General features: G+C 67.1%; 103 protein-coding genes and 2 pseudogenes (2 of these 105 running past the window's edge). 63 read left to right on the forward strand and 42 right to left on the reverse strand.

Going from position 1 to position 114,325, the window contains the following annotated elements; translation table 11 throughout:
* From lpdA to U0177_RS09075, 6 genes are all read left to right on the forward strand, one after another.
* Positions 1-446, forward strand: partial view of a dihydrolipoyl dehydrogenase gene (gene lpdA / locus U0177_RS09050; RefSeq protein WP_409570289.1) — the final stretch only. Its footprint begins 970 nt before the window's first position; the window shows 446 of its 1,416 coding nt (coding positions 971-1,416); its start codon lies off the left edge, out of view; the stop codon is at positions 444-446.
* A gap of 164 nt (positions 447-610) precedes the next feature.
* On the forward strand, positions 611-970 hold the full coding sequence (locus U0177_RS09055) for a hypothetical protein (RefSeq protein ID WP_409570290.1): 360 nt from the start codon (positions 611-613) through the stop codon (positions 968-970).
* A gap of 308 nt (positions 971-1,278) precedes the next feature.
* Entirely contained in the window at positions 1,279-1,719 is a 441-nt protein-coding gene (locus U0177_RS09060; RefSeq protein WP_409570291.1) for a MarR family winged helix-turn-helix transcriptional regulator, read from the forward strand.
* Positions 1,720-1,825: 106 nt separating this feature from the next.
* Positions 1,826-3,655: an ABC transporter ATP-binding protein gene (locus U0177_RS09065; RefSeq protein WP_409570408.1), complete on the forward strand. Its 1,830-nt coding sequence runs from the start codon at positions 1,826-1,828 to the stop codon at positions 3,653-3,655.
* 176 nt (positions 3,656-3,831) lie between these two features.
* Complete coding sequence (locus U0177_RS09070) at positions 3,832-5,754, forward strand: ABC transporter ATP-binding protein (protein ID WP_409570292.1); 1,923 nt, start codon at positions 3,832-3,834, stop codon at positions 5,752-5,754.
* A gap of 258 nt (positions 5,755-6,012) precedes the next feature.
* On the forward strand, positions 6,013-6,534 hold the full coding sequence (locus U0177_RS09075) for a DinB family protein (protein WP_409570293.1): 522 nt from the start codon (positions 6,013-6,015) through the stop codon (positions 6,532-6,534).
* 52 nt (positions 6,535-6,586) lie between these two features.
* Here the strand turns inward: U0177_RS09075 and U0177_RS09080 are convergent, their stop codons facing one another.
* From U0177_RS09080 to U0177_RS09105, 6 genes are all read right to left on the reverse strand, one after another.
* Positions 6,587-6,994, reverse strand: a complete 408-nt coding sequence (locus U0177_RS09080) for a hypothetical protein (RefSeq protein WP_409570294.1) — start codon at positions 6,992-6,994, stop codon at positions 6,587-6,589.
* A gap of 115 nt (positions 6,995-7,109) precedes the next feature.
* A complete protein-coding gene (xylB, locus tag U0177_RS09085; protein ID WP_409570295.1) occupies positions 7,110-8,606 on the reverse strand; it encodes a xylulokinase in 1,497 nt (498 codons plus the stop codon).
* A 30-nt stretch (positions 8,607-8,636) separates the two neighbouring features.
* The gene (locus U0177_RS09090; protein ID WP_409570296.1) at positions 8,637-9,182 is read right to left on the reverse strand and encodes a CoA-binding protein; all 546 of its coding nucleotides are present in this window, start codon (positions 9,180-9,182) and stop codon (positions 8,637-8,639) included.
* Positions 9,183-9,481: 299 nt separating this feature from the next.
* Complete coding sequence (locus U0177_RS09095; RefSeq protein ID WP_409570297.1) at positions 9,482-10,054, reverse strand: DinB family protein; 573 nt, start codon at positions 10,052-10,054, stop codon at positions 9,482-9,484.
* 294 nt (positions 10,055-10,348) lie between these two features.
* The gene (locus U0177_RS09100; RefSeq protein ID WP_409570298.1) at positions 10,349-11,644 is read right to left on the reverse strand and encodes an O-acetylhomoserine aminocarboxypropyltransferase; all 1,296 of its coding nucleotides are present in this window, start codon (positions 11,642-11,644) and stop codon (positions 10,349-10,351) included.
* A 262-nt stretch (positions 11,645-11,906) separates the two neighbouring features.
* On the reverse strand, positions 11,907-12,887 hold the full coding sequence (locus U0177_RS09105; RefSeq protein ID WP_409570299.1) for a helix-turn-helix transcriptional regulator: 981 nt from the start codon (positions 12,885-12,887) through the stop codon (positions 11,907-11,909).
* A gap of 135 nt (positions 12,888-13,022) precedes the next feature.
* On the opposite strand from U0177_RS09105, the gene U0177_RS09110 reads away from it, so the two are divergent.
* Positions 13,023-14,291, forward strand: a complete 1,269-nt coding sequence (locus U0177_RS09110; protein ID WP_409570300.1) for an MFS transporter — start codon at positions 13,023-13,025, stop codon at positions 14,289-14,291.
* 828 nt (positions 14,292-15,119) lie between these two features.
* Here U0177_RS09110 and U0177_RS09115 read toward each other — a convergent pair.
* Complete coding sequence (locus tag U0177_RS09115; protein WP_409570301.1) at positions 15,120-16,427, reverse strand: hypothetical protein; 1,308 nt, start codon at positions 16,425-16,427, stop codon at positions 15,120-15,122.
* Between the two features lie 873 nt (positions 16,428-17,300).
* Entirely contained in the window at positions 17,301-18,737 is a 1,437-nt protein-coding gene (locus U0177_RS09120) for an arginine decarboxylase (RefSeq protein ID WP_409570302.1), read from the reverse strand.
* A gap of 311 nt (positions 18,738-19,048) precedes the next feature.
* Between U0177_RS09120 and U0177_RS09125 the strand changes: the two genes are divergently transcribed.
* Together U0177_RS09125 and U0177_RS09130 are read left to right on the forward strand one after the other, a co-directional pair.
* Complete coding sequence (locus U0177_RS09125) at positions 19,049-20,383, forward strand: amylo-alpha-1,6-glucosidase (protein ID WP_409570303.1); 1,335 nt, start codon at positions 19,049-19,051, stop codon at positions 20,381-20,383.
* 300 nt (positions 20,384-20,683) lie between these two features.
* The gene (locus tag U0177_RS09130; protein WP_409570304.1) at positions 20,684-22,609 is read left to right on the forward strand and encodes a S9 family peptidase; all 1,926 of its coding nucleotides are present in this window, start codon (positions 20,684-20,686) and stop codon (positions 22,607-22,609) included.
* A gap of 71 nt (positions 22,610-22,680) precedes the next feature.
* On the opposite strand, the gene rraA is transcribed toward U0177_RS09130, so the two are convergent.
* The 4 genes from rraA to U0177_RS09150 all read right to left on the reverse strand — a co-directional run bounded on the left by rraA (position 22,681) and on the right by U0177_RS09150 (position 25,356).
* Positions 22,681-23,160, reverse strand: coding sequence for a ribonuclease E activity regulator RraA (rraA, locus tag U0177_RS09135; RefSeq protein WP_409570305.1), 480 nt, complete (start codon positions 23,158-23,160; stop codon positions 22,681-22,683).
* Between the two features lie 216 nt (positions 23,161-23,376).
* Complete coding sequence (locus U0177_RS09140; protein ID WP_409570306.1) at positions 23,377-24,291, reverse strand: arginase family protein; 915 nt, start codon at positions 24,289-24,291, stop codon at positions 23,377-23,379.
* 36 nt (positions 24,292-24,327) lie between these two features.
* Positions 24,328-25,107: a nucleoside phosphorylase gene (locus U0177_RS09145; protein WP_409570307.1), complete on the reverse strand. Its 780-nt coding sequence runs from the start codon at positions 25,105-25,107 to the stop codon at positions 24,328-24,330.
* 123 nt (positions 25,108-25,230) lie between these two features.
* Positions 25,231-25,356, reverse strand: a complete 126-nt coding sequence (locus tag U0177_RS09150; RefSeq protein ID WP_409570308.1) for a hypothetical protein — start codon at positions 25,354-25,356, stop codon at positions 25,231-25,233.
* A 494-nt stretch (positions 25,357-25,850) separates the two neighbouring features.
* Here U0177_RS09150 and U0177_RS09155 point away from each other — a divergent pair.
* The 6 genes and pseudogenes from U0177_RS09155 to U0177_RS09180 form a co-directional block, all read left to right on the forward strand.
* A pseudogene (locus tag U0177_RS09155) lies at positions 25,851-26,048 on the forward strand (response regulator); the annotation flags it as partial.
* Positions 26,049-26,076: 28 nt separating this feature from the next.
* Entirely contained in the window at positions 26,077-26,304 is a 228-nt protein-coding gene (locus U0177_RS09160; protein WP_409570409.1) for a hypothetical protein, read from the forward strand.
* Positions 26,301-26,531, forward strand: a pseudogene (locus U0177_RS09165) (winged helix-turn-helix domain-containing protein); the annotation flags it as partial. The gene U0177_RS09160 and the pseudogene U0177_RS09165, both read left to right, overlap by 4 nt.
* Positions 26,532-26,579: 48 nt before the next feature.
* Positions 26,580-26,849 (forward strand): hypothetical protein, encoded by a 270-nt coding sequence (locus U0177_RS09170; protein WP_409570309.1) that lies wholly within the window; start codon positions 26,580-26,582, stop codon positions 26,847-26,849.
* Positions 26,850-27,132: 283 nt separating this feature from the next.
* Positions 27,133-27,369 carry a histidine kinase dimerization/phospho-acceptor domain-containing protein gene (locus tag U0177_RS09175; protein ID WP_409570310.1) on the forward strand — a complete coding sequence of 79 codons (237 nt, stop codon included), beginning with the start codon at positions 27,133-27,135 and terminating at the stop codon, positions 27,367-27,369.
* The gene (locus U0177_RS09180) at positions 27,359-27,877 is read left to right on the forward strand and encodes a sensor histidine kinase (protein ID WP_409570311.1); all 519 of its coding nucleotides are present in this window, start codon (positions 27,359-27,361) and stop codon (positions 27,875-27,877) included. Before U0177_RS09175 ends, U0177_RS09180 begins: the two co-directional genes overlap by 11 nt.
* A gap of 150 nt (positions 27,878-28,027) precedes the next feature.
* Here U0177_RS09180 and U0177_RS09185 read toward each other — a convergent pair whose 3' ends face one another.
* Both U0177_RS09185 and U0177_RS09190 read right to left on the reverse strand, forming a co-directional pair.
* Complete coding sequence (locus U0177_RS09185; protein WP_409570312.1) at positions 28,028-29,011, reverse strand: NAD(P)H-dependent glycerol-3-phosphate dehydrogenase; 984 nt, start codon at positions 29,009-29,011, stop codon at positions 28,028-28,030.
* Positions 29,012-29,041: 30 nt separating this feature from the next.
* Complete coding sequence (locus U0177_RS09190; RefSeq protein WP_409570313.1) at positions 29,042-29,593, reverse strand: DUF2085 domain-containing protein; 552 nt, start codon at positions 29,591-29,593, stop codon at positions 29,042-29,044.
* Between the two features lie 221 nt (positions 29,594-29,814).
* On the opposite strand from U0177_RS09190, the gene U0177_RS09195 reads away from it, so the two are divergent.
* On the forward strand, positions 29,815-30,483 hold the full coding sequence (locus tag U0177_RS09195) for a TVP38/TMEM64 family protein (RefSeq protein WP_409570314.1): 669 nt from the start codon (positions 29,815-29,817) through the stop codon (positions 30,481-30,483).
* A 202-nt stretch (positions 30,484-30,685) separates the two neighbouring features.
* On the opposite strand, the gene U0177_RS09200 is transcribed toward U0177_RS09195, so the two are convergent.
* Positions 30,686-31,711 carry a small ribosomal subunit Rsm22 family protein gene (locus U0177_RS09200; protein ID WP_409570315.1) on the reverse strand — a complete coding sequence of 342 codons (1,026 nt, stop codon included), beginning with the start codon at positions 31,709-31,711 and terminating at the stop codon, positions 30,686-30,688.
* A 216-nt stretch (positions 31,712-31,927) separates the two neighbouring features.
* Positions 31,928-33,730 (reverse strand): protein kinase domain-containing protein, encoded by a 1,803-nt coding sequence (locus U0177_RS09205; protein ID WP_409570316.1) that lies wholly within the window; start codon positions 33,728-33,730, stop codon positions 31,928-31,930.
* Between the two features lie 207 nt (positions 33,731-33,937).
* Between U0177_RS09205 and U0177_RS09210 the strand changes: the two genes are divergently transcribed.
* The 4 genes from U0177_RS09210 to U0177_RS09225 are packed head-to-tail and all read left to right on the forward strand — an operon-like array spanning position 33,938 to position 40,216.
* Positions 33,938-34,588 carry a winged helix-turn-helix domain-containing protein gene (locus tag U0177_RS09210; protein WP_409570317.1) on the forward strand — a complete coding sequence of 217 codons (651 nt, stop codon included), beginning with the start codon at positions 33,938-33,940 and terminating at the stop codon, positions 34,586-34,588.
* Positions 34,585-35,178 (forward strand): hypothetical protein, encoded by a 594-nt coding sequence (locus tag U0177_RS09215; RefSeq protein WP_409570318.1) that lies wholly within the window; start codon positions 34,585-34,587, stop codon positions 35,176-35,178. Before U0177_RS09210 ends, U0177_RS09215 begins: the two co-directional genes overlap by 4 nt.
* A 16-nt stretch (positions 35,179-35,194) precedes the next feature.
* Positions 35,195-38,812, forward strand: coding sequence for a HEAT repeat domain-containing protein (locus tag U0177_RS09220; protein ID WP_409570319.1), 3,618 nt, complete (start codon positions 35,195-35,197; stop codon positions 38,810-38,812).
* A gap of 21 nt (positions 38,813-38,833) precedes the next feature.
* Entirely contained in the window at positions 38,834-40,216 is a 1,383-nt protein-coding gene (locus U0177_RS09225) for a DUF6986 family protein (protein WP_409570320.1), read from the forward strand.
* Here the strand turns inward: U0177_RS09225 and U0177_RS09230 are convergent.
* Positions 40,155-40,733: a DUF4126 domain-containing protein gene (locus tag U0177_RS09230; RefSeq protein WP_409570321.1), complete on the reverse strand. Its 579-nt coding sequence runs from the start codon at positions 40,731-40,733 to the stop codon at positions 40,155-40,157. The two genes, U0177_RS09225 and U0177_RS09230, sit on opposite strands and share 62 nt — an antisense overlap.
* A gap of 288 nt (positions 40,734-41,021) precedes the next feature.
* Here U0177_RS09230 and U0177_RS09235 point away from each other — a divergent pair, with 288 nt between their 5' ends.
* Entirely contained in the window at positions 41,022-41,360 is a 339-nt protein-coding gene (locus U0177_RS09235) for a cupin domain-containing protein (protein ID WP_409570322.1), read from the forward strand.
* 44 nt (positions 41,361-41,404) lie between these two features.
* On the opposite strand, the gene nudC is transcribed toward U0177_RS09235, so the two are convergent.
* The 5 genes from nudC to U0177_RS09260 all read right to left on the reverse strand — a co-directional run bounded on the left by nudC (position 41,405) and on the right by U0177_RS09260 (position 47,783).
* Positions 41,405-42,220 (reverse strand): NAD(+) diphosphatase, encoded by an 816-nt coding sequence (gene nudC, locus U0177_RS09240; protein ID WP_409570323.1) that lies wholly within the window; start codon positions 42,218-42,220, stop codon positions 41,405-41,407.
* A 134-nt stretch (positions 42,221-42,354) separates the two neighbouring features.
* Entirely contained in the window at positions 42,355-44,028 is a 1,674-nt protein-coding gene (locus U0177_RS09245) for a methylmalonyl-CoA mutase (RefSeq protein WP_409570410.1), read from the reverse strand.
* A 107-nt stretch (positions 44,029-44,135) separates the two neighbouring features.
* The gene (locus tag U0177_RS09250; RefSeq protein ID WP_409570324.1) at positions 44,136-44,765 is read right to left on the reverse strand and encodes a hypothetical protein; all 630 of its coding nucleotides are present in this window, start codon (positions 44,763-44,765) and stop codon (positions 44,136-44,138) included.
* 102 nt (positions 44,766-44,867) lie between these two features.
* Positions 44,868-46,022 carry an acyl-CoA dehydrogenase gene (locus U0177_RS09255; protein ID WP_409570325.1) on the reverse strand — a complete coding sequence of 385 codons (1,155 nt, stop codon included), beginning with the start codon at positions 46,020-46,022 and terminating at the stop codon, positions 44,868-44,870.
* A gap of 120 nt (positions 46,023-46,142) precedes the next feature.
* The gene (locus U0177_RS09260) at positions 46,143-47,783 is read right to left on the reverse strand and encodes a response regulator (RefSeq protein ID WP_409570326.1); all 1,641 of its coding nucleotides are present in this window, start codon (positions 47,781-47,783) and stop codon (positions 46,143-46,145) included.
* Between the two features lie 149 nt (positions 47,784-47,932).
* On the opposite strand from U0177_RS09260, the gene U0177_RS09265 reads away from it, so the two are divergent.
* From U0177_RS09265 to U0177_RS09275, 3 genes are all read left to right on the forward strand, one after another.
* Positions 47,933-48,721 (forward strand): TatD family hydrolase, encoded by a 789-nt coding sequence (locus U0177_RS09265; RefSeq protein ID WP_409570327.1) that lies wholly within the window; start codon positions 47,933-47,935, stop codon positions 48,719-48,721.
* Between the two features lie 87 nt (positions 48,722-48,808).
* Complete coding sequence (locus U0177_RS09270) at positions 48,809-51,247, forward strand: transglutaminase domain-containing protein (protein ID WP_409570328.1); 2,439 nt, start codon at positions 48,809-48,811, stop codon at positions 51,245-51,247.
* An 18-nt stretch (positions 51,248-51,265) separates the two neighbouring features.
* Positions 51,266-51,595, forward strand: a complete 330-nt coding sequence (locus U0177_RS09275) for an ATP-dependent Clp protease adaptor ClpS (RefSeq protein ID WP_409570329.1) — start codon at positions 51,266-51,268, stop codon at positions 51,593-51,595.
* A gap of 6 nt (positions 51,596-51,601) precedes the next feature.
* Here U0177_RS09275 and U0177_RS09280 read toward each other — a convergent pair whose 3' ends face one another.
* From U0177_RS09280 to U0177_RS09305, 6 genes are all read right to left on the reverse strand, one after another.
* On the reverse strand, positions 51,602-52,837 hold the full coding sequence (locus U0177_RS09280; protein ID WP_409570330.1) for a vWA domain-containing protein: 1,236 nt from the start codon (positions 52,835-52,837) through the stop codon (positions 51,602-51,604).
* 150 nt (positions 52,838-52,987) lie between these two features.
* Positions 52,988-53,653, reverse strand: coding sequence for a MerR family transcriptional regulator (locus U0177_RS09285; protein WP_409570331.1), 666 nt, complete (start codon positions 53,651-53,653; stop codon positions 52,988-52,990).
* A 6-nt stretch (positions 53,654-53,659) separates the two neighbouring features.
* Complete coding sequence (locus U0177_RS09290) at positions 53,660-54,676, reverse strand: NAD-dependent epimerase/dehydratase family protein (protein ID WP_409570332.1); 1,017 nt, start codon at positions 54,674-54,676, stop codon at positions 53,660-53,662.
* Between the two features lie 241 nt (positions 54,677-54,917).
* A complete protein-coding gene (locus U0177_RS09295) occupies positions 54,918-55,988 on the reverse strand; it encodes an alpha/beta hydrolase (protein WP_409570333.1) in 1,071 nt (356 codons plus the stop codon).
* 77 nt (positions 55,989-56,065) lie between these two features.
* Positions 56,066-56,827 (reverse strand): alpha/beta fold hydrolase, encoded by a 762-nt coding sequence (locus U0177_RS09300; protein ID WP_409570334.1) that lies wholly within the window; start codon positions 56,825-56,827, stop codon positions 56,066-56,068.
* A 232-nt stretch (positions 56,828-57,059) separates the two neighbouring features.
* Positions 57,060-58,589, reverse strand: coding sequence for an acyl-CoA synthetase (locus U0177_RS09305; protein WP_409570335.1), 1,530 nt, complete (start codon positions 58,587-58,589; stop codon positions 57,060-57,062).
* A gap of 420 nt (positions 58,590-59,009) precedes the next feature.
* Here U0177_RS09305 and U0177_RS09310 point away from each other — a divergent pair, with 420 nt between their 5' ends.
* Positions 59,010-59,546, forward strand: a complete 537-nt coding sequence (locus U0177_RS09310) for a histidine phosphatase family protein (protein WP_409570336.1) — start codon at positions 59,010-59,012, stop codon at positions 59,544-59,546.
* Positions 59,547-59,625: 79 nt separating this feature from the next.
* Here the strand turns inward: U0177_RS09310 and U0177_RS09315 are convergent, their stop codons facing one another.
* On the reverse strand, positions 59,626-60,417 hold the full coding sequence (locus U0177_RS09315) for an endonuclease III domain-containing protein (protein ID WP_409570337.1): 792 nt from the start codon (positions 60,415-60,417) through the stop codon (positions 59,626-59,628).
* Positions 60,418-60,519: 102 nt separating this feature from the next.
* Positions 60,520-61,917: an amidophosphoribosyltransferase gene (purF, locus tag U0177_RS09320; protein WP_409570338.1), complete on the reverse strand. Its 1,398-nt coding sequence runs from the start codon at positions 61,915-61,917 to the stop codon at positions 60,520-60,522.
* A gap of 191 nt (positions 61,918-62,108) precedes the next feature.
* On the opposite strand from purF, the gene U0177_RS09325 reads away from it, so the two are divergent.
* The 13 genes from U0177_RS09325 (at position 62,109) to can (ending at position 74,194) form a co-directional block, all read left to right on the forward strand.
* On the forward strand, positions 62,109-63,038 hold the full coding sequence (locus tag U0177_RS09325; RefSeq protein ID WP_409570339.1) for a glycosyltransferase family 2 protein: 930 nt from the start codon (positions 62,109-62,111) through the stop codon (positions 63,036-63,038).
* A gap of 13 nt (positions 63,039-63,051) precedes the next feature.
* Positions 63,052-63,987 (forward strand): ABC transporter permease, encoded by a 936-nt coding sequence (locus U0177_RS09330; RefSeq protein ID WP_409570340.1) that lies wholly within the window; start codon positions 63,052-63,054, stop codon positions 63,985-63,987.
* A gap of 306 nt (positions 63,988-64,293) precedes the next feature.
* Complete coding sequence (locus tag U0177_RS09335; RefSeq protein WP_409570341.1) at positions 64,294-65,547, forward strand: polysaccharide ABC transporter ATP-binding protein; 1,254 nt, start codon at positions 64,294-64,296, stop codon at positions 65,545-65,547.
* Positions 65,548-65,568: 21 nt separating this feature from the next.
* Positions 65,569-66,255 carry a hypothetical protein gene (locus U0177_RS09340; protein WP_409570342.1) on the forward strand — a complete coding sequence of 229 codons (687 nt, stop codon included), beginning with the start codon at positions 65,569-65,571 and terminating at the stop codon, positions 66,253-66,255.
* A 3-nt stretch (positions 66,256-66,258) separates the two neighbouring features.
* Entirely contained in the window at positions 66,259-67,026 is a 768-nt protein-coding gene (locus tag U0177_RS09345) for a DUF268 domain-containing protein (protein WP_409570343.1), read from the forward strand.
* Positions 67,023-67,757, forward strand: coding sequence for a class I SAM-dependent methyltransferase (locus U0177_RS09350; protein ID WP_409570344.1), 735 nt, complete (start codon positions 67,023-67,025; stop codon positions 67,755-67,757). The genes U0177_RS09345 and U0177_RS09350 overlap by 4 nt, the downstream gene beginning before the upstream one ends.
* A gap of 105 nt (positions 67,758-67,862) precedes the next feature.
* On the forward strand, positions 67,863-68,924 hold the full coding sequence (locus U0177_RS09355; protein WP_409570345.1) for an NAD-dependent epimerase/dehydratase family protein: 1,062 nt from the start codon (positions 67,863-67,865) through the stop codon (positions 68,922-68,924).
* Entirely contained in the window at positions 68,921-69,946 is a 1,026-nt protein-coding gene (locus U0177_RS09360; protein WP_409570346.1) for a glycosyltransferase, read from the forward strand. The genes U0177_RS09355 and U0177_RS09360 overlap by 4 nt, the downstream gene beginning before the upstream one ends.
* 32 nt (positions 69,947-69,978) lie before the next feature.
* Complete coding sequence (locus U0177_RS09365) at positions 69,979-71,019, forward strand: glycosyltransferase family 2 protein (protein ID WP_409570347.1); 1,041 nt, start codon at positions 69,979-69,981, stop codon at positions 71,017-71,019.
* Between the two features lie 5 nt (positions 71,020-71,024).
* Positions 71,025-72,287, forward strand: coding sequence for a glycosyltransferase family 4 protein (locus U0177_RS09370; protein ID WP_409570348.1), 1,263 nt, complete (start codon positions 71,025-71,027; stop codon positions 72,285-72,287).
* Positions 72,288-72,473: 186 nt separating this feature from the next.
* Positions 72,474-72,968 carry a hypothetical protein gene (locus U0177_RS09375; RefSeq protein ID WP_409570349.1) on the forward strand — a complete coding sequence of 165 codons (495 nt, stop codon included), beginning with the start codon at positions 72,474-72,476 and terminating at the stop codon, positions 72,966-72,968.
* 16 nt (positions 72,969-72,984) lie between these two features.
* Entirely contained in the window at positions 72,985-73,368 is a 384-nt protein-coding gene (locus U0177_RS09380) for a YbgC/FadM family acyl-CoA thioesterase (protein WP_409570350.1), read from the forward strand.
* Positions 73,369-73,534: 166 nt separating this feature from the next.
* Entirely contained in the window at positions 73,535-74,194 is a 660-nt protein-coding gene (can, locus tag U0177_RS09385; protein WP_409570351.1) for a carbonate dehydratase, read from the forward strand.
* Between the two features lie 57 nt (positions 74,195-74,251).
* Here the strand turns inward: can and U0177_RS09390 are convergent, their stop codons facing one another.
* Together U0177_RS09390 and U0177_RS09395 are read right to left on the reverse strand one after the other, a co-directional pair.
* A complete protein-coding gene (locus U0177_RS09390) occupies positions 74,252-75,499 on the reverse strand; it encodes an MFS transporter (RefSeq protein WP_409570352.1) in 1,248 nt (415 codons plus the stop codon).
* A gap of 7 nt (positions 75,500-75,506) precedes the next feature.
* Complete coding sequence (locus U0177_RS09395) at positions 75,507-76,145, reverse strand: TetR/AcrR family transcriptional regulator (RefSeq protein WP_409570353.1); 639 nt, start codon at positions 76,143-76,145, stop codon at positions 75,507-75,509.
* A 357-nt stretch (positions 76,146-76,502) separates the two neighbouring features.
* Between U0177_RS09395 and U0177_RS09400 the strand changes: the two genes are divergently transcribed.
* From U0177_RS09400 to fabF, 3 genes are all read left to right on the forward strand, one after another.
* Entirely contained in the window at positions 76,503-79,679 is a 3,177-nt protein-coding gene (locus U0177_RS09400; RefSeq protein ID WP_409570354.1) for an efflux RND transporter permease subunit, read from the forward strand.
* Positions 79,680-79,781: 102 nt separating this feature from the next.
* Positions 79,782-81,218 (forward strand): efflux RND transporter periplasmic adaptor subunit, encoded by a 1,437-nt coding sequence (locus U0177_RS09405; RefSeq protein WP_409570355.1) that lies wholly within the window; start codon positions 79,782-79,784, stop codon positions 81,216-81,218.
* Between the two features lie 384 nt (positions 81,219-81,602).
* The gene (fabF, locus tag U0177_RS09410) at positions 81,603-82,889 is read left to right on the forward strand and encodes a beta-ketoacyl-ACP synthase II (protein ID WP_409570356.1); all 1,287 of its coding nucleotides are present in this window, start codon (positions 81,603-81,605) and stop codon (positions 82,887-82,889) included.
* On the opposite strand, the gene U0177_RS09415 is transcribed toward fabF, so the two are convergent.
* The 8 genes from U0177_RS09415 to U0177_RS09450 form a co-directional block, all read right to left on the reverse strand.
* Positions 82,876-83,793, reverse strand: coding sequence for a PH domain-containing protein (locus U0177_RS09415; RefSeq protein WP_409570357.1), 918 nt, complete (start codon positions 83,791-83,793; stop codon positions 82,876-82,878). The two genes, fabF and U0177_RS09415, sit on opposite strands and share 14 nt — an antisense overlap.
* Before the next feature lie 68 nt (positions 83,794-83,861).
* Positions 83,862-85,370 (reverse strand): peptidylprolyl isomerase, encoded by a 1,509-nt coding sequence (locus U0177_RS09420; protein WP_409570358.1) that lies wholly within the window; start codon positions 85,368-85,370, stop codon positions 83,862-83,864.
* A gap of 121 nt (positions 85,371-85,491) precedes the next feature.
* Entirely contained in the window at positions 85,492-85,785 is a 294-nt protein-coding gene (rpsR, locus tag U0177_RS09425) for a 30S ribosomal protein S18 (RefSeq protein ID WP_409570359.1), read from the reverse strand.
* Between the two features lie 90 nt (positions 85,786-85,875).
* Positions 85,876-86,316, reverse strand: a complete 441-nt coding sequence (locus tag U0177_RS09430) for a single-stranded DNA-binding protein (RefSeq protein WP_409570360.1) — start codon at positions 86,314-86,316, stop codon at positions 85,876-85,878.
* A gap of 77 nt (positions 86,317-86,393) precedes the next feature.
* Positions 86,394-86,837: a 30S ribosomal protein S6 gene (rpsF, locus tag U0177_RS09435; protein ID WP_409570361.1), complete on the reverse strand. Its 444-nt coding sequence runs from the start codon at positions 86,835-86,837 to the stop codon at positions 86,394-86,396.
* 257 nt (positions 86,838-87,094) lie between these two features.
* Entirely contained in the window at positions 87,095-87,280 is a 186-nt protein-coding gene (locus U0177_RS09440; protein ID WP_409570362.1) for a hypothetical protein, read from the reverse strand.
* Positions 87,281-87,641: 361 nt separating this feature from the next.
* The gene (locus U0177_RS09445) at positions 87,642-88,334 is read right to left on the reverse strand and encodes a response regulator transcription factor (RefSeq protein WP_409570363.1); all 693 of its coding nucleotides are present in this window, start codon (positions 88,332-88,334) and stop codon (positions 87,642-87,644) included.
* Positions 88,327-90,306: a sensor histidine kinase gene (locus U0177_RS09450; protein WP_409570364.1), complete on the reverse strand. Its 1,980-nt coding sequence runs from the start codon at positions 90,304-90,306 to the stop codon at positions 88,327-88,329. The genes U0177_RS09445 and U0177_RS09450 overlap by 8 nt, the downstream gene beginning before the upstream one ends.
* A 345-nt stretch (positions 90,307-90,651) precedes the next feature.
* Here U0177_RS09450 and U0177_RS09455 point away from each other — a divergent pair, with 345 nt between their 5' ends.
* The 5 genes from U0177_RS09455 to U0177_RS09475 all read left to right on the forward strand — a co-directional run bounded on the left by U0177_RS09455 (position 90,652) and on the right by U0177_RS09475 (position 97,191).
* Positions 90,652-92,454 (forward strand): peptide ABC transporter substrate-binding protein, encoded by a 1,803-nt coding sequence (locus U0177_RS09455; protein ID WP_409570365.1) that lies wholly within the window; start codon positions 90,652-90,654, stop codon positions 92,452-92,454.
* Positions 92,455-92,568: 114 nt separating this feature from the next.
* Positions 92,569-94,368 (forward strand): ABC transporter substrate-binding protein, encoded by a 1,800-nt coding sequence (locus tag U0177_RS09460; RefSeq protein ID WP_409570366.1) that lies wholly within the window; start codon positions 92,569-92,571, stop codon positions 94,366-94,368.
* Between the two features lie 196 nt (positions 94,369-94,564).
* Entirely contained in the window at positions 94,565-95,572 is a 1,008-nt protein-coding gene (locus U0177_RS09465; RefSeq protein WP_409570367.1) for an ABC transporter permease, read from the forward strand.
* Positions 95,573-95,747: 175 nt separating this feature from the next.
* Positions 95,748-96,287: an RNA polymerase sigma factor gene (locus U0177_RS09470; RefSeq protein WP_409570368.1), complete on the forward strand. Its 540-nt coding sequence runs from the start codon at positions 95,748-95,750 to the stop codon at positions 96,285-96,287.
* Between the two features lie 28 nt (positions 96,288-96,315).
* Positions 96,316-97,191 (forward strand): hypothetical protein, encoded by an 876-nt coding sequence (locus tag U0177_RS09475; RefSeq protein ID WP_409570369.1) that lies wholly within the window; start codon positions 96,316-96,318, stop codon positions 97,189-97,191.
* Between the two features lie 9 nt (positions 97,192-97,200).
* On the opposite strand, the gene U0177_RS09480 is transcribed toward U0177_RS09475, so the two are convergent.
* Together U0177_RS09480 and U0177_RS09485 are read right to left on the reverse strand one after the other, a co-directional pair.
* On the reverse strand, positions 97,201-98,547 hold the full coding sequence (locus tag U0177_RS09480) for a hypothetical protein (RefSeq protein ID WP_409570370.1): 1,347 nt from the start codon (positions 98,545-98,547) through the stop codon (positions 97,201-97,203).
* A 185-nt stretch (positions 98,548-98,732) separates the two neighbouring features.
* A complete protein-coding gene (locus tag U0177_RS09485) occupies positions 98,733-100,064 on the reverse strand; it encodes a hypothetical protein (RefSeq protein WP_409570371.1) in 1,332 nt (443 codons plus the stop codon).
* A 246-nt stretch (positions 100,065-100,310) separates the two neighbouring features.
* On the opposite strand from U0177_RS09485, the gene U0177_RS09490 reads away from it, so the two are divergent.
* The 17 genes from U0177_RS09490 to U0177_RS09570 all read left to right on the forward strand — a co-directional run.
* Positions 100,311-101,441, forward strand: a complete 1,131-nt coding sequence (locus U0177_RS09490; RefSeq protein ID WP_409570372.1) for a glycosyltransferase family 4 protein — start codon at positions 100,311-100,313, stop codon at positions 101,439-101,441.
* Between the two features lie 9 nt (positions 101,442-101,450).
* Positions 101,451-102,104: a LysE family translocator gene (locus tag U0177_RS09495; protein WP_409570373.1), complete on the forward strand. Its 654-nt coding sequence runs from the start codon at positions 101,451-101,453 to the stop codon at positions 102,102-102,104.
* Positions 102,105-102,194: 90 nt separating this feature from the next.
* Positions 102,195-103,322 (forward strand): trans-sulfuration enzyme family protein, encoded by a 1,128-nt coding sequence (locus tag U0177_RS09500; RefSeq protein ID WP_409570374.1) that lies wholly within the window; start codon positions 102,195-102,197, stop codon positions 103,320-103,322.
* A gap of 168 nt (positions 103,323-103,490) precedes the next feature.
* Positions 103,491-103,988 (forward strand): homoaconitate hydratase, encoded by a 498-nt coding sequence (locus U0177_RS09505; protein WP_409570375.1) that lies wholly within the window; start codon positions 103,491-103,493, stop codon positions 103,986-103,988.
* 95 nt (positions 103,989-104,083) lie between these two features.
* Positions 104,084-104,830, forward strand: coding sequence for a metallophosphoesterase family protein (locus U0177_RS09510; RefSeq protein ID WP_409570376.1), 747 nt, complete (start codon positions 104,084-104,086; stop codon positions 104,828-104,830).
* 2 nt (positions 104,831-104,832) lie between these two features.
* On the forward strand, positions 104,833-105,645 hold the full coding sequence (locus U0177_RS09515) for a DUF4037 domain-containing protein (RefSeq protein WP_409570377.1): 813 nt from the start codon (positions 104,833-104,835) through the stop codon (positions 105,643-105,645).
* Entirely contained in the window at positions 105,642-106,859 is a 1,218-nt protein-coding gene (locus U0177_RS09520; protein WP_409570378.1) for an isocitrate/isopropylmalate dehydrogenase family protein, read from the forward strand. The genes U0177_RS09515 and U0177_RS09520 overlap by 4 nt, the downstream gene beginning before the upstream one ends.
* Positions 106,860-107,027: 168 nt before the next feature.
* Complete coding sequence (gene lysW / locus U0177_RS09525) at positions 107,028-107,195, forward strand: lysine biosynthesis protein LysW (RefSeq protein WP_409570379.1); 168 nt, start codon at positions 107,028-107,030, stop codon at positions 107,193-107,195.
* A 75-nt stretch (positions 107,196-107,270) separates the two neighbouring features.
* Complete coding sequence (gene lysX, locus U0177_RS09530) at positions 107,271-108,119, forward strand: lysine biosynthesis protein LysX (protein ID WP_409570380.1); 849 nt, start codon at positions 107,271-107,273, stop codon at positions 108,117-108,119.
* An 84-nt stretch (positions 108,120-108,203) separates the two neighbouring features.
* Complete coding sequence (locus tag U0177_RS09535) at positions 108,204-108,782, forward strand: NUDIX domain-containing protein (protein ID WP_409570381.1); 579 nt, start codon at positions 108,204-108,206, stop codon at positions 108,780-108,782.
* 6 nt (positions 108,783-108,788) lie between these two features.
* On the forward strand, positions 108,789-109,826 hold the full coding sequence (gene argC, locus U0177_RS09540) for an N-acetyl-gamma-glutamyl-phosphate reductase (RefSeq protein ID WP_409570382.1): 1,038 nt from the start codon (positions 108,789-108,791) through the stop codon (positions 109,824-109,826).
* A 224-nt stretch (positions 109,827-110,050) separates the two neighbouring features.
* Positions 110,051-110,524, forward strand: coding sequence for a GNAT family N-acetyltransferase (locus U0177_RS09545; protein WP_409570383.1), 474 nt, complete (start codon positions 110,051-110,053; stop codon positions 110,522-110,524).
* Positions 110,521-112,164, forward strand: coding sequence for a pyruvate carboxyltransferase (locus U0177_RS09550; RefSeq protein WP_409570384.1), 1,644 nt, complete (start codon positions 110,521-110,523; stop codon positions 112,162-112,164). The genes U0177_RS09545 and U0177_RS09550 overlap by 4 nt, the downstream gene beginning before the upstream one ends.
* A 54-nt stretch (positions 112,165-112,218) precedes the next feature.
* Entirely contained in the window at positions 112,219-112,791 is a 573-nt protein-coding gene (locus U0177_RS09555) for a chromate transporter (RefSeq protein WP_409570385.1), read from the forward strand.
* A complete protein-coding gene (locus U0177_RS09560; protein ID WP_409570386.1) occupies positions 112,788-113,300 on the forward strand; it encodes a chromate transporter in 513 nt (170 codons plus the stop codon). The genes U0177_RS09555 and U0177_RS09560 overlap by 4 nt, the downstream gene beginning before the upstream one ends.
* A gap of 10 nt (positions 113,301-113,310) precedes the next feature.
* The gene (locus tag U0177_RS09565) at positions 113,311-114,270 is read left to right on the forward strand and encodes a DMT family transporter (protein WP_409570387.1); all 960 of its coding nucleotides are present in this window, start codon (positions 113,311-113,313) and stop codon (positions 114,268-114,270) included.
* Between the two features lie 25 nt (positions 114,271-114,295).
* On the forward strand, positions 114,296-114,325 hold the 5' portion of the coding sequence (locus tag U0177_RS09570; protein ID WP_409570388.1) for a [LysW]-aminoadipate kinase. It continues 774 nt past the right edge of the window; the window shows 30 of its 804 coding nt (coding positions 1-30); it begins with the start codon at positions 114,296-114,298; its stop codon lies off the right edge, out of view.

Here is a 114,325-nt window from a genome sequence, read left to right on the forward strand (position 1 = left end):
CCCACAAGGCCTCGGCCGAGGGCATCCTGGCGGCCGAGCTGATCGCTGGGCACCACGCGCCGCCGATCGACTACCGCAAGGTGCCGGGCTGCACCTACAGCAACCCCGAGATCGCCAGCGTCGGCCTGACCGAGGCGCAGGCGCGCGAGCAGGGCTACGACGTGAAGATCGGCAAGTTCCCGTTCTCGGCCAACGGCAAGGCCACGATCCTCGGCCAGCGCAACGGCTTCATCAAGGTAGTATCCGAGGCGAAGTACGACGAGGTGCTGGGCATCCATATCATCGGCCCGCACGCCACCGAGCTGATCGCCGAGGGCGGCGTGGCGCTCTCGCACGAGGCTACCGCCGAGTCGCTCATGCGCACCATCCACGCCCACCCGACGCTGTACGAGGCGCTGGGCGAGGCCGAGCACGCCGCCGCCGAGGGCGCCGCGATCCATATCTAATACGCTGTTCGCTTGATCACGTAGAGATTGTGTGGCACTCCGTGGCGAAGCCACGGAGTGCCACACAATAAGAAATTTGGGGGCGGCGAAGCCACCCCCAAACCCCACCAAAACGTCAGTAATCAAGCGAATTGGTACAATAGGACAAACACAGCAGGAATCCTATGCCAGTCATGATCAACCTGACCACTGCCGAGCACGGCGGCACGAGCATGCAGTGCGGCACCCACGAGGGCTGCGGCGTAAACTGCACCTGCGGCTGCCCGTACACCGGCATGGTCGAGAAGGGCCGCGTCGAGCCGATCGCCGCAGTCGAGGCGCGCTACCCCGGCGAGTGGCTGGGCTTCGTCATTCCCCCCGGCGAAGATGAGTTCGCGCCCGAGCAGGGTATGCTGGTGGTGCACAGCACCGACGACGCCGAGGTGTGGGACGCGCTCAGCCGCGTGACGCACAACCAGGTGGTGCACGTCTACTTCAACGGCTCGCTCGAAAGCTACATGGCCTGGGCCGACCAAGAGGCCTGATCCCATCGCCTGCTTGTGCTTGCTGCGCGGCGTCCGGCAATGCCGGACGCCGCGCGCGTCTTCGGCTGCGCTCCAGGGCTGATCGCCTGCTTTATGGTACTTTCCTTTTGGATGTGTCCATTTTCCGCGCTCCGCGCGGAAAATGGACACACGATGCTGCCGCAGGCGCCATACACAGCTTCGGGAAGCCGAACAACGCAACGGCGTAAATCCTAAACAAATAGATCAAATAGAGATTGACAAGCGCCCAACATGTGCTATCATACCGATAGTTAGTTTTACTAACTAATAGGAAGCCACCAGGCACCATGAAAACCACCTCTTCCAACGCGCAGCGGCTGCTGCGGCTCTTCGAGCAGATGCGCGCCAGCAAGCACAGCCCGGCGATCGCGCGCATGCACCAGCTGAACCTTTCGTTCTCGCACCTGCGCGCGCTGCACCTGCTCGCGGCCCAGCCGCAGCTGGCAATGAAGGACCTGGCCGAGCAGCTGTGCCTGACGCCGCCCTCGGTGACGGCGCTGACGCGCCGGCTGCTCGCCGCCGGCATGATCGCGCGCCAGCCGCACGCCGACGACAGCCGCGTGGCGCTGCTTTCGCTCACCGAGCCGGGGCGCGCGCTGCTGCACGAGATCTACCAGGATCAGCTCGCCGGCATGGAGCGCCTGCTCGAGGGGCTGTCGCCCGACGAGCAGCTGCTGTTTATCGATCTGCTCGAGCGCGCCGTCACGACGCTGCACGGCCCCGCGTAGCCCAGTTCAAGAGGAGAACCCTATCGTGCAAGCATCCCCCGCACGCCCACAATCGGGCGGACGCAGCCGCGAGCGCGGCCCGCGCAACCGCGGCCTTGGGCGCGCCATGCGCTACCTGCTGCGCCAGAAGCGCACGGCGATCTTCGCCTACGGCGCGCTGATCGTCGCTACGATCGCCCAGCTCGCGGTGCCGCAGCTGGTGCAAAATATGATCGACGCCGTCACCAAGGGCGCGCTCGCGAACATTATTCTCACCCAGGTGCCCGCGCAGTTCCAGGGCGCGGCCGCCCAGCGCGCCGGCACGACCCTCGACCAGCTCAAGCTCGACCAGTCGGGCGCCGAGGGGCTGCTGTTCAACGCGGCGCTGATCATTGTGGCGTTCGCGGTGATGCGCGGCGTGTTCTCGTTTGTGCAGGCGTTTATGGCCGAGAAAACGTCGCAGGGCCTGGCGTTCGACCTGCGCAACGAGATCTTTGCCAAGGTGCAGCGCCTGTCGTTCAGCTACTACGACCGCAACCAGACCGGGCAGCTCATGATCCGCGCCACCGACGATGTCGAAAAGGTACGCATGTTTATCGCCCAGGGCCTGGTGCTGACGGCGCAGGCGTTTCTGCTGCTCGGCGCCGCGCTGATCATCCTGTTCATCACCAACTGGCGCCTGACGCTGTGGGTCCTGCCGACGCTGCCGGTGGCGCTGGTGCTGTTCATGATCTTTGGCGCGGTCAGCCAGCCGCTGTTCGGCGAGGTGCAGCGCCGGCTCTCGGCGCTCAACACCATCCTGCAAGAGAACCTCGCCGGCATCAAGGTGGTGAAGGCGTTTACGCGCGAGCCGTACGAGGAGCAGCGCTTCGACCGCGCCGCCACCTCGCTCATGGAGCAGCAGCTGAAGGTCAGCCGCACGTTCGCGTTTCTGTTCCCAGTGGTGTTCCTGATCGCGCAGATCGGCCAGGCGGTGATCCTGTACTTCGGCGGCAAGCAGATCATCGCCGGCACGCTGAACCTGGGCGAGTACCAGAAGTTCAGCCTGTACCTGATCTATGTGTTCTTCCCGCTCGGCCAGCTCGGCTTTATCATCTCGCTGATGGCCCAGGCCGGCGCGTCGGCCGGGCGGATCTTCGAGATCCTCGACTCGCAGAGCGATATCGTCGACAAGCCCGGCGCGCTCGCGCTGCCGCCGATCGTCGGCCGCGTCGAGTTCAACAATGTCACCTTCCGCTACTTCGGCAGCGGCGACCCGGTGCTGAAGGAAGTGAGCTTCGCCGCCGAGCCGGGCCAGACGATCGCGCTGCTCGGGGCTACCGGCAGCGGCAAGACGACGATCATCAACCTGATCCCGCGCTTCTACGACGCGAGCGACGGCGCGATCCTGATCGACGGGTACGACCTGCGCGATGTCACGATCGATAGCCTGCGCAGCCAGATCGGCATTGTGCTGCAGGAAACCAACCTGTTCAGCGGCACGATCCGCGACAACATCGCCTTCGGCCGGCCCGACGCGTCGATCGAGCAGGTGCAGGCCGCCGCCAGGGCCGCCGCCGCCCACGATTTCATCATGGGCTTCCCGCAGGGCTACGATACGCCCGTGGGCGAGCGCGGCACGACGCTCTCGGGCGGCCAGAAGCAGCGTGTGGCGATCGCCCGCGCGCTGCTGCTCGACCCGCACATCCTGATCCTCGACGACTCGACCAGCAGCGTCGATCTGCAGACCGAGCAGAAGATCCAGGGCGCGCTCGACAACCTGATGCGCGGCCGCACCAGCTTTGTGATCGCCCAGCGCATCAGCACGGTGCTGAACGCCGACCAGATCCTGGTGCTCGAGAAGGGCCAGATCGTGGCGCGCGGCACCCACGCCGAGCTGATCGAGAACAGCCCGATCTACGCCGAGATCTATAGCTCGCAGCTGGTGGGCGACGCCGCCACCGCGCCTGCGGTGTAGCGGCCGGCCGCGCCCGCTCGGCGCCCGGCTGATTGTTGAGCAGTGCGTGGTTTTCTGCGCTTCGCGCAGAAAACCATACACAAAGATCTTGCTGCCGCAGGCATACACGTAGCGAAGATCATTGGGCGGCGCGGCTGGCAGCCGCGCCGCCCGAAAGAAATAGCGGAGCGAATGCTATGATGGGAGGACCCGGCGGACCCGGCCGCCTGCTGAATACCGAGGTATCCAAGCCCAAGAACACCTTTGCCACGCTGGGGCGCTTCGGCGAGTACTTTCGGAAATACTGGCCCGGCGCGCTGCTGGCGCTTGCCATGATCGTCGCGTCGACTTGGACGCAGGTGACGGCGCCTGACCTGATCGGCCAGGCCGTCGACTGCTACCTGTTCCCGCAGCCGGCGAGCTGCTGGTACACCAGCGCCAGCGCCAACGCCAGCGCCGACGCGCGCGTGGCCGGCCTGCTCGGCCTGGTGGGCATCCTGCTGGCGCTGTTCGTCGCCGGCTCGATCTTCGGCGGCCTGTCGTTCTACTCGATGAACTGGTCGGGCCAGCGCGCGCTGCGGCAGATCCGCGAGGATCTGTTCAACCAGATCCATCGCCTGTCGCTTGGCTACTACGCCCAGAACGAGGCCGGCAACGTCATGAGCCGGATCACCAGCGACACCGACACGATTCAGCAGGCGCTGGGCTTCGCGCTGATCAACGTGCTGAGCGGCGCGCTGCTGATCGTCTGGATCATCGTCAAGATGCTCCAGGCGAATGTGTCCTACGCGCTGCTGAGCCTGAGCGTGGTGCCGGTGATGGCGCTGGCCACGTTCTACTTCTCGAACCAGGCGCGCAAGGCGTTTCGGCAGAGCCGCCGCGAGATGGGCAATGTGAACGCCGGGCTGCAGGAGAGCATCGCCGGCGTGCGCGAGGTGCAGGCGTTCAACCGCGAGGACGAGAGCATCGAGCAGTTCCGGCGCGCCAACGCCGCCAACCGCGACGCGAACGTGCGCGCGGCCAGCTTCACCACCGCGCTGAACCCGGTGCTCGAGGCGCTGGGCTACGTGGCGCTGGCGATCGTGGTGGTGGTGGGCGGGCTCTCGCTGCTGCGCGGTCAGCCGCTGTTCGGCGGCAGCGCGATCTCGCTGGGCGTGGTGTTCGCGTTCCTGCAGTACGTGCAGCGCTTCAACCAGCCCATCCAGCAGATCGCGGTGATGTGGACGAACGTGCAGAGCGCGATCGCCGGCGGCGAGCGGATCTTCGGCCTGCTCGACGTCGAGCCCGACATCGCCGACCGGCCCGGCGCCCGCGCGATGCCGCCGATCCAGGGGCACGTGGCGTTCGAGGATGTGTCATTTAGCTATGCTCCGGCAGCCGGCGCTACCGGCACCGCGCCCGCCGCCGGCGCCACGCCCCAGGTGCTGAAGGGCATCTCGTTTGTGGCCGAGCCGGGCCAGATGGTGGCGATCGTCGGGCCGACCGGCGCCGGCAAGACCACGATCATCAACCTGCTGCCGCGCTTCTACGATGTGACGGGCGGCGCGGTGACGATCGACGGCATCGACGTGCGCGACGTGACGCGCGCTAGCCTGCGCGGCCAGATCGGCATCGTGCTGCAAGATAGCTTCCTGTTCTCCGATACGGTGATGAACAACATCCGCTATGGCCGGCTCGACGCCACCGACGACGAGGTGATCGCCGCAGCCAGGCTGGCCTCGGCCGACACGTTTATCGAGCGGCTGCCCGACGGCTACCAGACGGTGCTGGGCGAGCGCGGCAGCGGCCTGAGCCAGGGCCAGCGCCAGCTGATCTCGATCGCGCGCGCGGCGCTGGCCAACCCGCGCATCCTGATCCTCGACGAGGCCACCAGCAGCGTCGACACGCGCACCGAGCGCTTGATCCAGCGCGCGTTCGACCAGCTGCTCGAAGGCCGCACCAGCTTTGTGATCGCGCACCGGCTCAGCACCATTCGCCACGCCGACCAGGTGCTGATGCTGAAGGACGGCCAGATCATCGAGCGCGGCAGCCACGACGAGCTGCTGGCGCACCGTGGCGCCTACTACGACCTGTATATGAGCCAGTTCCGCCGCGAGGAAGAGCAGGTTGAGGCTGGGTAGCGCGGAGCGCTGTGCCTGCATTGGCGCCTGGTGCTCATGCCTCAGGGCAAACCAGCACCCGCTGCCGCGCCACAGAGCTCGTGCCACGTCTTTTAGGACATACGCAGTTGCGTTGTTCGGCTCTCGAAGCAGTGCATTTCGCCTGCGGCAGCGTGGTACTTGGCGATCATTGTGTGTCCATTTTCCGCGCTGCGCGCGGAAAATGGACACCTCAAGATGTAAAGTACCGCTTTGATGGCTTAGCAAAGGAGGATCCGCATGACCGAGAACTCCAGCGGCGGCGCAAGCGTGCTGGCGACGCTGTTCGCGCATAACGCCTGGGCAAACCTGAAGCTGCTCGCATTCTGCGAACAGCTCAGCGACGCGCAGCTCGATACAACCGCGATTGGCAGCTTCGGCACCATCCGCGACACGCTGATCCATATCGTTGGCGCCGAGCAGAGCTATGTCGAGCGCACGAATGGCAGGCTGCCGGCGCGGCCGCTCGTGCGCGGGCAGGCGGCGAGCTTCGATCTGCTGAAGGACGTGGCGCGCTGGGCCAGCGACGAGCTGCTGCAGCTGGCGCTCGCCGCGCGCACCGGCACGCTGGTGCAGGAGCGCGACGACAAATCGGCCGTCGAGTACCCGCTGGCGAGCCTGCTGATGCAGTCGCTCACGCACTCAACCGAGCACCGCACCCAGATCTCGGCGATTATCACGCAGCTGGGCCTCGAGCCGCCGGACATGAGCGGTTGGATGTACATGGAGGAAACAAAGCAGTTTCGTGAGTGGGAGCTGTAGGCGCAAGCGTGCGGCTATACACCCCCATCGCAGTTGCCCGCACCAAGCTGCGCTAGCGCGGCTCGCGCAGCTCGACCTCAATGCCGCCGGCGAGGCGCGCCAGCAGGTTGTAGCCCACGCTGCATAGCAGCGCCGCCCCCACGAACACCGCCGCGCCCGCCAGCGTCAGCACCAGCGCAAACAGCGCGAACGTCGCGCCGGCGCGGCCCGCGAGCTGCGCGGTTGTCTGCGCCGCGCCGCTGAGCCCAAGCAGCGCCACCAGGTCGATCGTCGCAATGCGCTGGCCCAGCACGCTTATGTCAAACGCCTGGATCTGGCCGAGCGCCGCGCTGACGCGCCGCAGCACCTGCAGCGCCACGCCGGCAAGGCATAGCGCCGGGCACAGCGCCACCAGCCAGCCGAGCAGCAGCGCCGTGCGCAGCGCTGAGCCCACCGAGATGCGCCGGATGGTATAGCGCATCGTTTCTCCTTTCGTCACCAAAGGATTAACCACCAAGACACCAAGACACAAAGATTTGGAAATATTTTCTCAATCTTGGCGCCTTGGTGTCTTGGTGGTTATGTATATCTTCTTGCTACCCCTCGAACGCGGCCAGCTCCGCAAACGACTGGCGCAGCGCCGGGTAGAGCCCGCGGTAGATCGGGTAGAGCCGCTCGTAGTCGGCGACGCCGGCCGCGGCGGGGTGTGTTACGTCAACCTGGCGGATCAAGTCGTTGCAGGCGCTCGGCACATCGGGCCAGGCGCCCGCGCCGACGGCGGCAAGTATCGCTGCGCCGAGCGCCGCGCCCTCGCTGCTGTTGATCGTGTACAGCGGGATGCCGGCGATGTCGGTGAGGATCTGGCGCCAGACCGGGCTTTGCGACGCGCCGCCGCTGATGGCGGCGGTAGCCGGGGCTACGCCGAGGCCGCGCAGCAGCTCGAGGTTATCGCGCAGGCCAAACGCCACGCCCTCCATCACGCTGCGCACCAGCTGGCCGAGGCCGCTGCGTAGCGTCAGGCCCACAAACGCGCCGCGCGCCAGCGGGTCGGGGTGCGGGTGGCGCTCGCCAGTCAGGTACGGCACAAACACCAGGCCGTCGGCGCCGCGCGGCACCGCCGCAGCCAGGTCGCTCAGCTGATCGTAGCTGCTGCCGGCGGCCACTGCATCGTGCAGCCAGCGCATGCCGCCGGCCGCGCTGAGCATCACGCCCATGTGGAACCACTGGCCCGGCACGGCGTGGCAGAACGTGTGCAGCCGGCCGTCAGGCTCGGGCTGGTACTGGTCGTTGGCGGTAAACACCACGCCCGACGTCCCGACGGTGATGCTGGTCTGGCCGCGCCGCAGGATGCCGCTGCCGATCGCGGTGGCCGGCTGGTCGCCCGCGCCGCCGACTACCGGCGTGCCGGCGCGCAGCCCGGTGGCCTCGGCGCCGGCCGCGCTGACGCGCGCGCACACCTCGGGGCCTTCGCACAGCTCGGGCAGCAGCGCGCGCGGGATGTCGAGCGCGGCCAGCAGCTCGTCCGACCAGGTTCGGCGGCCGATGTCCATCAGGGCGATGCCCGAGCCGTCGGACACATCGGTGACATACGCGCCGGTGAGCAGCAGGCGCACGTAGTCCTTCGGCAGCAGGATGTGCGCGGCCTGCGCGAACACCTCGGGCTCGTGCTCGCGCACCCAGGCGATCTTGGGCGCAGTGAAGCCCGGCAGCATCAGGCTGCCAATATGCTCGTACAGCCACTCGGCGCCCACCTGCTCGGTGATCGCCGCGCACTGCGGGCCGGTGCGCTGGTCGTTCCAGAGGATCGCCGGCCGCAGGATCTGGTTGCCGGCGTCGAGCAGCGTCAGGCCGTGCATCTGGCCGGTGAGCCCCACCGCGGCCACGTCGTCGGCGCTGATCTGCTGCAGCACCGCGCGCAAGCTCGCGCACGTCGCCGCCCACCACTGGCGCGGGTCCTGCTCCGACCAGAGCGGGCGCGGCGTCGAAAGCTCGTGCGCCTCGCCGTGGCTAGCCACCACCGTGCCGCTCTCGTCGATCGCCAGCGCCTTCGACGCGGTGGTGCTGACGTCGATGCCAATGAAATAGCGTGGCATACTTTTCCTCTTGGGTAGATTGCTCTGCGCTTAATCGCTCCGCGCGCTGCTGTGGCGAGCCCGCCGCGCGCTGATCACGCCGGTGTTCAGGCCGATCGTGTTCAGGCCGCCGAAGAAGCGCGCGTGCTCGATCTTGACGCACGCGTCCATCACGACCTCCAGGCCGGCCGCGCGCGCGCGCTCGGCTGCGGCCAGGTTGATCACGCCGAGCTGCATCCACACCACCTTCGCGCCGACCGCAATCGCCTCCTCGACGATCGCGGGAACCGCCGACGGCTCGCGAAAGATGTCGACGATCTCGACCGGGCCGGGGATGGCGCGCAGCGATGGGTAGCTTGGCTGGCCAAGGATGGCCTGCTCGCGCGGGTTCACCGGGATCACGCGGTAGCCCTCGGCGAGCATGTAGATCGCCGCGAAGTGGCTCGGGCGGAACGGGTTCGACGAGAGCCCGACCATCGCGATCGTGCGGTAGGTTTCGAGGATGCGCAGCCGCTGAAACGCGGTGGTGGCGTAGGGCGTCTGCGCCACCGGCGAGCTCGAGCTGACCGCGCCGGTCGGCATTGGGAGATTGCTCATACTACACACCTTCGGCAGAGCGGTACTTTACATCTTGAGGTGTCCATTTTCCGCGCTCCGCGCGGAAAATGGACACAATGATCAGCAAGCACCACGCTGCGCAGGCGAAATGCACTACTTCGAGAGCCGAACAACGCAACTGCGTAAGTCCTTGTCATGTTGAGCGAAGCGAAACATCTCCTCGATACAGCGACGCCACATAGAGATGCTTCGCTTGGTTCAGCACGACAGCGGTGTCCATGGTCTCGTGCGCGAGAGCGCGAAGCTTTCTCGCGCCTTGGTGACGAACTTGGTCGGCGCTAGCTCCGCAGCGCCCGTGCCTCGCGCGCCAGCCGCTCGATCTGGCCGAGGTGCGCGTCGTCGTGCGAGAGGCCGCCGATGAAGCGCGCCACCGCGTTGTACTGCCCGACCCCGGCGTACGGCTCGTAGCTGTTCGCGAGGTGCGGCTCGTCGGGCCACATGTCCAGGCTGGCCAGGCGCATGCGCCGGCTTTCCTCGAGGCGCGCGCGGCACTGCGCGATGGTTGTGACCTGCTCCCAGGGCACTTCGCTGCGCGACCGGCCGTGAAACTCGACGCCGCGCGCCAGCTCGGCCGCCAGCGCCGCCGACTCCTCGGCAGAGGCAGTGGTGTGCACGATCACGTGGCCGAGCGTCCACGAGATAAGCACGTCGTCGGGGTTGCTGGCGAAAGTGTCGTTGGCGTCGGGGTCGGGGATGGGCGCCTGCACGTCGGCGTCGGTCGACTCGGCGATATAGCCGAGCATGGTGTCGATCATCTCGTTCGTCAGGCGCCGCAGGTCGTCGAGCGTCAGGCCCTCGGCCAGCTGCAGCATGGTCTTCTCGCGCTTGCGAACCGGGGTAAAGTCGAGCATGATTTCCTCTTTAGGCAACAAACTTCCACTGACGAAAGTATGGAAGACGAATCAGCGCGATCCCTCTTCCCTCTTCCCTCTTCCCTCTTCCCTCTTCCTTCTTCCTTCGTCCTTCGTCCCTCGTCCTTCATCCTTCGTCCCTCGTCCTTCATCCTTCGTCCCTCGTCCCTCGTCCTTCATCCTTCGTCCCTCGTCCTTCATCCTTCATCCTTCGTCCCTCGTCCCTCGTCCCTCGTCCCTCGTCCCTCGTCCCTCGTCCCTCGTCCTGAAAACGCAACCTGCGAACCCATTTCTTCAAACGCTCGAGCTGCTCGCTCGCAGCGCCTGGTCGAGATCCCAGAGCAGGTCGTCGCTATCTTCCAGCCCAATCGAGAGCCGGATCATCTCGGGCTGCACGCCGGCGGCGCGCTGTTCGGCCTCGCTGAGCTGCTGGTGGGTCGTGCTGGCCGGGTGGATCACCAGGCTCTTGGCGTCGCCGACGTTGGCGAGGTGCGAGAACAGCTGCAGGCCCTCGATGAAGCGCCGCCCGGCGGCCAGCCCGCCGGCGATGCCGAAGGTCATGATCGCCCCGGCGCCACGCGGCAGGTAGCGCGCGGCCAGCGCCTGGTACGGGCTGCCGGGCAGCGCGGGGTAGTTTACCCACTGCACGTTCGGGTGCGCGCCCAGGAACTCGGCGACCGCGCGGGCGTTCGCGACGTGGCGCTCCATGCGCAGGCCCAGCGTCTCGACGCCCTGGAGGAACAGAAAGGCGTTGAACGGGCTGAGCGCCGGCCCGAGGTCGCGCAGGCCCTCGACGCGCGCCTTCATAATAAACGCGAAGTCGCCGAACGTCTCGTAGAAGCGGATGCCGTGGTAGCCCTTGCTCGGCTCGAGCAGCTGCGGAAACGCGCCCTTGCCCCAGTCGAAGCGGCCCGAGTCGACGATGATGCCGCCAATGCTGGTGCCGTGCCCGCCGATAAACTTGGTTGCCGAGTGCACGACGATGTCGGCGCCGTGCTCGATCGGGCGGCACAGGTATGGCGAGGCGAAGGTGTTGTCGATCATGAGCGGGATGTTGGCGTCGTGGGCTACGCCGGCCACCGCCGCGATGTCGAGCACGTTGATGCGCGGGTTGCCGATCGTCTCGCCGTAGAGCACTTTGGTGCGCGGGGTGATCGCGCGGCGAAAATTCTCGGGGTCCTCCGGGTCGACAAACGTCGTATTGATGCCAAAGCGCCGCAAGCTGACGTCGAGCTGGGTGTAGGTGCCGCCGTAGAGCGTGCTGGCGGCCACGATCTCGTCGCCGGCCTCGAGCAGCCCGGCCAGCGCGATCAGCTGGGCGGCCTGGCCCGACGCCACCGCAAGCGCGCCCACGCCGCCCTCGAGCGCGGCGATGCGCTCCTCAAGCACGGCGGTGGTCGGGTTCATGATCCGGGTGTAGATGTTGCCGAAGCGCTGGAGGTTGAACAGGTTGGCGGCGTGCTCGGTGTCCTCGAATACGTACGAGGTCGTCTGGTAGATCGGCACGGCGCGCGCGCCAGTGGCCGCGTCGGGGCGCTGCCCGGCGTGCAGCGCGCGCGTATTGAAGCCGAACTGGCGGTCGTAGCTCATGGGGTTCCTTTTGTGGTGATCGTGGCGTGTATTATACTGCAAGATGCGGCTCGGGCCTGCGCGCCCCGATCGGCCTCGCGCACCTGCCGACGGCGCTCAACGGCGCAATGCAGCCGATCAACGGCGCAATGCAGCCGATCAACGGCGCAATGCAGCCGATCAACGGCGCCGTGCAGCCGATCAACGGCGCAATGCAGCCGCTCAACGGCGCCGTGCAGCCGATCAACGGCGCAGTGCAGCCGATCAACGGCGCCGTGCGCGCCTACGCATTCGCGGCAAGCTCGGCAGGCTCCTCGGCGGCGGCAAGCGCTGCCACGCGCTCGGCCAGCGCGCGCAGCTCGGCGCGCAGCTCGGACGGCTGGCGCACCACCAGCGGAAAGTGCAGGCCGGCCAGGAAATGCGCAAACCAGTCGAGGTTCTGCACATTGCAGCGCAGCACCACCCCCTCGGCGGTAGGCTCGAGCGTAGCAAGCGTCTCGGGCACGCGCCCGCGCGCAGTCTCCAGATCGGTCTGCAGCAGCACCTCGATCGCCCAGTCGCCCGGCGTCGTGGCCAGCGAGTGCACAACAAACGCCAGGCTGTCGAAATCGCTCGGCGGCGTAAAGGTGGCGTCGAGCAGCCTGGCGCGGCGCACGCGATCGAGCCTAAAGGCGCGCAGGCCGCGCCGCAGCTGGCAGAAGCCGGCGGCGTACCAGCGCCCGCCATAGTACACCACGCCGTAGGGATCGATCGCGCGCTCGGTGTCTTCGCCGCGCCACGAGCGATAGCCAAACTCGACGCGCCGGCGCTGCTGCACTGCGGTGCTGAACGTCACTACCACCGCGCTGTCGGGGGCATTGTAGAGCATGGGGAACTCAAGCCGCAGCGCGTGCTGAAGCGCCTGCACGCGCGCGCGCGTCCCCTCGGGCAGCACGCGCTCGACCTTCGCCAGCGCGCCTTCGGTGGCCGGCGCGGCGGCGGCCAGCCCAAGCCGGCGCGCCGCCAGCAGCCCCAGCGTCAGCGCCACGGCCTCGTCCTCGGTGAACATCAGCGGCGGCAGCTTGAAGCCCGGCCGCATCCGGTAGGCCCCGGCGCGGCCGCGCTCGGCCTCGATCGGGATGCCTAGATCCTGCAGCATGGCGATGTAGTGCCGGATGGTGCGCACATTCACCTCGAGCCGCGCCGCCAGATCCGGCCCGCTCATACGGCCGTGCGACTGCAGCAGCTCGAGCACTGTGAGCACGCGCGTGGTTGGGTGGTACATGCGATCCTCCGGCTGGCTTGAAGGCGCTGGAATTATAGCACCTGGCCTGGAACATCGCGCCGCATCGTATCATTCTCTGCCCGAATTTGGTATGATATGCCGCTATGGATCCGCTCTGAGGAGCTTTCGCCAACTATGGGAACCACCCCTTCTTCGCCGGCTGTCGTAAGCCGGCTCGCGCCGCTGGCGGCGCTGCGCTACCGCGACTTCCGGCTGCTCTGGCTGGGGCAGCTGGTGTCGATCGCCGGCTCGCAGATGCGCATTGTCGCGGTGAACGTGCAGGTGTACGAGCTCGCCAAGCGCGGCGCGGCGATCGACCCGGCCCTGGCGCTCGGGCTGATCGGGCTGGCGCGCGCCGTGCCGATCGTGGCCACCGCGCTGGTGAGCGGGCTCGTGGCCGACCGCGCCGACCGGCGCTCGCTGCTGATGCTCACCACGATCGGCGCGCTGGTATCGTCGGCGGTGCTGGCGCTGGCGAGCGGGCTGGCCAGCCCGCCGCTGTGGATCGTCTACGCGATGGTCATCCTGGCGGCGGTGGTCGGTGCGTTCGAGATGCCGGCGCGCCAGGCGCTGATACCAAGCCTGGTGCCCGCCGAGATCCTGCCAAACGCGCTGAGCCTGAACATCATCGCCTGGCAGCTAGCGACGATCGTCGGGCCAACGCTGGCCGGCATTCTGATTGCGTGGGGCGGCGTGGCGCCGGTGTACTGGATCGACGCGGCTTCGTTTCTGGCGGTGCTGCTGGCGCTGCTGCTTATGCGCTCGCGCGCCGCGCCGCGCGCAAGCCAGCCGGTCACGCTCGCGGCAGCGCTCGAGGGGCTGCGCTTTGTGTTCCGCACGCCGCTGATCGCCTCGACCATGCTGCTGGACTTTTTCGCCACGTTCTTCGGCGCGGCGCTGACGCTGCTGCCGCTGTTCGCCGACAAGGTGCTCCACGTCGGGGCGATCGAGCTGGGCTGGATGTACGCCGCGCCGTCGGTCGGCGCGGTGCTGGCGGCGACGGCGCTGGCCTCGGCCACCATCCGCAGGCAGGGGCCGGTGCTGTTCTGGTCGATCGCGATCTTCGGCGTGTGCACCGCCGTGTTCGGCATCTCGCGCTGGCTGCCGCTCACGCTGCTGGCGCTGGCCGGCACCGGCGCCTCGGACACGGTGAGCATGGTGATCCGCGGCACCATCCGCCAGCTGATGACTCCCGACGACCTGCGCGGCCGCATGACTGCGGTGAACATGGTGTTCTTCGCGGGCGGGCCACAGCTCGGCGAGCTAGAGTCGGGCATTGCGGCGAGCCTGATCGGCGGGCCGGCGGCAGTGTTCCTCGGGGGCGCGCTGTGCGTGGCAATGGTGGGCTGGGTGGCGTGGCGCTATGCTGAGCTGCGCCGCTATGATGGGCCGGCGGCAGCCTGAGGGCCTGCTCGCTCGAAACTACTTCGGGGCCTGCGCGGCCCCGCGCCCCGCGGCAGGAGGCCGCCGCCGGCCTCCTGCACTCCCGCTGGGGCGATGCCCCAGGCCCCACAAAAGAATGCCGCCTCATTTGCCATGCTAGTGGTGCATGCCTCGTGGCACAGAAGCATGTGATGGTTCGCCCTGAGGTGTATCTCGTGGCACAGAAGCACGTATGGGTTTGCCCTGAGGCATGAGCGTATGGCGCTGACGCTGGCACGGCCTTTCCCGTAGGGCGCGCATCGTGCGCGCCTTCTTCATCTCGGATGGGCCGGGGCTCGCCCTGCTCGTTCCAGACTGCTTCGGGGCCTGCGCGGCCCCGTTCCCGGCGAGGGCGTTCGGGGGCTGCGCGCCCCCGTTCCCTGCGGCAGGGGTGCGACGGCACCCCTGCACCCCCGTTTGGGGCTTCGCCCCAAGCCCCGTTAAAGAATACCGCCTCGGTTGCAGCCTCGGTGGTGCATGCCTTGTGGCACAGAAGCATGTGATGGTTCGCCCTGAGGTGTGTCTCGCGGCACAGAAGCACGTATGGGTTTGCCCTGAGGCATGAGCGTATGGCGCTGACGCTGGCACGGCCTTTCCCGTAGGGCGCGCATCGTGCGCGCCACACTCTTGCCCCTGCGAAAGCTGTCGGGGCCTACGCGGCCCCGCACCCTGCGGCAGCTCTCGCGACGCCGGTGGCGCATGCCTCGTGGCACGGGTACGGGTGTGGGTTTGCCCTGAGATATACGCGCAGGGCGGTGTCTGCGCTCTCCGCTCCAACGCTCCCCCGCTCCCCGCTTCAACGCTCCCGTGCTAGCGCCGTGCCAGCGGCACAAACACCCAACTGCTCGGCGGGGCGCCTCCGGCCAGGTCGATCACTCCGTGAGCGTACACATCCGTCGTGGCCGGGCTGGCGCTGGGGCGCGCGAAGTTATCGTAGCTCGCCAGCGCCACCAAGTCGGTCGCGCCGTTCACGCTCTGCTTGCTCGAGGTCGCGTTGTTCAAAAACGGCGCACGCGCGCTGCCGATCAGCAGCTGGCCCTTGCTGTTCGGGTCGAACGCGGGCCCGTCGAGGCTCGCCGATTTGTAGTAGATGCTGCCGCCGCTCTCGTCGGCCAGGATCACATACACCTGCCGGTTCGTGCTGTCGAGCATCACCATCGGCCGCGTCTGGTTCGCGCTGACTGCGCTTACCAGCACAGTCGCCCACGCCACATCGCCGCTGGCCTGGGGCCTGCCTACCAGCAGCAGGATCGACGGCTCGCCGGGCTGGGTGAGCGAGGTTTTCACTGCGGCATACAGCGTGCCTGTCGCGCCGGACTGCAGCGCCTTGAGGCTGATGTGATCGTCGGCGAGGCCGGGGCTGCGCGCGACCGTCGCGCCCGACCAGCGGTTCGCGGGCGTGCCGTCGGCGTGGCTGGCGAAGTAGAAGCCGCCATCGTTCTGGTTGCTCCACAGCACGCCGATCTTGCCGCCGTAGGCCACCAGCGAGGCGATATCATCGGTAGTGACCGTGCCGTTGGTCTGCGCGGGCGCCAGCGCGAGCGGCGAGCCCCACTTGTTGTCGGCCCCGGCGCTGCTGTTGACAAACACCGTGTTGCCCTGGGTATACGCGACCCACAGCGTACCTCTGGTGTCTTTGTCGATCACGATCGCCTCGGCGCCGCCCCGGCGCACCGTCACCGGGAAGCCCGAGTCGAGCCTGTAGGCGCCGTTGGCGTAGCTGTAGCGAAACAGCTGCGCATCAAGGTCGGCGCCAGTCGACTCGAGGCCGCCGCCAGAGACAACATACAGGTGCGCGCCGTCCCACAGGCAGTCCGACTTCGTCTGCAGGCGCGGGTCGAGGCGCGTGCCGGTATCGACCCACTGCTGCGTGGCGCGGTCGAGCGCGAAGATGCGGTGCGCCCTGGCGGCCGGGCTCACGAGGTCGGCCCACCAGCGGCCGTCGTTGTACCACAGCTTGCTCTGGGGTTTCTCGGCGCTGGGCGTGGTCACCGCGTCGACATTGGGCTGGCCGCGAGCCGCCACGAAGAACGAGAAGTCGATGAAGCCAGCCTCGCCAGCGGCGCGCGCGCCCGGCGCGGCGGGCCACAGCAGTGCGCCCACCAGCAGAGCCAGCAAAGCCCCCAACCTCACTTGGCGCATAGTCTGTCACTCTCACAATCTGCTTCAGTATGGCGAGCGGATGCGCAAGAATAGTGCCGCGATGCCCACGGTGCAGCGCCGCAGCCCACCCGAGAGGGAGAAGGCGCGCACGATGCGCCCTACGGGAACGAAGGATGTGCCAGCAAGCAATGCCTACGCTCATGCCTCAGGGCAAACCATCACATGCTTCTTGCCACGAGGCATGCCTCAGGGCAAACCATCACATGCTTCTATGCCACGAGGCATGCACCACCGAGGCTGCAACCGAGGCGGTATTCTTTAACCGGGCTTGGGGCAGCGCCCCAGCGGCGGGGTGCAGGGGTGCCGTCGCACCCCTGCCGCGGGGCACGGGGCCGCGTAGGCCCCGAAGCAGTCTGGAACGAGCGAGCGGGGCACGCCCAGCCCCCGAAACAGTCTGGAACGAGCGAGCGGGGCACGCCCAGCCCGAGAGGGAGAAGGCGCGCACGATGCGCGCCCTACGGGAAAGGCCGTACCAGTGGCAATGCCTACGCTCATGCCTCAGGGCAAACCGACACATCCCGCCGTGCCACAAGGCATGCCTCAGGGTAAACCGACACATCCCGCCGCGCCGCGAGGCACGCCTCAGGGCAAACCATCACATCCCGCCGCGCCGCGAGGCACGCCTCAGGGCAAACCATCACATGCTTCTATGCCACGAGGCATGCACCACCGAGGCTGCAACCGAGGCGGTATTCTTTAACGGGGCTTGGGGCGAAGCCCCAAACGGGGGTGCAGGGGTGCCGTCGCACCCCTGCCGCAGGGTGCGGGGCCGCGCAGGCCCCGAAGCAGCCTGGAACGAGCGGGGCGCGGGGCCGCGCAGGCCCCACCTCACCCCGCACTGTACCCAAGCTCATTCAACACATCCTCCCAGCTCTGCTCCCCAACCAGCCGCGTGCTGCGCTCGCCCGCGCGGTCCTCGATGATCAGCTTAGGCGCCTCCGGGGCGAGGCAGTGATGCGCGCCGCCCTCGCCCGCCAGCATCGCCTGGTAGCCACCGGTGCCGAAGAAGGCGATATACAGCGGCCCGGCGGGCTGCGCGCCCGCACCCAGGCCCTGCCCGGCTATCAGCGGCAGCACCAGCTCGGTATCGCCGCGCGGGTAGAAGTCGTCGGAGTCGCAGGTGCGCCGGCCGCCCAGCACCACCGGCACGGCCGGCGCGCCGAGGTGGTTCAGCGGCAGGCAGATGAAGTGCTGCCCCGCGACAATCAGAATATCCGGCAGCGCCACCATCAGGCTGCCGTTCAGCAGGTACCACGGCGGCTTGCCGGGCTGCCCCGGCTTCGCCCGGCCCACCTCAAAGATATGCACGCCGTGGTCGGCCACGCTGTAGCGCCCGAACTCGCCCACGAGGTGCGGCTGCGCGATGCCGCGCGCGCCGCACCAGCCCGCCACCTCGCGCAGCAGCCGCTCGGCGAAGCCGGCGTAGTCGAAGCGGAAGCCGATGTCGTACGCGCCGGTGGGCATGCCGCCGCCGAAGTTGAAGTAGCTCAGCGACGGGGCGCGCTCGCGCAGGCGCGCGTAGCCCGCCAGCGACTCGCGCACCTCGCCGAGCCAGAACTCCTGGTCGTGCAGCTGGCTGCCGACCATCGCGTGGTACAGCGCCAGCGTGTGCGGCGTGCCGGCCACGCGCGCCGCCAGCCGATCAAGCTCGTCCGGCGCCATCCCAAAGCGGTCGTAGCCGTAGGTGATGCCTGCGGCCATGTCGCCGGCGTCTTTGCGCTCGCGCACGCCCAGCAGCAGCGGCGCGGCGCAGCCGGCCAGCTGCTCGAACTCCTCGAGGTCGTCGAGGATCGGCACCACGCGCGCGAAGCCGGCCTCGCGCAGCTCGCGGATGGCCGCGATATACGGCGGCTCCTTCGAGCCATTGCAGAAGATAAAGCGGTCGGCCGGCAGCAGCCCGGCGCGCCACAGCCGGTGGGCGATCCGCACGTCGAAGGCCGAGGAAGTTTCGTAGTGCGCGCCGGCGTCGAGCGCGCTGCGCACCACCTCTTCGGCGAAGTTTGCCTTGGTGGCGTAGGCGTACACAAACTCGCCACGATAGCCGGTGCGCTCGCGCGCCAGGGCGAAGTGCGCGCGCATGCTCGTGATCCGCCGCGTGATCTGCGGGCAGAACGACACCTCGAGCGGCGCGCCGTAGCGGCCCACAAGCTCAAGCAGGTCGACCTCGCCGGCAAAGATCACCCGGCCTTCGTGGATGCCGATGCTGTCGTTGAGCTGCCCGGCGGCGTCGAGCCGCGGCGCGAGGTATTCAAGGTAGCTGGGCATGGCTGGCTCCTCCGTGCCAATGTTGCGGCCAGTATAGCAGCTTTTATTGCCAGCGCCGGGCCGGCGGTTTTGGTTGTCGTCGCTGGAAAGCGTGCTCGCCGGGCGGCGGGGTTTGTTTCCTACGCTGGAGCTATTACCTTTATGGTATCATGGCATCATCTTGTAGTCAGATGTTCACGTCCGGCGCGCGGCGGTACAATTGCCGCCGCAAACATTGCGCATTCCTGGCCGGGCCAGGAGCGCTCGGGCATACTCCTTGTGGATGGCGACGGCGTGGGCGTTGCGCCGCTCGGTATACAGGTGGCCTGGTTATGCATAGCCACGCGCTGATCGACGAAGCCCGCGACCGCGCGCTCGACGTGCTGTCGCGCTGCGCTACGCCGCTTGGCTTTCGCGCCTCGGGTCTCGCCGCAGGCTACCCGCAGATCTGGGCGCGCGACAATGGCGTGATCTTCCTCGGCGCCGTGGCCGGCCGCGAGCCACTGCTGCTAGCCACGGCGCGCGCCGCACTCGAGACGCTGCGCGCCCACCAGTCGCCGCGCGGCCTGATCCCACTGAACGTCAACCCCGACACTGGCTACATCAGCACCGAGAATGCCGGCGCCGTCGACGCGAACTTGTGGTACATCCTGTGCCATTACCTGTACTTCAGCATCACTTCCGACGCCGAATTCCTGCTGCAAAGCTGGCCGAGCATCGACCGGGCGCTGCGCTGGCTTGAGTATCAGGACATGAATGAGTGCGGGCTGCTCGAGATCCCCGAGGCCGGCGATTGGATGGACTTGCTGGCGGTGCGCTACAACACGCTCTACGATAATGTTTTGTTCTACGCCGCCGCGCTGGCCCACGCGGCGCTGGCGCAGGCGCTGCCGCCCGCGCAGGCCGCCCACCATCTGGCGATCGATGCCTACGGCATCCACGAGCGCATTAACTCGCTGATGTGGATTGACCGCTGCTGGGTGGCCGAGCATTTCGCCGCGCACCTCGAGCGCCTCAAGTCGTTTCGGCTCGAGTGGTACATGCTGTATCACAATATCGGCACGATTTCGAGCCGGCCGTTCTACTTGCCGTGGGTCGCGTTTCGCGAGTACGGCGACTGGTGCGACAGCCTTGGCAACTTGCTGGCGATTCTCACCGGCGTGGCCGACGGCCACCGCGCCGAGCATATTTTGCGCTATATGCACCAGGTTGGAATGCACGAGCCCTACCCGACCAAGGCCATCCACCCGCCGATCTACCCAGGCGAAAGCAACTGGCGCGAGTATTACCGCAGCCGCAACCTGAATGTGCCGCACCAGTACCATAACGGCGGCATCTGGCCGATGATCGGCGGGTTTCACGTGGCCGCGCTGGTGCGCCACGGCTGGCACGCCGAGGCCGAGCGCCTGCTGCTGCGGCTGGCGGCCGCCGGACGGCAGGGCATCGGCGGCGAGTGGGAGTTTAACGAATGGATGCACGGCGTCACGGGCCATCCCATGGGCTTCGCCCAGCAGGCCTGGTCGGCGGCAATGTTTCTGTACGCCGAGCACGCTCTGCGAACCGGCGAGCTGCCGCTCTTCGCCGGGCTGCTGGCCGCCAAGCCGGCCGCGGCCGTTGCCGCCGAGGTGAACGATATGCTTATCCGCCCCGGCGGCGGGCCAACATAGCTGGCGCAGCCAGCCGAAACCCTGGAGTTGAACCATCTTGCCCCACCAGGGAGGTTCGGAGGGCAAAGCCCCTCCGGCTCCCCTTTTGCCGATAAAGCCTTAGGAGTTACGCACGTGCGTCATTCGGTTTCCTCAAGCGACGAGATTGAGCCTGCGGCAGCATGGTACTTATTCATCTTCCGTGTGCGGTTTTCCGCGCGGCGCGCGGAAAACCGCACACGATACGCAGAAGAGTACCGCTCTGCCGAAAGCTGAGGGCGCGAACTGTGTAAGTCCTAAAGCCTATTAGAAAGAAAGCCCATGGCCGAACAGCCGCTCACCCCCGAGGCAATGGCCGCGTTCACGCAGCTTGCCGACGCACAGATCAGCCCCGACGGCACGCTGGTGGCGTTTGTCGCCGGCGAGTATTTCACCACCGACACCGCCGCGCCGAAGACGCGCATCTGGCTGGCGCCAGCCGACGGCAGCGCGCCGGCGCGGCAGCTTACCAGCGGGCCGCGCGCCGACACCGCGCCGCGCTGGAGCCCCGACGGCCGCACGCTGGCGTTTCTTTCCGACCGGCACGCCGACGGGCAGCCGCAGATCTACCTGATCGACCTTGGCGGCGGCGAGGCGCGCCAGCTTACGCACCTGCCCGCGCCAGTGGAAGAGCTTGAATGGTCGCCCGACGGCAGCCAGATCGCGCTGCTGATGACCGACGCCGAGAGCGACGAGCAGCGCGCGCGCGTGGCAGCCCACGACGACGCGATCGAAGTCGAGCTGCACCACCGCTGGCGGCGCGTGTGGCTGGCCGACGCGGCCACCGGCGACGCGCGGCCTTTCACCGGCGACGTGCAGGTGTGGGAGTTCGCGTGGGCGCCTGACGGCGGCTTCGTGCTGCTGATTGGCGACGAGCCATACGAGTGGTCGTGGTTCACCGCGAAGCTGGCGCGCGTCGGCCCCAATGGCGGCACGCCAGAAGTGCTCTACAGCGCGCCCGAGAAGCAGTTCGCGTTCCCGCGCGTCGCCCCCGACGGCCGCTCGGTCGCGTTTCTCTCGTGCATCCTCAGCGACCGCGGCATCAACGGCGGCGAGGTGCTGCTGCTGCCGCTCGACGCGCCGGGGACACCGCCGCGCCGGCTCACGCCCGAGTATGGCGGCAGCGTCTGGGCCATCCAGTGGCGCCCCGACGGCTCGGCGCTCGACTACATGGCATTTGAGGAGGGCGAAGCGGCGATCGGCTGGGTCGACACCTCGGGCGAGCGCGCGACGGTGTGGCGTGGTGCCGCCGGTTTCTGCGAACATTTCGCCGGCCAGTTTCGCGCGCGCGACGCCGCAGCCTTCGCGGTGGTGCGCGAGGACGCCACCAGCCCGCAAGAGGTGTGGGTAGGCCGGGCCGCGAGCCACGGCGCGCCGCCCGAGTGGCGCCAGGTCAGCAGCGTGCAGCCGCTCGCCGGCCAGCACGCCCTGGGCGCGACGCGCCGGCTACGCTGGCGCGCGCGCGACGGCAATTCGATCGAGGGCCAGCTGATTTTGCCGGTGGGCTACCGCGAGGGCCAGCGCGCGCCCTTGATCGTCTGGGTGCACGGCGGCCCGGCCTGGCTGTGGATGCACGGCTTCTACGGCGCGGGGCGCCTCGCGCCGCAGCTGTTCGCTGGCGCGGGCTACGCCGTGCTGCTGCCGAACCCGCGCGGCAGCATCGGCTGGGGCGTCGCGTTCACCGAGGCTACCATCGGCGACTACGGCGGCCACGACTACCAAGATATCATCGACGGCGTCGACCACCTGGTGGCGCTGGGCATCGCCGACGCCGACCGGCTGGGGATCGGCGGCTGGAGCTACGGCGGTTTCATGAGCGCGTGGGCGGTGACGCAGACCGACCGTTTCAAAGCGGCGATCATGGGCGCGGGGATCTGCAACTGGCGCTCGTTTCACGGCGTGGCGGCAATTGGCGCGTGGGATCGCATCGGCCTGCGCGCCGACCCGTTCGCCTCCGGCGGCCGCTACGACGAGCGCTCGCCGATCCATTATGTCCACAACGTGCGCACGCCCACGCTGATCCTGCACGGCGACAGCGACACGATCGTACCGCCCAGCCAGGGCTTCGAGTTCTTCCGCGCGCTGAAGGATCGCGGCGTGCCGACCGAGCTGGTGATCTATCCGCGCGAGCCACACGGCCTGCGCGAGCGCGCGCACAACCTCGACCGGCTGCGGCGCTACATGGCGTGGTTCAAGCGCTACGTGTAGCTGGCTTTTTTTGTAGCCAAAAGTCCGCCGTACCAGCAAGCGCGAAGCGCAATCGCCAGCCTGCGATTGGGCTAGCTAGGCAGCGCGCGCGCCGCGACGACAATGCCGTCGGCGTCGGCGTATAGAAACTGGCCCGGCGCGAACGTCACGCCCGCGAATGTCACCGGCACGTCGCGCTGGCCCTGGCCGTGCTTGGCGCTGCGCAGTGGATTGGTGGCCAGCGCCTTCACGCCGATCGGCAGGCGCGCAATCTCGGCCGCGTCGCGGATGCAGCCGTTGACGACGACCCCGGCCCAGCCGTTGCGCGCGCCCAGCTCGGCCAGCATATCGCCCACCAGCGCGCAGCGCAGCGAGCCGCCGCCATCCACCACCAGCACGCGGCCGTTGCCGGGCTCCTCGAGCGCGGCGCGCACCAGCACATTGTCCTCGAGCACCTGCACCGTGCTGATCGGCCCGCCAAACGCGGCGGCGCCGTAGTCGCGCAGCAGCGGAGCCGCAACCTGCAGCTCGTCGGCGTGGGCGTCGCAGAGATCGGCAGTCTTGATCGCCATGACATCCTCCTGATTGCTACACCCGGCTGATCATTTGCTGTATGTGGGTTCGCAGGCGGCAATGCCGCCCGCGGCGGCAGATAGTCTGGTGTGCGTTTTCCGCGGAGCGCGAAAAACGCACACAATACGGAAAAGAGTACCGCTCTGCCGAAGGCTGAACACACCAACCGCATACGTCCTAAAAGAAAGAAATCAAGATCAAACGCAGCGTGGTGCTTACCCCGCGCGCACGCGCGTGGTGATGAAATCGAGCACGATCCGCGCGGCCAGCAGCGCAGTGGTGCGCGCCGGCGTATCGTACACCGGGTTAAGCTCGGCGATGTCGAGCGCGGCAATGCGCGGCGCCACCGCCCGCACGAAATCGATCACCTGCTGGCCGCTCAGGCCGCCCGGCTCGGGCCAGCCGGTGCCGGGCGCCTCGCCAGGGTTGATCACGTCGAGGTCGATCGTCAGGTACACCGCGCTGGCGCCTTCACTGGCGAGCGCAAGCGCCTGCTCGGCGGCGGCGCGCGCGCCCAGCTCGGCAAAGCGCGTGGCGCTGATCCGCCGCACGCCAAGCTGCTGGCCGATCTCGAACTGCTCGACGGTGGCGTAGCCGCGCAGGCCCACCTGCACCAGATTCGCCGGCGCCAGCCGCTCGAGCTCGACCGAGCGGCGCATGCCGCTGCTGCCCGAGAAGCGCCCCTGGCGATCGGAGAAGTCCATCAGGTCGCAGTGCGCGTCGAGCTGGATCAGGCCAATGTTGCCGGGCGTGGCGTCGTGCAGCGCCTTCACCGGCGGAAAGGTGATGCCGTGGTCGCCGCCGGCCACCAGCGGCGTGTAACCCTCGGCCAGCGCGCGCTGCACCGCCGCGTAGGTCTGCTCGACCGTCAGGGCGGTGTCGTGGTAGCTCAGCGCCACGTCGCCAAAGTCGGCCACCTCGACGGCCGAAAGGTCGATCACGCCGGCGTCGATATCGGCCAGGCGGCCGTTCTGCAGGCGCCAGCTAAACACGCCGCGCAGCGCCTCGCGCAGCGCCTGCGGCCCGAAGCGCCCGCCAGGGTTGCCCAGGCTGGTCGCGGCGTCGTGCGGCACGCCGATGAAAGCGAAGCGATGCTCGGGTGCGCGGGTCGGTTCGAGGAGATGCGCCATGGAAATAACCTTTCGGATGGTGTGAGGCGGAACGAGCTATACGGAGCTTGCTGCGGCTGCGGCAAGCGCCACGGCGATTGCATTCTCGACCGCCTGGCCCTTCTGCTCGAGCACTACCTGCTCGCCGCTGGTGCGCTGGGCGATCACGCCGCAGACGCACGCCGCCGCGAAACCATACACGCCGCCCATCTTAAACAGCGTGCCCGACTCCATCTCGTAGTTCAGCACATTCAGGTGGCGGTACTCCTCGGTGATGCCGCGCAAGGAGCGCAGCAGGTGCGGGTTCGCCGACTCGCTGCGCTCCTGGCCCTCGTAGAACGTATCGACCGAGGCGGTAATGCCCAGGTGGTGATCGACGCCCAGGCGGCGCGCAGCCTCCACCAGCGCCACCGTCAGAAACGGATCGGCTGCGGCGGGGTACTCGGCCGGCGCGATATCGTTCGCCGCGCCCTGGCGGCACAGCGCCGCGCGCGAGATCACCACGCTGCCGGGCAGCACATGCGCCTGGATCGAGCCGCACGTGCCGATGCGGATGATCTGGCGCACGCCCACCTGCACCAGCTCGTTCACCACAATGCTGAGCGACGGCGCGCCCATGCCGCTGGTGCACGAGAGCGCCGCGCGGCCGTTTGGCAGCGTGCCGAGGTAGCTATTCAGGCCGCGATGCTCGGAAAGCATGCGCACCTCAGCGAAGTGGCGCTCGGCGATCTGCCTGGCGCGGTCGGGGTCGCCCGAGAGCAGCGCGAGCGTCGGCTGGCGATCGGCCAGGTCGTCGCGCCCAAAGCCGATATGATAGAACGTAGGTGACGCGGTCATAGTTCCTCCAGGTTGAGCTTTCCCGCGCGCATTGTACTACGGTTTCCGGCCGGGAAACGCCGATCGGGGGCGGCTAGGCCGCCCCCGATCGTTCGCGGTGCGAATGTGCGCGCCGCGCGCTCGCTAATTGGTGTCTTCGCGGCTCGGCGTGTGTATGGCGGTCGAGATCACCAGGAACGCCAGCACCGCCAGTGGCAGCAGCAGCAAGCCCGCCGGGATCAGAAAGCGAAAGCTCAGGAATGTGTCCATCGTCCTTCCTCCGATTCGCCGTCTTATGGCGACGGCGCTACGTGGCCCCGGTTAAAATTCTGTTCGCGCGTGTGTGCAGCCCTATTGTAGCATAGGAAAGCGAAGAATCAAGCGCGATCTGCCGCCGCCGCCGCGTGCGACTTTTGTCGCTGCCGTGGTACGAGCTTACACTTTGGTGGGGGTTTGGGGGCGGCTTCGCCGCCCCGCACTTTCTTGTGCGGCGCAATGCCGGGCGCTAAGAAAACGCAAGTAATCTGTATTAGGCAAATACCACCCTGCACGGTGGGGCTGCGGGGGCGGCGCCGCCGCAAAAATCTGGTGATGGTGCGGCGCGGCGAAGCCGCTCCGCATCCTGTGTGCAGACTTGCCCAACACAAAAACACAAGTAATCAAACGGAGTTGGTATAATTCCAAGCGAACCTTAGAATCGCGTGCTATGATTGGGCCGAGCGCAAAAGAATTGGTACGGCGAGGCGATAACAAGCGATACTTCCATGCGTATTTTAGTAATAGAAGACGACCGGCGCCTGGCGCGGCTGATGACGCGGGTGCTGGAAGAAGAGCATATGAGCGTCGACCAGACCGACGACGGCGAGAGTGGGCTTGAGCTGGCGCTGCGCGGCACCTACGACGTCGCGATCATCGACTGGATGCTGCCGGGCCGCGACGGGCCGGCGATCTGCCGGGCGGTGCGCGCCGCGCCTGCCCGCCGCGCTGCTGATGCTCACCGCGCGCAGCCAGATCGAAGATCGCGTGGCCGGGCTCGACAGCGGCGCCGACGACTACCTCGTCAAGCCGTTTGCCTTCGAAGAGCTGCTCGCGCGCGTCCGGGCGCTTGGCCGGCGCTTCACCCCGCCGCCGCCGACCCGTGGGAGCTGCGCGGGCGCGACCTGGTGCTCGATCTGCGCGCCTGCACCGTGCGCCGCGGCCAGCACACGATCGACCTGACCGTCACCGAGTGGAACCCGCTCGAGTGCCTCATGCGCCACCCCAACCAGGTTCTGAACCGCCAGCAAATCCTCGATTACGTCTGGTCGTACGAGCGCGACGTGCAGGCGTCGATGGTCGATGTCTACATCTCGTACCTGCGCCGCAAACTGCATGTCGACGGCCACCCCGACCCGATCCAGACCGTGCGCGGCGTCGGCTATCGGCTCGAGGCCGGCGATGTTTAGCGGCCTGCGCATACGCCTGACGCTGCTCTACCTGCTGGCGATGCTGCATTGATCGGGCTGAACGGCGCCGGCGCGTACTGGCTGCTCGACGCCTACTTTCAGCGCACCACCGACCTGGCGCTGGCGTTCCGCATGGCGCAGGAGTTTCGCGGCGCCGGCCTCGCGCTGCCAGGCCCGCTGGCCGCCGCCAATACGGCGTGGCTGCGCAGCCACGCCGGCCCGCCGCCGACCCAGCCTTCCCACGAAGAAGACGAAGACCACCATCAGGCCGCCGACACTCGCTACGACGGCGACCTGGCGGCGATCTACGTGCGCTGAACCGGCGAGGCCAGCTGCTGGCCTCGGTCGACGCCGCCAAGCCGGCAGTGCCCGACCAGGCGGCGGTAGCCGCGGCGCTGGCCGCCGGCCAGGATAGCCGCACGATCACCCTGGCGAGCGGCGCGCGTACGCCTGCTGACGTATCGAGTCGACGACGCTGCCCTGCCAGCGTGCTCCAGCTGGGCCGGTCGCTGTCCGACCAGGACCGCGTGCTCCGGCAGCTAGTGCTGGGCCTGCTGATCTTGGGCGCCAGCAGCGCGGTGCTGCTCGCCGCAGTGTGCTGGTGGCTGGCCGGCCGCACGCGCCCGACGCAGGCAGCCTGGGCGCGCAGCAGCAGTTCGTCGCCAACGCCAGCCACGAGCTGCGCGCCCCGCTCACGCTGCTGCGCGCCGGCGCCGAGGTGGCGCTGCGCAGCCTGCCCGCCGCCGACACCGATCGGCGCGAGCTGCTGAACGATGTGCTGCACGAAAGCGACCACATGAACCAGCTGGTCGACGACCTGCTGCTGCTTGCACGCTGACGCCGGCCAGCTCACCTTCGAGCACGGCCCCGTCGACATAGCCACGCTGATCGACGGCGTGCGCCGCCAGGTCGGGCGGGTCGCCGACGAGCGCAAGGTGCGGCTCGAGGGCCAGGGCAGCGGCATGGCCCAGGCCGACCAGATGCGGCTGCGCCAAGTGCTGCTGATCGTGCTCGACAACGCGCTGCGCCACACCCCGCCGGGCGGCAGCATCAGCATCTCGGGCCGCGTCAGCAACGCCACTGCCGAGCTGCGCGTCGGCGACACCGGCAGCGGCATCGCGCCCGAGCACCTGCCGCACGTCTTCGAGCGCTTCTACCGTGGCGGCGCGGCGCGCGGCAGCGATGGGCACGGCAATGGGCTCGGCCTCTCGATCGCTCGCGCGCTGGTCGAGGGCCAGCACGGCCATATCGCGATCGAAAGCCAGCTTGCGCGCGGCACCAGCGTGACGATCACGCTGCCGGGCGTCAGCGCGGCGCATCCCGTCGGCGCCCAGGCCGATGCCTAGCCGGCAGCCTCATCCGAGAAAAGCGCGAGGCACTGGCCGGTCTTTGGTATGCCCTGCCCGGCTTTGCCGGGCAGGGCATACCAAAAGAAGTTCGGGGGCGGCGAAGCCGCCCCCGAACCCGTGCATAGAAACAACCAGGCGAAGCCACAGCTAATCGACGAAATCGCGAATAAATGAATAGATAAAGCGCTCGGCGCTGCGGCGGCCCTGGATCACATCCCACAGGCCCTTGGCCAGCGGCGCGGGCACGTGCAGCTTCTCGGCCACCATCAGAATCGTCTGGATCGTATTGTAGCCCTCGGGCAGCACGCCCATCTGCCGCTCGATCGCGTCGATCGCGAGGCCGCTGGCCAGCAGCACGCCCAGCCGCCGGTTGTGGCTGTCCTTGCTCAACGAAGTCGCCAGCAGGTCGCCCATGCCGGCGAGGTACGCAAAGCTCTCGGGGCGCGCGCCCAGGCTCACGCCGATCCGCGTCATCTCTTCGAGCGCCAGCGTCAGGTATACCGAGCGAAAGTTCACGCTCTCGATCCGCTGGCCGTCGAACATCCCCAGGCCGATCACATACGCATTCTTCAAGATCCCGCCCAGCTCGACGCCAATGGTGTCGTCGGAGAAGCGCACGCGAAAGTGCTCGTTGTCGAGCGCGCGCGCCACTAGCAGCAGGTCGCTAGTGCTCGGCCCGGCGATCACCACCACCGTCGGCAGCCCGGCCGCAAACTCGTTGGCGATCGACGGCCCCGAGAGCATGACCTTGCGGTGAGCCGGGAAGAGCTGCGCCAGCGTCTGAAACGACGTCAGCCCGGTGGTGCGATCGATGCCTTTGGCCAGGTTCACCAGCAGCGTGGATGCGCTCGCCCATGCGCGGGCCGGGGCAAGCGTAGCCGAAAGAAACGCCGACGGCAGCGCCACAAACACGATCTCGGCCTGGCCAAACACCTCGGCCAGCGCGGTTGTCGCGCGCAGGCGCGGGCTGAGCGCAACGCCCGGCAGAAAGCGCGTGTTGGCGTGCGACGCGTTGATCTCGCCCACCACCGGCGCCTGATATTCCCAGCCAAGCACATCGTGGCCATTGGCGGCGATCAGGTTCGCCACGGCGGTGCCCAGGTTGCCCAGGCCAACAATGCCGATCTGCATAGCTGCTTACTCACCGTTACAAAGCCGCGACTACGCCGCCATGCGCGCCAGGTCGCGCTCGAGCCGCGGGTACACCACCAGCAGCGCCGCCAGGCCCACCAGCGCCCCGGTGAACATGCGCAGCCAGAAGTTCGGCGTGCCGATCGCATCGCCGCCGCCGCGCCAGCCCAGCCCAAGCACGTCGTCGAGCAAGTGCGAGCCGCCATCCAGCGCGATCGGCAGCAGCAGCAGCCCGGCTAGCCGCAGCGAGCGCGGCGGCAGCCAGCGGCGCAGCGCTGCGAACAGCAGCCCGCCAACCGCGATCGAGGTGTACATCGCCGTGCAGCGGTGGCAGAACGCGACCTGGTGCCCCAGGCACACAAACGAGCGCGCGGCGAGCTGGTGGCACAGCGGCGTGTACAGCCGAAACAGCAGATCGCCCAGTAGCGGGTGGCCGCTGGCCTTCGCGAGCGGCGAAAGCCACGGCAGCCCCGCGTAGAGCACCGCGCCCGAGTTCAGCAGCAGCAGCCAGTGCCGCAGCCCCCACTGCGCCGCCCGCTCGAGCGAGCGAGCCGCTGGGGAGGCGATTGGAGCTTTCGCCATATGTCCTCTTCTGAATTCTGTGCCATAATACCACACGCGCCGGGCGCGACATCTTCCCGAAGCCGTGCAAAGTGCCTGCGGCAGCACGGTACTTTTCTGCCGAAAGCTGAGCACGCCAACTGCGTTTGTCCTACTTCTTTGAGTGATGCTCTGCCGGCAAAGCCGGGCAGAGCATCACTCAAAGAAAGCGAGCAAAAAGAAAGCGAACAAACGGAGGTGGCATGAAACGCGCCGCAATGATCCTGGCAATTGTGCTGATCGCGCTCAGCGCCTGGCTGCGGCCGGGCTGGTGGGCCGCAGCAATGGGCGCGCTCAACGCCGGCTCGATCGCCGCAATCGCCGCGTATGTGCGCGGCTTCGGCCTGTGGGCGCCGGCGATCAGCCTGCTGCTGATGCTGCTGCAGTCGGTGATCGCGCCGCTGCCCGGCTCGCTCGTCGCGGCGACCAACGGCGTGGTGTTTGGCATCTGGTGGGGCACGCTGCTCTCGTGGGCGGGCGGCATGCTCGGCGCGAGCGCGGCATTCTGGCTTGCGCGGCTGTTCGGCCACGCGCTGGTGGCGCGCGCGATCGGCCAGGGGAACATCGAGCGGCTCGGCCAGTTCGGCGCCGAGCGCGGCTTCTGGGTGGTGCTGATCGCCAGGCTCACGCCGATCGTCTCGTTTGACCTGATCAGCTACCTCGCGGGCCTCAGCAGCATTGGCTTCAGCCGCTTCATGCTCGCCACCGCCGTTGGCATGCTTCCCGGCACCTTCGCCTGGACGGCCCTCGGCCACGATCTGCTGCTGGCCGAGACCACCACGTGGCGCGTGTCGCTGTTCGCGCTGTTCGCAGTGGTGGCAACGCTGGCCGGCCTGTGGTGGCGCCGCCGCCTGGCGCGTACGCCCAGCTAGCCCCTATTCTTTCCAAATAGCCACGAAGACTCGAAGACGCGAAGAATATGGAGCCTCCGATCGCCTGCGCGTCTTTGAGTCTTGGCGGCAACCTTCCGCTGGCCTTGGTATTTGAAAGGTAGTGCAGCGAGCCCGGCGCGCATACGAGGCGCAAAGGCACCCTGCGCCTGCGCAGCCCTCGGCGGCTTTTCGGGCGGCTCCGCTACTGCACATCCTCGGGCGGCGGCTCGCCAAGCGCCTGGCCCCACTCCAGCCCTTTCACAAAGCGAAATGCGTCGCGATGGCGCTTGAGCCCGCGCAGCCGGGAAACGCCACCGCGCGCCGAGACGGTTGCCTCGGCGTAGGCTTTGTTGCTGGCTGGCTCGCGGATGACCCGGCCCCAGATCGGCGTGGGCGCGGCGAAGCGCGCCATGGCAGCGTAGGCAAACTTGCTGTCTTCCCACTGCGAGGGCGCGGCGCGGGCGCGGCGCTGAAACTCGGGGCGCACGAGCCTCTGCGGGAAGTGGCACCAGTCGTCGCGCAGCGGGCACGGCTCGTCGTGGGCGCACGGCGCGATCGTGTGCGCCCCGCCGGCCAGCAGGGCATCCCGCGCCGCGCGCACGACTTCGAAGGCCGCAGCGGTACCCGGCTCAACGATCAGCAGCACGCCAGCGGTGGCGGCCCATGCCTGCTCGACCACCCGCTGCCGGTCGATCGAGTCGAGCTCATTCAGCACGTGCCCGAGCAGCACCAGGTCGTAGCGCGCGCTGGCCTCGAAAGCCCGCAGGTCGGCCTGCTCCCAGCGCGCCTCGCGCACTGCGGCCAGGTCACTTCCGCGCGACAGCGCGCGCCCCAGGCTCAGCAGCGCAGGCTCGCGCTCATAGGCGCGCATCGCGCCGATCGCCGGCCACTGCGCCCCGGCGGCCCAAAGCGCGGTTCCTGGGCCGCTGCCTAGGTCGAGCAGCGTAGCTGGCTGCCAGCCAGCCAACCGCGCCGCAGTCGCGGCCAGCGCGCCGCGCAGCTGTGCGTACGTCGCCGGCATGATCAGCGCGGCATAGCCCAACGCCTGATCGGCGCCGGTCGCCAGCGGCTGCCGGTTGGGCGGGCGCGCGCCGCGATAGCGCTCGCTCAGGTCGTGGGCCGCGCGCATCCAGCGCTGCGCCGGCACCTCCGCCAGCGCGCGCTCGATCGCCATGCGCAGGTCGGCGGGCAGCTCCAGCATACGGCCAGGTTGTAGCGCGTCTGTCATAGAACCAACAACCAAGAATACATATTCGCTTGATTACGTACACTTTGGTGGGGTTTGGCGGCTTCGCCGCCCCAAACTTTCTTATTGTGTTGCACGACGTGGCGAAGGACGTCGTGCAACACACTCTCTACGTGATCAAGCGAACAGCGTATAACAGCAGAGCGGTTGAGCGTAGAGCCGGAGCCGCGACATAGACTCCTTGCGATCTTGCCTCGGTCACGGTGTTGGCGTCGGCGTATCGCTAGGTGTAACCGTGCTGGTAGGCGGGTCGGGCGCGCCGGCCGCGACGGTAGCGGTGGGCGTATCGCTAGCGGTTGGCGTGGCGCTGGGCGTGCTGCTCGGCGCCGGAGACACAGTCGCCGTCGCAGCAGTAGGCGACGGCGAGACGACAGCAGTGGCGCTTGGCGCCGTTGTTGCGGTAATGGTGGGGCTGGCGGTTGGCGGCGATGTCGCACTGGCGGTTGGCCGCGTGGGCGTGGGCGAAAGCGTCGCCGTGGCCGTCGGCGGCGCCAGCGTGGGTGAAAGTGTTGCCGTGGCCGTCGGCAGTGCGGGCGTGTTGGTAGGCGGCAGCGGTGTATCGGTTGGCGGCGGGGGCGGCTCGGTTGGCGGCGAAAGCGGCTCGGTCGGCGGCGCAGGCGGCTCAATCGTCGCGGGCGGCTCGGTCGGCGCTGGCAGCTCAGTCGGCGTGAGCGAGGGCGACGGCGTTGGCGAGGGCGTCGGGCTGGGCAGCACCGTTGGCGCGAACGTGGCCAGCGGCGCGCTGGTTGGGCGCGCTGGCAGCGCCGGGCCAGCGCTCAGCGTACGCCAGAGCACAAACAGCAGCACCAGAAACAGGCCGCCCAGCACGCCAGCCACAATCCACGAAATAGTTGGCGTGCCAGAGGATCGGCCGGCGTACACCGGCGCCGGGCGCGCCGCCGAGGGGCGCGCGGCATACACCGGCTCGTCGGTTGGAAGGGCAGAGGCGGCGGCGCGGCCAGGTGGCGGAAGCGGCGGCGCGCTGGCGCGCTCGGGGCGCTGGCTGATCTGGGTTGGATCCGAAGGATCGATCAGCGGCGCGGGCCGCGGCGGCGGCAGGCTCACCGGCGTCTGGCCGCGGCCGAGCGACACCGTCGACTGGCCGGCGGAAGAGGCACGCTCGGGCACCAGCGAGGCAATATCGGCGACGCTCGCGATCGGCGTGCCATACTTGCGCGCCACCACGCGCAGCGCCTCGGCAAACGCGGCGCCGCTGGAGAAGCGCTGCTCGGGGCGTTTCGCCAGAATGCGGCCGATCACCAGATCCAGCTCGGGCGGCTGGCGCGGATCGATCGACGACGGCGGCGGCGGCGTGGTTTGGGCATGCGCGACGATCAGCTGTGGCGTCGCGCCCGAGAACGGCACCACGCCGGTGATCATCTCGTAGGTCGCAATGCCCAGCGAGTACAGGTCGCTGCGGCCATCGACGCGCTGGGCCGAGGCTTGCTCGGGCGAGATATACTCGGGCGTGCCCATGAAGATCCCGGTGCGCGTCAGGCGCCGGCCATCGCCCGAGCCCTCGGGCGCCTGCGCGATGCCGAAGTCGGTGAGCAGCACGCGGCCCTCGGCGTCGATGATCACATTCTGCGGCTTCACATCGCGGTGCACCGCGCCCTGGCTGTGCGCGTAGTCGAGCGCGGCCGCCAGCGGCGCCACGATCGCGATCGCGTAGCCCAACCCCAACGCCCCGCGCTCCTGGATGACCGCGTGCAGCGTGCGCCCGCGCACATACTCCATCGCGATATAGCGCAGGTTGTTGTGCTCGCCTACATCGTAGATCGTGATGATGTTGGGGTGCCGCAGGTTCGCCGCCGTCACCGCCTCGCGCTCGAAGCGCTGCGCGAACTCAGGATCGACCGCCAGCTGCGGCGCCAGCACCTTCAGCGCCACCGTCCGCTTCAGCTGCGTGTCGAGCGCACGATAGACGCGCGCCATCCCGCCGCGCCCGATCTCCTCCTGGACCAGATAGCGGCCCAGCTGCTGGCCGACCAAATATGTCAACGAGGGCTCCCAAAGAGTAAGCGGAAAGCAACCGCAGTTGGCAGGTGTTTCGGTCCGGCCGCCGCCTGCCTACTGCTTGCTGCCGGCCGATGCACGTGTCTGGTATTTTCGCCGCCCTGATGGTATAATCCTTGACAAGTTATAGCGATTGTACCATATTGCGCGCCGGATTCAAAACCGCGCGGGTGCCCATGCGAGGAGTGCTCCATGCAGCCAAACCCTGCACCGCTCCTGGTAATTCGACGTCAGGATGCCAGCCCTACCGAGATCGAGTGGAACAAGCCCGCGCTGACGCTCGGTCGCGATAGCGCCAATGATATTATTATCGACCACCCGCTGGCCTCGCGCCGGCACGCCCGCCTCGAGCACGACGAGAGCGGCTACTTGGTGCGCGATCTCGAAAGCACCAACGGGACATACCTCAACGGCGAGCGGATCGAGGGCGCCCGGCCGCTGCGCAACCAGGATCGCGTGTGGGTCGCCGATACCGAGATCGTCTTCAACGACCCCGAGGCTACCCAGAAGGGGCCGCTGCCGCTCGAGATCCTCAAGCGCGTGCGCGCAACCGAAGAGGGCCTGCGCATCGACAGCCGCGCCAAAGAGGTGTACCTCCAGGGCAAGCTGCTCGCCCCGCCGCTCACGGTCAAGGAGTTCCAGCTGCTCGAGCTGCTGTACTCGCACAAGGGCCAGGTGATCAGCAAAGACGAGATCGCACAGAATGTCTGGGACTACGAGGTGTACGACTACAACGCGATCGACGCGCTGGTGTACCGCCTGCGCCAGCGCATCGAAGACGACCCCGGCAACCCGCGCTACCTTGTAACCGTGCGCGGGTTTGGCTATAAGCTGACGCCATGACCGACCAGCATTTTACCCACCGCGTCGAAATCTATACCACCAGCCTGGTGATTGCCGGCGCGTACGACCTCGCGATCTACCGCCGCGTCAGCGACGCGGTGAATGGCGAGCAGCGCCGCTTTCTGCCGCTGCGCGACGCGACGATCGCGCCATTCGAGCGCGCCCAGCAGGTGCAGCGCGTGCCCAGCCTGCTCGTCGACCGCGGCGACGCGCTGCTGATCGCGACGCTGGACGAGGCCGCGCCTCCGCCCGATTACCCCCGCGAAGAGCAGCTGCGCGGCGTCGTGCCCGTCACTGCTATGCTGTTCACCGAGGCTTTCGTGGTGCGCGCCACCATGCATAAACGCCCCGACCTGAGCCTGCCCGAGGCGCTTGAACGCATCACCGACCAGTTTGTCCCCTTGCGCAACGTCCAGATCTTTCCGCTGCTGGGCGGCATCGCGCCGATCGCGCGCGACTTCGCCGCTCTGTCGCTATCCCGGATCGTCGCGCTCTACCAGATCGACGCGCCAGCCGCTCCATCGCGGCCCGCCCCGGCCGACGCTATGGTGCCAGCCAGCCCCTCCGACGAGCGCCCGTTCTTGGAATAGCTGATCGGTTCCAACTATGAGCGATACGTCCGACCTTCAAGAGCTTCGGCAAACCCTGAAGCGCCGCCTGGCCGTTCTAAATAACCAAGTCGCCGCTCTCGGTAAGAACTTCACACCCGCCGATAAATTGATCGAGATTGAAGACCTCGAGCAGCAGATCGCTAGGCTCGAACGCCAGATCCAGCAGCAGCCCGCGCCACACTCAATCCAGGAAGCGCTCTACCGCCAGCAGATGGCCAAGCTGTACCGCGAGATCGGCCTTGAGGGCATCCCCGGTGTGGCCGAGCGACGCACGCTCACCGTGCAGGAAATCTTTGTCGAGCTGCAGACCGAGCGCACCAACGACGATGTGAACCGCGAGTTGCTGCGGATCTACCGCCAGGCCGAAAACGCCAGCGACAAAGAGATGATCCGCCTGCAGCGCGTGCGCAACCGCCTCGTGCACGCCGCCGCATCGGCCGCCAAAACCAGCATCGAAGAAACCCTGCATAGCCTCAACCGTGTGGTGATCCTGGGCGACCCCGGCGCCGGCAAAACCACGCTGCTCAAGTACCTCACCGTCACCTGCGCCACCAGCGATCCGGCCGAGGTGCCGCCGGGCCTGCGTGCCGAAGACGAGAGCGTACTCTTGCCGATCTTCGTGTCGCTCGGCGAGTTCGCCACCGAGACGGCCGAGCGCAGGCAAGATTATAACCTGATCGACTACCTCTACACCAATGCCCGCGAGCGCCTGATGCTGGCCATGCCGCCGGGATTCTTCGAGGCCGCGCTCGAAGCCGGGCGCTGCCTGGTGTGCCTCGACGGCCTCGACGAGATCTGGTCGATCACGCAGCGCAAGACCGTCTGCGACGCGGTGAAGGCGCTGGTCAATCGCTTCCCCAAAAGCTACTACGTCGTCACCTCCCGCATTATCGGCTACGAAGATGCGCCGCTCGACAGCCGCGACTTCGTACACCGCACGGTGATGCCGCTCACCAACGACAGTATCCGCCGCTTTGTCGAGCAATGGTATGAGCTGCGCGAGATCAACCCGGTGCGCCGCCAGCGCCAGGTCGCCAAGCTGCTCAAAACCCTCGAGCGCCAGCCGCGCATCCAGACACTGGCGCGCAACCCGCTGCTGCTGACGATCATCACGCTGGTGCACCATATCGAAACCGACCTGCCGCTTGAGCGCGTCAAGCTCTACGATATCTGCGTCACCACGCTGATCGAGAAGTGGGACGAAAGCAAAGGGCTGGTGAGCGACGAGAACCAGGCGCTGTTTCAGCGCTACCGCCGCTGGCTGCTCGAGCGCCTGGCCTACGCGCTGCATATACGCTCCGGCCCCTCCGGTCAGGTACAGACGGTCAAAGAAGGCGACCTCGAGCACCTGCTCATGGGCTTCCTGCGCGAGAAACGCCAGCTCGACCTGGCCGACGATCCGGCCGCCGCGCGCGATGCCGCCCGCGCGTTCATCCGGATTGTGCGTAGCCGCACCGGCCTGCTGATCGAGCGTGGCAACGGCGTGTTCGGCTTTCCACACCTGACATTTCAAGAATACCTGGCGGCCTGCGATATTGAAAATCGCAGCATGTATGGCGGCGAACAGGCGATCTGGGACGAGATCCAGCCGCACATCCGCGAATCGCACTGGCGTGAGATCATTCTGCTGCTGCTCGGTAAGCTGAATAAGTACGAGGATCTGGCCAGCCGCATCATCGAGCGCATCCTCGATTCCGGCGCAAGCGCCAGGTTCGACTCGGTATTCCACTACCAGCTCTACCTGGCTGCGCGCGCGCTTGCCGACCGCGTCGACGTAACGCTGAAGGTGCGCCGGCGCATCATTGGCGCGCTGCTGGCGATCGCCCAGAGCCAGCGCCAGTGGCAGCGTGAAGATGCCTTCGCCGCGCTGGGCGCGCTGCTCGACGATCGCTACGTCGCCGAAAGCCTGCTAGCGATCCTGCGCGACCAGCAACTCGACATCGGCATTCGCGCCGACGCTGCGCGCGCCTTTGGCCAGTCGGGCCTGCGCGGCGAGCTGATCGACGCGCTGCTGGCCTTGGCCAACGATCCCGAAACCGATGCTTGGGTGCGCCGCGCGGTGATCATGGCGCTTGGCCAGGTCGGCCGCGCGCCTGAGCAGATTGGCCCGACCCTGCTCGACCTGGCATACCAGGACGAGCTCGACACCGAGGTGCGCCGCGCCGCGATCATGGTGGCGGCGCAGGTCGGCCACGCCGATGACCGGATCCTGAACCAGCTGCGTACGCTGGCCGCCAACCTGCGCATCGATCCGAGCATCCGCCTCACCACGGCGGTGATGCTGGGCCAGAGCGGCTACGCCAGCAGCGCCATGGAAGTGCTGATCGACATGATCGGCTCCGCCACCATCGACATTGGCCTGCGCAGCGAGGCCGCCCGCGCGCTTGGCCAGATTGGCTCGATCTCGCCGCAGGTGGTTACGACGCTGGTACTGATCGCGCTCAACCGTACGGTTCCCACCGAGATCCGCATCGAGGCCACGCGCGCGCTTGGCCAGATCGGCCGCGGCGACGAAGAGATTACCCGCAAGCTGCTGACGCTGGCCCACCTCAAGCAGGCCAATATCGAGATCCGCTGCGTCGCGGCCATGACGCTCGGCCGCGGCAAACATGCTCAGGTCGCGGTCGATCTGCTGCTGGCACTAGGCGCTAACCAGAACCGCGAGACGCCGCTCTACGGCCTGATCATCCGCGCACTGCGCAAAATCGGCCGCGATACCCTGCTCGAAGACAGCGTGCGTTTCGCCGCCGCCGAGGCGCTGCAGCAGCTCGAGCGCTCCGAGGAGATGATCGATGTGCTGCTTGAGATCGGCCGCAGCCGCACCGACGAGGCCGTGCGCGAGCGCGCCGCCGCTATTCTGATCGAGCAGGCCCAGAGCCGCCAGATCGACGAGAAAGTCAAGGTCAAGGTGCGCCAGGCCGCCGCCGAGGCGCTCTCGCAGCTCGAGCGCAACGACGAGGCCGCTAAGATCTTCTACCAGCTCGCCAACAACCGCAACCTCGACAGCAGCGAGCGCTACGCCGCTGCGACTGAGCTGGCGCATGTCGGCAGCCTTAAAGAGGCAATGGACGTGCTGCTCGAGCTCGCGACCAACCAGCGCGTAAACACCGGCGTGCGCCGCAATAGCCTGTTCCAGCTGCTGCAGCTTGCGCGCAACCCCGCCACCGACGAGGGCATCCGCGATCAGATGGTGGCCGCGCTGCGCCAGCTAGCCGAAAGCGATACGATCGACGCCGAGATTCGCCTGATCGCCGCCGGCGCGATCGCCCGCATTGGCCTCGCGGCAATCTCGGTCGAGGTGCTCTATACCCTGTGGGACAAGGGCGTGTCCCTCAGCGTGCGCCGCGAGGCTACCAGCACGTTGCTGCGGCTCGTGCGCGACCGAGCGGTTACGCCCGAGGTGCGCCAGGCCGCCGCCGATTACCTGTGCACCATGGGACGCGCTGAAAAAACCGTCAAGGTGTTTCTCGAGCTGCTGGCCGATCGCCGCGCCGACGAGAAGCTGCGCCGCCGCGCTGGCCAGTCCCTTGTCGGCCTTGTACGCGACCCGAAGGTCGGTACTGATGTGCGCCGCGAGGCGCTGGCCAAGCTCAAGCTGCTGGTGACAGCCTAGCACTACTGAGAAAGCACGCCAATGACCGAGCCCGCATCGGCCCCCCAGGCGCTGGCCGCGATTGCCGAGCGCCTTGCCACAGCCAACGCGCGCTTCGCCGCGCAGTACCCCGCTAGCGCTCCCGCACGCCAGCCGGTACACAGCGTCTATGGCGGCGCGCACCTGTTCCAAGCCGGTGGCCAGCAGCGCCTGGGCCAGCTGGCGCTCGCCAGCCTCGCCGAGTACGCCCCCGACGCAGCGACGCTGGCCGAGGCGCTCGGGCTACCCGCCGATGCAGCGCTGGCGCACGCGGTGTACGAGCGCGTGCGCGCCAAGCTTGCGCGCGAGCCGGTTGAAGACCAGCGCGCCGACTTCGAGGACGGCTATGGCTACCGCGCCGACGCCGAGGAAGATGCCCACGCCCGCGCCGTGGGCCAGCAGCTGGCCGCGGGCCTGGCCGACGGCACGCTGCCGCCGTTCGTGGGCATTCGCATCAAGGCGCTCAGCGCCGAGGCCGCGCCGCGCGCGATCCGCACGCTCGACCTGGTGCTGGAGTCGCTGGCTGCGCGCAGCGGCGGCGCCGTGCCACCGCGCTTTGTAGTGACGCTGCCGAAAGTCGCGATGCCCGAGCAGGTGGCCTCGCTCGCCCAAATGCTTGCCGCGCTCGAGCGCGCCTATGGCATCGCCCCCGGCGCGCTCGCGATCGACCTGATGATCGAGATGCCGCAGGCGATCGTAAATGAGCGCGGCGAAAACGGCGTGCGCCACCTGGTCGAAGCTGGCGATGGCCGCGTTATGTCGATTGCGTTTGGAACATACGACTACACCGCCAGCTGCGAGATCACCGCGCGCTACCAGGCCCATGATCACCCGGCCGCCGATTTCGCGCGCCACGCTATTCAGGCCGCGCTCGCCGGCACTGGCATCACGATCAGCGATAGCGTCACCACGCTCATGCCGATCGGCCCGCACCGCGCTGCAGCCGGGCAGCCGCTCAGCGCGGCCCAGCGCGACGAGAATCGCACGGTGGTGTGGCATGCGTGGAAAGTACATTATGACAACATCCGGCGCTCGCTGCGCCACGGCTACTATCAAAGCTGGGATCTACACCCGGCGCAGCTGCCGGTGCGCTACGCGGCGGTGTACGCTTTTTTCCTCGAGCAGCGCGAAGAGGCGGCGCGGCGGCTGCGCGCGTTTCTCGATCGCGCCTCGCAGGCATCGCTGGTGGGCAACACCTTCGACGACGCCGCCACCGGCCAGGGGTTACTGAACTTCTTTCTGCGCGGGATCGCGTGCGGCGCCCTGACGGAGGGCGAGACTGAAGCCGCCGGGGTGACACTTGAAGAGCTGCGCAGCCGCTCGTTTATGCAGATCGTCGCCGGGCGGCGCGCCGGGCCGCCAGCCGCCGATACAGCCAGAACATAAGGCCGGCGAACAGCAGCACCAGCAGGAACGCCAGCACCGGCAGGATAATCGCCAGCACCGACAGCACCAGCGCGCTCGCGTCTTCCATGAAGCTGATCACCGGGTTGGCGACGCCGGCAGTGGCGAATGTGGCCAGCGGCCGCGCCGTAGCCCGAGCGCTGTGGGTGGCGCCGGCCACCGCGATACCGCAGATCGCCGCTAGCAGCGGGCTCACGCTACCTGCGGCGCTGTTGGCCGAAAGAAACAGAATCGCCCCGGCGACCGGCGCGATGATCAGCCCGGCGGTGTGCAGCACGTGGTCGACAGCCGGGATTTTGTCGCCAATAAAGTCGAGCAGCGCCAGCACCGCGATCACCAGCAGCACCAGCGGGTTTGTCAGCAGCTTGTACGGCTCGCCCAGCTGGATGAGGTTGGTGTAGCGCGCTAACAGGCCCACCGTCAGCAGCGGCAGGTAGGCGTTCAGCCCGGCGGCGGTGGAAAGGCCAAAGGCCGAAAGCAAGCTCGTGATCGCGTTCATATGGTTCCTGCTGTGCTATAAGTTACACGAGTTACGCGGTGGGGGTTCGGGGCGGCAAAGCCGCCCCAGAGAACTTCTTTTTTTGGCTGGTCGCAACCACGGCGGTGGCCGCGACCAGCCAAAACGAGTGATGTTGGAGGGCTTGCGCCCTCCAAACCTCCCACGCGCGAGAACACCGTGTAACTCGTGTAAGTTACGCGCTCGGTCATGAGATATACGACGCCAACCGCGCCGAAGATGTTGCGGCGCGAGGTTTTCTTCAGCCAGTTTCACACTGAAAGGATCGCCATGACCACCGATCAACCCATCCGCTGGATCGAGATGGTGCCAGGAATCCGCCGCCACACGATCGCTAGCGGCGCCGGCCTGATGCATATGCAGGTGCGGCTCGACGCCGGCGCGGTCATGCCGGTGCACCAGCATCCGCACGAGCAGACGACCTACGTGCTGAGTGGGCGGCTGCGCTTCCGCTTGGGCGAAGAGACGCACGAGCTAGCTGCGGGCGATGTGCTGCTGATCCCCAGCAACACGCCGCATGGCGTCGACGCGCTCGAAGACACACTCGTGCTCGACACATTCAGCCCGCCGCGCGAGGATCTGCTGGCACAAGATCGTACAGCCGGCTAGCTGTTGCTCGTTTCGCACAGCATATGGCGCAGCGTGCCGAGCGGCTAGCTCTGCTGGTGTCGCCAGCGCTCGATCAGCTGCCGCGCAATGCTGAATGGCGGCGGCAGCTCGGGCAGCGCGTCGCGCGTAAAAAACGCCGCGCCAACCAGCTCGTGCGTATCGATCATAATCTCGCCGCCGGCATAGCGCGCCATAAAGCCAACCATCACCTGGTGCGGGAATGGCCAAGGCTGGCTCGCGATGTAGTGAATATCGGCAACCTCGACGCCCACTTCCTCGCGCACCTCGCGGACGACGCATTCCTCGAAGCTCTCGCCCGGCTCGACAAAGCCGGCGACCAGCCCGTAGCGCCGGCCCCAGCCGTCTTTGGTGGTCAGCAGCACGCGGTCGCCGTCGTGGATCAGCACGATCGTAGCCGGGCTCACCGGCGGGTAGCCAGCGTAGCCGCAGGCCGGGCATTTCTTGCCCCACCCGTCGTTGGCCGTCATCGGCGTGGCGCAGCTTGGGCAGAAGCGGCTGATCCGCTGCCAGTGCACCAGCTGCGCCGCGTAGCCGGCCAGGCTGGCGAACTCGGCGTCGGCCATGCCCAGCGCGGCGCGCAGGTTCAGCGCGCGCATGCCTGCGGGTGGGGCGGCGTCGTCCGGCAGCACGCCCGCCAGCACCGGCTGGCCGTCGAGCGCGCCTAGCAGCAATGTGCTGGCGGGCGCTGCGGCCTCGGGGGCCTGCGCGCTGCCCGGCAGCAGCGCCGGCGGCGCGCCCTCGGGCGCCAGCACGTCGTTTCCATGAAACAGCAGCCAGTGGGCTGGCCCTTCGGCCGGCTGAGCGTGCGGGTACAGGCGCTGAAAATGGCGGGGTTTCATCGAGGTCGCTCACATTCATAGGGCAAAGCGCACCACGCGCTCCACCGGCATTCGTGCAGGCCGCATTGTACTGCATAGCGCGCGGCAGGGCCAACGCCAAACGGCGCGGGCCCTGCCGCAGCCAAGCCGCGCAGCTACACCACGACGGTCTCCTGGTACACGCCAAACACTGCGCGTAGCACGTCGCACATCTCGCCGACTGTCGCGTAGGCGCGCACGCAGTCGAGGATCGCCGGCATCATGTTTGCGCCGCCCTCGGCCGCCGCGCGCAGCTCGCCGAGGCGCCGCTGCACCAGCGCATTGTCGCGTGTCTGCCGCAGCTGATTCAGCCGGCGCAGGTGCCGCGCCTCGCCCTCGGCGTCCATCTCGAGCAGCGGGATCTTGAGCGGCTCGGCGACCGCGTACTTGTTGACGCCGACAATTCCGCGCACACCGCCGTCGATCTCCTGCTGGTAGCGATACGCCGCGTCAGCGATCTCCTTCTGGAAATAGCCATTGCGAATGGCCGCCACCACGCCGCCCTGCTCGTCGATCTGGCGGAAGTAGGCCAGGCAATCGCGCTCCATCTGGTCGGTCAGCGCCTCGACAAAATACGAGCCGCCGAGCGGGTCGACGGTATTCGTCACGCCGCTCTCCTCGGCGATGATCTGCTGAGTGCGCAGCGCGATCGTCACTGCCTTTTCGCTCGGCAGCGCGAGCGCCTCGTCGAGCGAGTTGGTGTGCAGGCTCTGAGTGCCGCCCAGCACCGCCGCCAGCGCCTGGATCGCCGTGCGCACCACATTGATCTCGGGCTGCTGGGCCGTCAGCGAGCAGCCGGCCGTCTGCGAATGGAAGCGCAGCCACCACGAGCGCGGGCTCTTCGCGCCAAAGCGCTCGCGCATGGTGCGCGCCCACACCCGCCGCGCCGCGCGGTACTTGGCGATCTCCTCGAAGAAGTCGTTATGCGCGTTGAAGAAGAACGAGATCCGCGGCGCGATTGCGTCTACATCCAGCCCGCGCTCGACCGCCGCCTGGACATAGGCGATCCCATCGGCCAGCGTGAAGGCCAGCTCTTGCGCGGCGGTGCTGCCGGCCTCGCGAATATGGTAGCCCGACACCGACACCGGGTTCCACTGCGGCACGTGCTGTGCGCCAAATTCAAATGTATCGACCACCAGGCGCATCGAGGGCTCGGGAGGAAAGATATACTCATTCTGCGCGATGTACTCTTTCAGAATATCGTTCTGAGTAGTGCCGCGCAGCTGGTTCCAGGCGATGCCGCGCTGCTCGGCCACCACCAGGTACATCGCCCAGATGATCGCAGCCGGCGAGTTGATCGTCATCGAGGTGCTGACCTGATCGAGCGGCAGGCCGTCGAGTAGGATCTCCATGTCGGCCAGCGACGAGATCGCCACGCCGCACTTGCCGAACTCGCCCTCGACCAGCGGGTGGTCGGTGTCGCGGCCATACAGCGTGGGCATATCAAACGCGATCGACAGGCCAGTCTGGCCCTGTTCGAGCAAATACTTAAAGCGCGCGTTGGTTTCTTCGGCGCTGCCGAAGCCCGCGAACATACGCATCGTCCACAGCTTGCCGCGGTAGCCGGTGGGGTGCACGCCGCGCGTGAAGGGGTACTCGCCGGGGTGCGCGATATCGCGCGTATAGCTGGTATCGGCAATGTCGCGCGGGGTATACAGCCGCTCGATCGGCGCGCTCGAGGTGGTAATAAACGCGGCGTCGCGCTCGGGCGCTTTGGCAAGGGTCGGGCGGAGCGTCTGCTGCTCCCAGCGAGCATACGCCTGCTCGATCTGGTCGGGTGACTCGAACATCATTGTTCTCCTCTTGAAAGACGAAAGACGAAGAACGAAAGACGAAAGGCAAGCAGATGCCCACATTCGTCTTTCGTCCTTCGTCCTCGATTTTGGGCCGTTAGACGCTACTCGCCGCCAGTAACTTCGTCGCCGGGGCCGGGCGGCCAGCTGCCAAGCATCAGGCCCATGATCGCGCCGAAGACTGCGCCAAAGATCACGGCCGGAATATAGTTGTGGGTAGTCGAGGCCAGCAGGCCGGTGACGATCATCATGAAGATCGCGCCGCCGATTACCTTGAACAGGCGCGGGATGGGCTTGCGCGCGGGCGCCGCCGGCTTGGCGGCCGGCTTGGGCGCGGCGGCAGCCGGGGCTGCGGGCTTGGCGGCCGGTGCGGCGGCTGCGGGCTTGGGCGCCGCTGCAGCTGGCGCGGCAGCCGCCGCGTCGCCGCCCTTGGCGGCATTGGCGGCGCGGATCGCCGCCAGGCGCGCGGCCTTATCGTCCGACATGCTCGTGCCCGCTGCGGCTGGCGCCGCCGGGGCGGCCGCCGCGTCGCCGCTCTTGGCGGCATTGGCGGCGCGGATCGCCGCCAGGCGCGCGGCCTTATCGTCCGACATGCTCGTGCCCGCTGCAGCTGGTGCCGCAGGAGCCTGAGTCGCGGCCGGCGCCGCCGCTGCAGTACCTTCCGCCTCGGCCTTCGCGCGGTTGGCGGCGCGAATCGCCTCTAGGCGGGCCTTCTTCTCGTCAGCGTCTGCCATGTACGACACCTCGTCAGATTTGCGAATGCGTGAAACGATGATACAACCATGCGGTTACAGGCTGGCATGTACAAGCCTGCGAGCCCACGAACCGACATTGCTTCAATTCCCGACAAAGCCCCCAAGCACATGCCGCCCGATCACTACCCGTAGGATCTCGGATGTGCCCTCGCCAATCGTCAGCAGCCGCTGGTCGCGATACAGCCGCTCGACCGGGTACTCCTGGCTGTAGCCATACCCGCCGAATACCTGGATCGCGTCGCGGCAGGTTTTCTCGGCCGTCTCCGAGGCGAATAGCTTGGCCATAGCGGCCTGCTGGCTAAACGGCCGGCCCTGGTCTTTCAGCCACGCGGCGTGGTATATCATCAGCCGCGCCGACGCGATTCCGGTAGCCATGTCAGCGATCATGTTCGAGATCGACTCGTAGGCGCCGATCGGCTTGCCGAAGGCCATGCGCTCTTTGGCATATGCGCTGGCCGCCTCAAAGGCCGCCTGCGCCAGCCCGACCGCCATTGCGCCAATGCCAATGCGGCCGCCGTCGAGCACTTGCAAGAACTGCGTGAACCCGCGGCCGCGCGGCCCCAGCAGGTTCTCTTTCGGCACGCGCACATCTTCAAGCATAATCGCGGTGCTCACCGAGCCGCGCAGGCCCATCTTGGGCTCGTGCTTGCCAAACGACAGGCCAGGCGTGCCCCCCGGCACAATGATCGCGCTGATGCCGTTCTTGCCCTTGTCCGGGTCGGTGACGGCGGTGAAGATGATATGCCCAGCCAGCGGGGCATTGGTGATCCACATCTTCGCGCCGTTCAGCACCCACTCATTGCCCTCGAGGCGCGCGGTTGTGCGCGTGGCCCCGGCGTCCGAGCCGGCGTGCGGCTCGGTGAGGCCGAACGCCGCGATATACCTGCCCTCGGCGGCGGGCTGCAAAAAGCGCTGCTTCTGCTCCTCGCTGCCGAACATAAAGATCGGCGCGCTGCCCAGCCCCATGTGCGCCGAGTAGGCCAGCGCGGTCGAGCCGCACGCGCGCGCAACCTCTTCCACCGCAATCGCCGCGCTGATGCTGTCGCCGCCGGCGCCGCCATAGGCTTCGGGAAACGGAATGCCCATCAGGCCAAGCTCGCCCATCTTGCGGAACGTCTCGGCTGGGAACTCGCCAGCCTCATCGACGTGGCGCGCGCGCGGGGCGATCTCTTTGGTGGCGAACTCGCGCACCGCCTGGCGGATCAGCAGCTGCTCCTGCGTTAGATCGAAATTCATGGGTGCCTCCGCACTGACTCCATTGTCAGCGTTTGTCGGCGGTAGTATACCATATTTTTCACAATCGCCACGCACGGGCCAGGCATCGTACCCACGCGCAGTGCCGCAGGTAGCCTGGCGCTACGCGCGGGAAGGAAACTGGAGCGATCCCAGCAGGTCGAAGAGCTCTTGGCGGGTGAACGGCTTGCGCAGCACCGGCAGCCGATGTTCCTTGAGAAACGTATCGGTGTCTACGCTGCTGGTATCGCCGGTCATCACAACCACGCGCTCGGCCGAGTGTGGCAGATCGCGGCACAGCAGGCTGTAAAAGGTGCGGCCGTCCATGTCGGGCATGCGAATATCGCAGAGGATCAGGTCGAACTCCTGGTGTTGCAGCTCGTCAAGCGCCTGCGCGGCATTGAAGGCACGTGTCACCTGGTAGCTCTGGCGCGAGAGCAGCCGCGTCACCAAGTCGACAATCGCCGGCTCGTCGTCGAGCACCAGCGCGCGCCGGGCAAGCGGCAAGGCCGGCGCCGCTACAGCGGGCGCGTGAGCAGGCGCCGGCTGGCGGCGCACCGGCAGCACCACCCGGAATGTCGCGCCTTGGTTGGGCGCGCTGCCCACAAGGATGGTGCCATGGTGCTGGCCAACAATCGCATACGCGATCGCCAGCCCCATGCCAATGCCCTGGCCAACCGGCCGGGTGGTGACAAATGGCTCGAACAGCCGATCGAGCACAGGCGGCGCTATGCCTGGGCCATTGTCGGCCACGTCGATCACCACCATCGGGTTCGAGTCGCCCAGGTAGGTGGCGCGCTGGATGGAAGGCAGCACGCCGGGCTTCTCGATCGGCATGCTCGCGGTATAGACATCGACCAGAATCTGGGCGGCCGGCCGATCGCGCAACGCCTGCTCGGCGTTGATCAGCAGGTTGAGCAGCACATGCTGGATCTGCGTCGCGTCGACCCATACCATCGGCACGTCGGCGTCGTAGTTCACCTGCAGCCGGATGTCGCCGGTGTGAAACGAGGTGCGCCGCAAGTCGAGCACGCGCTCGATCAAGTCGCGCGGTTTATGCCAATCCAGCTCGATCTTGTCGTGGCGCGCGAACGTCACCAGGCTCTGCACGACCTTACGGCCGCGCTGGGTGGCGTTGATGATCTGCTGCACGGCGCGGCGATCGTCCTCATTGGCCGGCTCGGGCAGTAGCTCGGCATTGCCAAGAATGATCGCCAGCGGGTTGTTCAGCTCGTGGGCGACCCCGGCGACCAGCTCGCCGAGCGCGGCCATCTTCGAGGTTTGAATCAGCTGGGCCTGCGTCGAGCGCAGCTGATCGTAGGCGAGCTTCAGCTCCTGGTGGCGGCGCTCGAGCTCGCTAAGCGCTTCGGCGCGCGCCAGCTCGGCCTTGCGGATGCGCAGCAGCGCGCGCGCGCGCGCCAGCAGCTCGTCGTTATGGAATGGCTTGGTCAGGTAATCATCGGCGCCAGCGTCGAGGCCGGCGATGCGGTCGGCAAGAGTCGCGCGGGCGGTGAGCATCAGAACCGGCAGGAAGACGCTGGCGGTGCGCGCCTTGATCGCCTGGCACACCCGGTCGCCGGGCATATCCGGCAGCATCCAATCGAGAATCACAAGATCGGGCTGATCGGTTTCCAGCAGCGCCAGCGCCCTACTAGCAGTATTGGCCACGAGCGTCTCGTATTCGGCGTCCTGCAACAGCACCGTGATCAGCTTCGAGATATGGTAGTCGTCCTCAACGACCAGTACGCGCGTCGGAGTTGTCATTGGCTTGGTGCTAACTGGCATCGGCTTAGGCCGATTGTGCGAACACCGACGATTCACGGCATCTGCCAATGTATTGTATCACAGCGGCCAAATAATCTTCATTGTTCTCTCACCTGGGCGGCGCCTGGTTCCGTGGTACAATGTCGCCTATGACTGCGCCTACCGGGTTGATCGACACACATATGCACCTGCACAGCCCGCAGTTCGATGAAGATCGGGCGGCGGTGTTCGAGCGCGCCCTTGGCGCCGGCGTGGCGCGTATGGTCGAGATCGGCTACGACCTTGTGTCGTCGCGCGCGGCGGTGGCGCTCGCCGAGAGCGACGCGCGGATCTTCGCGGCGGTTGGCATCCAGCCGCACTATGCCGCCGAGGCCGACGCGGGCTGGCTGGCCGAGATCGAGCGCCTTGCCGCGCACCCGAAGGTGGTGGCGATCGGCGAGATCGGGCTCGACTACTACCACGACCGCGCGCCGCACGAGCTGCAAGAACAGCTGTTTCGGCGCCAGCTTGCGCTGGCGCGCGCGCGCGAGCTGCCGGTAGTGATCCACAGCCGCGACGCGCAGGCCGACACCGTGCGAATCTTGCAGGACGCCGCGCGCGGTCAGCCCGGCATCATGCACTCATTCTCGGGCGACTGGCCGTACGCCCAGGCCTGCCTTGACGTTGGCTTCTTCCTATCCTTCAGCGGCCCGGTGACGTTCGCCAAGGCCACCGACCTGCACGAGGTGGCGCGCCGTGCGCCGCTCGACCGGATACTCACCGAAACAGACTGCCCCTACCTCGCGCCGCACCCGCTGCGCGGCCGGCGCAACGAGCCTGCGCATGTGCGCTACGTTGCCGAACGGCTCGCCGCGCTGCGCGAGATCCCGCTTGAAAGCCTGGCCGCGGCAGTCTGGCGTAATTCCTGCGAAATATTTAAGCTGCCGCATCCGTCATAACCTATGACGGCGGCGAAATGATTTAGTTACTTCCAGGGGCATGCGGCTGCTAAGCCGGCGCATGCGCCCCGAAAGCGTTTCATAGCGATGGTAGCAACAACACGGGCCGCGCGGCCATATATTCCATGGTATCTGCGCTGGAATCTGCCGGTGGTGGTGCCGGGCGGCATCCTGGCCGCGCTGATGCTCTGGTCGGTCACGCGTAGCATCGCCATATCGAACTGGGCCGAGGGGCTGAATATTCTGACGGTTGTAGCGCTGCCGGCGCTGCTGCTGGGGATCGTCTTCGCTCAGCTGCGCTGGCTACCGGGCTGGCTGGCGCATCTGCTCAGCGCGGCGCTGGGGGTGGCCTGGGCGGTGCAGAACAGCGGCGCCTTGCTGGTGCGCGAAGTTGGCCACGAGCTAGGGCCGGCGCTGGGCGCGCGGCTGCTGACCTGGGGCGACTGGGCCAGCGAGATCATGATTCGCATGATCATCTGGCTGCGCGTGCTCGGCGCCGGTGGGCGTGGCGAAGATATTGTGCTGTTCGTGGTGGCGCTGGCGCTGCTCATGTGGGCGCTCGGCTACGCCACCGGCTGGCTGCTGTTTCGCTCGCACCGCGCCTGGTGGGCGGTAGTGCTGAACGCATTTACGATCTTGGTGAACTACACCTTTGCCTCGCCAAAGCCCAACCAGCTGTTCTTCCTATTTCTCGGCAGCGCGCTGCTGGTGATTGTGCACCAGAACATTGTGCGCCACCAGCAGCGCTGGCAAGCCTCGGCCGTCGAGTACCCCGAGTTCATGCCCTGGCGCTTTCTCGTGGCCGCCACGCTGTTCTGCAGCCTGATCGTGCTGGTGACCAGCCTGCTGCCCGGCACCGTCAGCAACACGCAGGTGGCGCAGGTCTGGCGCACGATCAGCCTGCCGCTGACGGCCGCGCGCGAGGGCTGGGAGAAAGCCTTCAGCACCATTAACGCGCCGCCCGGAAGCGGCGGCGGCAACTTCGCAACTGGCACAGTGCGGGCCGGCGGGCCGCGCGCGCTCGGCGACACCGAGGTCCTGCGCATCCGCTCGCCGAAGTACGAGTACTGGCGTGCAGTGACCAAAGACCGCTACACTGGCCAAGGGTGGGATAGCACCGTCGGCGAGCGCGCGCGCGCCGCACTCGATTACTCGACCGAGATCCAGGCGCGCAGCCCGATCGCGCCGAACACAGCCGTGCCGCAGGCCGACCTGGCCGGCCGCACTCTGATCACCCAGACTGTTGAAATCGTCAACCAGGCGAATACCGACCTGATGATCTTCGGCGGCGAGTTCTCGTCGGCAACCATCCCCGTGCTGATCCAGAACGGCTTTCTGACGGCCAACAGTGGCAACCCGGTGCCGAATTTCGACGAGATCGCCGCGGTGTTTGCCGAAAGCCCATTGCAGCCTACCACCGTCTATACCGTCTCGACGTATATATCGACGGTCGACGAGCAGAGCCTGCGCCAGGCCGGCGACAGCTACCCCGACTGGGTGAAATCACACTACCTCCAGCTGCCAGACACGCTCACCGACCGCACGCGCGCCAAGGCGATCGAGATTGTGCAGCAGGTTGGTGCTGTTGCGCCATACGACCGGGCTAAAGCGATCGAGAGTTACCTGCGTACCCTGAAATACGATGAAACCCGGCCGCGGCCGCCGGAAGATCGCGACTGGGTCGATTACTTCCTCTTCAGCGCCCAGCGCGGCTACTGCGACGATTTTGCTACCGCCATGGTGGTGCTGCTTCGCTCGCTCAACGTTCCGGCGCGCTTAGCGCAGGGCTATGCCGGCGGCGCGCTCGACCCGCAGCAGAATGCTTATATCGTGCGCGAAAGCGTGGGGCACAGCTGGCCCGAGGTGTATTTTCCCGGCTATGGCTGGCAGCGCTTCGAGCCAACGCCGGCCTCGTACGCCAGCGTGCCAGTGCGGCCGGCCCTGCCGCTCGCCGACCCGGCCGACCCGAGTGCCGGGCCAAGCGTGCCGCCGATCAGCCAGAATGACGCTGAAGAGCGGCTACGCCGCCTGCTCGAAGAAGAGCGCCTGAAACAAGGCGGCACGTCGGCCTCGCTTGAAGATCTGCGGCGAGCCCAGGCCGAGCGCCAGGCGCGCGAGCAGCTACGCCAGCTAGTGATCGGCGGTGGGGTGCTGGCCGCGCTGCTTGCCGGTGTCGGGCTATTCTTCCTGTCGCTGCGCCGCGAAGTTCAGGGTCTCTCGCCTGCCAGCGCTGCCTACACCCGGCTGACACGCCTGGCAAACTGGGCTGGACTGCCGTATAATGAGCACCGTACGCCATACGAGTACGGCCGCGAGCTGGAGCGCCAGCTACCCGAGCAGCAGGCCGCAATCACCCGCATCGTCGATGCGTATGTCGGCGAGCGCTACAGCCGCACTAGCGGCGCCACGCCCAGCGACCTGGACCGCGACTGGCTGAGCATTCGCGGGGCGCTGATCAAGCGCTTGTTCGCACAGATCGGCTCCATCGCAAAGCCCAGGCCGCCCGGAGCGCAGCCGCGTAGATGACGGACGTATACAAGCCCTATGACCGTACCAATAGACGTCGCACAGCCAAAAACAACCACTGGAATCGAGCTGGTTCTCGTCAGCGACGAAGAGCTAGAGAGCCCATATCGCGTCATTATCGAGAACGATGATATCACGCCGATGGAGTTCGTGATCCTGGTGCTCTTGACGATCTTCGATCTTTCGATCGAGCGCGCGGAGAGCGTCATGCTTCAGGCGCACCACCAGGGTGAGGCATACGTCGCGACGCTGCCATATGCCGAAGCGCGCGAGCGGGTGTATAACGCCCATAGCGCCGCGCGCTCGGCCGGCTACCCCTTGAGCTTCTACCTCGAGCCCGAGGCGTAGCTAGCGCTACTTGCGCGATTGGCGTGCCTGATAAGCCGCAAAATGCGTCGCTTTGCGCTGGCCTTCGCTCATACCATCGCCCATCTGCTCGGCCAGCGCGCTGTACTGCGCGGCAGCAGGCGCGGCCAAGTACGGCGCAGCTGCGGCCAGCGACTGCAGCAGCAGCGCCCGCGCCTGCCCAGGCTGGCCGGCCCGCTCGAGCCGCAGCGCCCGCACTGTGCTGGCCGCAAGCTCAATTTCGCTCGCGCGCCGCAGCAGCTCCTCGGCCAGCGGCAGGCGCAATACGTCGGCCTCGGGCGCATAGCTGAACGCCACGGTAGCCTCAACGGTAGCCGTCCGGCCATCGAGATCGGCGTAGCACAGTGTGCCGGCGAGCGCCACGCTCGCACCCGACGCGTCCGGCGGTGTCAGTACCCGCGTGTAAAGCAGGCGCCGCTCACCAGCGCACAGATCGCCCAGGAAGATGCGGAGGCGGTCGCCCACGCGCTCGTGTGGCAAGTCGCCCAGCAGCTCAACCGTGACACCGCGCGGTACGGTGATCGTGACAAACACCTCGCGCACTACTACCGTCAGTAATTCGCCCAGCTCGCGGCGAAATACTTCGGCGATCTGCTCGGCCCGCTCGATATAGTAGAAGTGCCCGCCGCCCTGTTCGGCCAGCGCGGCCAGCAGCTGCTCGTTGAACCCAAGGCCAACGCCGAATGCCGATGTCGCCACGCCGCGCACGCGCAGCTCGCTGGCGTGGTGGGCCAGTTCTTCGACGTCGGTGATACCGCGGTTCGCCAGGCCATCGGTGAGCAGCAGCGCGCGGTTGACACCAGCGCTCGATTGGTAGGCCGCAACCTCGTGGCAGCCGGTGACCCAGCCACCCGACAGGTCGGTCCATCCGCCGGGCCGCAGCGCATCGACCGCGCGCTTCAGGACATCGCGCTGCGCCGCCGTCACCGGCGTGCTCCTGGCCACCAGCGATACCTGGTCGTCGTAGGCGACAAGTGCGACGCGGTCGCGCTCGTCGAGCAGATCGAGCACATACTTCGCGGCATGCTGCACATTCCGCAGCTTCTCGCCCTGCATCGAGCCGCTGCGATCGAGGATCAGCGCAATATTGAGCGGCGCGCGATTGGCATGGCGCGGCAGCTCAGCCGCGCTGATCGCCCACTCGACGGTGCGCTGCGACGATACCTCGCACGCCACCAGGCGCCGGTCGGCGCTTGCGGTAAGCTTCAGTACTTGCTCGTCCATGGTGCCCTCCTCAGGTAGCATATTCGCTTGATTACTGACACTTTGGTGGGGGTTTGGGGGCGGCGAAGCCGCCCCCAGCTTATTGTGTTGCACTACGTGGCTTCGCCACGTAGTGCAACACGATCTAGAAGTGATCGAGCGAACAGCGTATTAGGAGCTTTCGCGCCCGAACAGCGTGCGCCCAAACGCGATCAGGCGCTCAACCGCGCGGCGCTGCTGGTCGTTCAGTGGCTCGCGTATGTGCAGCTCAACCCCTGGCTCAATCGTGATCCGCCGCCACTGGTCGGCATCTGCGATCGCCATTTCGGCGCGCGGCGCCTGTAGCGCGACCGCCAGAGCCGGAGCGGGCGCCGGCATCTCGGCGAGCCGGTGTGGTGGCATCGGCTGAGCAGGCGCTGCGGCGGCCAGGTTGGCCTGGGGCTGCGCGACGCTACCGCAAGGCGGCGCTCCAGGCAGCTGATAGGGCAGCGGCGCCTCGGCCAGCTGCTGGCGTGCCGGAGCGCTCAGCAGCCGTGCGACGTACTCTGCGGCGCTGTCGGGCGGGGGTGGCGGCTCTTGCTGCCCCAGTAGCGTGCGGATCTCATCGGCCGACAGATGCTCGATCCGCGCTTTGATCGCGCCGAGCGGCAAATAGCCCGCTTTCAGCTGGCCGATCAGCCGGAGTCGCAGCAAATGCTCGGGGCTATACAGCGCGTACTGGCCGCGCGCGTCGGGCCGCGGCAGCAGCCCTTCGGCGGTGTAGTAGCGAATGGTGCGCGGCGTGACTCCAGCCAGCTCGGCGAGCTCGCCAATAGTATAGAGTGTTTCCTCGGCCATGCCCGCCTACCCTCCGCGCGCGTGCCAGGCGCCGAGCAGCTCGCGCTCGCGCGCGGGGCCGATGCCGGCGCGCCACTGGTGCTCGGCCCCACGCGCCGCGCACCAGGCCAGCGTGTCGCGCACCGTCGCGGCAAGCTCGCGAAACGCCAGCCCCGCGCTCAGCGCCTTCGAGCAGCTGACGCTGCCAAAGCCAAGCGTGTCGGCGTCGCTGCTGGGGATCCACAGCGGCAGACCGACCCACGGCTCAACCCCCTGCTCGAGCAGAAATTCTTCGCTAACCCAGGTGAAGCGCGCGTCGCCGCCCGCCGCCGCGCGGCATGTTTCCAGCAGCTGCTCAAAGCCAAGCGGCGTGGCTGGGCCAGTAGCATTGTAGACGCCAGCCTGGCGCGCCTCGACCTGCTGGATCGTCCAGGCCGCAAGGTCGCGCGCGTCGATCAGCTGCACCGGCCGGCCAGGCGGCTGTGGCGCCAGCACCTCGCCGCCGCGCGCGACCCGATCGACCCAGTAGGTGAAGCGGTCGCTCGGATCGTGCGGGCCAACGATCAGCCCCGGGCGGATGATCAGCGCCCGCTCGCCGAAAACGCGTGAAACTTCGGCCTCGCACTGCGCTTTGAGCGGGCCGTATGTTTCGCCCGTCACATCTTCCACGGTCGGATCATCGAGCGTCGCCACCGGCACGTGCTCGTCGATGCCGGCCACACGAAAATGCGGGTAGACCGAGATGGTGGAGATAAACGTGTAGTGTGCCGCACCGGCAAGCGCTTCGGCGGCGGCGCGCACCACGCGCGGCACGTAGCCGCTAGTGTCGATCACCGCATCCCAATGCCGGGCGCGCAGTTGCGCCAGCCCGCGCCCCGCATCCTGGCTCGGGTCGCGGTCGCCGCGCAGCTTCTCTAGCTCGGGAAACAGATCGGCGTTGTGCTGGCCGCGATTAAACAGCACCACGCTGTGCCCGCGCGCCACTGCAGCTTCGACCAGATGCCGGCCTAAGAAAACTGTGCCACCAATGATTAATAGCTGCATAACACTCCATTGACAGCAATGCTGTTATTTAGCTGTAATTATAGCAGTGTGACGTTCAGCTGTCAATAGGCTGTTACACCAATTCTGTTTTGTGATGCCCTGCCTGGCGAAGCCGAGCAGGGCATCACAAAAAGAAATTCGGGGGCGGCAAAGCCGCCCCCGAACCCTCACCATGCAGCACCAAGGGCGGCTTTGCCGCCCCCGACCCTAGCATAAAGCAAGCGATCAGCCGGGTTTGGTACTACGAGGCGCGCGCCAGATGCTCGGCCAGCAGCGCATTGAACTCAGCCGGCTTCTCGATATACGGCGTATGGCCGACATCCGCGAACACCTGCTCGCTGAACCAGCCGCCATTCGCCTGGTACGCTTCCAGCACGGCGCGCGTCTGGCTCACCATTGGCTGCTGCGGGTAAACTTCGTCGCCCGGCCAGCCCGGCACGATGCCGAACTTGCCCAGGGTGCCGAACTCAAAAAACGAATTATCCGACACGATCTGGTCGTCGGCGCCGCGCACCCACAGCACCGGCGGCTTGGGGCTGGCAGCCACGAAGCGCTGCACGCTGTCGCCGACATACTTTGGCGACATTGCGTTCACCGGACCAAGCACGCCTGGCGCGATCCCGGGCCAGTTGGCCGAGGCCACGAAATCGCCGGGGTACTTGTCGGAGCCGACCTTCTCGCTCAGCAGCGACGACAGCAGATCTTCCTCGCGCGCCGGGCGGAACGGCGGCTTCCAGTAGAAGCTGTTCATCACCACGCGCGGCGAGCCCTGCGGGTTATCGGTGCTGCGGTCGCCCTCGCCAAGCAGGCGCGCGAACTCGGGGTTCACTACGCCGCCGCCTGAGCCGGCAAAATCATCGTAGCAGGGCGCGCCGTCTAGCCCTTTGCTGCCGCCAAAGCCGTAGGGCGAGCCGGGCGCGGCCAGCGTGGCCGTCAGCACGCGCGCGGGCGCGGCGGCGATCAGGCTGAACACGATCGCGCCGCCCAGCGAGTGCCCGACTACATGGAAGCGCTCGATACCGAGCGTGTCGACAAGGCTCAGCAGGTCGTCGACCCACTCGTCGAGGCCGCGCGTCGCGTCGAGCAGCTTGTCCTCGGTGTCGCCATAGCCGCGCAGGTCGGGCGCGATGGCGCGGAAGCCAGGCGGCAGCGCCAGCATGGTTTCTTCCCAATAGGTGGACGACGAGGCGTTGCCGTGGATGAACAGCACCGGGGTGCCATCGCCTGGCCCGCTGAATAGCGCGTGCGTGGTAATACGTGGGGTGTCGATCATCTGCGAGGTGACGCCGGGAAGAGTTGGGATGCTGCCCACTGTGGTGCTCCTTCTGCTGTTGTGGCTTGGTGCGGTGCGGCTAGCCGGCCGCTTCTATTTCCAATGATGTCCTAATCCTATCGAATGTGCGCCAGCAGCGCGGCCACGAACTGATCGGGCGCCTCGATAGGTGGCGAGTGGCCGACGCCTGGCAGTACGATGCGGCGGCAGCCCAACGCCTCGGCCGCGCGCGCCGACACCGCGTCGGTCACCAGGATGTCGTGCTCGCCGGCCAGCACCAGCGCACGCGCGCCGGCGGCACGTAGCCGCCTGCCCGGCCGCCACTCGGCCAGCGCCGGCAGGTTGCCAAGCACAGCTGCGAGCCGCTGCTGGTGCCCTTCGGCCACCAGCCGCCGCCAGTACGCGTCGTCGGCCACGGCCGGCGCAATCGCCTTCAGCGCCTGGGCAAACATGGCCGGGTCGGCCTTCAGCGCGCGCTGTCGCGCCTCGGCGCCTTCAGGCAGCGGCATCCCATCGACCCAAGGCGGCGCCACTGCCACGAGCGTGCGCGCGCGCTCGGGCTGCTCGAGCGCGAGCTGCAGCACCACCGCGCTGCCAAGCGAATGGCCCACCAGGTGCGCGCTCGCGAGCCCCAGCGCATCCATAAACGCGGCAAGGTCGGCGGCCAGCGCGGCCACGCTGTAGCTCGAATCAGGCCCGGCGGTCTGGCCGCGCCCGCGCATATCGTAGGCCAGGCCGCGCCAGCCCTGCGGCAAGCGCGCCAGCGCCGGCTCCCACCAGCTGGCGCTAGCCCAGTTGCCATGCACAAACACGATCGGCTCGCCCGCGCCGTGCTCGAGGTAGTGCACGCGCAGGTCGCCAGCATCGACAAACGGCATCACGCCCTCGCTCTGTTCTGATTTGACAAGATTTACGCGGTCGCCTGCGATATGGGCTTGTTGTGCCTGCGGCAGCATGGTACTGTTCTTTCCTTTGTGCTGAGATGTTGGCGCTTTGCGCCACAATCTCAGCACCATCCATGAAAAAGTACCGCTCTGCCGAAGGCAAAAACGCGCACCGCGTAAGTCCTGTGATTTGACCGCCCTCTCGCCGCAGCGAGGAATAGCCGGGCTATGCGCCGTAGCGGCGCTGCAGCTCAAGCTTATCGACCTTGCCCGCGCCGGTGCGCGGCAGCTCGGGCGCCAGCACCACGCGCTTAGGGATCTTGTAGCGCGCCAGGCGCTCGCGGCAGAAGGCGAGCAGCTCGTCTTCGGCCAGCGCGCTGCCCGGCCGCGCCACCACCACCGCACGGCCAACCTCGCCCCAGGCGGCGTCGGGCACGCCGATCAGCGCGGCTTCGGCCACGGCCGGGTGCGCGGCCAGCACATTCTCGACTTCGGCCGGGTAGATGTTTTCGCCGCCCGAGATAATAACATCTTTCAGCCGCCCGACGATCCAGTGGCAGCCCTCGGCGTCGCGCCGCGCCAGGTCGCCGGTGTGCAGCCAGCCATTCACGATCGCGCTGGCGGTATCGTCGGGCCGGTTCCAGTAGCCGGCGCACATGTGCGGCCCGCGGATCAGCAGCTCGCCCGGCTCGTCGGCCGCGCACTCGCGCCCGTCGGGGGCTACAATGCGGGTGTCGATGTGCATCAGCGGGAAGCCGACCGCCCCAGGCTTGCGGCGCACGTCGGCGCGCGGCAGCCAGAAGGTGTTTGGCCCGGCCTCGGTGAGGCCATAGCCGGTCTTGAAGTCGACGCCGCGCTCCCAGAAACGCTCGAACACCGGCAGCGGGCAGGGCGCGCCGCCGCTGATCACCAGCTTCAGCCGGCTCCAATCGGCCTCGGGCCAGCGCGCGTGCTGCTGCAGCGCGATGAACATCGTCGGCACGCCAAAGAACAGCGTCACGCCCGCGTCGCGCACCAGGTCGTACACCTGGTCGCAGTCGAAGCCACGGCAGACGATCGAGGTGCCGCCGATGTGTACGAGCGGCGCGGTGAACACGTTCAGGCCGCCGGTATGGAACAGCGGGGCATTCAGAATGGCGACATCATCGGGCGCGAGGCCCCAGCTGGTGTTGGTGTTGATCGCGTTCCACGTGATCGCGCGGTGGGTCAGCAGCGCGCCCTTGGGCAGGCCGGTGGTACCGCCGGTATAGCAGATCACCCACGCGTCATTCCAGCCCACATCGACCGGCGGTGGCGGCGCGTCGGGCAGCGCGTCACGCTCGGCGAATGGCGTGTCGGCGGGGTGGGCGAGCGCCGGGCCAAGCGCCACGAACCGCACGCCGGGCGCCTGGCTGCGCAGCGCCTCGGCCTGGGCCGCGAAGTCGGGGCCGTACACGAGGGCGCGCGGCTGGGCGTCGGCGATCAGCGCGGCCAGCTCGGGCGGGGTGAGGCGCCAGTTCAGGTTCTGCAGGATCGCGCCAAGCTTGCCGCAGGCGAACCAGATATCGAGGTACTCGGCGCAGTTGTGCGCCAGCACGGCCACGCGATCGCCCTTGCGCACGCCCAGGCGCGCGCGCAGCAGCGCGGCCGTGCGGTTGGCCGCGCGATTCCACGCGCGGTATGTCACCAGCCGTCGCTCGCCGCCGGCCAGATCGACCAGCGCGACTTTATCGGGGCTGAGCTGCTCGCGATGCCCGAGCCAATCGCCAATAACCATTGCCTATGGCCTCGCGGTTGGTGTAAACAAGGATGCCAATCTTCGGCCACACCGGGCTTGTGAGCTGCGCTCGCCCGGATGGCTGCCGAGCTTGCGCACCGTGCGACACGCGAGCGCCGCCAAAGGCGGTGCAGGGCGCGCGTGATAGAAGAGGTGCTTCATACTATACCAGAAAAACCGGCCAAGCCAGTTACACGATTTTCTGCTACAATACCGCCGGCGGCAGCCACGTGGCTGCCGCCTTTACAGTGTGGTGGGGCCTGGGGCGGCTTCGACGCGCCAAAACATTGCTTATACCGCGCGATGAAGCACATTGCGCTTTATCGAGCGGCACAAAGCATGTGAAATCTTGGAGGACTAAGGCCCTCCAAACCTCGCAGGATTGTAAAGCTCAAACTATCACCCAAGTGACGAAAGAGCATGCTTGAAGAACTGTACCTGGTGCGCCACGCCGCGCCCGACCGCACCAGCGCGGTGCCGTACCACACGCCGCCCGGCCCGCCGCTGACGCCCATCGGCGAGCGCGAGGCCGAGCAAACCGGCGCCTGGCTGCGCGGCCGCGGGATCGAGCGGCTGCTGGCGTCGCCATTCATCCGCACCCGCCAGACGGCCGAGGCGATCGCGCGGGCGCTGGAGCTGCCGATCGTGTTCGCCGAGGGGCTGCGCGAGGGCGCGCCGGGCGAAAAGATGAACCAGATCCGCGCGCGCACCGCCGAGGTGCTGGCGCAGCTCGACGACAGCCAGCTGCGGCGGGTGGCGCTGGTGAGCCACGGCGCACCGATCCGCTCGCTGCTCGAGCACACCTCCAACGACCGGATCGACCTCAAGCCACACGTTTACGACAATGGCAACTGCGCGCCAACCGCTGCGGTGTGGTATGGCCGGCGCGGCGAGCATGGCGCATGGCTATGGGAGCTGGCGTTCCGGCCGAGCCCGGATGCTGCTGCTCCTTTATAGCTACACTGCCCCAGCGAGCACACAGCGGCGGGGCGGCTTGCCGCCCCGCCGCTGCGCCGATCTCCTCGCTCTGGCGCCTTCAGCCCCTCGGGTGGTACGACGCGCACATGGCGCGCAGCGGGCAGCCCGCGCACTCAAGGCAGTGCTCGGCACACTTGCGCGGGTCGACAAACGCGCGCCGCAAGCCCGGCCGATCCTGGCGCGGATTGTTCGCCAGGCAGTGGTGGATGCACTCTTCGATAATCAGCGCGTGAAAATTCCAGAAAAACTCGGTGAGCGATACCGGCAGGGCAGGCACGATCGTGGTAGCCGCAGCTTCCACCAGGGTTTGCACGGTGTCGTAGGGCGCGCGGGCGAAGTCGAAGCTGGGCAGCAGGCCAAGCCGGGCCAGCAGCCGGCGCGCGTAGGCATCCACAATAAACACCGGGTGCCCGCCGGCGTAGAGCATGATCGTGTCGGCAGTCTCCTGGCCGACCCGCGGCATCGCCATCAGCTCGGCGCGCAGCGGGGCGCGCGGCTGGCGCAGCAGCGCGCCCACATCGCCGCCGTAGCGCTCGGCCAAGTAGCGCGCGATCATTTGCAGCCCAAGCGCCTTCTGCCCCTGAAACGCGCAAGGCCGGATCAGCGCGGCCAGCGCCTGCGTATCGGCCGCGGCCAGCGCCTGCGGGCGCATCAGCCCGGCCTCGTGCATCCGCACAATCGCCGCTTCAACCGTTTCCCAGCGCGTCTGCTGCACCAGCACCGCCCCCACGATCATCTCGAACTGCGGCGCATCGGTGACGATCGGCCACCAGTGCGGCTCGTGGGCGAAATGCCCCGCCAGCGCGTCGTAGAGCTTGAGCAGACGCTCGCCGAAATCGTTGTTACTCACGCAGCGTACGGCTTTCTCGAAAAGCCAAGCAGGCACGGCGACACAGAAGGCCATCGTTCCTCATCCCCGCCCCTCGCCCTCCTATCTCTCGGCCTGCCTGGCTCAACGCTCGAAGGCTTCCTTTTCCAGCAGCTGAACATCGACCGGGTACTTGCCGGTGAAGCATCCACGGCAGAAGCCGGCCTCGGCGTGGCCAGTAGCGCGGATCAGGCCCTCGAGACTGAGGTAGGCCAGGCTGTCGACGCCGAGGAAATCCTGGATCTCGGCGATGCTCATGCGGTGAGCGATCAGCTCGGGGTAGGTAGCCATATCGACGCCGAGAAAGCAGGGGTGGCGGATGGGCGGCGACGACACGCGCATATGCACCTCGCGCGCGCCGGCGTCGCGCAGCAGCCGCACGATCGGGCCCGAGGTGTTGCCGCGCACAATGCTGTCGTCGATCAGCACCACGCGCCTGCCGGCCAGGTTATCGGCCAGCGGGTTGAACTTCAGCTGGATGCCGACCTTGCGCAGCCGATCGTCGGGCTGGATGAACGTGCGGCCGATGTAGCGATTTTTGATCAGGCCCTCGCTGTAGGGGATGTTGGCCTCCTGCGCGTAGCCGATCGCCGCCGGCACGGCGCTGTCCGGCACGGGGATGACGATATCGGCATCGGCGCGCGCCTCGCGCGCCAGCTCGCGGCCCTGGGCCACCCGCGCGGCGTGCAGCGTCTGGCCGTCGATCAGGCTGTCGGGGCGGGCAAAGTAGATATACTCAAACAAGCACATCGCGCGCTTGGGCGCAGGCATGCGCGCCACCGTGCGCGGGCCGCCCTCGCCCACCGCGACGATCTCGCCGGGCTCGATCTCGCGCACCAGCTGGGCGCCAATCGTTGCGAGCGCGCAGCTTTCAGAGGCCACAACCCAGCCCTGCTCGCCCAGCCGCCCGATGCACAGCGGGTGTAGGCCCCACGGGTCGCGCACGGCGTACAGCTGGTCGCGCGTCAGCACCGTCAGGCAGTAGGCGCCCTGCGCACGCACCATAAACACGCGCAGCTTCTCGTCCCAGCTGCGGCCCTCGCCGCCCGCCAGCATCTGGGTGATCACTTCGCTGTCGCTGGTGGAGGTGAGCCCGACGCCGCGATGCAGCAGCTCCTGGCGCAGATCGTGGGCATTGGTGAGGTTGCCGTTGTGGCCCACCGCCAGCGGCCCAAGCGCGCTCTCGACGACAAAAGGCTGGGCGTTTTGCAGCTTCGACGAGCCGGTGGTCGAGTAGCGCGTATGGCCGATCGCCAGCTGGCCGTGCAGCGGCCGCAGGCTGGCTTCGTCGAACACCTGGGCCACCAGGCCCATCTCTTTGTGCATGCTGATGCGCCGCCCGTCCGATACGGCGATGCCGGCGCTTTCCTGGCCGCGGTGCTGCAACGAGTACAGGCCAAAAAACGTCAAACGCGCCACGTCTTCGTCGGGCGCGTAGATGCCGAAAATGCCGCATTCGTGCTGGGGTTTGTCGTCGATCATCACCTGATTCCTCGTGCGGCGCGCCCGCAGCGCGCAGACGGGCCAATAGCAGCTGGCAAACCAACACTGGGGTGCCGCCCATTATAGCACTGTTGCGGCTGCCAGTGCGGCGCGCTCAGCCGAAAAACGCCGCCCGGTGGTATCATAACAAGTGCCCGGCGACACGCGCCGGCGCGATAGCTGAGGCTTCCGTGAACCAACCGACCGACACAGCCTGGGCGCCGCTGGTATCGCTGATCGTGGTGACGTACAACAGCGCCGCGCTGGCGCCGGGCTGCCTGGCCGCGCTGGACGCCGCCGAGTACGCGCCCCGCGAGCTGATCGTCGTCGACAACGCCTCGGCCGACGGCACGGCCGCGCTGGTGGCCGCGCGCTTCCCGCAGGCGCGCCTGCTGGCCAACCGCGAAAACGTCGGCTTCGGGCGGGCATGCAACCAGGGTGCGCAGGCGGCGCGCGGCGAGCTGCTGGTGTTTCTCAACCCCGACGTGACGGTAACGCCAGGCTGGCTGGCGGCGCTCACGCGCCACCTGGCCGCGCACCCCGACGCCGCGATCATCTGCCCAACCACGCTCTACCCCGACGAGCCGCCGCCGCGCGCGGCCACGCTAGTGGCCGAGACCGCCGCAGTGCCCGGCTGCGCGCTCGCGATCCGGCGCGCGGCCTGGCAGCAGCTGGGCGGCTTCGACGAGCGCTTCTTCCTCTACTGGGAAGACACCGACCTGTGCTGGCGCGCCTGGCTGCTGGGCTGGCGCGTGCTCGAAGACTTCGAGGCGCTGGTGTACCACCCGCGCGGCGGCAGCGGCGGCGGCGCCCGCTGGGACGCCGAGGCCACGAAAAATAGCCTGCGCACCTACCTGAAAACCATGCGCTGGCGGCGGGCCGTACCTTTCGCCGTGGCGCTGGCGTTGAAAACAGTGGCAAAGATCGTGCTACGCCGCCAGCTAGATCTGCCGGGCGCGTGGCTGTGGAACTGGCGCCACCTGGGCGAGACGCTAGCACTGCGCCACGAGCTAGCCCGCGCGCGGCGCGGCGACCCGGCGCGGCTCGAGCGCCTGATCGACGCCCACACCCGCCGTGGCAGGCGCGCGCGGCGCGCACGGCATCAGCACGCTGGATCGTGATATAATGCATCCTATGGCCGACAACTCCGACAACATCGTGCGGGCGCGCAGCCGCCCAACAGCCGAATCTCCGCTGCCAAACACCAGCCCGCACCTCGCACCCACCGCCCCTAGCGGCGCCGGCGAGCCGCCGCTGATTCGCATCCAGCCATCGCGCGGCTGGATCGCGCTGCGGCTGCGCGAGCTATGGTTCTACCGCGAGCTGATCTACTTCCTGATCTGGCGCGACGTGAAGGTGCGCTACAAGCAGACGGCGCTGGGCGCGGCATGGGCGATCATCCAGCCATTCTTCACCATGGTGGTGTTCGCGCTATTCTTCGGCGCGCTCGGCGGCTTCGATAAAACCGTGCCGATCAACTATTCGATCTATACCTACGCCGCGCTGGTGCCCTGGACGTTCTTCGCCAACGGGCTGAGCCAGTCGTCGAACAGCCTGGTGGGCAACGCCAACCTGATCAAAAAAGTCTACTTCCCACGGCTGGTAGTGCCGATCGCCTCGGTGCTCTCGGGCGTCGTCGATTTCGTGCTGGCGTTTGTGGTGCTGCTGGGCATGATGGTGTACTACCAGGTGGCGCCGACATTTAATGTGCTGTGGCTGCCGCTGCTGCTGCTGCTGGCGCTCGTCACCGCGCTAGGCGTGGGCCTGTGGCTCTCGGCGCTGAATGTCGAGTTTCGCGACGTGCGCTATGTCGTGCCGTTTCTGATCCAGATCTGGCAGTTCGCCAGCCCGATCGCCTACCCCAGCAGCATCGTGCCCGAGCGCTGGCGCGCGATCTACGGCGTCAACCCGATGGTCGGCGTAGTCGAGGGCTTTCGCTGGGCGCTGCTCGGCACTGGCGCGGCGCCCGGCCTGATCGTGCTGGTGTCGACGCTGGCGGCCCTCGCCATCCTGGTGAGCGGGGCGTTCTACTTCCGGCGGATGGAGAAGAATTTCGCGGATGTGGTGTAAGCGCTGCAGGTTGCAAGTTGCAGGGAGAATGCCGAGCGCCTCACCCGCCTGACTTACAGGACTTATGCGGTGCGCGTTTTTGCCTTCGGCAGAGCGGTACTTTTTTATGGATGGTGCTCAGATGTTGGCGCAGAGCGCCAACATCTGAGCACAAAAGAAAGCGAAATACCCTGCTGCCGCAGGCAGAAGGAGCCTATATCGCAGGCGACCGCGTAAGTCCGCTCATTTACAAACATGCGAACAAAATTCGATAGGCTGTACAAGCTGGCTGAACCCGGAAACTTGCAAACCGCCTAACAAAACTATATGTCGGACATAGCCATCAGCGCCCACGGCCTGGGCAAGCAATTCACAATCGGCGGCCCGCAGGAGCGCTACAAAACGCTGCGCGACACGCTGGCCGACATGGCGCTGGCGCCGGTGCGCGGCGCGCGCGCGCTGCTGCGCGGCCAGGCCCGCCCACGGCCGCGCACCGAGTCGTTCTGGGCCCTGCGCGACGTGTCGTTCGAGGTGCGCCGCGGCGAGGTGGTGGGCATCGTCGGGCGCAACGGCGCCGGCAAGAGCACGCTGCTGAAGGTGCTCTCGCGCATCACCGAGCCGACCGAGGGCTACGCCGAGCTGCGCGGCCGCGTCGGCACGCTGCTCGAGGTTGGCACTGGCTTCCACCCCGAGCTGACCGGCGGCGAGAATATTTTTCTCAACGGCACCATTCTGGGCATGCGGCGCGCCGAGATCGAGCGCAAGTTCGACGAGATCGTCGAGTTCGCCGAGGTCGAGCGCTTTATCGACACGCCGGTGAAGCACTACTCCAGCGGCATGTACCTGCGCCTGGCCTTTGCCGTCGCCGCGCATCTCGACCCCGAGATCCTGATTGTCGACGAGGTGCTGGCGGTTGGCGATGCGCAGTTTCAAAAAAAGTGCCTGGGCAAGATGGAAGACGTGGCCAACGCCGGCCGCACCGTGCTGTTCGTGAGCCACAACATGGCCGCCGTGCGCACGCTCTGCAGCCAGACGATCATGCTGAAGGGCGGCCAGGTCGCGGCGATCGGTCCGACCGACCAGGTGATCGCACAGTACCTGGCGTCGAGCGCGGCCGACCTGGCGCCGCAGGTCGAGCTGCCGGCATCCGGCGCCGGCGCGCCTGGCACCGCGCTCAGCTTGGGCTTTACAACGCCCGCCGGCCAGCCGCAGGCCGAGTTCAGGCTTGGCGAGCCCTGGAATATCACGCTGGAGTTCGAGCTGCACAAGCCGCTCGGCCAGGTGACTGCCGCGGTCGGCATTGTGACGATCGACAGCATCCCGGTGATCACCTACTGGTCGCAGCCGAAAGATCTGCCGGCCGGGCGCTACCGCGTGGCCTTCTGCTGCGACCTGCCGCTTGGGCCGTCGGAGCTGCAGTTCGCAGTCGGGCTTTCGACGCACGGGCGGCCATTCTACTACGTGCCCGGCCTGGGCCACGTGTCGGTGAGTGAGATCGCGGCGGGCGAGCAGCCGATCAGCCCGGCGCGCGGCGGCCTGATGTTGAACGCGCGCAAGTACGAGATCGAAGCGGCTGGCTAGCGCGCAAGGTGATGTGGTTGTATGGGTAATATCCGGCAAGGCCCGCCTGAGGCGATCGTGCTACACCTGCTGCGCCAGTACCACGTGGCGCTGTTCGTCGAAACCGGCACCTTTCTCGGCAACACCGCGCGCTGGGCCAGCCAGCACTTTCGCCAGGTGTTCACGATCGAGTTCGCCGAGCCGATCTACCAGCAGGCGCTGGCGGCGCACGGCCATGTGCCGCAGATTACACTGCTGTTCGGCCATACCCGCGAGCAGCTGGCGGCGCTGCTGCCGCGGCTGGGCGCGCCAGCGATCTTCTGGCTCGACGCGCACTGGAGCGATGGCGCCACCTACGGCGCGAACGACGAGTGCCCGATCCTCGACGAGATCGCGATCATCCTCGGCGACCAGGAGCAGCACTTTATTCTGATCGACGACGCGCGGCTGTTTTTGGCGCCGCCGCCGCAGCCGCACCAGGCCACGCAGTGGCCCGATATCGCGGCGGTGCTGCGCGCGCTCGACGCGCGGGGCCGGCGCTACACAGTTGTGCTCGAAGACGTGATCATCTCGGCGCCGGCCGCCGCCGAGGCCGAGCTGCGCGGCTACTTTCAGCACTACACCACCGCGCAGCTCCGCCAGAGCCAGCCGCGCCGGCCCGGCCTGCTGGCGCGCGCACGGCAATCGTACCGGCAGGCGGCGCGCGCGCTGCTGCCAAAGCGCAAGTAACCTATGCTCCAGGCGATTTTGCACAATCCAGCGGCGCGCCAGCTGCTTGGCATGCTGAAGCTCGCGCGCGCCTACCCAGAATTCCGCCGCGACTTCGCGCGCTACCAGCGGCTGGCCGGGCCGTCGCCGCGCTTCCCGGCGCGCTGGGCCGAGCGCCACGCGTTTCTGCTCGACCGCACCGCCCGCACACCCTTCGACCGCCACTACACCTACCATCCCGCCTGGGCCGCGCGCGTCCTGGCGCGCACCCGCCCGGCGCTGCACGTCGACATCTCGTCGACCCTGCACTTCAGCGCGATTGTGTCGGCGTTCGTGCCGGTGCAATTTTACGACTACCGCCCGGCCGACCTGAGCATGGACAACCTCAGCTCGCACTTCGCCGACCTGCTGGCGCTGCCGTTTGCCGACGCGAGCGTCGAGTCGATCTCGTGCATGCACACCGTCGAGCACGTCGGCCTCGGGCGCTACGGCGACCCGATCGACCCCGACGGCGACCTGAAGGCGATCGCCGAGCTGAAGCGCGTGCTGGCGCCGGGCGGCTCGCTGCTGTTCGTCACGCCGGTCGGCCGGCCGCGCCTGGTGTTTAACGCACACCGCATCTACGCCTACGACCAGGTGCTAGAAGCGTTCGCCGGGCTGGCGCTGCGCGAGTTCGCGCTGGTGCCCGACCACGCGCGCGACGGCGGGCTGATCGTGCCGGCCACCCGCGCCCAGGCCGACGCGCAGGCGTACGGCTGCGGCTGCTTCTGGTTTGTAAAGGAGCGCGCATGAGCGTCGGCACACAGAACGAATCGACCCGCGTGGCCTGGATCGCCCAGACGCTGCAGAAGATCCCGGCCGGCGCGCGCTTGCTCGACGCCGGTGCCGGCGAGCGGCAGTTCGAGCGCTTCTGCGGCCACCTGCGCTACGTGGCGCAGGACTTCGCGCAGTACGACGGCCAGGGCAACGGCGTCGGGCTGCAGACCGGCCGCTGGGACCAGAGCAAGCTCGACATCGTGAGCGACATCGCGCGCATCCCCGAGCCCGACGGCGCCTTCGACGCGATCATGTGCACCGAGGTGTTCGAGCATATCCCGCACCCGGCCCAGGCCATGGCCGAGTTCGCGCGGCTGCTGCGGCCCGGCGGCTTTCTGCTGATCACCGCGCCATTCTGCAGCATTACGCACTTCGCGCCCTACCATTTCTACACCGGCTTCAGCCGCTATTTCTACGATCACTACCTGGCGCAGCACGATTTCGAGCTGCTCGATTTCCAGCGCAACGGCAACTACTTCGAGTACATCGGCCAGGAGCTGCGGCGGGTGCCGCGCGTGGCCGGGCAGTACGCCGGCGGCGGCCTGCGCCTGTGGGAGCGAGTGGCCTCGCGCGTGCTGCTGCGCGCGCTGGCGCGCCTCTCGGCCGCCGACACCCGCTCGGCCGAGCTGCTGTGCTTCGGCTGCCACGTGTTTGCGCAAAAGCGCGCAACCGTAGCGCAGGGCAGAGATAGTGATCCTGTGGGGTGACCCGGGCGCATCAGCAAGACCGACTGTTCTCCGCTCTACGCCCACTCGCTCTGCGCTCTGCTAGGGTCCGCGGCGGCGCTGCCGCGCGGCAGAATGAGGAATTGTATGGCATCAGTGATACTCGTCACCGGCTCGGCCGGCCTGATCGGCAGCGAGGCGGTGCGCTTCTTCCACGCCCAGGGCTACGAGGTGGCCGGCATCGACAACGATATGCGCGCCTATTTCTTCGGGCAAGAGGCCAGCACCGCCTGGAACTTGCGCCGGCTGCAGGCCGATTGCCCGCGCTACCGCCACTACGCCTTTGATATCCGCGACCGCGACCAGCTCGGTGCGCTGTTCGGGCACTACGGCCACGAGATCGCCCTCGTGATCCACACCGCCGCGCAGCCCTCGCACGATTGGGCCGCGCGCGAGCCGCTGACCGACTTCACCGTCAATGCCAACGGCACGCTGCACCTGCTTGAGGCCACCCGCCAGCACTGCCCCGAGGCCGTGTTCATCTTCACCAGCACCAACAAGGTGTACGGCGATACGCCGAATAAGCTGCCGCTGGTCGAGCACGAGCAGCGCTGGGAGGTGCGCGACGACCACCCGTTCGCGGCCCACGGCATCGACGAGACCATGAGCCTCGACCAGACCACCCACAGCCTGTTTGGCGTCAGCAAAGTCGCCGCCGATATGCTCGCGCAGGAGTATGGCCGCTACTTCGGCCTGAAGACCGGGCTGTTCCGTGGCGGCTGCCTGACCGGCCCGGCCCACAGCGGCGCCGAGCTTCACGGCTTCCTGGCCTACCTGGTGCTGTGCGCGGTGAAGGGCAAACCCTACACGATCAACGGCTACAAGGGCAAGCAGGTGCGCGACAACATCCACAGCCACGATCTGATCGCGGCGTTCTGGCAGTTCTTCCAGCGGCCGCGCGTTGGCGAAGTGTACAATATGGGCGGGTCGCGCTACGCCAATGTGTCGATCCTCGAGGCGATCGCCAAGATCGAAGAGCTGAGCGGCCACCGGCTGCGCTATACGCTGAGCGACCAGGCGCGCAAGGGCGACCACATTTGGTACGTCAGCGATGTACGCAAGTTCCAGCGCCACTACCCCGAGTGGCACTACACCTACACGATCGACCAGACGCTGGCAGAAATGATTGAGACGGCCAAGAAGCGATGAAGATTCTGTCGTGCACATCGTACTACTACTACGGCCAGACACGCGGCGTCGAGCCGCAGTTCTACTACCTGTACAAGGTGCCGCAGGCGCGCGGCCACCAGGTCGATTTCTTCGACTGGCTCACCGCCGCGCGCGTCGGCCCCGAGCAGCTGAGCCGCGCGTTCCTGGCGATGGTGCGTGGCGGCGGCTACGACGCGGTGTTTGTGGCTACCCACCGCGACGAGTTCAGCCAAGAGACGCTGGCCGAGGCCGGGCGGCACTGCCCGATCATCGCCTGGAACAGCGACGACGAGTGGCGCTGGGCGAGCTACTCGCAGCCGCGCGCTGCCTGGTACACGTTTATGGTCACCAATAGCCCCGAGGTGTATGCCCAGCACAAAGCCGCCCACCCGAACCTGCTGCACGCCCAGTGGGCCTGCACCGGCTTCTGGGATGGCCGCGCAGCGACCAAAGATATCGACTTTAGCTTTGTGGGCCAGGTGTACGGCAGCCGCGCCGCGCAGATCGGCTGGCTGGCGCGCCGAGCAGGGCTGAAGACCTACGGCAAAGGCACGCGCACCTACCTGTTCGACGAGCCGCGCCCGGCGTCGCCGCTGAAGCGCGCGCGCCGCGCCGTGCAGCAGAATGTGCTGAAGTACGCGCTGCCAACGCTGGCCGACGAGCTCAGCACGATCAGCTTCGAGCAGGTGAATGCGCTCTGGAATCGCTCGAAGATCTCGTTCACGCCGCTCGACAGCTCGCAGCAGAATGTCCGCCAGATCAAAAGCCGTGTGTTCGACATGGGCCTGAGCGGCACGCTGATGCTGGCGCACCGCGCGCCGTCGCTCGATACCTACTACGAGCCGGGCAAAGAGTATATTCCGTTTGAAACGCTCGAGGAGTGTGCCGAGCTGGCGCGCTTCTACCTAAAGAACGAGCCGGCACGCGCCAAGATCGCCGCCGCCTACGCCCGCCGCACCGAGGCCGAGCACATGTGGCACCAGCGCATCGACCACGTGCTGCAGGCCGCCGGGCTGGCCTGAGGCGCCAGAGCTACGTTTGGGCTACATCGCAAATGCACTCTTTCGATACCACAGCTCCCCCGGCGGTTTCGGTTGTGATGCCGGTGTACAACGCCGCCGCTCACCTGGCCGCCGCGCTCGATAGCCTGCTGGCGCAGACATTTGCCGAGTTCGAGCTGATCGCGCTTGACGACGCCTCGACCGACGGCAGCGACGCGCTGCTCGCGGCGTATGCCGCGCGCGACGCCCGGCTGCAAGTGGTGCGCGGCGAGCGCAACGCCGGCGTGATCGCGCGCCTGAACCAGGGCTTCGAGCTGGCGCGCGGCCGCTACCTGGCGCGCATGGACGCCGACGACATCTGCATGCCCGAGCGGCTGGCCCGCCAGGTTGCGCTGCTGGACGCCCAGCCCGGCGTGGCGGTGTGCGGCAGCTGGGTGGCGACATTCGGCGACGCGCCGGCGCGCGTCGAGCGCTACCCCATCGCCGATGCCGCGATCCGCTGCGAGCTGCTGTTTCGCAACGTGCTGGCGCACCCTGCCTGTATGCTGCGCGCCGCGATCGTGCGGCGCGAGGCGCTGCGCTACGACAGCGCATTCGAGCACGCCGAAGATTACGCCATGTGGCTGCGGCTCGCCAAGCACGGCGCGCTGGCGAACATTCCCGAAGTGCTGCTGCGCTACCGCGTGCACGCCGCGCAAATAGGCCAGCGCCAGCGCGCCGCCCAGAATGCCGCCGCCGCGCGCGTGCGTGTGCTGCTCTTGCGCGCGCTTGGGCTCGAGCCCAGCGCCGCCGAGCAGACCGCCCACGAGGCGCTCAGCACCGCGCGCTTCACGCCCACGCGCGCGCTCGTGGCCGCCGCCGACGCCTGGCTGCAGCGCATGCTGGCGGCCAACCAGCGCGCCGGCACCTACGCCGAGCCCGAGCTACGGCGCGCAATCGGCCGGCGCTGGTACACCCTCTGCCGGCTCTCGGCTGCGCTCGGCCCGTGGGTGTGGTGGCAGTTTCAGCGCTCGCCGCTGCGCGGCGCCGCCGAGGTCGATCTCGCACGCCAGGCCATGTTTCTGCTCAAGTCGCTGGCGCGCTCGCCCAATTGAACGCTATGAACGTCACATTTTGCGCCTACGATAGCCCTAACCATATTGGCGGGCCAAACACCGTGATGCGCCGGCTGCTGCCCGCGCTGCGCGGGCCGGGGCTCGCGCCACGCGCGCTGCTGCTGCGCACCGCCGGGCGCGCCGATGGAGCTACCGCGCTGGCGCTCGGCCGCGGCGGCGTGCCCACCACGCAGATCGCCCGCCCTGCATCCACCGAGGCGCTGCTGCACGCGCTGCTGCACGACCTCGACGCCCACGCCGCCGATGTGCTCGCGCCCGATTATGTCGCCCCGGCGTACTACGCCACGCGCTGGCTGCGCCCGGCCGGCATCACCACCATCGGCACTATCCACGGCGACGACGCCTTCTACGACGCGCTGATCGACGAGTTCGTGGCCGGGCCGCCCGAGTACCGCCTCGACGGCCTGGTGTGCGTGTCGCGCTTTGTCGAGGCACGCGTGCGCGCCAGGCTCGGCGGCCGCGCCACCACCACGATGATACGCTGCGTCACCTCGGGCACGCCGCTGCCGCGCGAGCAGGCGCAGCCGCCTGGCGAAGAAATGCGCCTGGTGTACGTCGGGCGCCTGGCCGAGACGCACAAGCGCTCGCTCGACGTGGCCCGCGCGATCTGCCGGGCTGTGCGCGCCGTGCCCGGGACCAGCGGCGCGCTCTATGGCGACGGCCCCTCGCGGCGCATGGTGCAGGATCTGCTCGCCGTCGAAGGTGCGGGGCTGCCGGTGCGCCTGGCCGGCAGCGTCGACAACCAGCAGATCCAGGCCGAGCTGCTGCGCAGCCACGTGCTCGTGCTGCTCTCGGACTCGGAGGGGCTGCCCATGGCCGTGATGGAAGCGATGGCCTGCGGGGTTGTGCCGATCTGCCTGAGCACCCCGACTGGCGCGCTCGAGCTGGTGCAGCACGGCATCACCGGGCTGCTCGTCGACGATCGCGAGGACGCGTTTGTGGCCGCAGTGCGCCGCCTGCGCGAAAGCCCTGAGCTGTGGCTGCAGCTGTCGCACGCGGCCCGTGCGCGCATCGCCGCCGGCTATACCCCCGAGCATAGCGCCGCCCAGTGGCGCGCCTTCGCCGACGAGCTGCGCGAGCGCGCCGGGCCGCGCCGGCCAATCGCCGTGCCGGCGCGCTTCGACCTGCCGCCGCCGCGCCCGAGCCTGGCGCACCTCGACGAGCGCGCGCTCGCGCCGCATCTCGCGCTGCTGCGACGCGCCCGCCGCCTGATTGGCGCGCTTCGCCGCCGCGCACGGGGCGGCTAGCCCCGCCTTATCCATCTGAATCACTTGCTGTATGGTGGAGGCTCGGAGGCGGCTTCGTTGCCCCCGAAATCTCGCACACTTTGGTTGTGGTTTCTTCTCGCGTGGGTACCAATCGCTCACCAGGCTACACCCGACGATCGGCTACGATTTTGGCAGCCTGACAACAAAACACCGAGGAGTCCGACCATGTCTCGACCAACCAACCACACCACACGTAGCCGTGGCCGCGCTATGCTGGCCGTCGGCTTTCTGATCGGCGCAACCCTGCTTCTTGCGCTTGTGCTCACGCGCGGCAGCGGCGCCACGCTTCAGGCCGCCTACCCCCCGGCCGCACCGGCGCCCGCGCCACACTTCGTCGACGTCTCGCGCCAGACTGATGCGTCGATGCGTACGCTAGTCATTGGCTCGGCAACCGACCAACTGCCCGGCACCAGCAATGCCGAGGGCTTCCTGATGGCAAACCTGCGCACCGGCATGCTGCCCGATGGCGCCGCCACCGCCCTTGTGCTTTCCGACGCCAACTGCGACCCCGATAAGGATGGTGTCTCGCACTGCCTGAACCAGCTGCAGATCGGTACGTCGGTTGTGACTGTGCAGCACCACCACCAGATGCACCTGGTGCCATGCCTCACGCCGGGCGAGACGGTAAAGCTCATGCCGCTGGCGGCGTACCAGGGCTGAAGGAGCGGACTGCCAGATGGAAAATCGGGTGACCTACACGGTGTACTATGAAGACACCGATAGCCTCGGCGTGGTATATTACGCCAACTACCTGAAGTATCTCGAGCGCGGGCGAACCGAGCTGGTCGGCCAGTTCGGCCGCCCGATTCGCGAGTGGAACGCCGACGGCTACTACTTCGTTGTGTACGGCATGACGATCAAGTTCCGCCGGCCGGCCGAGCTGAGCGATCACGTCGATGTCGTCTCGGCTATGACGCTCGAGTCGCCATTCCGCGCGCTGTTCCACCAGCGGATCGAGCGCGCGGGCGCCACGCTGGTCGAGGCCGATGTTGAAGTCGTGTGCCTCGGCCGCAACCGGGCGATTCAAGAGTTCCCGGCCGAGCTGCGGCCTGGTTCTTGATACTATACCGCCTATAGCGCTCGCCCTGGCGGCTGCGCGGCCGCCAGGTATATTAGGCTTAATCGGAAACAGGGGAGCCGGAGGGACTTTGCCCCTCCGAACCTCTTTTATTTCCAATAAAGTCTATTGGCTTGGGCGGCGCGGCATACAGCGCGCGAAGAGGAGTATGGACGAAATTCAGCGCCTGCTGGCAAACAACCACGCCTGGGCCTCGCAGATGAAGGCCGAAGACCCGGCATTTTTCGAGCGGCTCAGCGCCCAGCAGGCCCCGGCCTACCTGTGGATCGGCTGCTCCGACAGCCGCGTGCCGGCCACCCAGCTCGTCGGGCTGCTCCCCGGCGATATGTTTGTACACCGCAATGTCGCGAATGTCGTCGTGCATTCCGACTTGAACTGCCTTTCGGTGTTGCACTTCGCCGTGGATGTGCTGAATGTGCGCCATATCATCGTGTGCGGGCACTACAGCTGCGGCGGCGTTCAGGCGGCGCTCGCCAACACGCGCTACGGCCTGATCGACAACTGGCTGCGCCACGTGCAAGACGTGCGCAACAAACACGCGCCGCTGCTGGCGAGCACTGCGCCGGCCCGCCAGATCGACACCCTGTGTGAGCTTAATGTGGTCGAACAGGTGGTAAACATCTGCCAGACTACCGTCGTCCAGCAGGCTTGGGATGCCGGTAAATCGCTGGCCGTACGCGGCTGGATCTATGGCATCGCCGACGGGCTGCTGCACGATCTCGATCTCTGCGTCACCAGCCATCAGGCGCTTCCTGTGCAGTACGATCGGGCGATCAGCCAGATCGCCGCGCGTGCCCAACGCCAATAAGGCGATCTTCCACAGGTGACACAGATTGCACAACGGTAAAGAACGTTTGAGCCAAGCCTAACGAGAGTTTCGCCCGCTTCCACGCAGAAAAAACCAATACTTGAGCCACACCCCCACAAGATAGCACGCGGCCGTAATCGCGAAGATCGGCCCAAATCCATAGCGCGCCTGGATCTGTACGCTGATCAGCGGCCCAAACAGGTAGCCCACGCCATACGCGCCGTTCAGCAACGCGATCACGGTCGGGCGCGCGGCTGCCGGCGTGCGCTCCATCGCGAATGCGTCGTACAGCGGCGCGCCCATGTTGAACAGCGCCGCGCGCCCCAGCGCCGCGCCTACCGCCAGCCCCAGCATTGGCGCCCAGCCCAGCAGCAGCAGAAACGGGATCGCCAGCGCCTCGGTGAGAACGATGGTTGGCAGCCGGCCCATCCGCCGCGCCAGCGCGGGCGCCGCCAGCGTCGCAAGGCCGGTGCACACCCCCAGCCCGGCGAAGATCAGGCCAAGCGTTTGGTCGGCTACCGCGAAGCGCTGTGTAAAGAACAGGTTCAGGTAGGGTATCAGCAGCGCCGCCCCGGCCGAGATCAGCGCCGGCGACGCGAGCAGCCGCAGCAGCGGCCCCGGCTGGCGCAGCAGCGCGCGCCATACATCGGCCGGCCCCGCCTCGGCTGTAGCCAGCGCACGGCCTGGCGACCGCGCAGCGGCCACGCGCGCCCCGCCGAGCAGCAGCAGCGGCGTGATCGACAGCAGTATTCCGGCGGCGGCCAGCACCATCGTAGCCTGGTAGGCCGGCGCGGAGCGCGCCGGTTGGCCCAGCCATGCCGCCGCCAGCGCGGGCAGCCCGCCAGCTACGAGGCTGCCCAGGCCAGCCAGGCCGATACGGATGCCGGTATTCGCGCTAAATAATCGGTCGCGCGTGGCCCCGTCGCTATGCTGCATCATAAATGGCGCTGCGCTGATGTCGAACAGCACCGCGCCCGCGCCCAGTATCACACTGGCCGCCAGCAGCGCCGCTTCGGCCGGCCATAGCGCCAGCAACAGCACGCCGGCACACTGCAGCAGCGCGCCGCCAATCAGCGCCAGGCGCAGCGGCAGGCGCCCCAGCAGCCAGAGCAGCGGCGCGCCCAGCAGCGCCGAGGCAGCGAACGCCGTGCTCGTCAGCACACCAAGGAAATCGAGCGAGAAGCCGAGCGCGAGGATAGTGATGTTGAAGAACAGGCTGAAGATCGCCAGGCTGGCGGTAAGCAGCGCGGCGTGCAGTAAGTACAGGCGGGCCGGCAAGCCAAGCCGCGCGCTTGCGTCGGTCATGGGCGGCCTACCTGGCTCGCAAACCCTGCTCAAAGATCATCGCCAGCGTCTCGGCGGCGGCCTCGGGCTGCAGCGGCGGCGCCTGGCAGCCATCTGGCCCAGCTTGGTCGAGCGGCAGCACCAGCCGGGCAAATGGCGAGTGCAGCGTGTTCACAAGCGCGAAAAACGCCCGCGCGACTGTGGCCGGGTCGAGCCGCGCATCGATCTCGCCGGCGCGCATCCCGGCGCTCACTAGCTCGATCACCGCAGCGTCGATCTGGCGTAGCCGCGCGAGCACTTCCTCACGCTGCCGGATGATCTGAAACACCTCGGGCGACCACGGGCGCGGCGCCAGCGCCCCACCCTCGATCTGCATTCGGATCACCGTGCGCAGAATAAACGTCAGCTGCTGCAGCGGCGTGCGCGGCGTCGGGTCGCTGGCGACCGCCTGCTCGACCTCATCGAAGCCGTGCATCACTGCCGCCAGCAGCAGATCTTCTTTTGTTGCAAACAGCTGGTAGAGCGTTGGCTTCGAGATCCCCGCACGGCCCGCCAGCTCGTCCATCGACATCGCGGCGTAGCCCTTTTCATTCAGCAGCGCCGCGGCGGCCTGCAGGATCTCGTCGCGCAGCAGCTGGCGCCGCCGCTCACGCAATGGAACTGTCATGCAATCATCCTTATCTCTCAATCATTCACTGGCGCAGCTGCGACGATACTATCAGTGGCCCAGTGCTGGCTCTGCACGAGCCCAGGCCCGGCGCCTGCCAAGCAACAATTCGGCAGACGCGAAAGTCTTATCGAGCGAATCATCCAGCTTGCGCATTAATACGTAGTCTGCACCGGCCTGCATGTATTCTATACAATTATAACTCGTCAGTCAAAAGTCCTACTTGCGCGTAAATCTCTTTTCCAGTATAGTAGGGATTGTGATGGCGCGCACAGTTTCCAATAGATCCTCATTTCGAACCGCGTAAGAAAGCTGGGGTTGCCTATGGCGCGTTCCTCGTCTGAAAAACTCAACGGCATGGTCATCTCCGATACCTCCATCCGGCAGCCGGTGTTCATCACCATGCTGATGGTGCTGGCGATTGTCGTCGGTTTGCTAGCCTACACTACGCTGCCGGTCAACCTGCTGCCCGATATATCGGTGCCAGTCGTGGCGGTGACAATGGCCTATCCCGGTGCCGGCCCCGAGAGCGTGGCCGACCAGGTCGCCAAGCCCGTCGAAGATACGCTCAACACGCTGAATGGCGTGAAGCACATCACCTCGAACTCAAGCGAAGGCCTGACGGTCATTATCGTCGAGTTCGACACCAGCGTGAATGTCGACAAAGCCGAGCAGGGCGTGCGCGACAAAGTCAACGCGGTGCGGCCGACGCTGCCCACCGACGTGCGCGACCCGGTGTTTCTGAAGTTCGACCCGAACGACTCGCCGATTCTGACGGTGGCGGTGGCCAGCGACGGCACACGCTCGCCGCTCGAGCTGCGCAAGCTCGTCGATAACGACATCGTGCCACGGCTTCAGCGCGTCGAGGGCGTCGGCTCGGTGTCGGTGAACGGCGGCCAGGTGCGCCAGATCAATGTTCAGATGGATCTGAACAAACTCAAGGCCTACCAGATCCTGCCAGTGCAGATCACCCGCGCCTTGCAACAGGCCAACAGCAACTTCGGCCTTGGCACGATCACCGCCGGCGAGCAAGACGTAGGCCTGCGCGCGCCGAGCATGCTCGAAAAGCCCGAAGACATCGCGCGCGTGCAGATCACCGGAACGCCCTACAATGTCGGCGATGTCGCCACTGTGGAAGACGGCGTGGCCGACTCGGTGAGCTACGCGCGCCTCGACGGCAAGGACGCGATCACCATCGCGGTGCGCAAGCAATCGGGTACCAACACCGTGGCAGTCGCCGACGCGGTGAAGGCCGAGGTGGCCAAGCTGTTCGAGGGCCGGCCCGAGCTGCGCTACTTTGTGCCGAACGACCAGTCGACGGCGGTGAAGAACTCGACGCGCAGCGCGATCGAGGAGCTGCTGATCGCCTCGCTCGCGGCCATGCTGATCGTCTGGCTGTTCTTCCGCGATCTGCGCAACACCCTGGTGACGGTCGCCGGCCTGCCGGTGATTATGATCGGCACCTTCGCGGCGATCAAGCTGTTCGGCCTGACGATCAACCTGCTGACGCTGCTGGCGCTGTCGCTGTCGGTGGGCCTGGTGATCGACGACGCGATCGTGGTGCGCGAAAATATCTTCCGCCAGATGGAGCGCGGCGCTACGCCACGCCAGGCATCCAGCCGCGGCACCGCCCAGGTGGCGCTGTCGGTGCTAGCGATGTCGCTCACGATCATCGCGGTGTTCCTGCCGGTCACATTCACCAGCGGCGTTACCGGAATTATCTTCAAGTCGTTCGGTATCACTGTGGCCTGCGCCATGGCAATCTCGCTGATCGAGGCATTCACGCTCGCGCCAATGCTCTCGGCGTTCTTCTTCAAGCAGAAGAACATCCACGGCCACACCCACAGCAAAGAGCTGACGCCCGAGCAAGAGCTGCTCGAAGAGGCCAAGGAAGATCCCGGGCGGATCGGCCAGTTCTACGGCCGGCTACTGGCCTGGAGCTTGAACCACCGCCTGGCGGTGGTGGTGATCGCCCTGGTTGTTTTTGTGGCCAGCTTCGGCGTGGCCAGTACGCTGAAATTCTCGTTCTTCCCAGCCCAAGATACCCACACCTTCAATGTGGGCTACGAGCTGCAGCCGGGCACGCCGCTGGCGCGCACCGACGAGCTTGCCAAACAGGTCGAGGCGCTGCTCAGCGGCGATCAGGATGTCGAGGCGGTGCTGGCAAATGTCGGCGGCACCGGCGCCTCCGAGCGCGCCGAGTTCTTCGTGAAGCTCCACGAGAACGCCAGCACGCCGGTGGTACAGCAGCGCCTGCGCGAGCAGCTCACCAAGCTGAACCTGCCAAACCTGGCGTTTAGCCCGCCAAGCTTCCAGGGCAACAGCACCGCGATCACCAGCCGCACCATCCAGGTCAGCATCCAGACGACTAAGCCGGTTAGCGAGCTGGTGCCGCTGCTCCAGCAGCTTCAGGGCCAGGCCAACGGCATCCAGGGCCTGGTCGATGTCGAGGCGTCGTACAAGCCCGGCAAGCCCGAGCTGCGCTTCCATGTTGACCCTTCGAAATCTGGCGACCTGGGCGTAACCAACGACGATATCGCCCAGTCGGTTCGCACGCTGATCAATGGCTCGCGCGCCACGGTGCTGCGCCAGAATGGCGACGACACCGACATCTACGTGCGGCTGCGCGCTGCCGATCGCTCCAGCGTCGAGGCAATCCGCGGCATCAGCGTGCCAACGCGCGCCGGCAGCGTGCCGCTTAGCTCGCTGGTGCGGCTCGAGGTTGCCTCCAGCCCAACCACCATACGGCGCTACGACCGGCTGAACCAGGTGCTGATCGGCGCAAACGTCGAAGGCCGCAATGCCAACGAAGTGCAGGCCGAGATCGCCAGCCGGCTGAAAGGGCAGGGCCTGCCCAGCGACGTGACCGTCAGCTTCGTGGGACAGACGCAGCAGCAGACCGAAGGCTTCAACACGCTGATCATCGCGATGTTGCTCTCGGTGCTGTTTGTGTATATGGTGCTGGCCTCGCAGTTCGGCTCGTTCCTGCAGCCGCTGGTGATCATGCTGGCGATGCCGTTCAGCTTCATCGGCGCGTTCCTGGCGCTGCGGCTGACGAATATCGACCTTGATATCACCGGCATGATCGGCCTGATCATGTTGCTCGGCCTGGTGACGAAAAACTCGATCCTGCTGGTCGATTTCGCGAACCGCCTGCGCGACGCCGGTATGGAAAAACACGCAGCGCTCGAGGCGGCCGGCGCCATCCGCTTGCGGCCGATCCTGATGACCACGCTGGCCCTGGTGGTTGGTAGCTTGCCAGTGGCGATCGGCATCGGCGAAGGCACCGAGTTCCGCCGCGGCCTGTCGATTGTGCTGATTGGCGGCCTGATTACCTCGATGCTGCTCACGCTGCTCGTTGTACCGACGGCCTACAGCATTCTCGACTCGGTGCTGCGGCGCGTGGGGCGGCTGTTCCGGCGCGGCGGCACGCCGCAGCCGTTCGGCGAAACTGCGCCGCTGCAGCCAGCCGCCAGCACGACAAACGGCGGCGAGCTGCTGAGTGTGAAGGTGGAGTCATCGGAATCGAAGTAGCCGGCGCCGGAGTTGGCAGGCTCGAAGCCTGGGGCATACGGGCCTGCCAACCAGTATGCGTGCAATTCTACGAACCTCGCTAACCTGATCAGGAGAACCATTGTGAATTCGAAACCAATAGCCGCCAGCATTGTCGCTACGCTGCTGGGGCTAAGCCTGAGCGCATGCGGCGGCGCGGCTACGGCGCAAAACACGCCTGCACCCGCACAGGCTAGCGCAACACCCCTGCCTACATTGGTCGTGCCTACGGCGGCAGCCGAGCCAAGTCTCGATCTTGGCGTGAGCGGCAGCGGCGAGATCAAGGCGGTTGGCGACGCCGACTTGGTGTTCCAGGCCCAGGGCACCGTGGCCGAGGTAAAAGTTAAAGAGGGCGACCTGGTAAAGAAGGGCGACCTGCTCGCGATCCTGGATATCCGCGCGTTCGACCAGCAGCTGCACCAGGCTCAGGCCGTGCTCGATAACGCCAAAGCCCAAGAAGCCGCGCTTACCGAGGCGCCGCGCAGCACCGATGCCGCAGCCGCGGCCGCGGCTGTGCGCCAGGCCCAGGCCGCGCTCGACGCGGTGAAGGCCGGCGCCAAAGCGCCCGACCTAGCCCAGGCCGAGGCTGGCCTCACCGCCGCCCAGGCCAACCTTCAGGGCACCCGCGATAAGCTATCGCTGGCGAAGACCCAGGCCGAAGCACAGATGAACCAGGCCGCGCAGGCGTTGACCCAGGCGCAGGCGCGCTATGCCCAGATGAAAACCTACTGGGATCATATCGAAGCCGAGGGCACCGACCCGGTCGTGCCGCAGGTTACCGACACCAAAACCGGCAAGAAGGTCGGCAATACGCTGAGCGACGGCCAGCGCGAAAACTACTACGCCCAGCTGGTGCAGGCCGAGGCCGCAATGCATCAGGCCGAGCAGGGCCTGCAGCTGGCTCAGGCCGCCTTCGAGACGGCCAAGCAAGGCGAGCCGGTGGGTATCCAGGCGGCTCAGCAGCAGCTGGCCCAGGCCCAGGCGCTGGTCGACAAGCTCAGGCTTCCGCCCGATAGCGCCCAGCTCGCGGCGGCCCAGTCGGGGCTCGCGCAGGCCCAGGCGGCCCAGGCGCGGCTCACCGCTGCCCCGCGCGATGCCCAGAAAGCCGCCGCTGCGGCCGGCGTGGCTCAGGCCCAGGCGGCACTTGAGCTAGCCCAGATCAATCGCGAGCACGCCGAGATCCGCGCGCCGTTCGATGGTATCGTGGCCGAGGTAAACATCGATCCAGGCGACCCAAGCACCGTCGTTGGCCAGCCGGCAATCAAAGTCGTCGATGTGAGCACACTCCACGTCGACGCCCGCATCACCGACGTCGACATTTCGAGAGTGGCGGTTGGGCAACCCGCCGAGGTGCGCGCCGACGCAATGCCCGACAAAGTCTACAAGGGCAAGGTCACGTACGTCTCGCCGGCAGCCACGACAGTCGGCACCATCCGCACCTACCTCGTGCGCGTCGCCCTCGACGATATCGAGGGGCTGCGCGCCGGCATGAGCGCCCGCGTCGACATTCTTTCCAAGTAACCAACTTTATTAGAAATAAAAGAAGTATCGGGGGCGGGAACGCCGCCCCCGATACTTCTTTTTAGAAAGCCCTGCCCGGCTTTGCCGGGCAGGGCTTTCTAAAAAGAAAGAGATCTATCAATCGCTCTGCGCTCTGCTATAGAGGGCTATGGCTCGTTAAAAATACGCAATATAGCCTGCTCAAGCGGCACTTTTACCTTCGCCAGAGCGGTACGTTTCATGTGTGGTGCGCCAAGCATCAAACCGCCGAGTACTACTGGATTTGGCCAAACAGGATGCTTGGAGAGGGCGCAGGCGGCTTCGCCGCCCGTGCGAAATCTTTTCTAGCGCGGTGCGCGGCGAGGCTGCCGCCGCAATAGAAAACATAAATACAGGAACGTACCTATGCGAACGAGGCCAAAGCCCGAGCAACAGCCGCCCGCCGATGATCAGCGTATTGTCGTAACGGGCATGGGGGTAGTGACGCCGCTGGGTGTAGGCATTGCGCCATTTTGGGCTGGGCTGGTGGCTGGCCTCAGCGCCACCGGCCTCTCAACACGCTGCGACCTGAGCGATCTGCCGTGCCAGGTAGTGGCCGAAGTGCCCGATTTCGACCCGCACAGCGCTCTTGAGGCTAAAGAAGCTCGCAAGCTTTCGCGCGCTAGCCAGTTCGCGGTAGCCGCCGCGCGCATGGCCGTCGCCGACGCACGCCTGACGATCGACCATAGCAACCGCGAGGCGATCGGCGCGCTGATCGCCAACAGCTCCACCTCGCCGCCCGAGATCGAGATCAGCACGCAGGCGTTTTTCGATCGCGGGCCATCGCGCATCAACCCATTTCACTTTGCTGCCTCGCTGCCGCACATGCCTGCGTGCCAGGTGGCGATCCAGCTAGGACTGCTGGGCTATACAACTGCGATCGGCACCGCCTGCGCCGCAGGCGCGCAGGCAATTGGCGAAGCAGGCGAGATCATCCGCCGCGGCGACGCCGATGTGATGCTGGCAGGTGGCAGCGAGGCCACGATCTGCCGCCTGACGATCGCTTCATTTGTTAGCTTGCGCGCGCTCACCACCCGCGCCGATCTGCCCGCAGACGCGGCATCACGCCCGTTCGATGCCCTGCGCGATGGGTTTGTCCTGGGCGAAGGCGCGGGCGTGCTGGTGCTCGAACGGCTTTCCGACGCTCGGCGGCGCAATGCGCGGATCTATGCCGAGCTGATTGGCTATGGCACAGCAAGCGATGCATACCATATTACCGCACCACACCCTAGCGGCGATGGCGCCGCCCGCGCTATGCGCCGCGCGCTGTACCGCGCCGGGCTCCAAGCTGAACAGATCGATTATGTCAACGCTCACGCTACCAGCACTCCAGCCGGCGACATCGCCGAGACGCTAGCGATCAAGCAAGTGTTTGGCGAAGCAGCTTACCGCGTACCAATCAGCGCGATCAAGTCGATGATCGGCCACCTTACCAGCGCGGCCGGGGCGGTCGAAGCAGCGGCCACCATCCTGGCGCTCCAGCACGGCGTCATTCCGCCCACAATCAACTACGCATCGCCCGACCCGGCGTGCGACCTAGACTACGTGCCCAACAAGGCGCGCGAGGCAGCGCTACACATTGCGATGACGAATTCGTTTGGGTTTGGCGGGGTGAACAGCGCGCTGGTGTTCAGCCGCGCTAGAGGCGAATGATCGTAAGCGCCGCAATACCGAAGAGGATCTGCACCACCACCGAAGCGCCCTGCAGCAGGCGCGCGCCAACCGGCTGCGCGCGGTAAAACAAAAGCCCAACCACCGTGTTGAGCAGCGTCAGGCCGAACGCAGCCAGCGGCAGAAACAGCACCTGATGGCGCGGGCGTAGATCCGACACCTGGCCGGCGGCGTCGAAACGCATCCGTAGCATAGCGTCTAGCGCCGGGTAGCGCGCCGCAACCACCCCAAGCGCGATCAGGTTCAACGCCAGCGCGATCAGCAGCAACGTGCGTACGGTGTGATCATTCCAGAACGCATACAGAAACATCCGGCTCGGCTCGAACACGCTCGCCAGCGGCTTGGTGGCGCCTAAATTACGGCGCTGCTCGAGATCCTGAACAAACGCCTCGCGATCAGCCGGCGAAATACCAAACGCCTCGCCGGCGGTGTATACCACCAGCGACTGTGCGGGCGGCCGGGTCGAAAACAAGTGCATGTGCCGGCCATCGGCAGCGCGGCCCTGGCCCCAGTAGTAGCCAATGTTCTGCAGCACACCCCAGGGCCGCCACAGTGGCCCCATCCCAATATCAATATTCTGGACTTGCTCGAGCGGCACCACAACACGGTTGCCGAGCCAGAGAATATACAGGCCGTTGCGATCGAGCTCGTAGCCAAGCGTAAACGCCGCAGCCGTCCGATAGGCCAGCGCGCCAGCCAGCAGCAGCAGCGCCAGCAAGCCCACGACCTGAACGTACAGCTGCAAATTGATCGGCCAGGTTTCGGGCGCGCCGCGCAGCATTCCAGCAAGCTGGACGCCAAGCACGCCAGCGCCTACGAGCGCTAGCAGCAGCAAAACCAGCGCCAGCCAACGCCCAGACGAGGGTTGTGGTTTCCAGTGTCGCATATGGGAATAGTTCGTGCCTTTGGGCAGGTAGCCAGCCACCCGGCCAGCCACCTGCCCGCTGGTGAAGGTTATGGCGCCGGTGTGAGCGTCGGCGTGCCCGTCAGCGTCGTCGTGCTGGTCGGCACGCTTGTAGCTGTCGGCGTCGCATACAGCTCAACAGTCGGCAGTGCGCCAGGCGTTGGCGTTGGCGGCGAGGTTGGCGTCGGCGAGACGGCCGGGAAGCGCGCGATCGCGGCGGCGGTACGCTGCTGGGCCAGCCACTCATCGAATTTTTTGCTGCGTGCGTCCTGCAGCTGCACCTCTGTGCTCTCGACGGTGCGGCTGACCAGCTGAATAATATGCCAGCCAAAGCTCGTCGGGATCAGGTCGCTGTTCTGATTTTCTTTCAGCGCCAGCGCTGCCTTGACGATCGCCGGATCCATCTGGCGACCGTCCGAAGTCTTACCGGTATAGTCGAAAGTCGGCAGCAAGCCACCCTGATCGCGGGTCGCAAAATCTTCCGATTTTTCTTTAGCCAGCTCCTCGAAATTCGCGCCGCCGCGCAGCTGCGCAAGGATCGCCTCGGCGGCTGGCTTGCGTGCCGCCAGTGCTGCATCGCGCTGAGCCTGCGTATCGGAAAGCGTCGCAGTGCTGGAGATCAGGATCTGGCGTACTGCGATGCTATTAGGATTAGTGGTAGGCTGGAAGCTGGCCTCGGGCAGCAGCTGGGCTTCGACCTTGCTTGCCAGTGCTTGGCGCAGGTACTGATCGTGCAGCGCTTTTTTGAAATCGTCGATCGTCAGGCTGGCCTTCAGCGGCTGCGAGGGGTCGGGGCTAAGCCGCAGGATCTCTTGCTGATAAGCGTCGTACAGGCGGCCAATTGCCGCGTCGAGCTGACCGAGCGCCGCGTCGGGCAGTGGCGTTGCGGTAGGCGGAACTGTGGCGGTAGGCGGCACAGTTGGCGACGCAGTTGCGGTTGGGCCGCCGGGCGTAGCGGTAGCCGCAGGGGTAGCGGTAGCAGTAGGCTCCGCCGTCGCAGTCGGCGTCAGGGTTGTCGTCGAGGTAAGCGGGTTCGAGGGCGCAGGGAACGAGCGCCCGAGATCGGCCATAAGCTGCTGAGCGATCTCGCCATCGTTCACTTGCAGGCTATAGGCTTTTGCAGCGCTCTGGATCACCAGCTGCCGGTCGATCCAGCCGTTCACGGTCTCTTCATCGACGGTGCCGGTGCGAATATTGGCCACCTCGGCGTCGAGCGTAGTAATCTGGCCTTCGAACTGGCTGCCGAACTGGCCGCCAAACAGGTTGAGCAGCTGGAGATTTTGGGCGATGCTTCGCGCGATCGCATTACGTCGCTCGGTCCAATACTCACCGCGCGTCAGGGTGGTAGCGCCCACCTGCGCAATCGGCCGGCTCGGGATCCACAGCCGGTCGTAGGCCACGCCAATCAATACGGCCAGCAGCGCCAGGCCAATCGCCGATCCGACCACAAGCGTCACCAAGCGCTGGCGGCGCTGCTCGCGCTGCCGGCGGCTCATGGCGCGGCGGGTCATTGGCGCTTGAGGTGTAGGCTGCTGGGGGGTTCTCGGTGTCTGGGCCATATTCTCCACATAAATAATGGGCATAGGTCATCCCTATGCCCATTGCTACGCTTCTATGCACAGAGCCAGAGACGATACCAAAGCTGCGGCGCGGCTGCACCTTCTTAGGCAGCGCTCTGCGCTAGCTGCGGGTATGCGCTGCGGCGAAGGGCAGCAGCGCCATGTGGCGCGCCCGCTTGATCGCGACCGTCAGGCCGCGCTGGTGGCGCGCACACGTGCCGGTGCGGCGGCGCGGCAGGATCTTGCCGCGGTCGGAAACATAGCGCTGGAGCCGCTTGATGTCTTTATAATCGGCCACGCGGATTTTATCGGTGCAGAAGCCACACACCTTGCGCCGCGCCACAAACTTGCGCCGCCCGGCCCCGCCCGCGCCACCGCCCGCGCCTGGGCCACCACGCCGTCGAAAATCACTCATAGGTATGCTACCCTCGATCTCATATATGCGACGCAAAGCGTCGGCTGAATAGCGAGTACTACAGTGCTGGCGCACGCGATGGCGCCAGGCTTAGAACGGAATATCCTCGTCGCCAATATCAATCGAGCGCGAGGCCGCCGGGCCGCGCGCCGCCGGGCGATGATCAGCGTCATCGTCGGGCAGGCTCTCGCGCGAGCTACGGCCGTCGAGCATGATCATATCGCTGGCGATCACCTCAGTGCGATACCGCGTCTGGCCGTCCTGATCCTGCCACTGGCGCGTCTGCAGGCGGCCCTCGATATAAACCCGGCTGGCCTTACGCAGATGCTCGTTGCAGATCTCGGCCAGCTTATTCCAGGTGACGACGTTGAACCACTCGGTTTCCTCGCGCACATCACCGCTGCCGTCTTTCCACTGGCGGCCAGCGGCCACGCTAAAGGTGGTGACCGGGCTACCGCCGGGGGTATACCGCATTTCCGGATCCTTGCCGAGCCGCCCGATGATCATGACCTTGTTCAGATCCTTGGCCATCTCGATCACCTTTCGTAAACGCTCGTCGCATCAGCGCTACCGGCCGCGGATCGGCTGACATATCGCAGCCGAGCAGGCTACTCTTCGTCGTCGGCTTCCTCATCCTCGTCGCCAGCAGCTTCGTCATCGCCGGCGCTCGCGCCAATCGGCACTGCCGTGGCAGCTGGTGTGGATGCAACCTTCGACTCGACCAAGGTCATCAGGTAGCGCAGCACTGAGTCGTTCAGCTTGAGGGCGCGCTCGACCGTGCCGACCTGCGAGGTAGGCAGGTTGAAATGGCAGAGCACATAGTACCCTTCGTTGAAAGGCCGGCGGCTGGCCTCACCCTCGGCGTACTCGCGGATGGGGTAGGCAAATTTGCGGCGGCCCCAGGGGGCTGTTTGATCAACGCTTGTCACATCGCCGCCGGCCGAGGTAATGGCCTGGCGCACGCGGTTGATCGCGTTGTTGATCTCTTCCTCGCTTGATCGCAAGGGTGAGACAATGAACAAAAGTTCGTAGTCACGCCGACGCTCGCGCATTGTTCCTCCTGTGGTGTTGCCCCCATGTCGATGCATACCCGATTGCGCGTCGATAGGTATGAGCATGGGAGCAGAAGCGATATTTGATTACGGCGGGAGATTATAGCATAGCCGCGGCATCGCCGCAAGGCGGCTAGCGCGCAGCAGAGCGCCGCCGGCTAGCCAGGCACATTCCGCGATGCTGGCGGCGCAAACGCCGAACGGCTCGCCCAGGCACTGAGCGAGCCGTTCGGAGCGTATCGACGAAGCGCAGCCAACTAGGCCATCGACTTCTGCAAGCAAGCGCGGTGGTGGTACGTCTTGTTACGGCGACGGCCATCCATCACAACCACCATGTCGCGGTCGTTCATAATCTGCTGCCCACAGTTCAGGCAGGCATGGTCGGTAGCGCGGCCGCTTTTGTCGCGCGCGGTGACGTCGGTCTTCGACTTCTTCTCAGCCATTGTTTTGGCGCTCCGTTCTTGAGCAAGTTTCTGTTCTAAGCATAGCGCGCAGGAATACCCGGCCCACCATGCCGAGGAGTATTATAGCATGCTCTGCGCGAGTTGGCTATTAGCGAAACGTTAGAAGCAGGGCTGGTGCAACGTCGGCCCTCACCTCCCTTACCCCCTCCCCTGATACCAAATTCGCTTGATTACGCTTTGGTGGGGTTTGGGGCGGCTTCGCCGCCCCCAAATTTCTTTTGTGTTGCACTGCGTGGCGAAGCCACGCAGTGCAACACAATCGATAAGTGATCAAGCGAAGATCGTATGACAGGGGAAGGGGAGGGGTCGAAAGACGTTGCACCAGCCCTGACGTTAGAAGCTAGCCCACGAACTTATAGCCCATGCCGTGCACGGTGAGCAGGTACTGTGGGTGACGCGGGTTTTGCTCGATCTTCTGGCGCAGCCAGGCCACATGCACGTCGACGGTGCGGGTGGAAACCAGCGCGTTATAGCCCCACACTTCGTTCAGCAGCTCGTCGCGCGAGATCGTCGCGCCGCGGTGCTCGATGAAGTAGCGCAGCAACCGGAACTCCAGCGCCGAGAACTCGACCAGCTTGCCAGCGTGCTCGACTTCGGCGCGCCGGAAGTCGACCCGCACCGGGCCAAACTGGTACAGGTCGGGCGGGCCAGCCGGCTCGGCGGGCTGCGGCGCGCGCCGCAGCAATGCCTCGAGCCGCGCCAGCAGCTCGCTCATCTCGAACGGCTTGGTCAGGTAGTCGTCGGCACCAAGCTTGAGGCCGACCACCTTGTCGACAATCTGGCCGCGCGCGGTGAGCATGATCAGCGGGGTTGTCACACCGCGCTGGCGCAAGTCGCGGCAGAGGTCGAGCCCGCTTTTACGCGGCAGCATAAGATCGAGAATAATCGCGTCGAAGCGCTCGTTGGTGGCGCGCGAAAACCCGCTCTCGCCATCGTACGATGTTTCGACGGCATACCCCTCGTTGCGCAGCCGGTCGGTCAGCGTCATTACCAGCCCTGGCTCGTCTTCGACGAACAGAATTCGTTTACTCATACCTGCCCTTTAGCTTCCAGCCACCTGGCTGCGCGGCTTCGGCAGAAGGCGCGCCGATATGCGAGCTATCGGCGGTAGGCTGGCGGCCATCGTTGCCGGCGCACGGGAGAACGATCGTGAAGGTACTACCCTGGCCAAGCACGCTGGCCACGGTGATACGCCCGCCGTGAGCCTCGACGATATGGCGCACCAAGCTGAGGCCAAGGCCGCTGCCGTGCACCTGCGCGGCGAGCGCGTCGCGGCTGCGATAAAACGGCTCGAAGATATGCGCGAGGTCGTCGGCGGCGATGCCCATGCCCTGATCGCGCACGCTGATCGACACCTCGAAGCCGCGCGAGCCCGAGTGCACCGAGGCCTGAATGCCAACCCATGGTTGATCAGCGCTGTACTTGATCGCGTTGCGGATCAGGTTTTGCAGCGCCCGCGTCATCTCGCCCGGGTCGGCCAGCACCATTGGTAGGTCGCTGGGCACCTGCTGCTCGACAAGCACCGCGCCATCGCGGATCTGCGGCTGGCAAGCCTGCACCGCGCGCCCGATCAGGTCGCTCACAGCGATTGGGCGCGGCAGGTAGGCCTTGCGCCCCGACTGCGCCCCGGCGAATTCGAGCGCCTGATCGACCATCTCGGCCAGCCGGCGACCCTCGCCGTGGATCACCGCGCCATACTGACGCGCCCGCAGCGGGTCGGGCACAACCCCATCGGCCAGGTTTTCGCCCGCCGAGCAGATAACCGCCAGCGGAGTACGCAGCTCGTGCGAGATCGCGGCGACGAATTCGATCTTCTGCTGTGCCAGGCGTTGGGCGCGCCGCGCCGAAATAACCATAGTCACGACACTGGCGCCTAGCAGCAGCAGAATAACCCAGCTGATCAGCAGGTTCTTGAGGCGCAGACCAGACACTGCCGCCTCTAGCGAGCCGGCCCGGTGAGTCAGGATCAGCTGCCAGCGCCCGCCGTCGTCGCCGGCCAGAGCCGCGCCCGAAGCCGGCTTCTCGAACGGCGTCCGGCCGACTGCAATGCGCCACGATTGGCGATCGGCGGTATCGGAGAGATCGGCCAGGCGCAGGGTGTCGTCGATCAGCAGCCGGTTGATCTCGTCGAGCCGCAAGCTGAACAGCGAGGCATGCGCGTCGCCGTGGGGCGGTGCCGTCTCATACACGCTGCTGTTCGAATGGTACACCAGGCGGGTCGGGTCGCTACGGCTGACGATCGCTACGTTGTAATCGAGGGTTTCGCCGGTAGCGAAGTATTTGCGCGCCAGCGACGGCACCAAGGTTTGCCAGAGGTAGTGCAGATCAAAGGTAACGACGGTATACGCAAACACCGGGTCGGGGTCGGGCTTGCAGCGCGGGCAGGGCTTGCGCTTCAGCACAGTTTCGCCAAACATAATGTCCGAGTCGGCGTAGGCCGCTTCCGGGTCGGACAGGCGATCCATATGCGCCACCGGGATCACCAGCGCGGGCACGTCGTCGGCTACCGGGTCGGGCGTGCTGCCAACGAGCAGGCCATTCTCGAGACGCATGGTTTTGATCGACTGCTCGAAGCGATCGCGCAGTGGCTGCATGGCCGCCGGCCAATCGTCGGCGGTGAAGCGGCGCGTATCTTTATGGTAGCGCGACAAGCGCATGCGCCCGTTTTCATACATCTGCACCAGGTAGATATCGCCCACGAGGCCCGGGTGCCCCGAGTGCGCGCGCCAGTGGTCGTAGCGCTGCGCGTAGAGATCCCAGTCCTGGGTGCGTACGGTGTCGGCGTGCATCTGCAGGCCCAGGAACATGCCGGCGATCTCGATGTCGAAATCTTCGCCGAAGCGCACAGCCCCGGCATCGACCAGCGACTGCAGCCGCTCGCGGTCGCCGGCGCTGATCTCGCCGAGCCAGTAGTATTGCAACGAGCCGAGCAGCACAAGCAGCGCCAGCAGCGCCGCGATGAGCGCTGTGCTCGAAGGAACTTTTGCTGCGCGTATCGTTTTCATGGGCGCATTATAGCATAGCCAGACGCGATTGGAATAGGCAGAACGATGGAATTTTACATTTTTTACAACATAATCGTCGACAGTTTTACAATCGCGCTATCTGCATTACGATAGGCAAAAATATCGCTTTACATTCTTGACAAATGCTTTTCAGCTTCTTAACGACTTTTGGCGAAATTTGTTTTATAATGCGAGGCGCAAGCGACTCGATTCAAGATAATCATTATACTACTAACAAACAATCGAGAACGCGAATGAATTTGAAGGCATATGCCTTCAAGTTCTTTTATTTCCTGTGAATATGCATAACTATGGCATTTCACAGCAAAAAGGAGCCATTTCGGCATGAAGAAACCGAACCAGCGCAACCGCCTGATCTTCGCGCTGTTGCTAGCCTTACTCTTGCCGATCCTCGCGGCATGCGGTGGCGGCGGGGAAACCCCGGCCGGCAGCACCGGCGAGCAGGCCACCAGTGCGGCGCCAGCCGGTGGCGAAACCGCAGCCACCGCCGAGCCGGCCGCCACTGCGGCTGGCAGCGCCGACGCCACCGCAGCCCCCGGTGCCGGTGGCGGCAGCGCCGGCAACGTGCTGCGGGTCGCCGCCAGCACCGGCACCTGGCCCGATACGCTCGACCCGCAGAAAGCCTCGTTCTCGAATGAGATCGCGGTGCTGCAGCTGAACTACGAGGGCCTCACGCGCTACGACAAAGACCTGAAAACCGTGCCGGCCGCCGCCGAAAAGTGGGAGTACAACAGCGACGCCACCCAGGTGACATTCCACCTGCGCGACGGCCTGAAGTACAGCGACGGCTCCCCGCTCACCGCCCAGGATTTCGTCAACGCGGTGTACCGCACGCTCGACCCGCACAGCCCCGGCGACTACCAAACCTCGCTGTTCATGATCAAAGGCGCCGACGCGATTATCAACACCGAGGTGCCGACCGACGAGGCCAAGCTGCCCGACCTGCAGAAGGCGCTGGGCGTGAAGGCTACCGACGACAAGACGATCACCTTCGACCTAGCCCAGCCGACGCCGTACTTCCACACGCTCGCGGCGATCTGGGTGATGTACCCGGCCAAGCAGGACCTGGTGAGCAAGGGCGGCGAGACCTGGTACGAGGACGCGGCCAACCAGATCGGCAACGGCCCCTGGCAGATCAGCTCGATCGACAAATCGGGCAACAAGATCGAGTTCAAAGCCAACGAGAACTACTGGGGCGGCAAACCCAAGCTCGACGCGGTCGAGTACACCTATATTCAGGATCTCACGGTGGCGCTGCAGGCCTACAAGAACGGCGAGGTCGACATCATGGCGCCCGACCCGAACGACGTGCCGACGATCAAGAGCGACGCAACGCTGAGCAAAGAGTACACCGAGTATGCCGGCGCGTGCACCAGCACCGTGAGCTTCAACCTGAGCAAGCCGCCGTTCAACAACCCGAAGGTGCGCGAGGCATTCGCCTACGGCTTCGACCGCGACGGGTATGTGCGCGACGCGCTGAAGGATACCGAGATCCCGACCCTCACCTGGATCCCGCCGGGCTACCCTGGCTACGACAAGGCCGAGAATCGCTTCGGCTACGACCCGGCCAAAGCCAAGGCGGCGCTGGCCGAGGCCGGCTTTGCCGACGGCAAGGGCCTGCCCGAGATCAAATACACCTACAACAGCAACAACCCGGCCAACCAGGCGCGCGCCGAGTACATCGTGCAGATGTACCAGAAGAGCCTGGGCGTCACGATCGTGCCCGACCCGGTTGAGGGCACCACGCTGACCGCGATGCGCAAATCGAACGAGACGTACCCCATGATCACCACCGCCGGCTGGTGCGCCGACTACCCCGACCAGCAGGACTGGCTGAGCATCTACTGGCACTCGAGCACATCGTTTGCCCGCGACACCGGCTACAAGAACGCCGATGTCGACAAGCTGCTCGAGCAGGCCGATGTCGAGACCGACGCGGCCAAGCGCACGCAGCTGTACGACCAGGCGCAGAAGCTGGTGATCGCCGACGTTGGCGAGATGATGCGCTCGAACACCAAGAACTACTACCTGATCAAGCCGTACGTCAAGGGCCTTGAGTTCACGCCGCAGGACTCGGACGTGCCCGGCCAGCAGACTGGCCTGTTCAACGTCACGATCGAGAAATAGCCTTTTGAGCCAATGGCCCGCGCAGCGCGGGCCATTGGCTTGCCCCAGGCCGTGCCTGGCAATTTGCACACACCGACAAGTGTTGTCGTTTCTCGATACAGTAAGGAGGCACCCATGCGTCACCCGGAGGTTCGCACTCGCTGGATCGCAGCGCTCGTTCTCGCGCTGCTCGTACCGATGCTTCTGGCGGCATGCGGCGGCCAGGCGCCGGCCGGCACCGCCGACCAGGCCACTGCGCCCGCCGCAGCGCCAACGGCTGCTGCGGCCGAGCCAACCGCCGCGGCCGAGCCAACTGCCGCAGCCGAGCCAACTGCCGCCACAGACGCCACCACTGCCCCGAGCACCGGCGGCGATAACATTCTGCGCATCGCCGACACGCCCTGGCCCGACTCGCTCGACCCGCAGAAATCGTCGTTCGCCAACGAGATCGCGGTGCTGCAGCAGAACTACGAGGGCCTCACGCGCTACGACAAAGACCTGAAAACCGTGCCGGCCGCCGCCGAGAAGTGGGAATACAACAGCGACGCCACCCAGGTGACATTCCACCTGCGCGACGGCCTGAAGTACAGCGACGGCTCGCCGCTCACCGCCCAGGATTTCGTCAACGCGGTGTATCGCGTGCTCGACCCGCACAACCCTGGCGACTACCAGACGCTGCTGTTCATGATCAAAGGCGCCGACGCGATTATCAACACCGAGGTGCCGACCGACGAGGCCAAGCTGCCCGACCTGCAGAAGGCGCTGGGCGTGAAGGCTACCGACGACAAGACGATCACCTTCGACCTAGCCCAGCCGACGCCGTACTTCCACACGCTGGTGGGCACCTGGGTGATGTACCCGGCCAAGCAGGACCTGGTGAGCAAGGGCGGCGAGACCTGGTACGAGGACGTGGCCAACCAGATCGGCAACGGCCCCTGGCAGATGACCACCATGGACAAGGGCAGCAACCTGATCGAGTTCAAGCCAAACGAGAACTACTGGGGCGGCAAACCCAAGCTTGCCGGCCTGCAGGTGAAGTACATCGACGACCTTGCGGTAGCGCTGCAGGCCTACAAGAACGGCGAGGTCGACATTATCGCGCCCGACCCGAACGACGTGCCGACGCTCAAAGCCGACGCGGCTCTGAGCAAGGAGTACAAGGAGTACCCCGGCGCCTGTACGAACGCAATTAGCTTCAACCTGAACAAGCCGCCGTTCGACAACCCGAAGGTGCGCGAGGCATTCGCCTACGGCTTCGACCGCGAAGGCTACGACCGCGACGCGCTGAAGGATACCGAGATCCCGACCCTCACCTGGATCCCGCAGGGCTACCCTGGCTACGACAAGGCCGAGAATCGCTTCGGCTACGACCCGGCCAAAGCCAAGGCGGCGCTGGCCGAGGCCGGCTTTGCCGACGGCAAGGGCCTGCCCGAGCTGAAGTGGGCCTATAGCAGCAGCAACCCGGCCAACCAGGCGCGCATCGAGTACATCGCCCAGATGTACCAGAAGAGCCTGGGTATCACAATCGTGCCCGAGCCAGTCGAAGGCACCACGCTGACCGCCCTGCGCAAATCGAACGAGACGTACCCCATGATCACCACCGCCGGCTGGTGCGCCGACTACCCCGACCAGCAGAACTGGCTGAGCGTGTACTGGCATTCGAGCACCAACTTCGCCAAGAACACCGGCTACAAGAACGCCGAGATCGACAAGCTGCTCGAGCAGGCCGATGTCGAGACCGACCCGGCCAAGCGCACGCAGCTGTACGACCAGGCGCAGAAGCTGGTGATCGGCGACCTGGGCCAGATCATGCGCGGTGTGACAAAGAACACCTACCTGATCAAGCCGTACGTCAAGGGCCTCGACTTCACGCCGCAGGACTCGGACTGGTCGGGCCAGATCACGAGCATGTTCGGCGTGTCGATCGAGAAATAGCCGCTTAGCAACACCGCATTCGCGGCAGGGCTTCGGGGCGGCTCGGCTGCCCCGGAAACTCTCTCCTGGCGGGTATCGGCCACATTCGCAGCCGATACCCGCCAAAAAAGAAGAACCCTGGAGGGCCGGCGGCCCCCCACCACCAGCATCCTGCATCTCCTCAGCCCCGCGCTGAACACGTGCTACGGAGGCGCCAATGCTCGCATTCTTCATTCGCCGCGTGCTATGGGCCATCCCGGTGATCTTTTTCGTTGGGCTGGTGTCGTTCTTTCTGATGCACCAGGCGCCCGGCGGCCCATTCGACAAAGACAATAACAAGAAGCAGGTCGACGGCGCGACGCTCAAAGCGCTCAACGCGCGTTTCGGCCTCGACAAGCCACAGTATGTCAACCCCGTGGCGGCGCGCGCGCTGTGGGCCAGCGGCGAGCGCAACCCGCTCAGGCTGGCGCGCACCTACCTCGACAGCCAGTTCTTCAACTACATGCTCAACGCCGTGCGCGGCGACCTGGGGCCATCGTACCGGCAGCGCGGCAAAAGCGTACAAGATATTCTGATCAAGCAGGCGCCGTTCTCGATGCGCCTGGGCCTGCTCGCGTTCAGCTTCGCGCTGATCGCCGGTATCCCGCTGGGCATTCTCGCCGCGCTCAAGCAGAACTCGCTGATCGACTACCTGAGCCTGCTGCTCTCGACCATCGGCGTAGCGGTGCCGAGCTTCGTCACCGGCCTGCTGGTGATCATTGTGTTTGGCACCACGCTGAAGTGGATCTCGATTACCAACAACAACTGGAATGAATTCCAGCCGTACCTCGCGCCGGCGCTGGTGCTGGGGCTCACCTCGATGTCGTTCATCACGCGGATCACCCGCACCACGCTGCTCGAGGTGAAGCGCCAGGATTACATCCGCACGGCGCGCGCCAAGGGCCTGGCCGAGCGCTCGGTGGTGTCGCGCCACATGATGCGCAACGCGCTCATCCCGATCGTCACGATCATTGGCCCAGGCCTGGTCGATCTGATCACCGGGTCGGTGATCACCGAGGCGATCTTCGGCATCCCCGGCATCGGCAACTTTTTCGTCAACTCGCTGTTCCAGCGCGATTACTCGATGATCATGGGCACGACGCTGGTGTACGCCACGCTGATCGTGTTCGCGAACATTTTGGTCGACCTGAGCTATGGGCTGCTCGACCCGCGCATCCGCGCCTAATAGAGCGATCATCTACAGATAATGGCGGTACTCTATCTCTGTATCGTGTCCATTTTCCGCTCGCAGCGCGGGAAATGGACATAGCATGCTGCCGCAGGCCCAATCTCGTACCCTGAGGAAGCCGAATCACGCAAGTGCGTAACTCCTACGCTCTATAAACATGCAGGTGAAGCACGTGCCGAGCCTACCCGACAAAACACCCGGCCAGCCAGCCAGCTCGCGCGCCGACGTAGCGATCGAGCAGCTGTACCAGGCGCAGCGCAGCGCGCTGCTGACACACCTGACGCGGCTGCTCGACGACCGGCTGGTGGCCGAAGATCTGTGCCAGGACACGTTTCTGAAAGCGTGGCGCGCCTGGGATGCCGGCGAGCCGGTGGCGAACCGGGTGGCGTGGCTGTACCGCATCGCCACCAATACCGCCTACGACTACCTGCGCCGGCGCAGGCGTGTCTACTTCGCGCCGCTCTACGAGGGCGCCGAGACGCTCGAGTGCGAGCCCATGGAGCTGCGCGTCGATCTGCAAGAGCCGGTGCGCCATGCGCTGGCGCAGCTTTCGCCCGAGGCCCGGCGCCTGCTGGTGCTGTCGATCTGCGCCGGCCACAGCGCCCACGAGCTGGCTGCGGCGCTCGAGTGCAGCGATGTGGCGCTGCGGCTGCGGCTGTTCCGCGCCCGCGCGCGCTTTCGGGCGCTGTACCTGCAGCAGAGCGCGAACTAAGCGACTTGGACGGAAAGTGAGCGCGGCAATGAACCAAGCGAGCGCGTGGCGCGTCGAGCTGGCGCGTACAATCGCGGCGGTGTACGCGGAAAACCCACAGGTGCGGATGGTCGCGCTTGGCGGCTCGGCGGCGCGCGGCACGGCCGACGCGTTTTCGGACATGGACATGGCGGTGTACTGGCAGCCGCTCGACGACGCCTACCTCGACGCAGCGCCGCTGGCGCGCTCGGGCGCCGAGCGTTTCACTTTTCGCCGCCTGTTCGAAGGCCAGGTGGCGCTTGAGCAGTACTACATCGGCCCGGCCAAGCTCGATGTCGTACACTTCGCCATGGGCTGGTGGGAGCAAACGGTGGCCGACGTGACCGAGCGCGCCGACCTGGCCGACGAAAAGCACGAGGTGCTCGACGGCTTTATGGGCGCCATCGCGCTCCACGGGCTGGGCGAGTACGAGCGCTGGCGCGAGCGCATCGGCGCCTTCCCCGACGCGCTGGCCCACGCCATGGTCGCGCGCTCGCTGCGCTTCTACCCAGAGTGGGTGCTGGCCCAGCATGGCCTGGCGCGCCGCGACCTGCTGAACTTCTATGCGATCCTGTGCGAGATGATCGGCAACCTGCTGGGGGTGCTGGCCGGCCTGAACCGGCTGTACCACTCGATGGAGAAGCCCAAGCACAGCGCCGAGCTACTGCGGCGCATGCAGATTGTGCCGGCCAACGCCGCCGCGCGGATCGAGGCGCTGCTGGCTGGCGAGCGCGAGTGCGCCCCGGCCGAGCTAGCCGCGCTGGTCGACGAAACACTGGCGCTGGTAGAGCAGCATATGCCTGCTGTCGACACTACGCGCGCGCGCATGATCCAGCGCATGCCCGCCACGCCGGTCGAGCAGGCGCCGCCGTTCCCGCGAGCGTAGAAGCGCGGCCTACTGGCCGGCCGCGCGCAGGCCGGCCAGGTAGCGCGCGATCGCGAAGTATGCCGGCCGCGGCGAGTAGTCGCCGTTGAGGATGCTGAACGAAGCCTGCTCGTGCCCAGGCTGGCCCTCGGCGGCCTTGAGCGGGCCAAAGTTCAGGTTCCAGAGGATCATATTGCCAACCCACGGGTACTGGTCGTGGGAGCGCCGCATCGCCCCGACGATATACTCGGCCTGCTGGTCGAGCGATACCTGATTGCCGAACTCGAACCCCGGCGAGCTGTTCGGCGTAGCCCAGCCGAACTCGGTGATCCAGACCTGGTGGTCGGCCAGGCCGTACTGCTGCATCAGCGCGCGCACATTCTCGACATGCCGGAAGTAAAACGTTGGGTCGTTGGTCCAGCCCTGCGCGCTGCTTGGCGCGTCGGGCCAGAGCGTGTCGGGCGGGTTGGCCGAGCCGCCGGGATGCACAGCCTGTGCATCGAAGTAGTTGCGGATCACGCCGTTCTGGTACGCATACATTGCGCGGTAGTAGCGCTCGTCGGAGATCGCCACGTCGGGGCTATTTACGGCGGTGGAGGAGGGCGGCCCGGCCACCACGAAGATCGCCGGGTCGACCGCCTTGATGCGTGTGTAGGCGGCCTTCAGCAGCTCGACGTAGTGGCCGGCGTCGTCGGTCGAGACATAGCCACCGTTCTCGTAGGCCAGGTTTTGCTCGTTCCAGATCTCGATTGCGTGCACGCGACCACGGTAGTGCTCGGCCAGCGCGCCGACGAAATTCGCCAGGCTAGCCGGTTCGTCGGGCAGGCCGTCGCTGCCGTTGGCGGTGTAGAAGGAGGGCGAGCGCACCACCGAGATCAGCAGCTTCAGGCCATAGGCATTCACCGCGTCGACGATCGGGTCGAGCTCGCCCCAGGCATAGTTGCCGGCAGGGCCCTCCTGATCGCGCCAGTGGATCTGCTGGCGCACCCAGCCGAAGCCGGCGTCGCGCGCCAGCGCCAGCGGGGTGTCGCGGTCGGTATAAAACAGGTGCGCAGCCACGCCAAAGTTCAGCCGGTCGGTTTTCAGCGGGAACGCCAGCCCGCCCGGCCCGCTCGGCTGGGTCGTCGGCGTGGGCGGCTGCGGCAGCGGCGTCGGGTACGGCAGAAACGTTGGCTTGGGCTGGGGCGGGGTGGCGAGCGGCGGCATGCGCGCCGGCCGCACCTGGCCCGGCGCTGCCGGTGTGGCTGCCACGGCGGCGGTGGGCAGCGCGGCCAAAGCGACGGTGGCGGGCAAGTCGGCGGCGCAGCCGGCGGCCAGCGGCAGCAGCAGGCCGCAGAGCGCGGCTATGGCGACGATGCGTGGCGCGAATGGCTTCACCTGAACCTCCTGCGATTGTGTACGCGGCGCGTATGGGCTGCGCTAGTAGCTATACTCTAGCAGCCGCGGCCGGGTAGAACAACCGCAGAAGGTTGCAGAACGGTGATCGAGACCTGTAAAACTGCTGAGATGCGCCGCGCGGGTTCTGGCGCAAAACGCCAGAACCCGCGCAGAAGCGCAGGCGCTCAGGGCGTCAGCACGAAGTATGCAACCGAGAGCTTGCCGCTGTCTTTGCCTTTGGCCTCGAAGCGCCACAGCCCCAGCGGCGAGGTCGGCTCGGTCACATAGTACAGCCCGGCGTAGCCAATTGCGCCCTTGTCGTCGGCCTTGACAGTATAGCCGACCGTGACTTTCGTGCCGTCCGATGCGACAATTGTAGGCGCCACCTCTTCGCCTGGCTTGAAGCCGCTCGCGTCGAAGAAGAAGATCGTGCCGGCCGGGCCAGCGCCTGGCTCGGCGCGCGCGTCGGTATTCGCGGGCACAGGCGGCTTGGCCGGCGGCAGCCGGCCGATCGCGTCGCCGATCACCAGGAAGTAGCCGACCGCCACGCGCTTGCTATCGACGCCCTGCGCCACGAACGACCAGACGCCCAGCGGCGTTTTTGCGTCGGTAGGGAAGCCAATCGCCGCGCCGCTGATCGAGCCGGCTGTGTCGGCGGTGGCCTGGAAGCTCGCGCCGTAGATCGCGCCGTCGGGCGCGTTCACCCACACGCCCACCTTCTCGCCGGCCTGGAAGCCCTGGGCCGCCAGGGTAAACGTGCTTCCCGGCAGGCCGGCCTGCGGCAGCACGCGCGCGTTCGTGCTCGGCGGCAGCAGCGGCCGCACCAGCCCCGGCGCGCTGGGCGCGGCCGGCTTCACGGTGATCGGGCCGGCCGGCGGCGCGCCCGGCGCGAGCGGCGGCGTCAGATCTTTGGGGGCGAACTGGCGGCCAAGCAGCGCCAGCAGCACACGCTGGCCGGCCGGCCGATCGGGCCAGTATTCAAAACGCGCGCGCTCGAAATACTGCACGGTGTGGGTCTGGCCGTCGGCCAGCTGCTCGTCGAGCTCGTCGCTCAGCGGGTAGCCGAAGATCTTCAGGCCACCGCGGCTCTCCCACGTTTCTTTGAAGCCATACTGCACCACGTGCTTGGTTTCGGCGAAATAGCGGCGCTGCTTGGTGCTGGCAACCGGCTGCGCCGTGGCGAACACCCGATCGCCGGCGGCATCGCGGCCCAGCAGGCCCAGCTCGACCGTGGCCGCCGTGGCGCTGGCGCGCTCGAAGCGCGCGCGCTCGAAGTACTGGTAGATCCGGCCGGTCTGCGGATCGACGTATTCTTCTGTCAGCGGGTAGCCGAAATTCGCCAGGCCGCCGTTCTTGTCCCAGAAATCGCGAAACGCGCCGCGCACATAGTGGCCGGTCGCGCTGATATATGCGGTATCGGTGGCGGCGCGCGCCGGCGCGGCGGCCACGGCGCCGGCCGCCAGCGCGATCACGGCGAGCAGCCGCCAGATCAACCGCCGAGTAAGCAGGCTATGCATGTGCCCTCCTCAAGCGGCCGCGCTTGCGGTGCGGCCGCGCTAATTGAAGTTCATTCTGTACATGTTCTAAGCATCAGCATACGCCAATCGCAATATATTTGTCAAGAGTTTTGTATATAAGTAGGGCTTACGCAGCTGGCGCGCTCAGCCGACGGCAAAAACACCCACCGCGTAACTCGTAACGATTATAATGGGCAGCGCGGTGGCGAGCAGGCCATTGCGGGCAGAGACGGCGGAGTTGCGCACATGCGAGTGGCTCTATTCACCGAGACCTTCTTGCCCAAGCTCGACGGCATCGTCAGCATCCTGTGCCTAGCGCTGAAGCACCTGCACGATCGCGGGCATAGCGCGCTGCTGATTGGGCCGGCGGGGATGCCGGCGGAGTATGCCGGGGCGCGCTGCCTCGGCGTGCGCGGGCCACGCTTCCCGCTCTACCCCGAGGTGCGCATGGGCCTGCCCAGCCCGCGCATCGGCCAGGCGCTGCGCGAGTTTCAGCCCGACCTGGTGCACGTGGTAAACCCAGTGTTCCTTGGCCCCACCGGCATGCTCTACGCGCGCCGCATGCGGCTACCGCTGGTGGCCTCGTACCACACCGACGTGCCGGGCTACGCGCGGCACTACGGCTACCCCTGGGCCGAGCCGTGGATCTGGCGCCTGTTTCGCACGCTGCACAACCGCGCCGACCTGAACCTGGTGCCTTCCAGTGCCGTGCTGCGCCAGGTGCGCGAGCATGGCTTCAAGCGGGTGCGCTGGTGGTGGCGCGGGATCGACACCGCGCGCTTCCGGCCGGCACTGCGCGACCCAGCCATGCGCACGCGGCTCAGCGGTGGCCAGCCCGACGCATTTCTGCTGCTCTACGCCGGCCGGATCGCCAAGGAAAAGGGCGTCGAGCGGCTGCGCGAGCCGCTGCGCCAGCTGCCGGGCGTGCGCCTGGCGCTGGTAGGGGGCGGCCCCGAGCTCGAGCAAGTACGCTTGCTCTACGAAGGCACGCCCACCACGTTCACCGGGTTTCTCGACGGCGATGATCTGGTGCGCGCGTTCGCCTCAGCCGACGCGCTGGTGTTCCCTTCGGTCAACGAAACCTTCGGGCTCGTGCCGCTCGAAGCGATGGCGTGCGGCCTGCCGGTGATCGCGACCATGACCGGCGGGCTGGTTGATACGCTGCGGCCCGGCGTGAACGCGCTACTCTACGATCCGGCCGACCCGGCAACGCTGGCCGAGCAGGTGCGGCGGCTCCAGCACGACCCGGCGCTGCGGGCGCGGCTGAGCGAGGGCGCGCTGGCACACGCGCGCGGCCTGAGCTGGCAGCGCACCATGGATCAGCTGATTGGCTACTACACGCTAGCGATGCGGGCACACCGGCGCTGGCGAAGCTGAGAGGAACGTATGCATCCGAATGGCAAAATCGTACTGATCACCGGCGCATCGGCCGGGATCGGCGCCGCCACCGCTCACGCATTTGCGCTGGCGGGCTCGCGGGTAATACTGGCGGGGGGCGGGGCCCCGCGCCCCCCCCCCCCCCCCCCCGCGGCCGGGCTGGTATCGGGGCTGGGCGCCGCCACCGCCGACGCGTTCTACGGCTGCGTGGCGGGCTTCGGGCTGACGTTTATCTCGAGCCTGTTGATCAGCCAGCAGTTCTGGCTGAAGCTGATCGGCGGGCTGTTTCTGTGCTACCTGGGCGTACGGACGCTGCTGGCGCGCCCCGCCGAGCAGGCTGCGAACGCCAGCGGCGCCGGACTGCTCGGCGCGTACACCTCGACGCTGTTTCTGACGCTGACAAACCCCACCACCATCCTGTCGTTCGTGGCAGTGTTTGCCGGACTGGGCCTCGCGAGCGCGGCCGGCGACTACGGGCAGGCGGCGCTGCTGGTGCTGGGCGTGTTCTGCGGCTCGGGGATGTGGTGGCTGCTGCTAAGCGGCGGTGTCGCGCTGCTGCGCGCGCGCGTCACGCCCCAGCTGCTGGTGTGGGTCAACCGCATTTCGGGCATCGTCATACTGCTGTTCGGCGTGGGCGCGCTGGCCAGCCTGTTTGTTGGCTAGCGACTTTGGGGGTTGCAGGGTTGCAGGGCCGCTGGTTAAGGCCGGCCTGCCCCGCTGCAGCTTTCCAGCCTGTATCTCATCGAGGAATATATGCAACTCGAAACCCTCGCCATCCACGCCGGGCAGCCGGCCGACCCGGTCAGCGGCGCGGTAGTGCCGCCGATCGTCCTCTCGACCACATTCGAGCGCGCCGCCGACGGCAGCTTCCCCAGCGGCTACATCTACACGCGCTCGGGCAACCCGAACCGCACCGCGCTCGAGCAATGCCTTGCCGCGCTCGAAGGTGGCGCCGACTGCGCGGCATTTGGCTCGGGGCTGGCCGCAGCCATGAGCATCTTCCAGGCGCTGGCGCCCGGCGACCACGTGCTGATCCCCGACGACGCCTACCATGGCGTCTCGCGGCTGGTGCGCGAGGTCATGGCGCCGTGGGGCCTGGAGTATAGTATTGTCGACATGACCGACCTGGGGGCGGTGCGCGCGGCGCTGCGGCCGAACACGCGGCTGCTGTGGGTCGAAACGCCCTCGAACCCGCTGCTGAAGGTGAGCGACATTGCCGCGCTGGCCGAGGCCGCGCACGCGGCCGGGGCGCGCTGCGCCGTCGACAACACCTGGGCCACGCCAGCGCTTCAGCAGCCGCTGGCGCTGGGCGCCGACCTTGCGCTGCACGCCACCACCAAGTACCTGGGCGGCCACAGCGACGTGCTGGGCGGCGCGGTGGTGGCGCGCGAGCGCGACGGGCTGTTCGAGCGCATCCGCTTCATCCAGGGCAACGGCGGCGCGGTGCCTGCGCCGTTTGACTGCTGGCTGGTGCTGCGCGGCGTGCGCTCGCTGGCCTACCGTATGCGCGGGCATGTGGAGAACGCCGGGCGGGTAGCGGCTTTCCTCAGCGCGCACCCGGCGATCGAGCGGGTACACTACCCCGGCCTGGCGTCGCACCCAGGCCACGCCGTAGCGGCGCGCCAGATGCGCGGCTTCGGCGGCATGCTCTCGGTCGAGGTGCGCGGCGGCGAGCCGGCGGCGATGGCGCTGGCTGCGCGCGTGCGGCTGTTCACCCGCGCCACCAGCCTTGGCGGCGTCGAGAGCCTGATCGAGCACCGCGCCTCGGTGGAAGGCCCCGAGAGCCGCACGCCGCCCAGCCTGCTGCGACTCTCGATCGGGCTGGAGCATCCCGACGACCTGCTCGCCGACCTGGAGCAGGCGCTGGCGGCGCTGCCCTGAGCGCCCGGCTCGGCCAGCCGGCGTAAGGGCGAAGCGCTCGCCCGCTCGCGCCAGGGGAAAGGCCGAGACGACAGCTGGCATAAAGAGGAAGCACCCGCCCAGCTCCGAGCGGCGGAAAGGCACAGACGACGGCCGACGGCCACACACTCAACGAAAGGAAACGACACCATGCCACGTATATGGATCTTCGGCGCGAACGTGAACACCGACCAGATCGTGCCGGGGCGCTACGCGCCCTACATGCTCAAAGACGAGGCCGAGCTGCGCAAGTACCCATTCGTCGAAGCGCGGCCCGAGTTCGCCTCGACGGTGCAGCCAGGCGACCTGCTGGTGGCCGGGCCGAACTTCGGCTGCGGCTCGTCGCGCGAGTACGCCCCGCTGGCGCTGCGTATGGTCGGCGTCGGCGCGATCATCGCGCCGCTGTTCGCGCGGATCTTCTACCGCAACGCGCTGAACCTGGGCATCCCGTGCTTCGAGGCCGACCTGACCGGCACGCTAAGCGACGGCCAGCAGGTCGAGTTCGACCTCGCCAGCGGCCGGCTGGTGGCCGACGGGCAGACGATCCAGCTGCCGCCGCCGCCCGCGTTCTTGCAGGAGGTGTGGTCGGCCGGCGGGATTGTGCCGTTCTACAAGCAGCACGGCCGCTTCCCCGGCCAGGGCGCGTGAGCGAGAGCGGCAGACGAGGTATTCGCCACATCTTGAGCAGCGCGCCGCGCGCAGCGCAAGGCGCGGCCCGCATCTCGGGCGGGAAAGGTTCTGGCATGATCACACAGCTTGCCGCTATCGCGGACGTTCACGGCAACACCTGGGCGCTCGACGCTGTGCTGGCCGACATTGCGCAGCGCGGCATCGGCACGATCGTCAACCTGGGCGACTGCGTATACGGCTCGCTCGACCCGGCCGGCACCATGGCACGGCTGATGCAGCCTGCGATTGCAACGCTGGCCGGCAACCAGGATCGCGACGTGTTCGCGCCCTCGGAAGAAGTGCGCGCCGCGCCCGACCACGCCTTTGTGACAGGCGCGCTCAGCGCGGAGCAGATCGCCTGGCTGGCGAGCCGCCCGCCGACACTCACGCTGGGCGAGGTGTTCTGCTGCCACGGCACGCCCGACTCCGACGAAACCTACTTGCTCGAGCGGGTTACGGCGCACGGCGTTGCGCTGGAGTCGAGCGACGTGATCGCCGAGCGGCTGGCCGGCGTCGCGCAGCCGGTGGTGCTGTGCGCGCATAGCCACGTGCCACGCATCGTCGGGCTGCCAGGCGGGCGCCTGGTGGTCAATCCGGGCAGCGTCGGCATCCCGGCCTACGACGACGACACCCCCTTCCCGCATGTAATGGAGGCCGGCAGCCCGCACGCGCGCTACGCCATTCTGACGCGCAGGGCTGCCGGCTGGCAGCCTGAGCTCATCGCCGTGCCCTACGACTGGGACGCGGCCGCCGAGGTCGCGCGCCGCAACGGCCGCGCCGACCGCGCGCGCTGGATCGCCACCGGCCGCGCAAAGGAGTAACCATGACTGATACTTCGCCGACAATCAGCCCGGCCGACGAGCGGCTGGCGCAGGCGGTGAGCGCCGCAGTGGCCGAGCTGCCTGGCATTGTCGCGGTCTCGCTGGGCGGCTCGGCCGCAGCCGGCCTGGCCGACGAGCGCTCCGACCTGGATCTGCACGTCTACTGGCGTGAGCCGCTGGCCGACTTGACCAAGCGCGCCGATCGGCTGGCGCGCATCGCCGACGCCGGCAGCGTCGCGGTCGAGATCCTCACCTGGGGCCGCGAAGACCACCTGCGCGTGCAGGGACGGCTGGTCGAGCTGGTCTACGTGCCGCTCGACGACCTGCTAGGCGAGGCCGAGCGCGCGTATGGCGAAGGAATCGGCGACGAAGGGTTCGCCACCGCGCGGCTGTACTACGTGGCGAATGGCCGCCTGCTGCACGACCCAAGCGGCGCGCTGGGCCAGCTGCGCGCGCGCCTGGCCAGCTACCCCGAGGCCACGCGCCACCGGCTGCTAGCCAGCCACCCGGCGCTGCTGCAAACCTACCTGCGCCAGCTGCGCCTGGCCCAGAGCCGCGGCGACCTGCTATTCGTGCAGCACCGGCGCTACACCGTACAGATGGTCTTCTTCAACGCGCTGTTCGCGCTCAACCGCCGCTACCACCCCGGCGAGAAGCGCCTGCTGGCGCACGCAGCACACTGCGCGCTGCAGCCAGCGAGCTGCAGCGCGCGCTGGGAACAGGCCGCGCGGCTCGCCGCCGACGACCCGGCGCTGGCCGAGGTGCTCGGCGGGCTGGTGAGCGACCTGTGCAAGCTGATCGAGGAGTCGCAATGACCACAGATTCTTCAGGGGCGCCGGCGCTGCGCGTGCTGGCCATCCCCGGCGACGGGATCGGGCAGGAAGTGGTGCCAGCCGCGCTCGAGGTGCTGCGCGCCACGGGCCTGCCGCTCGAGATCGCCAAGGCCGACGCCGGCTGGGCGTGCTTCCAGCGCACCGGCGCGGCGCTGCCCGAGGCCACGCTGGCGGCAGCGCGCCAAGCCGACGCCGTGCTGTTCGGCGCGGTTGGCTCGCCGAGCTTCCCGGTGCCAGGCTACCGCAGCCCGATCGTCGCGCTGCGCAGGGCGCTCGACCTATATGCGAACATCCGGCCAACCGCCAACGGCCAACCGCCAACGACGCGCGCGGCTGATGCGGTTGGCACTGCTTTGGCGCCTGGTCAATCGCCCTGTGTCGACCTCGTAGTCGTGCGCGAGAACACCGAGGGCATGTACGCGGGCCGCGAGCGGCTGGAGGACGGCGGCGACACCGCCATCGCCGAGCGGGTGATCACCCGGCGGGCCAGCGAGCGGATTGTACGGGCGGCGTTTGAGCTGGCGCGGGCGAGAACAACGACCAGTGGCCAAGGAGCAAAGGACGCTCATAGCGCCGCTCTTTCGTCTTTGGTCATTCGTCCTTCCTCGCCGAAGGTGACGATCGTACACAAAGCCAACGTGCTGCGCGAAACCTGCGGGCTGTTCCGCGGCGTGGCGCTAGGCGTAGCCGAAGAGTACCCCGACGTGGCCCACGAGGAGATGCTGGTAGACAACTGCGCGCTGCAGCTGGTGCAGCGGCCCGAGCGCTTCGATGTGATCGTCACGACCAACCTGTTTGGTGATATTCTATCGGACGTCGCGAGCCACTGGGGCGGCGGGCTGGGCCTGGCGGTGTCGGCCAACCTGGGCGAAACGCGCGCGCTGTTCGAGCCGGTGCACGGCTCGGCCCCCGACATCGCCGGGCGGGGCGTGGCCAACCCGCTGGCCGCGATCGGCTGCGCCGGGCTGCTGCTCGAGTGGCTGGCGGGGCGCGGCGGCGCGCAGGCTGCGGCCTGCCGCAGCTGGGCCGGGCGCATCGCGGCGGCCGTGGCGCACGTACGCGAGGCCGGGCCGCACACCCCCGACATGGGCGGCGCCGCCAACACCGCCGACATCACGCGCGCGGTGATCGCGGCGCTGGCCGATCCTGGCGTGGAAGACCCCGCCCCCGCGCCCATGGCAGAGGCGGGAGGATAGATCTGATGCCATGGTGCAGTCGTTTCGCGACCGCACCATGACATCAACACATCTCCCTCTCTCGCTTTGGCAAAAGAGGCAGAGGGAAAGGCCAACCCACATCCTGCAAGGGAGCGAACACTCCCACGACGACTTGAAACGGATCACTAGCAAAAGGAGCAACAGATCATGAGCGCAAGCTGCCCCGAGTGCGAAGCCACCGTCAGCCTGAGCGACGACGTGGTTGAAGGCGAGATCGTCACCTGCCCCGACTGCGCCACCGAGCTAGAGGTGGTAAGCATCAACCCGCCGACCCTGGCGCTGGCCCCCGAGGTCGGCGAAGACTGGGGCGAGTAACCCACGTTGCCGTCAGGGCGAAGCATTCGCCGGCGCTGCCGAGGAATGCTCCGCCCTTACACTATGGAGAGAAACATGCGCATCGGTGTCCTGTGCTCGCGCGTGCGCGTCGAGGAAAAGCTGCTGTTCCAGGAGATGGACCGCCGCGGGCTCGACTACGTGCGGATCGACGACGACGAGGTGATCTTTCACCTGAACGAAGGCAAGTACCCCTACGACATTGTGCTGGAGCGCAGCATCCATCACTCGCGCGCGCTGTACGCGCTCAAGGCGCTCAACGACGCGGGCGTGCCCACCGTCAACACCGCCGCCGTGGCCGACGTGTGCGGCGACAAATTCAAGACCACCCAGGCGCTGATCAAGCACGGCGTGCCGACGCCGCGCACGCTCATGGCCTTCACGCCCGCCTCGGCGCTGCGCGCGATCGAAGAGCTGGGCTACCCGGCGGTGCTGAAGCCGGCGATCGGCTCGTGGGGCCGCCTGATCGCCAAGGTGAACGACCGCGAGGCCGCCGAGGCGCTGCTCGAGCATAAAGAGATCCTCGGCTCATACCACCACTCGATCTTCTACATCCAGGAGTACGTGCCCAAGGCCGGCGGGCGCGACATCCGCGCGTTCGTGGTCGGCGACGAGTGCATCTGCGCGATCTACCGCACCAGCGCCCACTGGATCACCAACACCGCGCGCGGCGGCCAGGCCAGCAACTGCCCGGTGACGCCTGCGCTGGCCGATATCTGCATCGGCGCGGCCCAGGCCGTTGGCGGCGGCGTGGTGGCGATCGACGTGCTCGAGGCCCAGGACGGACGCCTGACGGTGAATGAAGTGAACTACACCATGGAGTTCCGCAATAGCATCGACACCACCGGCGTCAACATCCCGGCGCGGGTGATCGACTACCTGGTGTCGGTTGGCCGCGGGAGCTAAACCACAGCGATTCAGCATGGAGCGACGCGAACACTCACTTGCACTCAGCCTCCGCGTCCTCTGTGGTGATAGATCAGGAGCCGTATGAGCGACAAACCGCGCCCGTGGCAGGTGCTGCGCCGCAGGACGATCTACGATAGCCCGTGGGTGCGGCTGCATCGCGACGACGTGCGCCTGCCCGACGGCAGCGTGATCGACGGGCACCACGTGCTCGACTACCCGCGCCCGGCGGTGTGCGTGGTGCCTGCCGGCGACGACGGCCGCGTGCTGCTGATCGAGCACTACCGCTTCATCACCGACACGACCGGCTGGGAGGCGCCGGCCGGCCGCGTCGACGAGGGCGAGGCGCTGGAGGACGCGGCGAGGCGCGAGCTGCGCGAAGAAACCGGCTACACCGCCAGGCGGCTCGACTACCTCGGCCACTACCACCCGGCCAACGGCAGCTCGAACCTGACGTTCCACGTCTTCATCGGGCGCGGGCTGCGGCGCGTGGGCGAGCTGACCGACACCAACGAGATCATGCGCGTGGCCTGGTTCACGCCCGAGGAGATCTGGGCCATGATCGACGCGAATGAGATCCGCGACGGCCTGGCGCTCACCGCGCTGCTGTGGCACCTGGCCCGAGGCTATGTGAACCACGGAGACACAGATAAAGAAATCTGAGGCATTATGACGATCCGAGCATCCATCATCGGCGCGAGTGGCTATGTCGGCGGCGAGCTGGCCCGGCTGCTGCTGTTCCACCCCGGCGCCGAGCTGGCCCAGGTCACCTCCGAGCGGCTGGCCGGCAAGCCATTCACCAGCACGCACCCGAACCTGCGCGGCCACACCGCGCTGCAGTACGTACCGATGAACAAGGTCGAGCCGTGCGACGTGCTGTTTCTGGCGCTGCCGCACGGCCAGGCCGCCCGCCAGATCGACCGGTTCGCCACGCTGGCGCCCAGGATCGTCGACTGCTCGGCCGACTTCCGGCTACGCGACCCGGCGGCCTACACGCGCTGGTACGGCGAGCCGCACCCGGCGCCACACTGGATCGAGCGCTTCGCCTACGGCCTGCCCGAGCTGAACCGCGAGGCCATCCGCGCCGCCAGCTACGTCAGCGGCGTCGGCTGCAACGCCACCGCCAGCAACCTGGCGCTGCTGCCGCTGGCGCGCGCCGGCCTGCTCGACGCGGCGCGCGACGTCGTGATCGAGGTGAAGGTCGGCTCGTCGGAGGGCGGCGCCAGCAGCAGCGACTCGTCGCACCACCCCGAGCGCAGCGGCGTGGTGCGTTCGTTCGCGCCCACCGGCCACCGCCACACCGCCGAGATCGAGCAGGCCACGGGCCTGGCGCGCGTGCACCTGTCGATCACCAGCGTCGAGCTGGTGCGCGGCGCGCTGGCCACCGCGCACGTGTTCCCGCGCGAGCCGCTGACCGAGAAGGAGCTATGGCGCGCCTACCGCGCGGCCTACAGCACCGAGCCGTTTGTGCGGATCGTGCGCGAGCGCCAGGGCAGCTACCGGCTGCCCGAGCCAAAGATCCTGGCCGGCAGCAACTACGCCGACGTCGGCTTCGCGCTCGACGAGGCTAGCGGGCGGGTCGTCAGCATCTGCGCGATCGACAACCTAATGAAAGGCGCCGCCGGCAGCGCGGTGCAGTGCATGAACCTGCTGTGCGGCCTCGACGAGCGCGCCGGCCTGGGCTTCACTGGCCTGCACCCGATCTAAGAAGCTGTTTGAAAAGGGTGGTTTGGAGGACTTCGTCCTCCAAATTTCCACTTTTTCTGGCGGGTGGCGGCCACATTCGTGGTCGCCACCCGCCAGAAGGAAGTGCGAGGGGCAAAGCCCTCGCTCACGCCCTTTCAAACAGGCTCTAAGGCGTGGCGCGTAGTGCGTAGACGCATCGTATGATGGCGAACCTACGCACTATGCACTACGCACAGTGCAACACTATGAACCATATAATCATCCAAGAGGCCAGCGAGGCCGACATCCCGGCAATCGTGGCGATCACCCAGGCCGCATTTGCCGAATACAGCGACCGGCTCGACCCGCCGTCGAGCGTGCGCGACGAGACGGCCGAGAAAGTTCTGGCAAAGCTAGCCGAGGGCCGGGCGGTGCTGGCGCTGGTCGGCGGCGCGCCGGCCGGCACGGTATACTACAGCCCGCGCGAAGGCTACGTGTACCTCGGGCGGCTGGCGGTGCTGCCCGAGCGGCGCGGCCAAGGCGTCGGCGCAGCGCTGATCGCGTATGTCGAGCGGCGCGCTGCCGAGCTAGGGCTGCCGCTGGTGCGGCTGGGCGTGCGCGTGGCGCTGCCGCACCTGCGCGCCATGTACGAGCGCCTGGGCTACCGCGTGTACGAAGAGCGCCGCCACCCCGGCTACGCCGTAACGACGTTTGTGATGATGGAGAAGGATATTCTATGACCACCGACGACCGTCGGCCGGCGACCAACTATCGGCGAACGGCGAACGGCGAGCAGCAGCCTGCGGAGAGCGGCGATCAGTCGCCGGCCGCGATTGGCCGGCCGCGCCACGAGCCGCCGCCCTTTCTAGCGGGCGAGAACCCGGCGCAGGAGCGCTACCACGAGGCCACCGAGCTGTTCGGGCTGTTCGGCTACCTGAAGGCGCAGGGCTTCGGCGTATTCAGCCTTCGCGAGTCGCTGCAGGCTGTCGGCGAGCGGATCGACGGCACGCTGCAGGGCTTCCACCTGAGCGCCGACGAGGCCTGGCAGTGCATCGAGCACATGGACGCGCTGGGCGTGGGCGTGGCCGAGCTGCCGGCCTACCCGGCCAACCGCTACGGCCAAGCGCTCAACCAGCGGCTGATCGAGCAGGCGTGCGCCGCCGGGCTGGCGATCGAGTTCGCCGCGCACGCCCGCTGCGTCGAGGCCGACATCCGCGCCGCCCACGCGGCCGGCTTCCGGCGCGTACATCTGTACATCGGCACCAGCAAGATCAAGCAGGCCACCGCCGGCAAGTCGATCGAGCAGATCGCCGCGAAAGCGTTCGAGAGCATCGCGCTCGCGCGCGAGCTGGGCTTTGGCTGCGTGCGCATCAGCACGGAAGATGCCTTCCGCACCACGCTCGACGACTACGCGGCCTTCTACCAGCACCTGGCCGAGGCGCTTGCGGCGGCCGGGCTCGCGGCCGACGGCATCGGCATCCCCGATACCGTCGGCCTCTCGACGCTGCGCGACCTGGGCGACCGCATCGCCGTGCTGCGGCGTGTCGGCATGGACTTCAGCTTCCTCGAGTGCCACATCCACAACGACATCGGCAACGCCGACCGGACGTACGTCGACACGCTGCTGCTGTGCATGCGCCTGGGCATCACCATGCTGCCCGACTTCTCGATCCTCGGCATCGGCGAGCGCAATGGCACGATCGGCCTCTCGTCGCTGCTCGAGGCGATCTATCGCCGGCTGATCCTGCTGTACCCGCGCAAGATGCCGCAGATCCGCCAGGCCATGCGCGAGCAGCTCGGCTCGCTGCCATCGGGCGAGCTGTTCGTCAACCGCTACCGCGACGCCGACACATTCTTCTACCATATCATGGCGCGCACCGGGTTTGTGTTCGACCGCAGCCCGTTCTCGGCCAACACCGAGTTCGACGGCTCGGGCGTGCACGCCGACACGACCATGCGCGCCTATCTGCTGGCGCAGGCCGAGGGCAGCGAAGGCCAAGAGGCCATCGATATCGGCAACAGCGCGTATGCCGGTGCCCTGCCGCCCTACGACATGCCGCTGCGCACGCCGGTGCTGGCGTGCTTCGGCTGCGGCAAGAGCAACGTGCGCTACTGGCGCGAGCGCGCGGGACGGGCGCTGCGCCCTGATGCCGAGATCCGCGCGCGCCTGGCCGGCCTGGACGACATCGACGAGGCCGAGCGCGAGCGGCCAGTCGACGAATCGGCGGCCGACGAGCTGATCGCCCAGCTCATCCGCTGCTACAGCATCAAGCTGAACGGCATCTCGCACCAGGATGCAATGGAGCTGGTGGGCCTGTTCTACGCGCCGTCCGCCGAGCATTCCGCCTGGGAGGAGCACGCCCAATCGGCGGCGGTATAGCCTGCGGCAGCCCGGTGTAGGCCGCCGCGCAAACCCTGGAAACGGCAGCTATCGATGATCTCGAAAACCGAATTTCTGCGCGCCTGGCTCGGCATCGGCCTCCAATCGTTCGGCGGCGGCGCGGCCACGCTCTACCTCATCCGGCGCACGGCCGTCGAGCGCCACGGCTGGCTGAGCGACAGCGACTTCACGCGCGACTGGGGCATCTGCCAGATCGCGCCGGGCATCAACCTGTTTGGCATGGCCATCCTGATCGGCTGGCGCGCGCTCGGCGCCGCCGGCGTGGCGCTGGCGCTGCTCGGCATGCTGCTGCCCAGCGTCGCGATCACGATTGGCCTGACGGCGGCCTACGCCACCATTAAAAGCCAGCCGCTGGTGCAGGCGGCGCTGCACGGCGTGGTGCCTGCAACGGTCGGCCTGGGGCTGCTGCTGGGCTACTCGCTGCTGCGCCCGCTGCTGGCCGCCAGCCGCAAAGAAGGCCGCGCCAGCCTGCTGGCGGCCGTGGCGCTGTTCGCTGGCAGCGCGCTGGCGGTGAGCCTGGCGCACATCTCGGTGCTGGCCGCGCTGTGGGGCTGCGGCGGCCTGTTCGCGCTGTTCAGCTGGTGGCGCGCCAGGTGGCCGCGATGATCGACCTGCTGACGCTGTTCTGGCTGCTGCTGAAGGCATCGCTGTTCTCGACCACTGGCAGCGGCAATTTGCCCATTCTGCACCAGGACCTGCTGGCGCGCGGCTGGGCCACCGACCGCCAGTTCGCCGAGGCGCTGGCGATCGGCCAGGTATCGCCCGGCCCAACCGGGCTGTGGGTGATCAGCCTGGGCTACCTGGTGGGCGGCCTGCGCGGCGCGCTCCTGTCGCTGGTGGCGATCACGCTGCCGCCGCTGGCGGTGCTGGCGGTAGCCGGGTTCTACCGGCGCTTTGGCGGCCACCCGGCCATGCAGGGCTTTGTGCGCGGGCTCAGCCTGGCGGTGACGGGGATCTTTCTGGTGGTGCTGTTTGGGATCATGCGCGGCGTTGGCTTCGAGCCGCGCGCCCTGCTGATCGCCCTGTGCGCGCTGGGGCTGGGCGCGACGCGGCGCGTGCCGGTGATCGGCGTGATGGCGCTGGCCGCGCTCGCGGGCATTCTGCTGTATTCGTAGCGGTGCGTGTGTGAACCGAAAGCTGGCGTTTGGGCTGCTTGTTCTTGCGAACGTGTTCTGGGGCTCGTCGTACGTGGCCGCCAAGCTGGCGCTGCGCGACCTGCCCCCGCCGCTGCTGGGCGCGCTACGCGTGACGCTCGCCAGCGCGCTGATCTGGCTGGCGGCGCTGCCGGCCTGGCGCGCGCACGGCTGGGGCGGCGTGGCCCGGCGCGTAGCCGCGGTGCCGCGCCGCGACGCGCTGCGCCTGGCAGGGCTGGGCGCGGGCGGGCTGGCGGTCGATTACCTGCTGGCCTACCAGGGCATCAGCCGCACGAGCGCCACCGACGCATCGCTCATGATCATTGGCGAGGTGATCTTCACCACGCTGCTGGCGGTGGCGCTGCTGGGCGAGCGCCTGAGTCGCCGCAAGCTCGCCGGCATTGGCGCGGGCGCTGCCGGCGTCGCGGCGCTGGTGTTCGGCGGCGGCGCGGCCGAGGCGGGCAGCGGCGCGCGCGCCATTGGCGACGCGCTGATCTTGTGCGGGCTGCTGGCCGCCGCGCTGTACAGCGTGCTCGGCGCCGGGATGGCCCGCAAGTACGCGCCAATCGCGATCATGGCCTACGCGCACGCCGGCAGCATGCTGGTGTGGGCGCCGGTGCTGGCCTGGTACGCGCTGCGCGGCTTCCCGGTGGTGCACTGGCCGGCGACCGCCAGCGTCGTGTACCTCGGGCTGGTCACGTCGCTGCTGTGCTACCTGCTCTGGTTCGCCGCCGCGCCGGTGGTCGGCGCCGATCGCGGCGCGGTGACGCTGTTTGTGCAGCCGCTGGTCGGCGCGCTGCTGGGGCTGCTGCTGCTGCACGAGCCGCTCACGCTCGCACGCGCGGTCGGCGCGGCGCTGATCTTTCTGGCGCTGTACCTTACCAGCGTGCCCGGGCGCCGGCCGCGCCGGGCCGGCGCCCGGGCCGTGAACGACGCGCCGGGCGCTTTGTGAACTTAGACTTTGAAGGAGCTCGCCAATGATAGTTGTGAAAGTCGGCGGCGGCGCC

Origin of the sequence: Kouleothrix sp. (genome assembly GCF_046328425.1) — a bacterium.
Taxonomy (GTDB): domain Bacteria; phylum Chloroflexota; class Chloroflexia; order Chloroflexales; family Roseiflexaceae; genus Kouleothrix.

Excerpts from the sequence above, each read along its gene's own strand:
- U0177_RS09055 (WP_409570290.1), top strand. The coding sequence starts at position 611 with ATGCCAGTCATGATCAACCTGACCACTGCCGAGCACGGCGGCACGAGC.
- U0177_RS09060 (WP_409570291.1), top strand. The coding sequence starts at position 1,279 with ATGAAAACCACCTCTTCCAACGCGCAGCGGCTGCTGCGGCTCTTCGAG.
- U0177_RS09065 (WP_409570408.1), top strand. The coding sequence starts at position 1,826 with ATGCGCTACCTGCTGCGCCAGAAGCGCACGGCGATCTTCGCCTACGGC.
- U0177_RS09070 (WP_409570292.1), top strand. The coding sequence starts at position 3,832 with ATGATGGGAGGACCCGGCGGACCCGGCCGCCTGCTGAATACCGAGGTA.
- U0177_RS09075 (WP_409570293.1), top strand. The coding sequence starts at position 6,013 with ATGACCGAGAACTCCAGCGGCGGCGCAAGCGTGCTGGCGACGCTGTTC.
- U0177_RS09080 (WP_409570294.1), bottom strand. The coding sequence starts at position 6,994 with ATGCGCTATACCATCCGGCGCATCTCGGTGGGCTCAGCGCTGCGCACG.
- xylB (WP_409570295.1), bottom strand. The coding sequence starts at position 8,606 with ATGCCACGCTATTTCATTGGCATCGACGTCAGCACCACCGCGTCGAAG.
- U0177_RS09090 (WP_409570296.1), bottom strand. The coding sequence starts at position 9,182 with ATGAGCAATCTCCCAATGCCGACCGGCGCGGTCAGCTCGAGCTCGCCG.
- U0177_RS09095 (WP_409570297.1), bottom strand. The coding sequence starts at position 10,054 with ATGCTCGACTTTACCCCGGTTCGCAAGCGCGAGAAGACCATGCTGCAG.
- U0177_RS09100 (WP_409570298.1), bottom strand. The coding sequence starts at position 11,644 with ATGAGCTACGACCGCCAGTTCGGCTTCAATACGCGCGCGCTGCACGCC.
- U0177_RS09105 (WP_409570299.1), bottom strand. The coding sequence starts at position 12,887 with ATGTACCACCCAACCACGCGCGTGCTCACAGTGCTCGAGCTGCTGCAG.
- U0177_RS09110 (WP_409570300.1), top strand. The coding sequence starts at position 13,023 with ATGGGAACCACCCCTTCTTCGCCGGCTGTCGTAAGCCGGCTCGCGCCG.
- U0177_RS09120 (WP_409570302.1), bottom strand. The coding sequence starts at position 18,737 with ATGCCCAGCTACCTTGAATACCTCGCGCCGCGGCTCGACGCCGCCGGG.
- U0177_RS09125 (WP_409570303.1), top strand. The coding sequence starts at position 19,049 with ATGCATAGCCACGCGCTGATCGACGAAGCCCGCGACCGCGCGCTCGAC.
- U0177_RS09130 (WP_409570304.1), top strand. The coding sequence starts at position 20,684 with ATGGCCGAACAGCCGCTCACCCCCGAGGCAATGGCCGCGTTCACGCAG.
- rraA (WP_409570305.1), bottom strand. The coding sequence starts at position 23,160 with ATGGCGATCAAGACTGCCGATCTCTGCGACGCCCACGCCGACGAGCTG.
- U0177_RS09140 (WP_409570306.1), bottom strand. The coding sequence starts at position 24,291 with ATGGCGCATCTCCTCGAACCGACCCGCGCACCCGAGCATCGCTTCGCT.
- U0177_RS09145 (WP_409570307.1), bottom strand. The coding sequence starts at position 25,107 with ATGACCGCGTCACCTACGTTCTATCATATCGGCTTTGGGCGCGACGAC.
- U0177_RS09150 (WP_409570308.1), bottom strand. The coding sequence starts at position 25,356 with ATGGACACATTCCTGAGCTTTCGCTTTCTGATCCCGGCGGGCTTGCTG.
- U0177_RS09160 (WP_409570409.1), top strand. The coding sequence starts at position 26,077 with ATGCTCACCGCGCGCAGCCAGATCGAAGATCGCGTGGCCGGGCTCGAC.
- U0177_RS09185 (WP_409570312.1), bottom strand. The coding sequence starts at position 29,011 with ATGCAGATCGGCATTGTTGGCCTGGGCAACCTGGGCACCGCCGTGGCG.
- U0177_RS09190 (WP_409570313.1), bottom strand. The coding sequence starts at position 29,593 with ATGGCGAAAGCTCCAATCGCCTCCCCAGCGGCTCGCTCGCTCGAGCGG.
- U0177_RS09195 (WP_409570314.1), top strand. The coding sequence starts at position 29,815 with ATGAAACGCGCCGCAATGATCCTGGCAATTGTGCTGATCGCGCTCAGC.
- U0177_RS09200 (WP_409570315.1), bottom strand. The coding sequence starts at position 31,711 with ATGACAGACGCGCTACAACCTGGCCGTATGCTGGAGCTGCCCGCCGAC.
- U0177_RS09210 (WP_409570317.1), top strand. The coding sequence starts at position 33,938 with ATGCAGCCAAACCCTGCACCGCTCCTGGTAATTCGACGTCAGGATGCC.
- U0177_RS09215 (WP_409570318.1), top strand. The coding sequence starts at position 34,585 with ATGACCGACCAGCATTTTACCCACCGCGTCGAAATCTATACCACCAGC.
- U0177_RS09220 (WP_409570319.1), top strand. The coding sequence starts at position 35,195 with ATGAGCGATACGTCCGACCTTCAAGAGCTTCGGCAAACCCTGAAGCGC.
- U0177_RS09225 (WP_409570320.1), top strand. The coding sequence starts at position 38,834 with ATGACCGAGCCCGCATCGGCCCCCCAGGCGCTGGCCGCGATTGCCGAG.
- U0177_RS09230 (WP_409570321.1), bottom strand. The coding sequence starts at position 40,733 with ATGAACGCGATCACGAGCTTGCTTTCGGCCTTTGGCCTTTCCACCGCC.
- U0177_RS09235 (WP_409570322.1), top strand. The coding sequence starts at position 41,022 with ATGACCACCGATCAACCCATCCGCTGGATCGAGATGGTGCCAGGAATC.
- nudC (WP_409570323.1), bottom strand. The coding sequence starts at position 42,220 with ATGAAACCCCGCCATTTTCAGCGCCTGTACCCGCACGCTCAGCCGGCC.
- U0177_RS09245 (WP_409570410.1), bottom strand. The coding sequence starts at position 44,028 with ATGTTCGAGTCACCCGACCAGATCGAGCAGGCGTATGCTCGCTGGGAG.
- U0177_RS09250 (WP_409570324.1), bottom strand. The coding sequence starts at position 44,765 with ATGGCAGACGCTGACGAGAAGAAGGCCCGCCTAGAGGCGATTCGCGCC.
- U0177_RS09255 (WP_409570325.1), bottom strand. The coding sequence starts at position 46,022 with ATGAATTTCGATCTAACGCAGGAGCAGCTGCTGATCCGCCAGGCGGTG.
- U0177_RS09260 (WP_409570326.1), bottom strand. The coding sequence starts at position 47,783 with ATGACAACTCCGACGCGCGTACTGGTCGTTGAGGACGACTACCATATC.
- U0177_RS09265 (WP_409570327.1), top strand. The coding sequence starts at position 47,933 with ATGACTGCGCCTACCGGGTTGATCGACACACATATGCACCTGCACAGC.
- U0177_RS09270 (WP_409570328.1), top strand. The coding sequence starts at position 48,809 with ATGGTAGCAACAACACGGGCCGCGCGGCCATATATTCCATGGTATCTG.
- U0177_RS09275 (WP_409570329.1), top strand. The coding sequence starts at position 51,266 with ATGACCGTACCAATAGACGTCGCACAGCCAAAAACAACCACTGGAATC.
- U0177_RS09280 (WP_409570330.1), bottom strand. The coding sequence starts at position 52,837 with ATGGACGAGCAAGTACTGAAGCTTACCGCAAGCGCCGACCGGCGCCTG.
- U0177_RS09285 (WP_409570331.1), bottom strand. The coding sequence starts at position 53,653 with ATGGCCGAGGAAACACTCTATACTATTGGCGAGCTCGCCGAGCTGGCT.
- U0177_RS09290 (WP_409570332.1), bottom strand. The coding sequence starts at position 54,676 with ATGCAGCTATTAATCATTGGTGGCACAGTTTTCTTAGGCCGGCATCTG.
- U0177_RS09300 (WP_409570334.1), bottom strand. The coding sequence starts at position 56,827 with ATGCCGTTTGTCGATGCTGGCGACCTGCGCGTGCACTACCTCGAGCAC.
- U0177_RS09305 (WP_409570335.1), bottom strand. The coding sequence starts at position 58,589 with ATGGTTATTGGCGATTGGCTCGGGCATCGCGAGCAGCTCAGCCCCGAT.
- U0177_RS09310 (WP_409570336.1), top strand. The coding sequence starts at position 59,010 with ATGCTTGAAGAACTGTACCTGGTGCGCCACGCCGCGCCCGACCGCACC.
- purF (WP_409570338.1), bottom strand. The coding sequence starts at position 61,917 with ATGATCGACGACAAACCCCAGCACGAATGCGGCATTTTCGGCATCTAC.
- U0177_RS09330 (WP_409570340.1), top strand. The coding sequence starts at position 63,052 with ATGGCCGACAACTCCGACAACATCGTGCGGGCGCGCAGCCGCCCAACA.
- U0177_RS09335 (WP_409570341.1), top strand. The coding sequence starts at position 64,294 with ATGTCGGACATAGCCATCAGCGCCCACGGCCTGGGCAAGCAATTCACA.
- U0177_RS09340 (WP_409570342.1), top strand. The coding sequence starts at position 65,569 with ATGGGTAATATCCGGCAAGGCCCGCCTGAGGCGATCGTGCTACACCTG.
- U0177_RS09345 (WP_409570343.1), top strand. The coding sequence starts at position 66,259 with ATGCTCCAGGCGATTTTGCACAATCCAGCGGCGCGCCAGCTGCTTGGC.
- U0177_RS09350 (WP_409570344.1), top strand. The coding sequence starts at position 67,023 with ATGAGCGTCGGCACACAGAACGAATCGACCCGCGTGGCCTGGATCGCC.
- U0177_RS09355 (WP_409570345.1), top strand. The coding sequence starts at position 67,863 with ATGGCATCAGTGATACTCGTCACCGGCTCGGCCGGCCTGATCGGCAGC.
- U0177_RS09360 (WP_409570346.1), top strand. The coding sequence starts at position 68,921 with ATGAAGATTCTGTCGTGCACATCGTACTACTACTACGGCCAGACACGC.
- U0177_RS09365 (WP_409570347.1), top strand. The coding sequence starts at position 69,979 with ATGCACTCTTTCGATACCACAGCTCCCCCGGCGGTTTCGGTTGTGATG.
- U0177_RS09370 (WP_409570348.1), top strand. The coding sequence starts at position 71,025 with ATGAACGTCACATTTTGCGCCTACGATAGCCCTAACCATATTGGCGGG.
- U0177_RS09375 (WP_409570349.1), top strand. The coding sequence starts at position 72,474 with ATGTCTCGACCAACCAACCACACCACACGTAGCCGTGGCCGCGCTATG.
- U0177_RS09380 (WP_409570350.1), top strand. The coding sequence starts at position 72,985 with ATGGAAAATCGGGTGACCTACACGGTGTACTATGAAGACACCGATAGC.
- can (WP_409570351.1), top strand. The coding sequence starts at position 73,535 with ATGGACGAAATTCAGCGCCTGCTGGCAAACAACCACGCCTGGGCCTCG.
- U0177_RS09390 (WP_409570352.1), bottom strand. The coding sequence starts at position 75,499 with ATGACCGACGCAAGCGCGCGGCTTGGCTTGCCGGCCCGCCTGTACTTA.
- U0177_RS09395 (WP_409570353.1), bottom strand. The coding sequence starts at position 76,145 with ATGACAGTTCCATTGCGTGAGCGGCGGCGCCAGCTGCTGCGCGACGAG.
- U0177_RS09400 (WP_409570354.1), top strand. The coding sequence starts at position 76,503 with ATGGTCATCTCCGATACCTCCATCCGGCAGCCGGTGTTCATCACCATG.
- fabF (WP_409570356.1), top strand. The coding sequence starts at position 81,603 with ATGCGAACGAGGCCAAAGCCCGAGCAACAGCCGCCCGCCGATGATCAG.
- U0177_RS09415 (WP_409570357.1), bottom strand. The coding sequence starts at position 83,793 with ATGCGACACTGGAAACCACAACCCTCGTCTGGGCGTTGGCTGGCGCTG.
- U0177_RS09420 (WP_409570358.1), bottom strand. The coding sequence starts at position 85,370 with ATGGCCCAGACACCGAGAACCCCCCAGCAGCCTACACCTCAAGCGCCA.
- rpsR (WP_409570359.1), bottom strand. The coding sequence starts at position 85,785 with ATGAGTGATTTTCGACGGCGTGGTGGCCCAGGCGCGGGCGGTGGCGCG.
- U0177_RS09430 (WP_409570360.1), bottom strand. The coding sequence starts at position 86,316 with ATGGCCAAGGATCTGAACAAGGTCATGATCATCGGGCGGCTCGGCAAG.
- rpsF (WP_409570361.1), bottom strand. The coding sequence starts at position 86,837 with ATGCGCGAGCGTCGGCGTGACTACGAACTTTTGTTCATTGTCTCACCC.
- U0177_RS09440 (WP_409570362.1), bottom strand. The coding sequence starts at position 87,280 with ATGGCTGAGAAGAAGTCGAAGACCGACGTCACCGCGCGCGACAAAAGC.
- U0177_RS09445 (WP_409570363.1), bottom strand. The coding sequence starts at position 88,334 with ATGAGTAAACGAATTCTGTTCGTCGAAGACGAGCCAGGGCTGGTAATG.
- U0177_RS09450 (WP_409570364.1), bottom strand. The coding sequence starts at position 90,306 with ATGAAAACGATACGCGCAGCAAAAGTTCCTTCGAGCACAGCGCTCATC.
- U0177_RS09455 (WP_409570365.1), top strand. The coding sequence starts at position 90,652 with ATGAAGAAACCGAACCAGCGCAACCGCCTGATCTTCGCGCTGTTGCTA.
- U0177_RS09460 (WP_409570366.1), top strand. The coding sequence starts at position 92,569 with ATGCGTCACCCGGAGGTTCGCACTCGCTGGATCGCAGCGCTCGTTCTC.
- U0177_RS09465 (WP_409570367.1), top strand. The coding sequence starts at position 94,565 with ATGCTCGCATTCTTCATTCGCCGCGTGCTATGGGCCATCCCGGTGATC.
- U0177_RS09475 (WP_409570369.1), top strand. The coding sequence starts at position 96,316 with ATGAACCAAGCGAGCGCGTGGCGCGTCGAGCTGGCGCGTACAATCGCG.
- U0177_RS09485 (WP_409570371.1), bottom strand. The coding sequence starts at position 100,064 with ATGCATAGCCTGCTTACTCGGCGGTTGATCTGGCGGCTGCTCGCCGTG.
- U0177_RS09490 (WP_409570372.1), top strand. The coding sequence starts at position 100,311 with ATGCGAGTGGCTCTATTCACCGAGACCTTCTTGCCCAAGCTCGACGGC.
- U0177_RS09495 (WP_409570373.1), top strand. The coding sequence starts at position 101,451 with ATGCATCCGAATGGCAAAATCGTACTGATCACCGGCGCATCGGCCGGG.
- U0177_RS09500 (WP_409570374.1), top strand. The coding sequence starts at position 102,195 with ATGCAACTCGAAACCCTCGCCATCCACGCCGGGCAGCCGGCCGACCCG.
- U0177_RS09505 (WP_409570375.1), top strand. The coding sequence starts at position 103,491 with ATGCCACGTATATGGATCTTCGGCGCGAACGTGAACACCGACCAGATC.
- U0177_RS09510 (WP_409570376.1), top strand. The coding sequence starts at position 104,084 with ATGATCACACAGCTTGCCGCTATCGCGGACGTTCACGGCAACACCTGG.
- U0177_RS09515 (WP_409570377.1), top strand. The coding sequence starts at position 104,833 with ATGACTGATACTTCGCCGACAATCAGCCCGGCCGACGAGCGGCTGGCG.
- U0177_RS09520 (WP_409570378.1), top strand. The coding sequence starts at position 105,642 with ATGACCACAGATTCTTCAGGGGCGCCGGCGCTGCGCGTGCTGGCCATC.
- lysW (WP_409570379.1), top strand. The coding sequence starts at position 107,028 with ATGAGCGCAAGCTGCCCCGAGTGCGAAGCCACCGTCAGCCTGAGCGAC.
- lysX (WP_409570380.1), top strand. The coding sequence starts at position 107,271 with ATGCGCATCGGTGTCCTGTGCTCGCGCGTGCGCGTCGAGGAAAAGCTG.
- U0177_RS09535 (WP_409570381.1), top strand. The coding sequence starts at position 108,204 with ATGAGCGACAAACCGCGCCCGTGGCAGGTGCTGCGCCGCAGGACGATC.
- argC (WP_409570382.1), top strand. The coding sequence starts at position 108,789 with ATGACGATCCGAGCATCCATCATCGGCGCGAGTGGCTATGTCGGCGGC.
- U0177_RS09545 (WP_409570383.1), top strand. The coding sequence starts at position 110,051 with ATGAACCATATAATCATCCAAGAGGCCAGCGAGGCCGACATCCCGGCA.
- U0177_RS09550 (WP_409570384.1), top strand. The coding sequence starts at position 110,521 with ATGACCACCGACGACCGTCGGCCGGCGACCAACTATCGGCGAACGGCG.
- U0177_RS09555 (WP_409570385.1), top strand. The coding sequence starts at position 112,219 with ATGATCTCGAAAACCGAATTTCTGCGCGCCTGGCTCGGCATCGGCCTC.
- U0177_RS09560 (WP_409570386.1), top strand. The coding sequence starts at position 112,788 with ATGATCGACCTGCTGACGCTGTTCTGGCTGCTGCTGAAGGCATCGCTG.